Raw genomic sequence first — 95,894 nt, 5'->3', positions numbered from 1 at the left:
GTGGCTGGCGTTGTCCGGGTACGACACGGAAACATTCGCAAGTGCCGAAGAGGCGCTCAAGGTGCTGGGGCCGGATTATCCGGGGATCGTGATTTCCGATATCAAGATGCCGGGGATGGACGGCATTCAGTTTCTCAAGAAACTGATGGGATCGGACAGCACCCTGCCGGTCATCATGATCACCGGTCATGGCGACGTGCCGATGGCGGTCGAAGCCATGCGTGTCGGCGCCTTCGATTTTCTGGAAAAGCCGTTCAACCCCGACCGCATGTCGGAACTGGCCAAACGTGCCAGCAATGCCCGCCGCCTGACACTCGACAACCGGGCACTGCGCCGCGAATTGTCGGGGGGCACCCAGATCATGAAAAAGCTGATCGGCGCCAGCCCGGTCATGGAACGCCTGCGCGAGGATATACTGGATCTGGGGCAGGCCGATGGTCATGTGCTGATCGACGGTGAAACCGGAACCGGCAAGACGCTCTGCGCTCATGCGCTGCACGCCGTTGGCAGCCGCGCGGGCAAGAAGTTCGTGCTGGTATCCTGCGCCGCCTTGGGAGAGGAGGCCTTGTCCAAACGCCTCTTCGGCCCGATGCAGCCCGAAGACAGCCAGTTGCCCGCCATCGAAGAAGCGCGCGGTGGTACGCTGGTGCTGGAAGGTATCGAGGCCCTGAGCGACACGTTGCAAGCCCGACTTCTGAGCGTAGTGAACGAACAGGGGACACCTGCGGAAACCCGCATCGTGGCCATCTCGAACCTGCAGGAGGCCGGTAAGACAAGCGAGGACGTGCTGCGCCCCGACCTGTTCTATCGTCTCGCAGCCCTGCGGATCACGATGCCGCCGCTGCGCCAGCGCGGCGAAGACATCCTGACGCTGTTCACCCGTCTGAGCGAACAGTTCGCCGAAGAATACGGGTGCGACGCACCACAAGTGAGCGCGCAGGAAGCCGCGCAACTGCTGCAGGCGCCGTGGCCCGGAAACGTGCGACAGCTGATCAACATCGCCGAACGTGCCGTTCTGCAATCGCGTCGCGGCTCGGGTACTATTGCCTCGCTTCTGATGTCCGATCACGAAGAGATGCAGCCGGTGATGACGACCGAGGGCAAGCCGCTCAAGGAATATGTCGAAGCGTTCGAAAGGATGCTGATCGACAACACCATGCGCCGCCACAAGGGCTCGATCGCCTCGGTGATGGATGAACTGTGCCTGCCGCGCCGGACTTTGAACGAGAAGATGGCCAAGTATGGCCTGCAGCGTTCGGATTACCTCTGACGCATCCTCACTTCGGCAGTGACGCCGCAATATCCAGAAGCGCCGTGGCAATCGCTGCGGCGTTTTGCGTTATGTCGTGAGTTCCGGACAGTTCGACGTGCTGCCAGCCGCTTGCCGTTCGGGCGTCACGGGCCAGAGAGCGCAATGGGCTGTCGGTCATGGTGATTGCCACACGGGGAATATCCCTTGGCAGCGGCCCATGGATCAGCTCGACCGCTCCGGTCAGCGACGCGAGGCTGACAGGGCGGGTCTGATCGCCATATCTTTCGAGCAACACCGGTGGCGGGGGCCACATTCCCAGATCGACGATATCCGGTGCGTTGATGACCAGCCATTGCAGGGTGCGGGTGTCGGCGGGGATGACTTCGGGTTCTGAATGTGTCGGCAGCGCGCCTTCGATGAACACCACGGCTGCAATTTTGTCTCGACTGATATCCCAGGCAACGGTGGCCGGTCGCGTTCCGGCACTGTGCGCCACAAGGATCACGGGGCCGGACAAGGCATCGATAACTTCAGAAGTGTATGTGCCCTGATCGCCGACAGTGGTGGTGGCGCCGGTCATCGGAAGGTTCACTGCGGTCACATCCGCGCCGCCATCCTTCAGTACATCTGCGATGGGCTTCCAGTACATTTCGCTCACCCACGCCCCGTGGACCAGTACAAAATGAACACTTTCCCGGGCAACGGCCAAGGATGCGATGCCAAGGTGCAGCGTGAAGAACCCGAGGAAAAACCAGCTTTTCATCGTTTGATGGTTGGTCGAAGCCACAGAACCGTCAAGCCATTCCGGTCAGACGCATTCACTTTGCCCATTGTGTTTTCCGCAGGACTGCTTTTATTGTGACGGGACGGGCAGGGTGCATTCAGCGTCTATAAGCCCCGAATCATTGAGTTTCGCTGCTTTGCCGCAACTTTCGGACCACTTCCGGATGGCAACGCAGGCCGATTGTGCCTCTGATCAGAGGCAATGGAGTGCCTTCGCCCGGGACAATCGGGTGAAAGGAATAATGGGCAGGCGCAGGCTGGACCGCGTCTGTCGGAGAAGAACCGCGATGACGCGCGCGCGACCATTGAGTGAACGGGCAGGGGGCGATAGCGCCGGACCCTGCCTTGCGCCGTCTCACATCGCCCAGACAAGACACCACCCCAAAAGCGCCCATCCGCCCGGACAGGGTAGGACAACGCATTTGGCGCGGTGCACCAAGGAAACATGGCTAAGAAAATGCTTATCGATGCCACCCACGCGGAGGAAACCCGCGTCGTGGTGGTGGACGGCAACAAGGTCGAGGAGTTCGACTTTGAATCCGAAAACAAACGCCAGCTAGCTGGCAACATCTATCTTGCAAAAGTAACGCGAGTGGAGCCGTCGCTTCAGGCGGCCTTTGTCGATTACGGCGGGAACCGTCATGGTTTTCTGGCGTTTTCCGAGATCCATCCCGACTACTACCAGATCCCCGTCGCCGACCGCGAGGCGCTGATGGAGGAAGAGCGCGCCTATGCCGAAGCGATGAAGGATCGCGACGAAACTGACGAGGGAAAACCGAAAAAACGCCGCTCACGCTCGCGCGCCAAAGCCGAAGACTTCAAGTCGAACGACCCGGTAGAGACCAAGGATGTGGCCTCGGAACCCACGGGCATGGAAACGATCGACTTGGATGACGATGACGAACCCGGTGATTCAGAGGTGCCCGAAGGGACCTCGCCGATGGAGCGTGTGGCGGAAACCCCGGTGGAGGAACCTTCGGACGGGGAAGATGCTGACGACTCTGATACCGGTTCTGATGGCGCATCCGAAGAAACGCCTCGGGACACAGCTGTTGAAGAGGCGGAAAAACAAGCCGATGACGATGGCGACAATGGCGATGATGACGAAATCGGCGGTGTGGACGCAAGCGACAAGGATGACAGCATCGAATCCGTGGCCGAAGAGGATGACAGCGAGGATATTCGCCCACATCGCAAGCCGCGCCCACGCCGATACAAGATTCAGGAAGTCATAAAGGTTCGCCAGGTTCTGCTGGTTCAAGTCGTCAAAGAAGAACGCGGCAACAAAGGTGCTGCGCTGACCACCTATCTGTCTCTGGCCGGTCGTTATTGCGTATTGATGCCGAATACCGCCCGTGGCGGCGGCATCAGCCGCAAGATCACCAATGCGGCCGACCGCAAAAAGCTGAAAGAAATCGCGTCGGAAATCGATGTCCCGACCGGTGCGGGCCTGATCATCCGGACTGCCGGCGCCAGGCGCACCAAATCTGAGATAAAACGCGACTATGAATACCTGCAGCGCCTTTGGGAACAGATCCGCGAACTGACCCTGAAATCGATTGCGCCGGCGAAGATTTATGAAGAAGGTGACCTGATCAAGCGGTCGATCCGCGATCTGTACAACCGCGATATCGACGAGGTGTTGGTCGAGGGCGAGGGCGGATATCGCATCGCCAAGGACTTCATGAAAATGATAATGCCGTCTCACGCCAAGAACGTGAAACGGTACGAAGATACGCTGCCATTGTTCGCGCGCTATCAGGTGGAAAGCTACCTGAGCTCGATGTTCAACCCGGCGGTGCAGTTGAAGTCGGGTGGCTATATCGTGATCGGCGTGACAGAGGCGCTGGTTGCCATCGATGTCAATTCGGGCCGTGCGACCAAAGAAGGTTCGATCGAGGAAACCGCGCTCAAGACCAACCTGGAAGCGGCCGAGGAAGTGGCGCGGCAGCTGCGTTTGCGCGACCTGGCCGGGTTGATCGTTATCGATTTCATCGACATGGACGAGCGCAAGAACAATGCAGCCGTCGAAAAGCGCTTGAAAGACAAGCTTAAGACCGACCGCGCCCGCATTCAGGTTGGGCGTATTTCGGGGTTTGGTTTGCTGGAGATGAGCCGTCAGCGGCTGCGCCCCGGTATGCTTGAAGCAACAACGCAGCCTTGCCCGTCGTGCCATGGCACTGGTTTGATCCGGTCGGATGACAATATGGCTTTGTCGATTCTGCGTCAGATCGAAGAGGAGGGCACCCGCCGCCGCTCACGCGAGGTTCTGGTGCGCTGCCCGGTGGGGATCGCGAACTTCCTGATGAACCAGAAGCGCGAACATATCGCTCAGATCGAGGCACGATATGGATTGTCGGTCCGGATAGAAGGCGACGTTCATCTGGTCAGTCCGGATTTCTCGATGGAGAAGTTCAAGACCGCAAGCCGCATTGTGCCTGAACCTTTGGCCCCTGTTGTCTCGGTAAACGCATCCCTGATGGATCAGGTAGATGCGGATGAAAGCGACGACGAAGAAGAAGAAGATACTGTTCAGGTCGAGGAAGAGCAAAAACCCAAGCGTAAGCGCCGCCGCCGCCGCCGCAAAAAGAGCGGTGGAAATGGTGATGCTGCCGATTCTGGTGAAACTCAGCCATCAGAGTTTACCCCGGAAGAGGGAAGCGTCGAGGCAAAAGAAAATCCAAGTCAACCTTCGTCTGATGAAGCGACGGAAGAGGCCCAGCAGGACGACGCACCCAAGCCGAAGAAACGCCGCGCACCTCGTCGGAAGAAAAAGGAAGAGGCTACCGTAGTTGAAGAAGCTGCTCCGAACTCGGAAGCCGTGAACGAACCAGTAGCTTTGGAAAATGACGCAGGCGACGCCTCCGAAACCAACGAGACAGAGAACTCTTCGGCGGACCAGCCGACGGAGCCTGGCGTAGAGGAAAGTCAGCTCGAAGTGGTGGAAAGCGCTGCGTCGGAGCCGGAAGCAGAGGCACAAGTGGAATCTGAGGCCGTTCTGGAGACTACGTCGGTCGCAGAAGAGAGCGCTTCAGCTGTCGAGGAAACTCAACAGTCTGATGCTGAACCTGAGAATCCCGACGAGTCGGACGAACAAACCGACACAGAGCCAACGTTGGAAACCGTGTCGGAAGAGCCACCACAGCCAGCTGAGCCCCCCAAGCCAAAGCGGCGTGGATGGTGGTCTGCGGGAAATTGATGTTTCAAAAAGGCGGGTCCGATTGACCCGCCTTTTTTCTATCCGCCCTTTCGGATCAGATAGAACTGGTGATCACCGTCTTCGCCAGTTGAAAGCAACGCATGTCCTGATTCTGCGCAGAAGTGAGGAACGTCGACTATAGCTGCAGGATCATCTGCCAGAATGCGCAGAGTTGCACCGTCTGGCATGGACTTCAGCCGTTTCCTGGCCTTTAGGACGGGCAGGGGGCACAGCAAGCCCAAAGCGTCCAGAGTTTCGGTTATCTCGGTCATATATGCCAGATATTGCCCAACGCCGATCCTGTCCAGCGGTCAGACCACGGGGATGTGACCGCATGGCCTCGTGACGTCCGCGCATTCATGACATATGTGCAGTTACATGTTCGGAATCGATATCATCGACGCGGGCCTGCTGCCTGCCATGTTCATCGCCATGCTTGGCGGCGTCATCAGCTTTCTGTCGCCTTGTGTCCTGCCCATCGTGCCGCCGTACCTGGCGTATATGAGCGGCGTGACAATCAACGAAATGCAGGATCAGGCGCGGGCACGGCGAAAGGCAACTCTGGCGGCGCTGTTTTTCGTTTTGGGCCTGTCCACGGTCTTTCTGTTGCTTGGGTTCACTGCTTCGGCTTTCGGAGCCTTTGTTCTGTCGAACCAGGAGCTTTTTGCCAAGCTCTCCGGGGCTGTCGTCATTGTTTTCGGGCTTCATTTTTTGAACGTGTTTCGTATTCCACTACTTGACCGCGAAGCACGTATGGAAACTGGTGACTCCGGAGGATCGGTATTCGGTGCCTATATCCTCGGTCTGGCGTTCGCTTTTGGCTGGACGCCCTGCATCGGTCCGCAACTCGGTGCAATTCTCTCGCTGGCGGCGTCCGAGGCTTCGGTGGCGCGAGGAACGTTGTTGCTGGGGGTCTATGCGGCGGGTTTAGGTATACCATTCTTGCTGGCGGCGATGTTCCTGAACCGGTCCATGTCGGTAATGAACCGGATCAAGCCCTATATGGGAACGATCGAGAAGGTTATGGGCGGACTGCTGTTGTTCGTGGGTATCATGCTGGTCACCGGGCTTTTTACGGCTTTCAGTTGGTGGTTGCTGGAAACATTTCCGGGGCTCGCGACGCTGGGTTGACGTGTTAAAACTTGCCTGAAATCGAAGGTGGCGGGTCTTACGCTTGCCGAAATTCCGCTATAGGTTTCGGCCATGAGGTCGAGATCGTGAGCAGTCAATCGTTGCACAGACAGGTGCGCAAGCGCCGGGTGTTTTACCTGCCCGGCTACGATCCCGTGCACGCACGCAGATACAGAGAGTTGTATCGCAAGGAGGGGGCGGAACAGGCGCGGATTTCAGGGTACGACATCGCACTTCGTCCGAAAACCGGCGTCGAACGCTATGGCTGGCATGTGACATCCCTGCAGGATGGAAGGCAAGTAGAGGCCGAGTTTGATGTTTTGGTCTGGTCTGATCTTGTGCGGGACAGCATGGCTGGCTCGATCGCCAAAACCTATATGCAAACGGTTCGTATGGCCTGGATCTATGTCGCGACCGGCACCCTGCGCCGCGTGATGAGGTTGCGCAAAGGGCCGGTGATCGCCGCACTCTACCCGGTCGGCATGCTGGCCTTGCAGTTGATACTTGCAGCGTTTCTGGGCGTGGCGGTCACTCAGGTATCAAAACCGCTTCTGGGTTTGTTAGGTTATGCTTTGGCGATTGCCACCAGCGCCGGTGCTTTGCAGTGGTTTCGAAAACTGGATAACAAGCTCCTCGTTTACTACCTGCTGCACAACTACATCTATTCCTCCAGATTTCACGGCAGAACACCTCAGGAATTGGAAGTGCGGCTAGCCGAATTCACGGCGCTGATCAGCGACGCAATGCGTGGCGATGTCGATGAAGTTCTGCTCGTGGGTCATAGTTCCGGCGCCCACTTGGGGGTTTCGGTTCTGGCAGACCTGATCCGGTCCGGTGGTGTCCGTGATGACGGTCCAGCTTTGGGGTTTCTGACATTGGGTCAGGTGACGCCGATGGTTTCGTTCCTGCCCGAAGCTCACAGATTGCGTGCCGATCTGCGTTTTCTTGGAACAAGCGACAGGATCACCTGGATTGACGTGTCGGCCCCCGGCGACGGTTGCGCCTTTGCCCTATGCGATGCGGTTGCTGTAAGTGGGGTTGCGACTGAGAACAAGCGTTGGCCGCTTGTCGTTTCTGCGGCCTTTACGCAAACCCTTTCTCCGGCACGATGGAAGGCGCTGCGCTGGCGTTTCTTTCGATTGCATTTTCAGTATCTTTGCGCATTTGACCGACCGCGCGACTACGATTACTTTCGCATCACTGCTGGGCCACTGACCTTGGCTGAACGTTTCAGTGGGCGAAAGTCTTCGAAATCCAGGATCGATAAGTCGGTGTCGAAATACACGTCGGTGGCCGCATGATCCCCCCCAAACCCGCGTCGCGGACAGACAAAGTTTCGCTTTGGCATTATGTCAAAATGTTCCGTCAGGACCTGCTTTCGGCCCAGCCGCACCGTTTGTATCGTGCGTGGATGGCAGAATTTCGCACGCCTTTTTTTCGATCCTTTCTGGTCAATCAGCCGGACCTGGTTGACGTTGTCTTGAAACGGCGCCCGGATGATTTTCCGAAATCTGACCGAATACGCGAGGGTCTCAAGCCGCTTTTGGGGAACTCGGTGTTTCTGACCAATGGTGAGACCTGGAAACGGCAGCGGCGGATTATTGATCCGGCATTTGAAGGGGGCAGGCTGCGCGACACGTTTCCGGCCATGCTTTCAGCATCTCAAGCGAGTGTTGACCGCTTGAGATCGCATGTGGGGCAAAATGTCGAGTTTGAGGAGATTACCAGCCATGCGGCGGCAGACGTGATTTTTCGAACACTTTTTTCAATTCCCATAGATCACGACATAGCTTCGCAAGTATTTGAAAGGTTTCGCGCCTACCAGCGGGCGCAGCCCTTGTTGAACCTGGCGGCTTTCCTGCCGATGCCACGGTGGATTCCGCGGTTTCATTCGCGTCAGACACGGGAGAACGCGGCTGCAGTGCGTCGGTTGATCAAAGAACTGACGGTTCAGCGAATGGCCGAGATTGAGGCGGGCACCGCGCCCGACGATCTGGCAACCAAGATCATGACAACCGTCGACCCGGTAACAGGTGAGCGGTTCAGTACCGAAGAGATGGTGGATCAGGTGGCCATCTTTTTTCTTGCCGGACACGAGACCAGTGCATCCGCCCTGGCTTGGACGCTATATCTGATGGCGCTGTTTCCGGACTGGCAGGAAAAGGTTGCTGCCGAGGCTGCGGCTTTGGAGGATCACAGCTTTGCGGTCATGTCCCGTCTCAAGTTAAGTCGTGATGTGTTTCGCGAGGCGTTGCGCTTGTACCCTCCGGTGCCGATGATGGTGCGGGAAACTATCTGTCCAAACCGGTTTCGGAACAGGCCAGTTCCGAAAGGCGCGCAGATAGTTCTGAGCCCCTGGCACCTGCACCGGCATGAACGCTTGTGGCACAGGCCGGATGAATTCGATCCGGCGCGATGGGGGACTGAGAATGGTCGACAATGCCAGCGCGAGGCATATATGCCATTTTCGGCTGGTCCGCGCGTGTGTACGGGCGCAGGATTTGCCATGGTCGAAGGTCCGCTGATCTTGTCCCTGTTTCTGCGCCATTTCCGATTCGAACGGGTTGAGGGGCGCGATCCGGTTCCAGTCGCTCATCTGACGGTCAGGGCAAAGGACGGCATTTGGCTGCGCGTCCTTGAGCGCTAACAAACTACCATCCGTCAAAACCTTGCTGTATGCGGAAGGCAAAGTGGAATCAGATTGAACGGGAAAGTGTTATGTCCAAGGCAGATCAGCGCGAACAAATGACCAACGGGGCGGGGTTTATCGCAGCTCTGGATCAAAGTGGCGGCTCTACCCCCAAGGCGCTGGCGCTTTATGGCGTGGATGCCTCGCAGTACGGCTCGGAAGAAGAGATGTTCGACGAGATCCAGAAGATGCGGGCGCGGATCATCCTTGCGGATGGCTTTACCAGCGACAAGGTGATCGGTGCGATCTTGTTTGAACGTACCCTGGGCGAGGAAATCGACGGCAAGCCTGTTGCCGACTACCTCTGGCAAAAAAAGGGCATCGTACCGTTCCTCAAGATCGATAAAGGCCTGGCTGAGCAGGAAAACGGCGTTCAGATGATGAAGCCGATTCCGGGCCTTGCCGAATCTCTGGCCAAATATCCCAATGTTTTTGGGACCAAGGAACGTTCGGTAATCCACGAGGCCAATGCCCAAGGCATTGCGGCGGTCGTTACCCAGCAATTCGAAGTTGCTCGTGACGTGATCGCTGCAGGAATGGTCCCGATCGTGGAGCCAGAGGTGAACATCCATTCCGAAACCAAGGCCGAGGCTGAGGATATTCTGAAAGCAGAAATCCTCAAAAACCTGGACAAGCTGAGCGATGGGCAGGAAGTGATGCTCAAACTCACCATTCCGAGCAAGGCCAACCTTTACGACGCGTTAGCGGATCATCCGCGTGTCCTGCGTGTTGTTGCGTTGTCGGGTGGATACTCTACCGAAGAGGCGTGCGACCTGTTGGCCAAGAACGGCAAGATGATCGCTTCATTCTCGCGTGCTTTGACCGAAGGCCTGTCCAAGCAGCAGTCGGATGAAGAGTTCAATGCTGCAGTTGGTAGCAATATCGACAAGATATATCGCGCGTCGGTGTGATGCCTAAAGCGCCCTTCGGGGCGCTTTTTAGTTGGGCTTGTCGAATTCTTTTCTGAGCTGTGCAGCCTTATCGCGCATCACGCAGCCCTCGGCATGGTCATTGACCAGCCCCATGGCCTGCATGAACGCAAACACTGTCGTGGGGCCAACAAACTTCCAGCCCCGTTTCTTGAGGTCCTTCGACATTGCCACCGACTCGGGCGATGTGGATGCTGATTGCGGGGGCGGCGGGGTTTCCGCCTCATACCGCCAGACATAAGCTGCCAGCGATCCTTCCGACGCCACCAGTTCCTGCGCGCGGCGGGCGTTGTTGATCACCGCCTCGATCTTGCCCCGGTGGCGAATGATCCCATCATTTTGCAGCAGACGTTCAACATCAACTTCAGAGAAACCGGCCATCTTGTGGAAATCAAATCCAAAAAACGCGTTTCGAAAGTTCTCACGCTTGTTCAGGATCGTGCGCCAGCTAAGACCTGACTGAAAGCTTTCCAGGCACAGTTTCTCGAACAATCGCTGATCATCCGAGACCGGAAAGCCCCATTCGGTGTCATGATAGTCAAAGAATTCCGGCGCGGCCTGGCACCAGGAACACCGAGGTTGACCGTCAGGTCCCAATACCGTGCTGCCCATAAATGTACCCCTTTTGTTCCAGGAAAACGTTACACCCAACGACCAAGATCCGACAAGCGTTAAAACTTGTCTCGGTACCAGTTCAGAATAAACACGCGAATAGCCGAGGCCAATCCGGTTTCCGGGTCGCGGTCAACATCAATTTGCGCGGCCAGTGCGTTGATTGGCTCATCTTTTTCTTTCGCAATATCACGAAATGCCCGCCAGAATTCATCTTCAAGCGAGACTGATGTCCGGTGTCCCTTGAGGGTCAATGAACGTTTTATCGGCCGACCGCTCATTCATCCAGCTCGTGATTGTCAAGGTCACGCTTCTGCTTGTCCTGCTGAAGCCTGACGATTTTTTTTTCGGACTTGGTGCGCCCAAAGGCGACGGCATTCTGATCTGCGCGGGCCTTCTTTTTGGCCCGCGCCTTTTCTTTTCGATACCGGTTCAGGTTGACCGGTTTACCCATCAGTCTTTCGGGCCGATCATCTGTTCGGGGCGTACTACGGCATCAAAGGTTGCCTCGTCCACAAACCCCAACGCAATGGCTTCTTCCTTGAGGGTTGTGCCGTTCTTATGCGCGGTCTTGGCGACCGTGGTAGCGTTGTCATAGCCGATGGTCGGGGCCAGCGCCGTCACCAGCATCAGCGATTCCTTCATCAGCTTGTCGATGCGCGGCTCATTGGCCTTGATGCCCAGCAACATCCTCTCGGTAAAGCTGTCGGCGGCGTCGCCCAGCAGCTGGATCGATTGCAACAGGTTGTAGGACATCATCGGGTTATAAACGTTCAGCTCGAAATGGCCCTGACTGCCGGCAAAATTCATCGCGGCGTTGTTGCCCATTACATGCGCAGCAACCTGTGTCAGCGCCTCGGCCTGGGTCGGGTTCACCTTGCCGGGCATGATGGAGGAACCGGGCTCGTTCTCGGGCAGGATCAGTTCGCCAAGCCCCGAACGCGGGCCAGAGCCCAGGAAACGGATGTCGTTGGCAATCTTGTAACAGCTGCCCGCGATGGTCGCCAAAGCCCCGGACATAAAGACCATGGCGTCATGGGCAGCCAGCGCTTCGAACTTGTTCGGCGCGGTCACGAAGGGCAGGCCGGTGATCTGCGCCATATGGCTCGCAACCGCTTCGCCCCAACCGTTTTGGGTGTTCAGGCCTGTGCCAACGGCGGTGCCGCCCTGCGCCAGTTCGTAGATGCCGGGCAGCGCCGCGTGAACGCGTGCAATCCCCTGACGGATCTGGTGGGCATAACCGCTGAATTCCTGCCCCAGGGTCAGAGGTGTCGCATCCTGCGTATGGGTCCGGCCGATTTTGATGATGTCCTTGAACTCATCAGCCTTCTGCTCAAGACCAGAGGCCAGCTTTTCAAGCCCCGGCAGAAGGACGTCACGAACACTCATCGCCGTGGCGATGTGCATCGCGGTGGGAAAGGTATCATTCGACGACTGACCCATGTTGCAATGATCGTTTGGATGCACGGGGTCTTTTGAACCAATGATACCGCCCAGAATTTCGATGGCTCGGTTCGCGATGACCTCGTTCGAATTCATGTTCGACTGGGTGCCAGAACCCGTCTGCCAGACGACCAGCGGAAAGTTGTCGTCAAACTTGCCTTCGATCACCTCAGCCGCGGCCTGAATGATGGCATCGGCAATCCTGGCATCCAGTTTGCCAGTCGCTTTGTTTTCCATCGCGCAGGCTTGCTTGATCACGCCCAGCGCACGCACAATGGCGATGGGTTGTTTTTCCCAACCGATCGGGAAGTTCATGATCGAACGCTGCGTTTGCGCGCCCCAATACTTGTCGGCAGGAACCTCGAGCGGGCCAAAGCTGTCGGATTCGGTGCGGGTCTGAGACATCTGTCACTCCGTCTGGTATGCTGTTGTATGCCGTTTAGCCGCAGCCAAGCCGTGACGCAATCGGCCAGTTGGGCGCACCTTATGCGCAAGGCTTTTGCAGGTACAGACTTTCTGGCGCGTCAATTTTTCGTGCCCGTGCGGAACTGTATCGTTGTTTGCCTTGGGCTCGGCTGTAAGATGGTTTTCATTACCAGAGTGGAGAATCCGGATGCTTGAACTGTTCCGAGAGCGTTTGTTCCGTGTGATGCGGTATGGGTTAACGGGTTTTTTGATCTTCTTGTCGGTATCCGGTTCCGGTTACGCGGCGGAAGTCTCGTCATACGTGGGAGTCTATCACGGCTCGGCCAACTTGGTGGATACAGAAGGAACAGAAACACCTCGGGATATGAGCGTCGCAATCGCCGAAACCAAGGACGGGTTTAACGTGAGTTGGAGCACGACGACTTATAGACAAGACGGGCGTGTGAAGGAACAGGAATACTCGGTCGATTTCTTGCCGACAGACAGGCCGGATGTCTATTCAGCTGCCATGCGCCGGAACGTATTCGGACACGAGGTTCAGTTGGACCCAATGAAGGGTGAACCATTTGTTTGGGGTCGAATTACCGGCGATACGATGACGATCTATTCCCTGTTCATTGACGATGCCGGAGGGTACGAATTGCAGCAATTCGACAGGACACTGGCCAAAGGTGGTCTTCATCTATCGTTCACACGGTTTCGAAACGGAACGAAATCCAGATCCGTTGAAACATTTCTGACCAAGGAATAAGGCCCGCGAATTGCGGGTCCGGGCGGCTTTTTGATTTCGAATGGATTATTTGCGGAAGCTATCCAGTGACACCACATCGGCATCGTGCCGTGGCTGTTCGGGTGCGTCTTCGAAGACCTCTGGCGTAGCATCCAGGGGCTCTTCTTCGTCTTCTCCATCGGCAGTTTCGAACCGAAGGCCGAATTCAACCGAAGGATCAACGAAAGTCTTTATGGCTGAGTACGGGATATAAAGCGGTTCCGGCGAGTCGCCGAAATTCAATGTAATCGAAAAACCATCATTGGTTACAATGAGGTTTTCGAACCAATGCTGCATGACAATGGTCATTTCTTCGGGGTACCGGTCACGCAACCAATCGGCGAGTTCGACCCCGGCATGGCGGGTGTCGAAAGTGATGAAAAAGTGGTGCGCCCCCGGAAGACCGCTCGCGGCGACGTCTGCCAGAACTGTCCTGATCAGCCCCCGCATCGCAGAGTGCATGAGGTTTCCGTAGTCAATGTCGCGCGACATGGTATTTCCTCGATAAATATTGGTTTCAGCATACGGGATTCGCTTGGAAACAAAAGTGCTTCTATCGGATTCTTGGTCAGATGAAATGCCCGATTGTTCCAGTGACCGCCAAAATCACCAAGGTCGTCTCAATGCGAAATTTGACCCCGAACACCAGGACCCCTGCAAATGTGGTCAACAATAGGGCTTCGACATTCAGTTGACTGGGATCTGGCAAAGAAAAAGACATTGGTCCAAATGATACCGACGATAGTGCTCCAAACAGCACGTTGAGCGCAAACCAGACCGATAGATTCAGGATAACACCGACCACTGCCGCAGAAATCGCAGCCAGTGCAGCAGCCAGTCGGGGGCGCGTAGAGATCTGCTCCAAATACGGTGCGGCAAGAAATATCCATAAAAAGCAAGGAACGAATGTAGCCCACAAAGCGACGAGGCCGGCGGCGATAGAGAAGGCGAAACCGCCCTGGATATGACCGCTGAGCATCGCCACGAACTGGGTGACGAGTATCAGCGGGCCAGGCGTCGTTTCTGCAAGGCCCAGGGCGTCAATCATCTGGTCTGTCGAAATCCAGTGATATTGGTCCACCACAGTCTGTGTCATGTAGGCGAGAACCGCATATGCACCGCCAAATGTCACAACCGCCATTCGGGCGAAAAACCAGCCCAGATCGCTAAGTAACTGGTGACCTGAGGCGGTCACAACGAAGAGGGGAAGCAGCCAAAGCGTCATCCATATCGCAGCCGTTTTGACTGGATTATCACTAGGCCGTTTGATGGACGAAGGGACAGTCGTGGGCGTAGATGAGGTCATCAGCCCCCAGGTGGCAGCGAGTGCAATAATGAGTGGAAAAGGTAAGTTGAATACGAAGATGGCTATGAATGCCAGAACCGAGATTGACCTTGCCACGCCCGATACAAGCGCCCTGCGCGATAAACTCAGAAGCGCTTGGAGAACAATGATGATTACTGCCGCCTTGATGCCCAAAAAAGCGGATTGCACCAAGGGCAGCGCGCCGTATGCGGCATAGAGTGTAGTCAGGACGGCGATAACAATTGCGCCCGGGATAACGAACAACCCGCCCGCCAGCAATCCGCCAGAAACGCCCTTGAGCCGCCAGCCGGAATAGGTTGCCAACTGCATCGCCTCAGGGCCGGGCAAAAGCATGCATAGGGACAAGGCGCGCAGAAACGTCTGATCGTCGAGCCAGGGTCTTTTTTCAACAAGCTCCTGATGCATCAACGAGATTTGCGCCGCCGGACCTCCAAACGACATGACTCCGATCCGTCCAAAAACGCGCGCCAGATCGCCAAGTGTCGGGGTCATTTCTTGCGATCCGCCGGCCAGTCGTGTCCTTCTTCATACCCGTCACGCGCCCAACGGTATAACGCGTCATACAATTGAACCCCGGCCGTAAGCTGCTCGTGATCGTCCCGGTATTGGCGTGACAGACCGACGGAAATAGCAAGCAGGCCTGCCGCCTCAGGCGCCAGATCGTGCCGGTTGGTATCCGCCCCTCTTACAACTTTCGAAAGGTGGTCAAGAGCAGTGGATCTAAGCTGGAATTCGTCAAGCATTGTGTCAAAGGTGCATTTTTCGCCCCGGTGACTCCAGAACGTGTCTTCGACATCAAATGGGGTTGCTGCATATCGTTCGGCGACCCCCGATACTTCTGCCGGTGCAACGAAGAGAAATCGTGCTTTGGGATCGACAAATCGCCGGATGAGCCAGGGACAGGCGATCCGGTCTATTTTGGGGCGATGACGCGTGACCCAAAGTGTACTACCGCCGACCGCCGCAGGAATATTGGCAGATGGAATCCGCATGGCTTCGGGATGCTCTCGCCAAGCGTACATTCCACCTTCCAGGAACTCGGCGCGAAAGCCATCATTTTGCAGCCAGGCCACCAAGCCCTGACTGAGCTTTTGGCCTTTTTGGCAGGCGATGACACAGGGCCTGTCACCAATTCGCTGGCAAAGCCCTTCGACGTCGGTGTGGGGGTGCCGGAACGACCCCGGAATCATAAAAGGATCGACCTGAAAATCTTCGTCAGTTGATACGTCGACGATGGTGGGGCTTGACGGAGTGCCGATCAGACGGATGAGTTGAGGGACTGTTATTGCGTTCGGAGCTACCATGGCATGTGTCCTTTTCCATTGGAAACATGCGAACCTTGGGCTGGCGCCTCACGGGGCGTTCGCAATCCAGCCCCATGCAACATTGCTAGCGCTTGATCGCGGTTGCCGTCAATACTCGGGATTGAACACTAGGCGAAATCCAAGCGCTGACCGGTCATGCAGACCGGCAGTGTATCTTGTGGAAACTGACCAAGTTGTTCAAAAAACGAGATGAAATCGAACTGATTGTAAGTTTCCACCATGACGCCATCGCGAAACCGCGCCATGACCTGACCGGAAACTTCGATGGGTGCGCCATTGTCCGCGCGTGAGGTGCGGACATGCAATATGGCCGACAGCCAATCATCGTCCTCGATAATCTTTGGTATATCGACCCGGATTTCACCAAGAATGTGCCTAAAAGCTGTTACCAGATCTCGAAAATCGTCCGGGCCGACCTGCATTTCCGGAATCAAGCCGTCGGCCAATGTATCCGGAGCAAAGAAGCGGGGAATGGCATCAACATTGCCTTGCTCCCAGACTTCCTTGTACCAAGCTTTCAAGGCGTCGGATTTCGTCATCTCGCATCTCCGTCGTTGTCTGGTCACGATGGGAGAAAAAGGTGTACAATACCTGAATCCGACCCAGCAATTTCGATAAAGTCTGATCTTTTTCAGGAAAATGCAGGTTTCTGTTGCCAGGTACCTGCGGACCCCGCCTTACGCGGCTAGGCGCAAGGGCTTAAGTTTCGGTCTTGTTACTGCTTACGCAGCAACTGCAACCGGAGCACGATTGTCGTTTGCAATTGTACTGTTCGGACCGGTAACGGTGGTACCTCACCGAGACAAAGCCAACCCCTTTAGACGTCCGTCGATCCTATTTCGGCCCCATGATCCCCAAACGAAGGATTTTGGTGGAGCCGCCGGGTACCGCCCCCGGGTCCGATCCGCTTATTACGAGCGCGTTTATGTCCATAGTCCCCAAAGGGACACTACAGATATAAGTGGGAAGTTGACCGATGCAAAGAGGCGAAACGCGATCCAGTATGCATTTAACAAAAAAGAATATCCGAGGAAGCGCCCCTCAAATCGCCGCCCAGAGACTGAGGCCACCGACAGCAACAAGACTCATTGCCCACACCAATTCCAGATCGAACCAGCTGCGTGACAGGAACCGAAGGCCTAGCCATCGATAGACCGCGACCGAAAGAACCGCGCCGACCGCAATCATCGCAACCGTGTGAAGTGTTGCTACCAGCAAAGTCAATCCTACATTCGCACCCATCAATTCACCGGCCGCCTGATGGCCGGTGCTTTCTTCATCCAGCTTACAAAGCCCCAAATAGATTGGAACGAGCATCAATGCTGCTCCATGCGCCAGAGCGACAAGGAATGACCAAAGCACAAGGCGGGCAGGCGGAACGCGGGACAAGAAGCGTGGATGCCTTCGGGTTGCCAGAAGATAGAGACCCATTGCTGTCACCAGAACCGATGCACCAATACGAATCTCGAGCTGCCACTCCACGAGCGTGGTCAGCATCGCGAAAGGCAGCAGGATGGCGAGCATGGCCAGAAAATGCCCCGCCGCCAATGCGCCCAGCGCGCGCAACAGAGCAGAATGTTTCTGCTCCATAAGCGCTGCGGAAACAGCCAGAGGCCACCCCATTCCCGGGTTAATCCCGTGATAAAGGCCGCTCAGAAAAACGGCCAGCCAAAGGCCGGCCGTTGTTGTCATCAGAGTGTCCAAGTCAGACCGAAGGATAGCAGAAACTGTCGGTTGAGCAGTCTCCGCCCTCAAGACGTATCTGGTGTGTGCGGTATCCGTCAGGGAATTCGACCCAGAACTCAGGATCCAAGGTTAACCCACCATTCTCGCCTACATCCGCTTTCACCATGGCCGCGCCCCGATCACCTGGGTAAAACTGGTCATCCCAGGTAGAATACAGCGAATTGGTCCAATAGACACGTTTGCCGTCGCGGCTGATCTCGACCATCTGCGGGCCATAGCCGAATTCCTTGCCATTGGGATGCTTGGTTTTCTTGACGATCCCGCCGATGTCGACCTTTCCGGCCAGAACGGGGTTCATCGGGTCGGATACGTCGTATTGATGCATCTCTCCAATACCCCAGCACGAGACATAGAGGTATTTGTCATCAAGACTGAGATCAATGTCGGTGACGAGCGGTGGTACGGCGGCAAAGCCTTTTAGAAGCTCTGGCAGGTCGTCGGGGTCCGCTGGTTGTGGGTCTATCGTGATGGTTTTTTTGGCCTCAAATGTGCCATCTGGCTTACGCCACCAAGTAAAGATACAGCCTTGCAGATTGGTTGTATCCACCACCACACCGCAGAATCCATGCTGTTTGACCGGATCATGCGCCGGGCGGATTTCCAAGGCCATCTGATGGTTCTCGCCCAGATCGATGGTTTGAACGTTTGTGCGGCTTCTCAAATTCCAAAAGTGAATCCGGTGCCCGTATTTGTTGGACAGCAAATCTTCGGGAACAAGGCCATTTTCGAACTGAGGCGGCAGGCCCCATTCCGAACTGACCATATAGTCGCGAGGCAGGTTCCACCAGAAATCATACTGCTTGTCCTGCACTCCGCGTTCGATTTCGTATCGGCCGATGATGTCGAATGTCTGACAGTCAAGAATGAAGATACCCGGAGGCCCATCAGTGCCGTCGGGCCCACCGCCGCCCAGCGTGCTGACATAGATGCCTTCGGGTCCGCAGTGGATCGTATGCGGGCGTGAATAGCCAGTCTTTGCAAAGACCTCCTCGGGTTCGATGATCTTGTGGATCTTGGCAGCCAAGGGATCTTTGACATCGATGACATAAATCCTGCTGGACCGAATACCCGGAATGATGAGGTAGCGCCGTTCAAGAAAGGCATGGCCCGTGAGTGGTGAAAGTGAAGAGGAGCAGGCATTCCATCCAAAGTGATGAAACTCATCGCCTTTTTCCGGCATGATCACAGAATGAACGATCTTGCCATAATCCTTCGACTTCGGATCGACATTGACCACTGCCAAACCGTCGGGTTGAGAGAAATCCGGGCTTAGCATAAGGGTAAAGGCCAAGGTTTCAGCCGGTGCTTCCATCGCTATCTTGGGGGATGGATAAAAGGTTGGGTCCGGTCTAAGATTCATAACTTCCTCCCGTAAATCGTTGATATATATTATTTATAGGGAAAACCGGTCTTGATGCCGGGCGCCACGCTGCCTGCCCGAGTGTCATGTTGCGACACACCGCGCGTCAAGCCCAGAGTTAAGGAATTGGATTATTCCGGCCGTTTCCGGCGTCGTTCGACGACGTCTTGCGCCAATTGCCGTGTGTAGGATTCCAGTTCTGCCAACGCCTTATCCGCGGCCGGAGCGTCGCATGCATCAAGTGCATCCGCGATACGGGTGTGCAGAGCAATGATTGCTTCGCGCGATCGGGCCGTGAAGGTGATCATGTTCATCAGAGGCTGCATCGCCTCGACGGCTCCGGCGAGCTGATAGGACAGAACCGGATTTCCGGCGCCATCAACCAGCGCCCGATGAAACGCCACGTCCGAGGCGCAAAACGCCTCGTCGGTCAAACCGGGCTGTGATTGGCGAAAAATCTCGGCCCGCATTGTCGCCAGTTGGTCAGCCGTCCGACGCGTCGCCGACAACGGCGCACAAGCACGCTCCAGCGCATAACGGGCTTCGCAGGCAGTATCGAAGCTGACGGCGTTCATCGACAGCAACAGCGTAGAAGTGGTAATCTGTTGGGAATAGGCGTCTTCAAAACTCAGACGGTTTACGAAAGCCCCCCCGGTTGCCCCACGTTGAGTTCGGATCAGGGATTGTGCCGCGAGCCGTTTTAGTGCCTCTCGTACGGTCGGTCGCGACACCTGAAATTGATCCGCCAGTTCCGCTTCGGACGGCAACCGCGCGTCGACAATCAATGCACCGGAGACGATGGCGTCTTTGATGGCCTGGGCGATCTGGGCTGACAGATCGGCGGGGTTTTGCGGATCAATTTTCATGTGCACGTCATTTTTTATTTGTCTGACATTTAAAAGTCTGACATTTGAATTGCAAGAACTGAGTCGGGAGTGAGGAGGGGATAGCCGTGCTGTCGAGTCGCATTCGCGCCATGTCCGCGCCTCACTGGTTGGGGTTGTTTGCGGTGATCGTAACCGCCTGGACGTTGCTGTATCTTATGGCCGTTCCGTCCGAAATACGCCAGTTTGCATCTGTCTATGGCGGCGAATTCTGGGCCAGCTTGTGCATCGTAACACCGGATACAGCCGGATTTGCGCGTTTGATCGCCATGTGGGTCTTGATGTCTGCGGCGATGATGGCACCTACCGTTTTGCCCGCCTTGGCAACTTACGAAGAACTCGGTCAGACCGGTGCTCCGGTGCGGATGCCGCGGTTGCTGGGCGGATATCTGTCGGTCTGGATTGGGTTCTCCGTTGCTGCTGCGTTGCTGCAGTTTGGTCTCTATCAAGTCGGATTGCTTGATCCGTTGGGACAAAGCGGCAGTGTCTGGTTGTCCGCCAGTCTGCTGGCCATCGCGGGCCTTTATCAGTTTTCTCCGATCAAGGATGCCTGCCTGGAAAAATGTCGCTCGCCCATGATGTTCTTTTTGGCGCATTGGGATGAAGGGCCGTGGCGCAACGGGATCAGGTTGGGGTTGGTCTGTCTGGGTTGCTGCTGGGCGCTCATGCTGTTGGCGTTTGTCGGAGGTGTCATGAACCTGGCGTTCATGGGGTTGGCGACCGCGATAATGATTATCGAGAAAATGCCCGATCTCGGGCGCTGGATTACCCGACCGTTGGGCGCGCTGCTTCTTGCGACCGCCGCGGCGATCGGTTTCGGATTGATCTAAGGAGGAATACTCATGGCAAACGACCGTTTGGAAGTGGTTGAAAAAATCGACAGCCGTCATCCTGCCGCGGAACGCAAGGATCCCGGCCTGACGCCTTGGACGATCAAGGGTGAACTGGTGTTGAACTGCAATTGCACTGTGTTTTGCCCCTGCGTGGTATCGTTGGGCAAGCATCCACCGACCGAAGGACATTGCCAGACCTGGGGCGGTGTTCGGATCGACAGCGGTCACTATGGGGACGAGGATTTGTCCGGTCTAAACATCGGGTTGCTCATCGAAATACCGGGCATGATGTCGCGCGGCAACTGGAAGGCCGCCGTGTTCATCGATGATCGCGCAAGCCACGCTGCGTTCGAGGGTCTGGTCAAAATCTTTTCTGGGCAGGCGAAGGGAACGACCGGCCTGTTCTCGGTTTTGGTGGGTGAGTTTCTTGGGGCCGAACGGCAGCCGGTTACGTATGTCAACGAAGGCAAGAACCGCCACATCACGGTGGGCCGAAAAATCCAGGGCACTGTCTTCCCGGTCCAGGGCAAGGACAAGGATACGGATATCGTGATCTCGAACACGGAATACTGGATGGGGCCGGACATCACAGTCGCCACGGCCTCGAAGGGCAAGGTGCGGGCCTTTGGCCGGGTCTGGGATTTTGACGGGCGTTCCGCTGAAATCTGCCAGATCGACTGGCACGGACCAAAGTGATGATCTCGGCAGCGTATGCGCGCGAATTGGCCCGCTATAATTGCTGGCAAAACAGCCAGTTGGTGAGCTTTTTTGATGCGTTGAGCGCCGATGAACTGACCCGAGATCGGGGAGCGTTCTTCAGCTCGATCCTTGGAACGGCGAACCACCTGCTCTGGGGGGATACAATTTGGATGTCGCGCTTTGATGGCGGTCCGGGACCCGAAGGTGGTATTCCTCACAGTGCTGCGCTGCATAGCGAATTGGCCACATGGTTGCCCGCGCGGCGTGAGATGGATGATCGGATCGTCAAATGGGCGGACAGATTGAACGATCAAGCTCTGGCAGGGAAAATCACGTGGTACTCGGGAGTCGCGAAGCGCGAGATCAGCAAGCCCGTGGCGATGGTGATCATCCATTTTTTCAACCATCAGACCCATCATAGGGGGCAAATTCACAAAATGCTGACAGAGACCGGTTCCAAGGCACCGGTCAGCGATCTGATCTTCATGCCGACGGAGTTCTGATATGGCCGTTATTTTTCCTAACCGTCGTGTCCGAAAGACGCCGTTCACACCTGGGGTCGAAGCCCAAGGTGTCGGCGGCTACACGGTCTACAACCACATGTTGCTGCCGACTTTCTTTGAAAGCGTCGAGGCGGACTGCGCACATCTCAAGCAACATGTACAGGTTTGGGATGTCGCCTGTGAGAGGCAGGTCGAGATAAAAGGGCCGGATGCTCTGCGGCTGATGAAGATGCTCAGCCCGCGCGACATGGGCAGTATGGCGGCGGATCAATGCTATTACGTTCCGACGGTTGATCACAACGGTGGCATGTTGAACGATCCTGTGGCCGTGAAACTGGCAGAAGATCACTATTGGCTGTCGGTCGCTGACGGTGATCTGTGGCAATTTGCTTTGGGCATCGCCGTTGCACTGGGTTTGGACGTGGAGGTTGACGAACCGGATGTGTCTCCTCTGGCGGTTCAAGGCCCCAAGGCCGATGAGTTGATGGCGCGTGTCTTTGGCGACGCCGTGCGGGATATCCGTTTCTTCCGCTACAAAAAGCTCCGGTTCGAGGATCGTGAGTTCGTGGTCGCACGGTCAGGTTGGTCCAAACAAGGCGGATTCGAGGTTTATGTCGAAGGCGAAGAATACGGCATGCCGTTGTGGAACGCCCTGTTTGCGGCCGGACGTGACTTGCAGGTGCGTGCCGGATGTCCCAACGGAATAGAAAGGGTCGAAAGCGGGCTATTGAGCTTTGGCTCGGACATGCGGCGCGAGAATACACCGTATGAATGTGGGTTGGGACGATTCTGCAACTCTCCCGAGGACTACATCGGCAAGGCCGCTTTGGCCGAGCAGGCGCGTAACGGACCGCCGCGACAGATCCGGCCCCTGGTGATCGAGGGCGAGATTGGACCCTGCACAGGGTCCTGGCCGTTGGTGGCCAACGGTGGCAGTGTGGGACAGGTCGCGTCGGCTGTGTTCTCGCCTGAATTTCAGGTGAATGTGGCAATAGGCATGGTTGATCGCGCCTGTTGGGAACCGGGAACTCGTATCGAGGTTTTAACGGAACACGGTATGCGATGGGCTGTCGTGCAGGACCGGTTTTGGCGTTAAAATAGGGTACGTCAATTTCTTGGAGAGAAAGAAGAGCGGACTGTAACCCGGAAATGAAAAGGGAAGATTGAGATGTTCAATGCGTTGGTTGTGGAAAAAGACGAGCAAAGCGGAAAGACCAGTGCGTCCGTAAAGCAGATCGCTGTGGATGATCTGCCGAATGGCGAGGTTCTGGTAGCTGTCGATTTCTCTACTGTGAACTACAAGGACGGGTTGTGCATCGGACCGGGCGGGGGGCTTGTTCGCAAGTACCCGCATGTTCCGGGAATCGATTTTGCGGGGACGGTCGAGCAAAGTTCCGATGATCGTTACAAACCCGGTGACAAAGTGGTTCTGACCGGTTGGCGCGTGGGTGAGGCGCATTGGGGCGGGTACGGGCAAAAAGCTCGGGTGTTGGCTGATTGGTTGGTTCCATTGCCTGCGGGGTTGGATACGCGCCAGGCGATGGCGGTCGGAACCGCAGGACTTACGTCGATGCTTGCTGTCATGGCGTTGGAGGATCACGGTCTGCAAAAGGATCACGGGCCGGTTCTGGTTACCGGGGCGGCAGGAGGCGTCGGCAGTGTGGCAACCGCCATTCTGGCCAATCTCGGCTATGAAGTCGCGGCTGTGACTGGTCGTCCGGAGCAAGAAGCGTATCTCAGGGGGTTGGGTGCGACCCAGGTTGTCGGACGGGATGAATTCAGTGAAACCACGCGCAAGCCATTGGAAAGCGAAACCTGGGCCGGCTGCGTCGATGCCGTTGCCGGTGTGATGCTGGGGCGGGTCTTAAAGCAGATGAAATATGGCGCATCCGTTGCCGCCATTGGTCTGGCTGGAGGAGCGGTAATCGAGGGCGCGTTAATCACGCCATTCATACTGCGCGGCGTGAACCTGCTCGGTATCGACAGTGTGATGCAACCTTATGCCAACCGCGTACGAGCATGGAATCGCATCGCCTCTGACCTGCCCTTGGATAAGCTTGAGGAAATGATCCAGCCTGCGACACTCGGAGATCTGCCAAAACTGGGCGGAGATATCCTGAAAGGTCAGGTCAAAGGTCGCGTCGTAGTGGATGTGAACGCTTAGGTTCGTCCTAATTTGGTGACCCGTCGACCAAAAAGGGTCGGGCGGGTCACGTCCCTTGTTATTGTGAAATTCGGCGAGTCCTCTCGCAATTGCGAGAATTCCCGGCCATGATTGCTATACATCCCATTTGTGATGGCTTATCACCCATCCCAACAGCACCTGAATTCGGGGAGTGAGCAGCATGTCTGATGATTTTGAACTGGATACCAAAGATCTGCAGCGCCGCATGGACGGCGCGATGGCCAACCTGCGTACAGAATTCGCCTCGCTGCGAACGGGGCGTGCGTCCGCCTCGATGTTGGAGCCGATCATGGTCGATGCCTATGGCGCGTTGACCCCGATCAACCAGGTTGGCACCGTGAATGTCCCTGAGCCGCGAATGGTTACCGTAAATGTCTGGGACAAATCGTTGGTTGGAAAAGTGGAAAAAGCCATTCGTGAAAGTGGATTGGGAATCAATCCGCAACTCAATGGCACCATCATAATGTTGCCGATCCCCGAGCTGAACGAAGAGCGTCGTCGTGAGTTGGGCAAGGTTGCGGGGCAATATGCGGAACATGCCCGCGTTGCCATTCGAAACGTGCGCCGAGACGGGATGGACCAGATCAAGAAAGCTAAGAACGACAATGCGGTCTCGGAAGATGACCAGAAGTTCTGGGAAGCCGAAGTGCAGGAACTGACCGACAAGATGATCAAGACCGTGGACGACGCGTTGGAGCATAAACAAGCGGAAATCATGCAGGTCTGAGCGGCACCATGCCAAAAGATCCCATAAGCGAACCGGCCGTGGGGCCACGTCATGTCGCCATCATAATGGATGGCAATGGGCGTTGGGCGCAGGCCAGGGGGCGACCAAGGCTGTTTGGTCACCATGCGGGTGCAAAACGTGTCCGTGAAGTGGTTGAGGCGTGCCCTGATCTTGGCATCAAGTATTTGACGATTTTTGCTTTCTCAACCGAAAACTGGAAGCGTACGCAGGCGGAAGTCGCCGGGTTGATGAGTCTTTTCCGTCGTTATATTGCCAAGGAAACAATGGCGCTGGATGCGAAAGGCGTTCGGGTTCGTTTTATTGGCGATCGGGTTCGATTGGATGAAAAGCTGATTTTGCTAATGGACACGCTGGAGGAAAGAACCAGGGAAAACAAAGGCGTGAACCTTACAATTGCGCTCAACTATGGTGGCCGGGATGAGGTGTCGCGGGCTACGAAGCGTCTGGCACAAGACGTCGCCGATGGTCGGTTGAAACCCGATGACGTCGACGAAGAGACGCTGCCCAAATACCTGGATACACATGTTTTACCGGACCCGGATCTGGTGATCCGAACCAGCGGCGAGGCGCGAATCTCCAACTTCCTTCTCTGGCAGTCCGCCTATGCCGAGTATGAGTTTATCGATACATTGTGGCCGGATTTTACGGCCAGCGAACTTGAGCGCCTGTGCCGGAGTTATGGTGCACGCGACCGCCGTTTTGGGGCCGTTAAGGTATGAATGATGGGCGTTGGTCGGATCTGACGGCTCGCGTTATTTCGGCCATGGTTCTGGTTACTGTCGGGGCGGTCGAAGTGTGGCTTGGTGGGCTATGGTTCGAGTCCTTTATCGCGGCGGCGTCGGCACTTATGATTTGGGAGCTTGCTCGGATGATCTCTCCCGATCATCGTGGGGTTGCGCTTCAACTCGCGCTTGTGACTGGCTTAGCGGTTTTCATAAGCTACCACCTTCCGCCCGTTTTCCGTCTGCCGGTTCTGTTGGCCCCTGCTCTGGTCGGAGCAGGACAGGTCGGTCGAGAGAAGGGCATTTATTTAGTATTCGCGTTCTGGATCGCCGCGTCGGGATTGGGCTTCATCCTCATCCGCGAAGGCTTGGGGTTCGGCTGGATTCTTTGGTTGATCGCCGTTGTAGTGGCTACCGATGTGGCCGGGTATTTTGCTGGGAAGGCTATTGGAGGCCCCAAGTTCTGGCCTCGTGTCAGTCCCAAAAAAACCTGGTCCGGAACCGCCGGCGGATGGATCGCAGCTGGGCTTGTTGGCGCAGTATTCTCTGTTTATGCGGGGATTGGTCCTGGTTTGATTGTCATGTCTGTCATGACGTCCATGGCCAGCCAGTTCGGGGATATTGCCGAAAGCGCTTTGAAGCGCAGGCTGGGTGTCAAGGACAGCTCCAATCTAATTCCGGGGCATGGCGGTTTTCTGGATCGCTTTGATGGTATGATGGGTGCGGCCGTATTTGTCTTGTTGGCAGGGCTCATTTATGAGCCCGGGGTGATGTAATGCGAAAGGTCACGATTTTCGGCGCCACCGGGTCGATTGGTCAAAGCACCATCGATTTGATTGATCGTGATGTGGACGCTTATGACATCGTCGCTCTGACCGGCGGTGCGAATGTTAAGCGTTTGGCTGAAGACGCCCAGCGTTTGCGCGCGGACGTCGCGATTACTGCCTACGAAGAATGCCTGCCGGAACTGCGCCACGCTTTGGCCGGCACCGGTGTCGAAGCGGCGGCGGGGCAGGCAGCGTTGGACGAGGCCGCGTCCAGGCCGGCTGACTGGGTCATGTCAGCGATCGTCGGTGCCGCGGGGCTGGCACCGGGGCTCGAGGCGCTGAAACAAGGTGCTACGCTGGCACTCGCCAACAAGGAAACGCTGGTTTGTGCCGGTAAATTGGTGTTGGAAACTGCCAAAGCTCACAATGCAAGTCTGCTGCCGGTCGACAGCGAACACTCGGCGGTGTTTCAGGCGTTGGTTGGCGAGGATATTGAAGCGGTCGAACGAGTCATTATTACGGCAAGTGGTGGAGCGTTTCGAGACTGGTCGATGGAAGACCTGAAGCAGGCGACAGTGGAACAGGCTTCACGGCATCCGAACTGGAATATGGGTCAGCGGATTACCATTGATAGCGCCTCCATGTTCAACAAGGCGCTTGAACTTATCGAAACAAGAGAGTTTTTCGGTGTTGACCCATCGCAGATCGAAGTCGTCGTCCATCCAGAATCCATGGTGCACGCTTTGGTTGGGTTTCGTGACGGCGCATTGATGGCGCACTTGGGAGCGCCTGACATGCGCCACGCCATCGGTTATGCATTGCATTGGCCGGAACGACGCGAATTGCCAGTTGATCGTCTGGATCTGACAAAACTTGAGCGGTTGCATTTTCGTCAACCGGACGAAACGCGGTATCCCGCACTTCGACTGGCGCGCGAAGTGATGGAACGAGGGGGCTTGGCAGGCGCTGTTTTCAATGCGGCTAAAGAGCGAGCCTTGGATCTCTTCATAGCGCGCAAAGTCGGGTTTCTGGAGATGGCTGCCATCGTTGAAAGCGTTCTTGACAGATTTGAGGGCGCTTCAGGTCTTATTGACGCCCCAATGACCCTTGATAACGTTAAGCAAACAGACCATCTGGCACGTAGGTGGACAGATGACGCGATGCTGAAACGAGCAGGATAAAAACTTGGATATCATCACTCTGATCCCGCAATTTGGCGGATTTATGTATACGATTCTGGCCTTTGTCGTGGCGCTGTCTGTTATTGTGGCCGTGCACGAATATGGCCACTATATCGTTGGCCGTTGGACCGGCATACACGCCGAAGTGTTTTCCCTGGGTTTCGGACCGGTCTTGTGGAGTCGGATGGACAAGCATGGCACGCGTTGGCAGATCGCGGCCCTGCCATTTGGTGGCTACGTCAAATTCCTGGGGGATGCCAACGCGGCATCGGGCAAGGATGGCGAGTCAATGGCCGAGATCTATCGCAACAATCCGGATGATATCCGCCACACCATGCACGGCGCACCGCTTTGGGCGCGTACAGCAACTGTTGCCGCTGGGCCGGTCTTCAATTTTATTATGTCGATAATCGTATTCGGTTTGATATTCATGTTTCAGGGGCAGGCCAAAAGCCCCCTGACTGTGGGAGAATTGTTCCCGTTGCCGAACACGGTTCAAGAGTTGCGGATCGGCGACGAAATCAGAGCAATCAATGGAGTAGATACACCGGATTTCGACCAAAGCGCCCAATGGTCCGGATTTGTCGACAGCCTGCCTGAGTCCGCGTCTTTGGACTACACGGTTCTACGGGATGGACAAGAACTGGTTGTCAAAGGTCCTTGGCTGTTTCCACCTTTGATTCAACAAGTTGCCCCGCGCAGCGCGGCGATGGACATTGAGTTGGAACCGGGGGACGTTATTCTGTCCGTTGATGGCGATCCGATCTTTGCCTTTTCTCAGTTGAAAGAGCGCGTCGAAACGTCCGATGGACGCGTATTGCTGTTGGATGTCTGGCGGGACGGGCAAACGCACGAATTCGCGTTGGCACCCAGACGTACGGATGAGCCGCAACCCGAAGGCGGGTTTGTCACGCACTGGCGGATTGGGATTGTTGGCGGGATGATGCTGGAGCCTGCCACCGAACCAACCGGTTTTCTGACAGCACTCGGCAACGGCGCTGCACAGACGATGAGAATTGTCGAAGGGTCATTGTCTGGCATATGGCACATGATCACTGGTGCGATCAGCACCTGCAATATTTCCGGACCGATCGGTATTGCGGAAACATCCGGCGCCATGGCCAGCCAGGGGGCGCAAAGTTTCATTTGGTTCATCGCTGTTTTGTCGACCGCAGTTGGAATGCTGAATCTGTTCCCGATCCCGGCGTTGGATGGGGGGCATCTGGTGTTTTATGCCTACGAAGCCATTGCCGGACGTCCACCCAGTGATGCGGCGTTGAAGGTGTTGATGGGGGTCGGGATCACGTTGATCCTGTCATTGATGGTGTTTTCCCTTAGCAATGACTTGTTCTGCTGAGTAAATGGAACAGTGGCGATACGCCTCAATTCCGCCTCAGTAATGCCTCATTCCAAAGCTAGGCTGGCTCAACTGAACCACATCATTCTGTCGATCAAACCATGATTCATTCTCTGCAAACTTCGTATCGCGGCATCAGCCTCATCATGTCTTTGAACTGGGATAGGTTTCTCAGTTTTGGAGCGATTGCGCTGGCACTAGCGGCAGGAGCGTATGTGCTGAGCCTCTGATTCTTTGTTATGAGCAATCCCGAACCGCGCGACCTTTTGGTCGCGCTTTGCTTTTGTGGTTTTGACAACATGCAGATATCCCGGTAGTGACCATTCTAGGGCCACAAAAACTTGGATTGATAACATGAGTGACGGCAGAGGCGCGCGCACATCCTGCGATCGAAACACGGTGCATAGCTATATCTTGTTGCGCGCTGTACTTTCTATTTTTCTGGTCTTTGCTGCGGCCAGCTTCTCTACAACCGGGGCCGCACTGGCGCAAACATACACTTTCAACTCGATCCAGGTCGAAGGCAATCAGCGTATTGATGACACAACCGTTGTTTCGCGTGCCGGCATAGAACGGGGGCAGGAAGTGACCGCTGGACAGTTGAATGACGCCTTTCAGCGTCTGCTTGACAGTGGTGTTTTTGAGACAGTCGAACTCACGCCTCGTGGCAATACCTTGGTTATTTCGGTCAAAGAAAACCCGACGATCAACAAGATCAGTTTCGAAGGCAATCGACGCATCAACGACGACCGTTTGCAGGAAGTGATCCAGTCCGAGTCGCGCAGGGTGTTCACACCCGAACAGGCTGAAAAAGACGCAAATTTGATTGCCGAGATTTACTCGGCACAGGGGCGGGTCGCGGCAACTGTCGTTCCAAGGATCATCAGGCGCAGCGATAACCGCGTCGATCTGGTTTTCGAAATCGCCGAGGGCGATACGATCGAGATCGAAAGAGTTAGCTTTGTTGGCAACCGCGTTTATTCCGACCGCCGCTTGCGCAGGGTCTTGGAAACCAAGCAGGCCGGTCTTTTACGGGCCTTTTTCCGCTCGGATACCTTCATTGCGGATCGCATTGAGTTCGACAAACAAGTGCTTCGCGATTTCTACCTGTCGCGCGGATATGTTGATTTCCGCGTCAACAGCGCCAACGTGGAATTCACCCGTGAACGCGATGCGTTCTTTCTGGTCATGAACGTGACAGAGGGCCAGCAGTTCAAGTTCGGCAATGTTTCGGTGGTTAGCGAAATCCCTGGTGTTGATGCGGCACCATATCAGGCTGCGCTGAAGATCAAGCCGGGTGTGATTTATTCACCATCGCATGTTGAGAACTCGTTAGTTCGGTTGGAGAGGCTTGGTCTGAAGCAGGGAGTGGACTTTCTGCGTGTCGAGCCTCGCGTGACTCGGAACGATAGAAATTTGACGCTGGATGTCACCTTCGCACTGGTCAAAGGACCGCGCATCTTTGTCGAGCGGATCGACATTGAGGGGAATACCACAACACTTGATCGCGTGATCCGCCGGCAGTTCGACACCGTGGAAGGTGATCCATTCAACCCGCGTGAAATCCGTCAAAGCGCAGAACGAATTCGCGCTTTGGGTTTCTTTTCGACCGCTGACGTTGAGACCCGCGAAGGAACGTCACCAAGTCAGGTAATTGTTGACGTGGACGTTGAAGAACAGCCAACTGGTTCGCTCAACCTTGGTGGCAGCTACTCGATTTCGGATGGTTTTGGTGTTGCGGTCGGCCTTCAGGAAACCAACTTCCTTGGGCGCGGTCAAACACTTGGCCTGACCTTGTCGACCGCACAGGACTCTGAGCAATATGCAATCAATTTCTCGGAACCATATCTGTTGGGCCGTCGTTTGCGGTTCGACCTGGGTTTGGGTTTGGCCAGGCAAAACTCGAGCTTTGCGAACTATGACACCAAGCGTGTTTTCTTCAATCCGTCCCTGAGTTATGCGATCGGCGAGCTTTCTACGCTTACCCTGCGCTACAGTTGGGATGATAGCGAAATGATCTCGCGGGAAGATCAGGCTGTCGGTAGTGTTATTCAGTCGGAAATCAATCAGGGTGAATTGACTTCGAGCTCATTGGGCCTGTCATACACCTATGACAGCCGTATTGGCGGTTTGAACCCGAATGCCGGTGTGCTGTTCCAGGTTGGTGTAGATGCAGCCGGTTTGGGTGGTGACAATGAATACATCAAAACCACTGCCAGGGCTGTTGCTCAGCAAAGGGTTCTGAATGAAGAAGTGACGCTGCGCGCCGACTTGGAAGTAGGGGCTCTTTCCTGGAGTGGGGACAACTTTAGCCGTACTATCGACCGCTTCATCCTGGGGCCCAACACGTTCCGTGGTTTTGAACCAGCCGGGATCGGGCCGCGCGATCTGTCCAACGGCCAGGATGACGCCATTGGAGGCAACTATTACTGGGTCGCGCGTTTCGAGGCGGATTTCCCGTTGGGATTGCCGGAGGAGCTTGGGCTGCGTGGCGGTGTGTTTTATGACGTGGGGAACCTCTACAATCTGGACAACGTGAATACCGCTGGCGGCAATATCGTTGGGGCGGATGGCTCGGTTCGCCATGTGATCGGGTTGTCATTCCTTTGGACTACAGGTTTCGGGCCGCTACGCTTCAACTTCTCAAAGGCACTCAAAAAGGAAGACTTCGACAAGGAGCAGAGCTTTGACCTGACAATTCAGGCACGGTTCTGAGGCCGAATGAACACCTATGTTCGCCAGTTTCTGACACAAGGCCCGATTTGGGCCTTGTGTTTGTTTCTGGTTCACTACTCTCCCTTTCCAGTCAATGCGCAACAGCTCGGTTTGCCCGAGAAAGACATCCTTACGATATCCAGTGAAAAACTCTTTTCTGAATCGGCTTTCGGGCGGCGGGTTATCGAGGAGATTGAGGCAGAAGGAGCGATGCTCGCCGCCGAGAACGAACGGATCATCGCCGACCTGAGCCGCGAAGAAAAAGAACTGACCGAACTGCGTCGTGACATGGAACCCGATGCGTTTCGCGAACTGGCGGATGCATTTGACAATAAGGTCCAATCACACCGGGATGGGCAAAAGGCGAAACTGGATGCGCTTACAGCGAGAACGGATCGAGCGCGGGCCATGTTTCGAGAGTTGGTAAGACCTGTTCTTGCCCGCCTCATGCAGGATACCGGGGCAGGAGTGATCCTGGAACGCTCGAATGTGTTTTTAAGCTCGGACGCAACGGATATCACCGATTTGGCAATCGCCCGTATCAATGCCGCGATTGGTGACGGGCGAGAGTTGGAAAACCGCGATACGGAGTAGGTACGCTTGCCCTAACCGAACTGTATTGCTAACCACGCATGAAAGACATCCAGAACAGGAAAATCGCGCCATGACCACGGAAACCAAGAGTGCAGACATCCAGCTGATTCAGCGTATTCTGCCGCATCGCTATCCGTTTCTGCTGGTCGACAAGGTTGTCGGTATCAAGGGCTACCACTCAGCAGTGGGCATCAAGAACGTCACAATGAACGAGCCGCATTTTCAGGGACATTTCCCCGGAACCCCGATTATGCCCGGCGTGACGATTGTCGAGGCGATGGCACAGACGGCAGGGGTAATGCTGGGGGTCGGCATGAACGTCATCGACAGCGAACTGCTGATTTATTTCATGAATATCGACAAGTGCAAATTCCGGCGCAAGGTTGTGCCAGGCGACGTATTGGAAATGCATGTCGAAACCGTGCGCGGCAAGGTTGGTGGCAAGATTTTCAAATTCAGCGGACGCGCAACCGTGGATGGAGAAGTGGCTGCCGAAGCCGAGTTTTCGGCTTATGTCGATTGGGATATGGAAAAAACGACATGAGCCGTGTTCACCCCAGCGCTATTGTTGAAGACGGCGCAGCCATCGGTCGGGACTGTGTGATTGGTCCTTTTTGCTATGTTGGGCCGCAGGTCAACTTGGCTGATCGGGTAGAGTTAAAATCCCATGTCGTTGTCACCGGTGAAACCTCGGTCGGAGAAGATACAGTCATCTTCAATTTCGCGGTGATTGGTGAAATCCCACAGGATTTGAAGTTCCAGGGCGAAAATACGCGGCTGGAAATCGGCAAACGAAACCGCATCCGCGAGCATGTCACTGTCAATTCCGGTACCGTGGGTGGCGGCGGTGTTACCAGGATCGGCGATGATTGTTTGTTGATGGCGGGTGTCCACGTGGCTCACGACGTGCAGATCGGCAACCGTGTCATCATGGTCAATCACGCAGGTGCGGCTGGTCACTGTATCATCGAAGATGACGTGATCGTGGGCGGTATCTCGGGATTGCATCAATGGGTGCGCGTCGGTCGGGGCGCGATTATCGGAGCGCTTACAATGGTTCCCAATGACGTGATCCCTTACGGATTGGTTCAGGGGCCACGTGGGGTACTTGATGGTCTCAATCTGGTTGGGCTCAAGCGACGTGGCGTTCCACGCGAGGATATTTCCGCGCTGCGTGCAGCGTTTCGTGAGCTTTCCGAAGGTGGAGGGACGTTCATGGAGCGCGCCAAACGCGTTGGAGAGACGAGTCACAGCGAATACGTGCAAAGGATCGTTGATTTCGTGACCGGCGATACCGACCGCTCCTTCCTGACGCCGGGAAAATGACCTCATGTTGGCACTGATCGCAGGAACTGGTGCCTTGCCGGACGAGTTGGTGGCCAGATTGCCCGAGCGCCCTCTGATATGCGCGTTGGAGGGGTTCGAACCTGACCAAATGCCGGTCGACAAGTTGTTCCCTCTAGAGCAGTTGGGAAGTTTTATTGCCGATCTCTTGGCCCAGGGCGTGACCGAGGTTTGTATGGCGGGTACAGTACGCCGACCGGTAATCGATCCCAAGCGGATCGATGCGCAAACTCTTCCGCTTGTGCCGGTTCTTCAGCGAGCGATCATGTCCGGCGATGACGGTGCATTGCGGGCAGTTATCGGTATCTTCGAGGATTCAGGGTTGCAGGTGCGGGCCGCGCACGAGCTTGCCCCGGATATTCTGCCGCCTTTGGGGTGTTTGACGGATGCGTTACCATCCGATGAAGATTTGGCGGATGCCGATCGGGGTGCGGGCATTCTGAGGGCAATGAGTGCAGCGGATATCGGCCAGGCCTGCGTCGTTCTGCATGGGCAAGCATTGGCAATAGAAGGCGTGTTTGGCACAAACTGGATGCTGGAGTCGTTGACGCAACGTCCTGATGCGGGTGGTGGTGTCCTGTTCAAGGCACCGAAACCGGATCAGGACCGGCGGGTCGATTTGCCTGTCATTGGCCCTGACACTGTAACCGCTGCTGTTGTGGCTGGACTGTCTGGTATCGTGATTGAAAAAGGCGGGGTTATGGTTCTGGATCGTAAAACCGTGGTCGAAGAATGCAACCGCCTTGGCCTGTTCCTGCTGGTGCGGGAGCGTGCGGTCTGATGCGGGTCTTCCTGCTGGCTGGTGAACCATCCGGTGACCGGTTGGGCGGGGCCCTGATGGAGGGCCTGAAAACTCTCGACCCTGGGATGGCGTTCGATGGGATTGGCGGCCCCCTGATGGAGGCGAATGGCCTGGTCAGTCGGTTTCCCATGGCGGAACTCAGTGTCATGGGCTTGGTAGAGGTTCTTCCGAAGTTCTTTCATCTCAAACGTCGTATCGCCGAGACTGCACAGGCGGTATTGGACACCAAGCCGGACGTCATGATCACCATCGACAGCCCGGATTTTTCGCTGCGTGTGGCAAAACGGGTCAAAGCAGAAAGCGACATTCGCACAGTTCACTATGTGGCCCCCAGCGTCTGGGCCTGGCGGCCTGGACGGGCAGGCAAGATGGCAAAGGTCATTGATCACGTTCTGGCTTTGTTACCGTTCGAGCCGCCCTTCATGGAGCGTGCAGGGATGGAGTGCGATTTCGTCGGGCATCCGGTCGTCAGCGAACCTGTCGCCACTGCTGAAGACGTTGCCGAATTTCGAGCCGCCTATGATCTGGGCGAAGCTCCGCTTCTGCTGGTGCTGCCTGGTTCACGTCGCGGCGAAATAGACAGGCTGGCTCCCATATTCGGCGAAGCGCAACGGTTGTTTCTGAAAGATAAGCCGGAAATGCGTGTAGTGGTCCCGGTGGTGGCCCACATGGCCGAGCACGTAGCAACCCAAATAACGGACTGGCCAGGAAAGCCGGTCATTTTGGATCCACGTAAAACCGACGCGGTTCAGGCCGGGGCCTATAAACGCGCGAGTTTTGCTGCCGCCGAACTGGCGCTGGCCGCATCTGGGACTGTTTCGTTAGAGTTGGCCGCTCAGGCCACACCGATGGTAATTGCATATAAACTCAGTTGGCTGACACAGAAATTGGCCGAAAGAATGGTCAATCTTGATACTGTTACGTTGGTCAATCTGGTGAGTGAAAGTCGCACGGTTCCGGAATGTCTGGGACCGGCCTGCCAGCCGTCGGAAATCGCCGACCAATTGCGACAGGTGCATTCCAATCCGCGATCTCAGGCCGACGCGATGAGAGTCACGATGGAACGTCTGGGACGAGGTGGCGAAGCGCCGGGTCTCCGGGCGGCACGGGCCGTTCTGGAGCGAATGAAGAGGTAAGGGTTCGGTTTGCCTTTTGAATCAGCCTCTGTAGTCTTCAACCAGATTCTAGCCACGTTGGAGGACTTCGCCGCGGATCTGTTGCAAACTTTTCGGTGGTTCAAAGCCAACGCTCAAGTTGGGTTTATTCATCCTGTGAGCTCCGCAAATTGACGGAATCCGTTTGTCGAAGGTCCGAGTTGACCGTTTCGGATCATGTTGGCCACCTCGATGCCCGCGCGTGTTGCTGATGCTGAGATGAAGCATTTGAACCCGAGCACAGGTCTCGTGAGCCGCTTGATGAAACGATGATCCCGCTCGACGATGGTGTTGAGGTATTTCGATCTAACGGTGTCGATCTTAACAGGTATCTGCAACCGCCTGAAAATCTTGTTCACTCCCTTGAACCCGGCGGTGTTACTACGACTTTCGTCAATTCTGGTCCGTTTTTGGACGCCATTATGAAACAGCGCGTAGGCGAAGAATTTCATTGCAGTTTTCGTGTCGCGCTTCGTTGACAACAATTAATCAAGGGTTTGACCGTCACCGTCACCGTCGACGGCCCGGCACAAATAAACCCATTCACCACGAACTTACACGTAGACCTCATCCATGCGCCACGTTTCCGCTGTCCTGATCTTCCTTTTCGGCGCTATCTGATCGACCTGAGGGGAGAGCTTCACGACCCAGCGGTTCAGCGTCGCATGATCAACCGACACGCCACGTTCCGCCAAAATCTCTTCCAAGTCACGGTGCAGGACGCCGCCCCGGACATGGAAATAGACCGCGAACAAGATGACCAATTGCGGATAGTGTGCACCTTTTACGTTGATCATTGGCATGCCTGAACAGTGCCGCAGTCAAATCAACTGTCGGATCAAACCGCGCGAAGGTGCAATACGCCGGCCAGAGTATGCGACAGATCCGGAAAAGCTGAAAAGGACCACACCGGGTCAGTCCTCAGCGGGAACTTACGCAATTCAATAACCGCGCCAGATCCAACCGCCGCCAAAGATGCGGCTGCCGCCCGTTTCATAAAATACACAGGCTTGTCCGGGTGAAATTCCTTCCTCGGGCGTCAATAGCTCGACTTCGGCGGTCGTGCCCGAAAGCGGGCGCAGGATGGCTTCTCGTGGTGGGCGGGTCGACCGGACCTTGACGGACATATGCCATTCAGAGCGCGAAGTGAAAGGGTCATCGCCAAGCCAGTTGATTTCCCGCACGGGTACAGTGCGGGTTGCAAGCAGGTCTTTCGGGCCAACCACCACGTGTTTTTTGTCCACGTCAAGTCGGACCACATAAAGTGGCTCTTCAAGTCCGCCAATTCCCAAGCCTCTGCGCTGGCCGATCGTATAGTGGATAACACCGTTGTGCTGGCCCAGCGCTCGCCCGTCGGCATGGACAATCTCGCCCGGTTCTGCTGCTCCGGGGCGGAGTTTCTCGATCACACTTGCATAATTTCCATTTGGAACGAAACAGATGTCCTGACTGTCCGGTTTATCCGCAACCGCCAGACCATATTGCGCCGCCATTTCCCGTGTCGCGTTCTTTGATGGCAGATGCCCCAGCGGAAATCGCAGAAAGTCCAACTGTTCCGGCGTGGTGGAAAAAAGGAAATAGGATTGGTCCCTGTTTGCGTCTTCGGCGCAATGAAGCTCTGCACCTCCAGGTCCCATCTTGCGTTGAATATAGTGGCCGGTTGCCATGCAATCGGCTTCAAGATCTTTTGCCGTCTCCAGCAAATCCTTGAACTTTACCCGTTCGTTGCAACGAATGCAGGGCACCGGCGTAGCCCCAGCCAGGTAACTGTCGGCGAATTCGTCGATGACGGCGTCTTTGAAAATGTTCTCATAGTCGAGAACATAGTGAGGAAATCCACGTTCCTCGGCCACACGGCGGGCGTCATGGATATCGATCCCGGCGCAGCACGCGCCCTTTTTGGCCAATGCTGCACCGTGGTCATATAGCTGGAGTGTCACGCCGACGACGTCATAGCCCTGATCTGCCAGATAGGCCGCAACTACGGAGCTGTCCACGCCGCCGGACATCGCGACCACAACACGAGTCTCCGAAGGCGGTTTGGCAAAGCCAAGAGAGTTGAGTGGGGTCTCGTGATCCAGAGCCATCAGAGCAATTCCAGTCCGGGTTTAGAAAGACCGGCAGAATATAGGAAAATCCTAGATACTCTCAAGAGGCGGTTTCACCTGAAGTTAAGTAGGCTGGGAAAAACTGGTGTATGACCAGATTGAGGAGCAGGCGATGTATTTGCATAAAGTCCAAGGTCCGCGTTCCGTTACCTTGCCGGATGGATCGATTCTGTCACGCGCTGACTTGCCGCCCGACGATACAACGCGCTGGGTCGCGTCCAGGAAAGCTATGGTCGTGCGTGCTGTCTTATATGGCCTCGTTACCATGTCCGAAGCGCAAAAGAAATACGGCCTGAGTGATGAGGAAATGAAAGGCTGGATTGCCGCAATTGCCGATCACGGAATCGACGCGTTGAAAGTGACAGCAATCAAAAAATATAGACAACCTAAAGGAGAAAGATAATATTTAAATCATCAGTAACGAGAGATTAACCATTCTTGATCAGGTTCGGTTTGAAGTTGGAGCAAGATTGAAGCGGAGAGATAGTAATGCGCATACTACTTGTTGAGGATGATCCTACGACCTCTAAAAGTATCGAGCTGATGCTGACGCATGCGAATCTGAATGTCTATGCCACCGATCTCGGGGAAGAGGGGATCGATCTGGCCAAGCTTTATGATTACGATCTTATTCTTTTGGATTTGAACTTGCCGGATATGACCGGGCACGAAGTTCTTCGTCAGTTGCGTATAGCTCGGGTGGAGACGCCAATTCTGATCTTGTCAGGAGCGGATGACACGGAAAGCAAAATCAAAGGCTTCGGGTTTGGCGCTGACGACTATCTGACCAAACCGTTTCATCGGGAAGAATTGGTGGCGCGTATCCACGCCATTATTCGCCGCTCCAAGGGGCATTCCCAATCGATTATCCGAACGGGGCGGGTTTCAGTCAACTTGGACGCAAAGACTGTCGAGGTAGATGAAAAGTCGGTTCATCTGACTGGCAAGGAATATCAAATGTTGGAATTGCTGAGTTTGCGAAAAGGAACCACCCTGACCAAGGAGATGTTTCTTAACCATCTTTATGGTGGGATGGACGAGCCGGAGTTGAAAATCATCGATGTATTCATTTGCAAGCTGCGCAAGAAGCTGAGCAATGCGACCGGCGGAGAAAACTATATCGAAACGGTTTGGGGGCGTGGTTACGTCCTTCGCGATCCGCAAACCAGACCGCTCGACAATGTCAGATTGGCTGTCAACGCCTGAACGTTTGAAAATACCGTCCCTGAGGTCCCGGACGGAAACGCCACTCACGACACGGCACATCTGGACCTGAACATGGCCTCGCCCTATCACTGGTGATCAAGATCGAGCAACAGGGCGGGGCCATGAACGACACTCTACCGGTGGAAAAATTGACCCGGGCTCAGGCCCAGGAAGAACTGGCGCGTCTTTCGGCCCTGTTACACCGGGCGAACGAACTCTATCATGTTCTCGACGCACCAGAGATTTCCGATGCGGAATACGATGCTCTAAAGCGCCGCAATTCGGAAATCGAAGCCCGGTTCCCGGGGCTCAAGCGTATGGACAGCCCGACTGAGTTGATCGGCGCGAGGGCAAGCGACGGGTTTGCCAAGGTTACCCACGCGGTTCGGATGCTGTCGCTGGGAAATGCATTCGACGACGACGATGTGACAGATTTCGACCGTTCAATCCGAAAATACCTCGGAGTAGGTGACGAGACGTCACTCAGCTATACTGCGGAACCAAAGATAGACGGGCTGTCCTTGTCCTTGCGCTATGAGAACGGAGACCTGGTTCAGGCTGCAACGCGGGGTGATGGAGAGATCGGTGAAAATGTCACTGCGAATGCCCGGACGGTCCCGGACATCCCGCACCGACTGAACGGTGCTCCCGCCGTTCTTGAAGTGCGAGGTGAAGTCTACATGTCGCATGCCGATTTCGAGGCGCTCAATGCGCGTCAGGCGGAAGTCGGGGGCAAGCTTTTTGCCAACCCACGCAACGCAGCCGCCGGGTCGCTGCGGCAACTGGATGCCGAGATCACGCGCGCACGCCCCTTGCAGTTCTTTGCCTATTCCTGGGGTGAGGTGTCTGAACCACTGGGCGATACTCAGATGCGCGCAATTGGACGGTTGGATCAGTTGGGGTTTCAGACCAACCCGTTGACCCGACTTTGTGAAACGACCAGGGACATGATTGCGCACTACCGCGAGATCGAGGCGCAGCGGGCGACCTTGGGTTACGATATCGACGGTGTGGTCTATAAGATTAATGATCTTTCCCTGCAGGCGCGATTGGGATTCCGTTCGACAACACCCCGTTGGGCGATTGCGCATAAATTCCCTGCCGAACTCGCTTGGACCCGATTGGAATCAATCGACATTCAGGTAGGCCGGACCGGCGCGCTCAGCCCAGTGGCGCGCCTGTCACCGGTGACGGTTGGCGGTGTAGTCGTCTCGAACGCAACATTGCACAACGAAGACTACATTGCCGGTCGGGATGCCAAGGGAGGATCCATTCGCGGTGGCAAGGACATTCGCGTGGGCGACTGGGTGCAGGTCTACCGCGCGGGAGACGTGATTCCCAAAGTGGCAGATGTCGATCTTGCCAAACGTCCGGCCGGGGCCGAGCCTTTTGTTTTTCCGCTCAGGTGTCCGGAATGTGGCAGCGACGCAATCCGCGAGGACGGGGATGCAGTCCGCCGCTGTGTGGGGGGTATAATTTGCCCTGCACAAGCCGTCGAAAAGCTGAAGCATTTTGTTTCGCGCAAGGCGTTTGACATCGAGGGGCTAGGGGCCAAGCAGATTGAAATGTTTTACGACGATCCCGATTTGCCGGTGAAAACTCCGGTCGACATCTTCACGCTGCACGATCGGGATGCGGCCAACCTGACCAAACTCGCCAAGCGAAAAGGTTGGGGTGCACAGAGTGCCGCAAACCTCTGGGCGGCGATTGATGAAAAACGTACCATACCCTTCGGACGCCTACTGTTTGCCCTGGGTATCCGGCATGTCGGCGAGGCAGCGTCGAACTTGATTGCCAACCACTACAGCACCTGGCCGGAGTTCGAGCGTTCGATTACTGCGGCCGCTGGTTTCGAGGGACCGGATTGGGAAAACCTGTTGAGCATTGACGGTGTCGGAGAGGTCATGGCGCGGGCGCTGGTCTCGGCCTTTGCACAACCGGCAGAGCGTGAAACCATCGATGCTCTGGTGGCCCAGCTTACGGTGTTGGATGCGAAACGCCCCGATACATCCGGCAGCCCCGTAGCCGGGAAAACTGTGGTGTTTACCGGCACTTTGGAAAAGATGACACGTGCCGAAGCCAAAGCGCGGGCCGAAGCGCTGGGGGCTAAGGTTGCCGGATCGGTCAGCAAGAAAACGGATCTGCTTGTCGCCGGGCCCGGTGCCGGATCAAAGGCAAAAAAAGCCGCCGAACTCGGTATCGAGACGCTGGACGAAGACGGTTGGCTGCAGCTGATCGAAAGCGCATGAAGGGGCGACCAGAACAGCTTTTCCCGCTTTTTGCCGGGGTGGAGACGCTGGAAGGAGTGGGGCCGAAAACAGCGCAGCTTTTCGGCCATCTCGACATCGAGACGCCGAGGGATCTGTTGTTTTCCTTGCCTTATGCCGTAGTTGACCGTCGGCGCCGGGATACGATCAAAGGGGCAGAGTTCCCGTCTACGCTGACTGTTGAAATCACAGTGGGCGCGCATCGGCCTCCACGAACCAAGGGAGGAGCCTACCGAATCCATGTCGAGGATTCACAAACAGATTTTCAACTGGTCTTCTTTCATGCCCGCGGTGACTATCTGAAAAAGATCCTTCCCCAAGGTGCGCGCCGCGTCGTGTCAGGCAAGCTGGAACTGTTCGACGGCATGGCGCAAATGGTGCACCCGGATCATATGTTGCCGGTAGAAGAGGCAGACGATATTCCGGATTTCGAACCGGTTTATCACCTTACGCAGGGTGTGACGCAAAAGACGGCCTTCAAGGCCGCGCAAAGCGCTTTGGCGCGGACACCGGACCTGTCGGAATGGATTGATCCGGCTCAGTTGGCCAAGGAGGGCTGGCCCAACTGGCAGGCGGCAATAAGGGCAGCACATGAACCCAGCGGGCTGGATGACGTGGTTCCCACCGCTCCGGCCCGCGCACGGCTGGCCTATGACGAATTGCTTGCTCATCAGTTGACTTTGGCGCTTGCCCGTCAGCGCGAGCGAAAGTCGCGCGGATTGATCAGTGTCGGAACAGGCATTCTGCAATCCAAGGTTTTGGGCAGTCTCCCGTACCGGCCTACAGGCGCGCAAGTGCGAGCCATGGAAGAAATCGCCGCAGACATGGCTGCACCAACTCGCATGAACCGTCTGTTGCAGGGGGACGTCGGGGCAGGCAAGACCCTGGTGGCGTTCATGGCGTTGTTGCTCGCGGTCGAGGCGGGCGGGCAAGGCGCAATGATGGCTCCGACCGAGATTCTTGCCCGGCAACATCTCGAAGGGTTGCGCCCATTGGCAGAAGACGCCGGCGTGGTGCTGGAGATCCTGACCGGTCGTGACAAAGGGGCAGAGCGCAAGGCCAAACTGGAGGCGCTCAAACGAGGTGACATTCACATTCTCGTCGGTACACACGCCGTGTTCCAAAGCGACGTGACGTTTCATGATCTTCGCCTCGCCATCGTCGACGAGCAGCATCGATTTGGTGTACGACAACGGATGGAACTGGCAGAAAAGGGTATCGCGGCAGATGTTCTGGTGATGACCGCAACGCCCATTCCGCGCAGCCTTGCACTCGCGCAGTACGGCGACATGGATGTTTCGGTTCTGGACGAAAAGCCACCGGGACGGAAGCCGATCAAAACGGCCATCATCAGTACCCAACGGCTGGACGATGTGGTGGACCACTTGCGCCGAGCCATTGCCGAAGGCCGCCAATGCTACTGGGTGTGTCCACTTGTTGACGAATCCGAAGTATCGGACCTGACCGCGGCCGAAGACCGCTTCAAACGTCTGCGTGCGGTGTTGGGCGATGGCGTGGTCGGGTTGGTGCATGGTCAAATGCCGCCAGCCGAAAAGGACGAGGCGATGGCCGCGTTTCAGGGGGGTGACACCAAGGTACTGGTGGCAACCACGGTGATCGAAGTTGGGGTGAACGTCCCGAATGCGTCGATCATGGTAATAGAGCGGGCCGAGATATTCGGCCTCGCACAATTGCATCAACTTCGCGGCCGTGTTGGACGTGGCGAGGCCGACTCGACCTGTTTGCTCATGTATCAGTCACCGCTGAGCGAAGGGGGCCGCAGACGTCTGGAGGTTCTGCGCGAGACTGAAGATGGGTTCAGGATTGCCGAAACGGACCTGCAAATGCGCGGCGCCGGAGATCTGATCGGAACCGCACAATCGGGGCTTCCCAAGTTCCGGATCGCGGACCTTGAGCGTCAAGCCGGCTTGATGGCGGTTGCGCAATCTGACGCTCGTTCGCTCCTGTTTTCAGACCCAGACTTGACGTCGGAACGGGGCAGGGCAGCTCGTGTTCTTTTGTGGCTGATGAAACAGGATCAGGCGATCCGTTTGATTTCAGTGGGTTAGGCAAAGAATCCCTTAAAGTTCACAAATGTTCTCAAAAAGTTCTTTACAGACCCGATGAAAAATGAGAACAAAAGGTCAACAAAGGATTAAACCTGACCGGAGGTGAGAGCATGCTGAAGCAGATCAAGACCGCATTGAACCGTTCGCAGGAAACGCTGCTGCAAGACGCTGTTGGCGCCGCTTCCCTGGTTGTGATGCTGATGGTTGCGCTCCACCTGCCCGGAGGTTTCTGACCCTTTCTGCCTGCGATCTCGTGCCGGCCGCCTGCATCTTTATCCCCATTTGGATGCCTGGGTAACGACCTGTCCCAAGACCCTTGAGAGGCCATGCCTCGGCCTCGAACTGGCTATCCGGATCCCTCGCGAGACACGCACAACCTGCCGCCGCCCTCTCCGCCCGGGAGGAGCGGCGGTTTTTTTCAAAGCTGGCCGGTCTCGAAGATATCAAGAAGAGCTGACAAAACGGAATGAGCGGCGACCGACGCCAGGATCATCCCCATCACGCGACTGACAATGGCCGATCCTGCGTGGCCGATCAGGCGAATGATCGGATCGGCCAAGAGCATCATGACGAACGCAATGGCGATCACCGTCAGCATGACCGCCGCCGTGATGGTTTGGTCGGCAACGCCGAACCTTGTGTTGTCGGTGAGGATGACAATCGCGAGCATTGCACCGGGAGAGGCAAGGGAAGGCACGGCAAGTGGGAATATGGCGGGATTTGGTTTCTGGATTTCCTCGGCGGTCTCTTCCTCTATCTGGCGCCGATCCGAGTTTGCCTTGCTCTCTCCAAAGATCATGGTGAGAGCGAACAGGAAAAGAATGATTCCACCTGCGACCTGGAACGAATTCAACCCTATATCCAGAGCTTCGATCAGCAATTGACCGAAGATCAGAAAAAACAAAAGGACCCCTGCACTCACAAGGGCGGCTTGAAATGCGGCCCATCGGCGCGCTCTGGCATCCAGCATTGCGGTCACGGCCACAAAAACAGGGATCGTACCAATGGGGTCGATAACCACCCAAAGGGTGACAAACGTCTCGAGAAGATCAGACATGAACTCCACCAACAAACTGGCCGCAGACTAGGCCGGTTTGTTCGCAAAATCCATGTTCATGCGCAATTGGCTTGCTCTGCCTTTGCCATTGCTTCTGCCGTGGCATCCAAAACCAAAAGGATTGAAGCGTGGCGATTTTTATAGTCGCGAGCTGGCATCAACACCTCCAGCCCATCAAAAGGGGCATCTGGTGCAGGTCCGTCGTTCTTGAGCATCGCCTTGAGTTGATCTCGGGCAGCTTCAACTTGTTGTCGCGTCGCGCCTATGATGGCGCCCCCTACGACCGATGCCGATGCCTGTCCCAATGCGCACGCTTTTACGTCCTGCCCAAAGTTGATGATTTTGCCGTCTTCGACCTTGATGTCGACTGTCACGGTTGATCCACAAAGGGGCGAACGCTTCTTGACTGTTGCGTCCGGGTGTTCCAGCCGTTCGAGATGCGGAATATCCGCCGCGAGCGCCAGTATGCGGCCGGAATAAAGCTTGATCAGATCGGTCTCGCCGGACATGGGTTTCCCTCGTGGTCTGTTCCCCATACATAGTGGCCGTGCTCCGGGATGCAAAAGGTTTTTGTCCATGATGTTCGATCCTTCTTCGCTGAAATACAACGATGCCGGCCTTGTTCCTGCAATAGCCCAGGATGAGGCATCAGGCGAAGTTCTGATGATGGCCTGGATGAATGCTGAGGCAGTTGCGAAGACGCTGGAAACAGGTCGCGTGACCTATTGGTCCCGATCGCGTCAGGCCTTCTGGGTCAAGGGTGAAAGTTCCGGCCACGTGCAGGAATTGGTGGATTTTCAGGTCGATTGCGATCGAGATTGCTTATTGGTGAAGGTCCGACAGACCGGCCCAGCCTGCCACACCAACCGGCGGAGCTGTTTCTATGTCGCAGTTCGGAACGGTGAAGAAGTGGAGTTGATGGCACCCGAGGCCTGACCTCAAAACCCGACCAAGGCCCGGATATCTTCCGGAGTCGCGCCGTCGTCGCGAAATTTTCCTATTGCTCGGGCATCATCACGCTTGGCCAGACGTTTGCCGAACTCATCACGGATCAGGCGGTGATGGTGATAGATCGGTGTTGGAACGCCCAAAAGTGTTTGCAAAAGAACGTGAATCCGGGTGGCTTCGAACAGATCCTCGCCCCTTGTGACATGAGTGATCTGTTGATCTGCATCGTCGACAACGACCGACAGGTGATAGGAGCTTCCCATGTTGCGCCTAACAAGGATGATGTCGCCAACACCAGCCAACAGGATGTCCGGTTCAAGTCGATGCAAACCGGTATGTTGCGGGCCGGTTTCCTGAAATGAACGACGATCAGTGCACGCCAGCGCCTTTGAGATATCAAGACGCAGAACATCATCGGGCCCGGTCTCCGAAATGGGTCGCGCGCGGCAAGTCCCCGGATAGATCCGCCCGTCAGGTCCGAATTGCGGTACGCCTTCTTGTGGCGCGCCCGCTGCGGCCTCGATGTCCGTGCGATTGCAGCGGCAGGGATAGACCACACCCTTGGAAATCAGGTGTTCCAGAGCTTGCCTGTAACGGGGCAGTCTGCTGCTCTGGCGCATGACGGGTTCTGGCCATGACAAGCCTAGCCAAAGCAGGTCGTCATAGATTTGGGTTTCCCAGTGCAGCCGGGATCGCGAGGTATCGATATCCTCGATCCTCAACAGGAATGTACCACCATTGTCGTGGGCCATGTCTCGGGCGATCAGCGCAGAAAAGGCGTGTCCCAAATGCAGAGGTCCGGTAGGTGAAGGGGCAAAGCGGGTCGTTATTGTCACGCTTTTTCAACAACGTATACTTCGGACTTCAGGTTCAATCCCGGAAGGTGCGTTCCATGTTCGCGGAACAATAGTCGTGCAGCACCCATATCAAGCCATTCGCTTAGGCGACCCGTATACGCACGATCCGCCAAAGCATGATCATTGAGCGAAAATGCGAGCAGACCACCCTTTGGCAACGCCTTCATGAGCAGGTCGAAAGTTGCAGGCGGAGCGGCGCCCACGCCCAGAACCCCGGCGGCGGTAATGGCCTTGTAAGATCCTTGAACGAGCGGGTTCGGATTGGTGATGTCGAAAGTTTTCAAATCGCGATAAACATTCTTGGCAGCTGCTCCCTCAAGCATCTTGGGGGTAGGATCCATGCCGTCGATGGTCTTGAATCCGACCCGTGACAAGGCAACGCCTGACAAACCTGTTCCGCATCCATAATCCAGAATCGGCGTGTCGGGTTCCGGGAGCTTCGACCAAAGCGCTTCAGCTATGCGGCCCGGTGTGACATAGCCGTTCTCCCCGATCTCCTCGTCATAGGTCGCGGCCCATTTCTGATAGTGCTCGCGCGTGGCTTCGGGCGACTGCAGATCGTAAGTGTTCTTCAGAAATTTCTCACTCATACCTGAACATTAGGCATGAGATTTCGCGTACGTCCAGTCAGGATTGCGCCAACCAATCCAGCCAGGCCGCTTTGGCCCGGTCAGTATAGGCCTTGTAACGATCCTTGCGGCCGCGGCGACCGCCTTTCAGACCGTCGACAAGGCGGAACAGGCCAAAATTCACGTTCATTGGCTGAAAGGTCTTGGCCTCGGCCCCGCCTGTAATGTGATGGATCAAGGCCCCCATCGCACTGTCCTGCGGAACTTGTGGAAGGTGATCGCCTAGGATTTCAGCTGCGGCGAAACGGCCAGCCAAAAGACCCATGGCGGCGCTCTCGACATAGCCTTCGACGCCCGTGATTTGCCCGGCAAAGCGGATGTTTGGCTGCGATTTCAACCGCATCTCGGAGTCTAGCAACGTGGGTGAATTGATGAACGTGTTGCGGTGAATTCCACCTAGCCGCGCAAAGCTGGCGTTTTCCAAACCCGGGATCAAGCGGAACACGTCAGTCTGGGCGCCGTATTTCATCTTGGTTTGAAAGCCAACGATATTGAATAAAGTTCCCAGCGCATTGTCGCGACGCAGTTGAACAACCGCATAGGGCTTTACATCCGGGTGGTGCGGGTTTGTCAGGCCAACCGGCTTCATTGGCCCGTGGCGCAAAGTCTCGCGCCCGCGTTCCGCCATGACTTCGATTGGCAGGCAGCCATCAAAGTATCCTGCCGTTTCACCTTCATGAAACTCGGTTTTGTCTGCGTCCAGCAGCGCATCGATGAACGCTTCGTATTGATCGCGATCCATCGGACAGTTCAGGTACGCAGTGCGCTCCTCTTCGGTATCGCCCTTGTCATAGCGCGACTGCATCCATGCCTGCGACATGTCTATGCTGTCGGCATAGACAATGGGGGCAATGGCGTCAAAAAAGGCCAGCGACTCGGCACCGGTTTTCTCCCTGATCGACGCTCCAAGTGTGGGCGAGGTCAGGGGGCCGGTCGCAAATATCCATGTGCCGCTGCCGGGCAGCGTTGTCACTTCCTCCTCAGAGATCGAGACGCGAGGATGCGCACGCAGCTTCGCCGTCACGGCCTCCGCAAACGGATCACGATCAACGGCCAGGGCCCCGCCGGCCGGCAGGCGATGCGCGTCTGCCGTAGTCATTATCAGGCCGTTCGCCGCGCGCATTTCCCAATGCAAAAGGCCAACCGCGTTCTGTTCGTCGTCATCCGAGCGAAACGAGTTGGAACAAACCATCTCGGCCAGATTGCCGGTGTGATGCGCAAAAGTACCGACTTTGGGGCGCATTTCGTGGATGACCACATCAACGCCCATTTCCGCCGCCTGCCAGGCGGCCTCGGACCCGGCCATGCCGCCGCCAACGATATGCAATGCCTCTGTCATGCTGAGCCACATAGGGCAGGGCACCACTTAGTGCAACGCCAGAAAGCTTGTCGCGATTTTGGGGGGATTTGGGGTCGCCGGTACGGGAATGTCAACGCCGGTGAGAGAATCCGGCCTGGAGGGACCTTCCGCCTGCGGCGACCCAAAAGTGTCGGTCAGGTCTTTGCCTTACTTAATCCTTGCCACAATAAGACCGAACTTGAAAGCAAAATGAAGGGAAGGATCAGAAAGATATCAACAAGTTGAATCAATAAGGCCACCAGCGACCTATTGTGTCCAACTTGGGTCTCTTTTTTCGATAAATGCGGCAATTCCCTCTTCGGTGTCACGGTTGAGCATGTTTTCGACCATCACCTCGCCGGTATAGGCATAGGCTTGGTCGACAGGCATCGGGATTTGATGGTAAAACGCCTGCTTGCCGATCTTGACGGCACTCCCAAGTTTCGAAGCGACGAGTTCTGCGAGGTCCTGTGCCTGCTCTGCCAGCTCCTGTGCGGGAACAGCGCGGTTGATCAGGCCGAGTTCAGTCGCGCGTGCCGCATCGATAAACTGTCCAGTGGTCAGCATCTCAAATGCCTGCTTGCGGGGAATGTTCCGGCTGAGCGCCACCATGGGGGTAGAGCAGAACAGGCCGATATTTACACCATTCACACCAAAGCGGGTACCGTCGGCCGCAATTGCCAGATCGCAGGTGGCCACAAGCTGACACCCTGCGGCTGTTGCGATCCCGTGTACCTGAGCGATCACGGGTTGCGGTACTTGCTGGATCGTCATCATTACGCGGGCGCACCGGTCGAAAAGATCCTTGAAGTACGCGCGCCCCTTGTCCTCGTTTTGGCGTCCTGCGGTCATCTGTTTCAGGTCGTGACCCGCGCAAAATGCCTTGCCCGCCCCCGACAGGATCACCGCGCGGATTTCCCTGGCCTGGTGCAACGCATCCAGTTCCATCTGTAGTGCCGCGAGCATTTCGTCACTCAGGGCGTTCAGCCGATCCGGCGCGTTAAGGCGTAAGTGCCGAACGGCGTCCGTGTCGTGACGTTCCAGAATTGCCATCTTGCTCTCCCCTCGTAAGTCGGGGCAACTCTAAGCACAGAAACGGAGGAGGGGAAGAATGTCGTTGGCAATGAACAAGGAAGAACTGGCGGATTACTTGGCCGAGGTGTTTCCGCAGGTCAAAGAGGATTTTGCCATCGACAATCTAACCGAGGAATCAGTGACTATGCGTCTTCTGACTGCCGAGCGGCATTTGCGCCCGGGCGGGACAGTGTCTGGGCCGTCAATGTTCGCTTTGGCGGATGTCAGTGTCTACGCGATAGTGCTTGCGCGCTTGGGGCGCATGGCGCTGGCTGTTACCACAAATTGCTCGATGGACTTCATGCGCAAACCGGACGGCGCCGCGCAAATGAGAGCCGAATGCCGGTTGCTCAAGCTTGGGCGCACCCTGGCCGTCGGGGATGTTCTCATGTTTTCGGAAGGCTCCGACAAGCCTGTTGCGCGCGCAACGATGACCTATTCGATACCGCCCGCGGGGTCAGTTGCAGCCTCGGCGGGTTAAAAAAGGCCGGGGAACGTCCCCGGCCCAGGAAGAGGTCCCGAAATAACCGGGACTGGGGATAGTTTACAGCTGCCAGAATCGCAGGCTCGCCTCGCGACGGGACTGCATTCGCGTCAGCCCAACATCCTTGAGCAGCCTGTCGTCCAGCCGGCTCAAGTTGATCCGGCTGCGGCGGCGTTGCTCCCAACGTGTCACGGTCGCGGCAAAACGCACGGCCAGAGCAGCGATCAGCGGCAGCCGGGGGCTGGCGTTCAGCAGCGACAGGGCGGGGTTGTGCATTGCGCGTGTCATGACGGATGTCCTTTCCAAATTGTATTGACACAATATTAAGCTGATTGATACAAGTTCTTGATACATTCCGGAATCACCTAAAGGCAAAGGAAAGATTGTAATGAGTACAATTTGGACCGATGCGCTGCCTCAAACCCAAGGGCCCAAGTATACACTGGTGGCCGACACCATCAGAAAAGCGATAGATTCAAAAGCTTTGGATGTAGGCGCCAAGTTGCCACCAGTCCGCGAACTGGCATTCAAGCTGGGTATTACACCCGGAACTGTGGCGCGGGCCTATACGGTTCTAACGGATGAAGGTTTGCTTCAGGCCGAGGTGGGGCGCGGTACATTTGTCGCCCCTCCGAAATCTCCGATCATGGATGACGTTTGGTCCAGGCAACTGCATTTGCAAGAGGCCGAAAATGCAAGGCATGTCAGCCTGTTCAGTCCCCGGTTGGCGGACGTGGGGCAGGTGGCGCTTATACGAGAGTGCTTGAACAAGGTGGCGCGGGCCGATCCGGCGATGTTCCTGAACTATCCAACGCGCGACGCATACCAACCCGCTCGTCAGGCGGTTGTGGATTGGCTGTCCGAACTGCCGCTCGGGCCTGTGACGTCCGACGATATCGTTTTGACGCATGGCGGTCAGAACGGTTTGTGCGTCGTGTTCCAGACGATTCTGAGTGGCCCGAAACCTGTTCTTCTGGTCGAAGACCTGTCTTATGCCGGGTTCCGGCGCGCCGGAGAGTTGATGCGTGCGGAAGTGATCGGGATCAGGATGGACAAATGGGGCATCAGCCCCGAAGCGATGGATCATGTCCTGCGTCAAACTTCGGCGCAGGCGGTTTGTGTATCTCCCGAAGTGCAGAACCCGACGGGCAGCCACTCTCCCCTGGAGCGGCGCAAGGAAATCGTCGCGGTTGCGCGCAAGTATGATCTGCAGATCATCGAGGATGACTGCTATCGGATGGGCGATGCGCGCGCGCCAAGCTATCGCGCTTTGTCCCCGGAACGAGGGTGGCATGTTTCGTCGATCTCGAAAACTTTGACACCCGCTTTGCGAGTCGGATTTGCAATCGCCCCAGAAGGGCGAAGTGGGGATTTGAGGCGGTCTGCCGAGTATGGTTACTTCGGGCTGGCCCAGCCACTGGTTGAATTGACAAGGCTGCTTCTCAGCGATCCTCGGACGCGTGATCTGGCCAACGAAATCAGGGCGCGTATGTCTGAATACGTCCGTGTTGCTGTGAATTCGCTCGGAGGGTTCGATCTAGTGTGGGATCCGCAAGTGCCGTTTGTTTGGCTGAGGTTGCCCTCGGGGTGGCGGTCAGCGGCGTTTACGCGAGCTGCCGAGCGGGAAGGAATACAGTTGCGCTCGGCAGACGAATTCGCTTTGCGGGATGGCCGTGCGCCGAACGCGGTGCGCATCGCCATGAACGCGCATGTTTCGCTGACACGGTTCGAAGAGGCAATGCTTCGGTTGCGCAAACTTCTGGACAACCCGCCAGAGCAAATTAGTGTTTGATCGGGCGGGTGTCTCGGGCGCAATTACTATTTTTCGGTAAGAGGTATCCAAGCCGAAATATCGTTTGCGCCATAGCTCCAGCTATTCTGGCTGGCCGCAACACCCGCAGAGACTGCTGCTGCAATCAATCCTGCAACGGACGGGCCCGCGACTATCACGCCGTCAAGGGTAGGCTCAAACTTATAAGTAGCTTCGAGTGTTTCCGTGGCACATTTCATGCGAATTGTCGTCGGTCTACCTTTGAACTTGGGGACACGCACGATTGCCGGGGTAACAAATTTTGCCGAAATTTCAGCTGAATCTATTTCGCAAGCGACACCGGTTATTTCAGATTCGCTGGGGCTCTTTTGTTTTTGATTGTGGGAGACTTCCTGAATGACTTCTGTACCATCGCCCTGAGAAAGGAATGTGCGTACAACTGGTTCGGTGTAGCCAAGGATCCTGCTATTGTTGATGCTGCTGTTTTTTACAGTCACTTGCACAGGTGGAGAAGTAATCGGAGCCCCGTTGGTGCACGCGGCTAAAAGCGCAGATCCTGCCAGAATTGCAAACACTCGGTATTTCATTGTTTTTCCTAGTAGTTATGTAGTTATTCTAAGTCTCCCCATGTCGAGACTTGGGGACATACGGTCAAGCGAGTAATGGGATTTTTTTCTCCATTGGCGGGTGCTGTTGCGAAACTGCTACTGAACTGCCCGGTCTCTAGCTTGCTAGATATGGGGTAAAATAATACCTATTTTTTAAGACATTAAAAACAAACAATTAAATGGATGTTGGCGCACTTGACGTGCAATCAATCCGCAAATAAAACCCGAGCATCGAATTCGGGCCGGCCCATTGGGTCGGTCTTTCACATCAAACAGGACTATCCTGCCATGAAAACCTTTTCTGCAACACCTGCAGACATCGACAAGAAGTGGATCCTGATCGACGCCGAGGGTGTTGTTCTGGGCCGTCTTGCCTCGATCGTCGCCATGCGCCTGCGTGGCAAGCACAAAGCGTCGTTCACCCCGAACATGGACATGGGCGACAATGTCATCGTGATAAACGCTGACAAAATCCAGATGACCGGCAAGAAGCGCGAAGAGCACTTCTATTGGCACACTGGCCACCCGGGTGGCATCAAGTCGCGCACCAAGCAGCAGATCCTTGAAGGCGCACACCCCGAGCGCGTCGTGACCCAGGCGGTCAAGCGCATGCTGCCGGGCAACCGTCTGGCGCGTCAGCAGATGACCAACCTGCGCGTTTACGCCGGTGCCGAGCATCCTCATGAGGCGCAAGCGCCCGAAGTTCTGGACGTGAAGTCCATGAACAAGAAAAACACCCGGAGCTAATGACCGATGGCTGATCAGATCAATACTCTCGAAGAGCTGAGCGCCGTCGCAGGCGTTGAAACCCTGGTTGCAGACGAACCGCGCGAACCCGTTCGCGACGAGCTGGGCCGTTCATATGCTACTGGCAAGCGTAAAGACGCCGTTGCCCGCGTTTGGATCAAGCCGGGTTCCGGAAAGGTCACCGTGAATGGCAAAGATCAGGACGTCTATTTTGCTCGTCCCGTTCTGCAGCTGATCCTGCGCCAGCCGTTCCAGGTTGCCGGTGTCGAAGGTGAATTCGACGTTGTCGCAACCGTCAAGGGCGGTGGCCTGACCGGTCAGGCCGGCGCGGTCAAGCACGGCATCTCGAAAGCCCTGCAGCTGTACGATCCGAACCTGCGTGGCGCACTGAAAGCCGCTGGCTTCCTGACCCGCGACAGCCGCGTTGTGGAACGTAAGAAATTCGGTAAGCGCAAGGCCCGCCGTTCGTTCCAATTCTCGAAGCGTTAATCTTCGGGCTCCAAGCTTCGAAAGGGCCGCGCCGGGTGCGCGGCCTTTTTTGTGCGATTTTTCCATTTTCTGCCGTAGCGCGATACTAATGCGCATGCGCGAAGCGGTTGGATAGGTTGGCGGGCGATCAGCGATATGCAAACCGGAATATACTACATCAATCTGGACCGTGTTCCCCAGCGCCGGGAATTCATGGAGCAGCAGTTCAACTCTTTGGAACTGGCGGCGACGCGTTTCAGCGCTGTCGATGCCAGCAAGCCTCCAGGTGCGTTCGGAAACGGGTATCGTCCCGGCAGCGGCCTGCGATGGGGGTTGAAGCTTAGCGAAATCGCCTGTTTCGAAAGTCACAGGGCAATATGGCAGCGGGCGGTCGCTGATGATCTCGCTGCCGTAGCGATTTTCGAGGATGACGTGCAAATGTCCTGCAGTGCGGGTCGTGTCATCAGGGCTGTTCTCGAAGCGTCTGAAGAGTTCGACATGGTCAAGCTCGACTATTCGCCACGCGCGCTTCGATTTGGGCCGAAGCAGGTTCTTAACGGCATGTGCGTAAGGCCAATGCTGGAGATGGCACCCAGTGCAGCAGCCTATGTCTTGTCCCAAAGCGGGTGCCGCAAACTACTGAACTGGTCTCGATGCTACTCCGATCATCTGGACGATTTCATCTCCATCCCCCGCCCAGACTGGAAGATGTTTCAGGCGTTTCCAGCCGTTGGAGTTCAGCTTGTCTGGTCGAAGTCTCCTTCGAATTTGGATGCGGTGGTAAAATCCAGCGAACGGGAATCCGATCCGACCATAAACAGCAATCTTGACAAGGGACCGCCATGGTTTCGCCTGCGCAGGGAGCTCTATGGTGCGGGTGAAAAATTGCGGCGCAAAGTCGGCGGTGATGCCCGCCTCAAAAAGGGTGGGGGCTTTATCGGCTTCATTCCAGGGGCTGACGATCTGAGCGTCTGATTTCGCAAGTATGTGCCGCGACCGGGCAAGTTCGGACGAACCTCGGAAGGGCGTTAATGCCCAGCGATTAGATCGAGTAATGGTCGTATATTCAAAAAGTTTAACAAAAGCCGCCTTATGTACTATCCTAACCATGTTAGATGCGCAGTGGTTTTCCGGTGAGGGTGCATGAGCCAAACAATTTACGAGAAATACGGCGGGTTCAAAACCATCAGCCGGATCGTAATGACATTCTATGAGATGGCCTTGGATTCCGACCAGATCGGGGACTATTTCGCGGATATCGACATGCCGCGGCTAATGGATCATCAGACGAAATTCATCTCTTCTCTTATTGGCGGGCCAGCCTCGTTCAGCGATGAGAGGATCGAGGCGGTTCATCGAAATCTCAACATCAGCCATACTGATTTCGACGAGATGACCAACCTGTTTGCCAACGCTCTGGCGGCGCATGGCTTGACGGAAGAGGATATAAGGACGGCATTGACGGCCATCGAAGGTAAACGTTCCATAATCGTTGTCCGGGACGCGGCATGAGTATTGCCGCCATCAACGAGCATCTTTTGCGTGCAATTGGTGTCGGAATTGCCGTGGTCCGTGCCTCGGATCTAACGTTTGTATTTCAAAACGAACCCTTTGCCGAGTGGTTCGGAAAACCGGAGGCAGAGGCCACTCTGACCGACGTCCTGCAGGGGTTGGACACTGCGGAACTGGATAATGTCCGCACCAATGGTCTGCGATATACGATCGAATTACAGATCAAGCCCAAGCGGCGGACGCTGATATTTGCGATTGCGATTTCACTGGCCAACTCGTTGGATGAAAAAATACTTGTCGTCGAATGCCAGAACATCACCCGAATCCGCGAGCTGGAAAGCATGATCGACAGCTATTCGACAATGGTCGAGCGGAACACGCGGGAACTGGAACGCGAGAAGGAAAGGGTAGAGCGGCTGCTTTTGAACCTCATGCCAAGATCGGTATATGAAGAGTTCAAGACCTTTGGCGTCGTTACCCCGCAGCTTTACGAGAGTGTCTCGGTCGTGATGCTGGACTTTGTCGATTTCACGGATTTTGCCGCGAAAACCGATCCCACGATAACGCTGGGAGAGTTGAACGATATCTTCACCGCTTTCGATCGGATCGTCGAACAATACGGGTGCGAACGGATCAAAACCATTGGGGATGCCTATCTTGCGGTATCCGGCATGCCCGATCCGACTCCGGATCATGCAACCGCGGTCGCGCATTGCGCCACCCGTTTCTTGAGGTATCTGGAACGACGTAACGAAAGCCATCCGCACAAATGGCGGGCGCGGATCGGGTTGGGAACAGGTGCTGCCGTCGGTTCGGTCGTGGGCATCCAGAAATATGTCTATGACGTTTTCGGCCCGGCCGTGAACATGGCTTCTCGTCTTCAGGTCTTTGCCAATCCGATGAAGATCGTGGCACCGGAAGAGATGAAATTTGCCTTGATTGACGAGTTCCAGGTGTCTGATTTGGGGCCGGTGGATATCAAGGGAATGGGAACCGTTGACTTGATCAACGTCACGTCCCAGCTTCGCAAGCCGCACCCCAGCCCACGGTTTTGACTTTCCCTGTGATCATTCACTCATCTGGCGCGATCAGGCCCAATCCACGCAGATAGATACCGATTCCGGTTTCCAGAAGGTCTTCAGGAGGAAAGGGCGATGCTGTTCCCGTATTTCGGGCATAGAGTTCGACCACGCCGTGGCTCATCGCCCAGATATGTGCACTGAACATCGAGGCGGGGGGGCGTTTTTCGGGTGGGATGTGCTGCGACAGATCGGCCGCCGCCTTTTCCAGAACGGCCTTGGCGCGGTTGGCTGCCGCAGCGAGTTCGGGGGTTCGGTTCAACGATACTCCGCTTTCGAACATCGATATGTAGTGACCCGGATGTTTTCGGGCAAAGGCCAGATAGGCGCGTCCCGTTGCTTCGAACGCGGCCAAAGCAGATGGTTGCCCTTTGTCATAGGCGTATTGCATCAGGTCGGCGAACATTTCGAAACCCTGGCGCGCCGCCTCGGCAATCAGATCTTCGCGCCCTTCGAAGTGGCGATAGACTGCTGCCGGGGTGACACCCGCAGTCTTGGCCGCTTCGGACAAAGTGAAACCGGTCGGCCCCTTTTCCTCGATCAGCTTGAGGGCTGCATCGATCAAAGCCTGTTTGAGATTTCCGTGGTGATAGCCGCGTTTAGACATCCCAGATTTCCGGGCCTCCACAGATTTTCCGATCGACCGGACCAATGGCGTCATCGTCCTTTTCGTCATAGTCGATTGCAGTCAAGATGGTTCGGATTGCGGCCAGCCGCGCACGTTTCTTGTCGTCTGAACGCACCACAATCCATGGGCTGACCTCCGTATGGCTGAGGGTCAGGGTTTCGGATATTGCATTGGAATAGGCATCCCATCTTTCCAGCCCCTTGATGTCGATGGGGCTCAGCTTCCAGTGCTTCAGCGGGTCGGTTTCCCGGGCGAGAAACCGGCGCAATTGTTCGGCGCGGCCAACGTTGAGCCAGAATTTGAACAGCTGAATCCCATCGTTGATCAGGCCCTGCTCTAGCGGCACGACCTGACGGAAAAAACGTTCCCGCTCGGCTTCCTCGCAAAACCCGAATACATGCTCGACAACCCCGCGATTGTACCAGCTGCGGTCGAAGAACACGATCTCGCCTGCAGACGGAAGATGTTGAATGTAGCGCTGAAAATACCATTGGGTGCGTTCGGCGTCAGAAGGCTTCGACAACGCGACAACGCGCGCACCGCGCGGGTTAAGGTTCTCGCGAAAGCGTTTGATGGTTCCGCCCTTACCGGCGGCATCGCGCCCTTCAAAGATGATGGCGATCCGTTTTCCGGTTTCCTTGACCCAGGCCTGCAGCTTAACCAGCTCGATCTGCAGCAGTTCCATTTCGCGGTCGTAATGCTTGCCCTTCATTTTCTCCTTGTGCGGATAGGACGGGGAAAGAATGTCGTCCTTTCCGGCCTTGTCGATGGCTTTCCGGATTTCATCGGGTGCATCGTTCTGAAAAAACGCGGTGATCGCGCCAGTTTTCGGTTTGGCCATTCGGCGTCTCCCAATGTTTTCCGGAATTTACTATGGGATGTGAATCCGATTAACGCAAACCCGCACGTTCCGCGGCGCGGTTGATTGCGGCGACAACGTCGGGAACCGAAACCACCTGAGGCATATGTCCCATGTCTTCGACCACAGCCAGGTTGGCATCCGGTATCTGACGGGACAGCGAGTTGGAGTGAAGGTCAAGGTCGACGGTGTCGTCGGCGGTTCCATGGATGATTTCGGTGGGAACAGCTATTTCACCATAAAGCGGATAGAGCGCGTGTATCTCTTCCAATAGATTGGCCCGCTGTCTCGCATTTGCCCGCATGGAGTCTCTGCGCAAAGTAAGCCCGGAACCAAAATGGCTCAAATAGCCATCGGGTACCGCTTGCGGTGAAAAAACCGCGTCAAACACACTGTTGATGTAAGTTTCCGGAACGAAGGCTGTAATCAACGGGGAAAGAAGTTTACCCCCGACAGGATGAGACGTGACACGGTGATAAAGATCTAGGGGCGTTGACCAGGGGTTCGATGCGGCTGCCACGGGGACCAGCGCCGCAATGTTGTCAGGGTGCCTGACGGCCCAAGCCAGGGCCACAGCCCCGCCATAGCTTTGGCCTACGACAATCGGTTTTTCTGCCCCCAACTGCGCCGCCGCCTTCTGCAGGATGTCTGCCTGTTCGAAAATGCTTTCGCCATTGGGGTTGAAGCTTTCCGAATAGCCAAGCCCCGGGCGGTCGAAAACGATTACGCGATAGTTTTGTGCCAAAGCCGGAGCCAGCGCAAACGTCATATCGCGCGTGTTGCCGGACGAGCCGTGGATCAGCACCACATCCGGACCTTGGCCCATGACCACCGCATGAACCCGCACACCATCCACGGTCACAAATTCGCCTTCGGGGGGGAACTCGACCTCGGCGCGCGCCTCCAGGTGGCCTGCACGCCATGTTGCCAGCGCTGTCAGGCCTGCGGTTGCAAGCCCTATGGATATCAAGAGTTTAACGGCCAATTTCATCCAGATCGAAGGGAGTTGTCTGATATATTTCGTTGATCCAGTTACCATATAGGAGATGCGCGTGACTTCTCCAGCGGTTCTGCGGAATTCGGGACGGATCGTCGTCCGGATAATAGTTGATCGGTACGTTGATCGGTGTTCCGTTCGACACGTCACGATCGTATTCCTGTTTCAACGTATCGCTGTCATATTCGAAATGATTGAAAATATAGATCGCGCGATGATCGGGGTCTTCGACCAGACACGGGCCAACCTCGTCACTGCCAAGCAAGGTGCGCAGGGCGGGAACCAGGTCGATCTCGTCTTGTTTCATTTCGGTCCAGCGGCTGACGGGAATGACGCAATCGTCCGAGAAACCGCGCAGAAAGGGAGAGGCCGGGGCAAGGTTCCGGTGGCGAAAGCACCCGAACGCCTTGGCGTCCAGCATGTGTTTCTTGACGCCGTGAAAGTGATTGATCATCGCCATACCGCCCCAGCACACGCCAAAAGTGGAATGTACGCTGGTTTGCGTCCATTCAAAGACTTCCCGCAATTCTTCCCAATAGGTGACGTCATCAAACTCCAGATGCTCGATCGGAGCGCCGGTAATAATCAACCCGTCGAACTTTTCGTCCCGGACCTCCTGAAAAGGGCGATAGAACTCCTCCATATGTTCAGCGGCGGTATTCCTGGTCTGATGCTCGGTCATGCGGATCAGGCTCAGCTCGATCTGGAGCGGGGTGGCCCCGATCAATCGCGCGAACTGGTTTTCGGTCTGGATTTTTTTGGGCATCAGATTCAGCAGACCGATATGAAGCGGGCGGATGTCCTGCCGCATTGCCTGATCTTCGGACATGACCATGACGCCCTCCTTGGTCAGGACGTCATAAGCGGGCAGGTCGGACGGGATCTTGATGGGCATCAGTGCGGACTTTTTCGTTTAGAATGAAATCAGTTAATTAGGTGCCTTGGACACGGCTCTCAAGGGTGCGCTCGATCAACTCATCGAAATCAGACGCATCGCGGATCGCGGCGATCTCGTTGGCGCTGACCGCAATACCCCAGTTTCTGGCCATGGCGTCGTATCTGGGCTGACGATGTGCCAGGGCCTGGGCATAGGTCCAACGGATGAACGCATCGGGATCAACATCACCGGCGGCACAGTCATTGGCCGCCAGGTATTCATCCCAGACCCTGCTGAGAAATTCGGGCTGATAGGACATCGGCTTTGGCGCCTTGTCAAAGCGGCGGATCAGGCTTTCGGTGTGGGCGTCATCTCCCTTGATCCAGATCATCAGCGTATGGCGTGACAGTTCGGAAAGAACCTGATCTCTGGGATCATCGGGATTGACCCATTCACAAATCGATCCGCCGGTATCGCAGATGAAATGCGGGTAGCCATAAAGACGCTGCGCCCGGTCAATGAAATACTCGGTATCCAACAGGGCGTGTATCTCGGCCAGACGGAACTGTTCCTGACGGCGGCGATATTCGGAAATCTCCAGCCCGCCAAGCGCAGGATTGCCCGGCTTGCCAAGGTAGGTCGCAACAGGCGTCAGGTTTTCGAAGGAAATGTTCGACCCGATATAGATCGAATCCGACAGCAGCAGATCGCGCAGAAACGGGATTTTCATCGCTTCGGCTTTGGCATTGTCGGTAATGTACTCGCCCATGTACCGGGTGCCGATGCGATAATCGATGGAGTAATGAAACCATTGCCCCTGATCACGCAGAATGTTCGAGACATAGGTTTTCCCCAGTCCCGACATTCCGAAAAACAATATCTTCTTGCGCGGCGCCTGACGCCAATCCTGTGCCGAGCCGTAAATCATGCCCCACCTTCCTTTTGGCCCTTGCTAAATCGGGGGGCAGGCGGCGTCAATTGCGGTTACGTCCGGATTTTTTGAGGATGATCAAGCCTGCGGCCAGCAACGCAAAGCCGCCAAATGCCTGCGGGGAAAGAGATTCATTGCGCAGAAACAGTCCCAACACAATTGCAACCGGCGGGATAATGAGGGTCACCAACATCAGGTTGCCACTGCCAGCAGTCGACAAAACCCGATAATAGAGCAGGTAAGCCCCGGCTGTGGCGACCAGTGAATAGTATCCGATCGCGATCCAGGTAACCGGTTGCAGATCGAAAGCCGGAACACCCTCAAACATCAATGTCGCAGGAAGAAGAACTGCGGTTGAGCCGCTCAGCATACCTGCGGCGGCTATTTGGGGTGGAAGGTGTGAAAGCCTCACACGCGCCCATGCACCGGCACAGGCATAGGAAAACGCGCCCGCAAGTACAGCGATCTGCGCCGAGTTCTTCAGGTTGAGATTTGTAAGATTGTGCAATCCGATAGCGGTGGCAACGCCCAGAAATCCCAAAACCACACCGATCACCCGTCTCGGCGTCAGACGTTCGTCACGAAATAGCGCGGCGGCCACAATGACGCCGAAAATGGCGGTAGTGGCATTCAGTATCGAGGTAAGTCCGCTTTCGATATGAAGTTGCCCCCACGCCATCAGCCCAAAAGGCAAGACGTTGTTCAAGAGACCCATCACCAGAAAGGCCAACCAAACCTCCGGCGTGCGTGGTAACGGAAGACGTTGAAGAAAAACAACCATCCACAGCACGCACATGGTCCAGAATGTGCGATGAAGCACGGTTGTCAGAACCGGCACCTCATCCAGTGCAATGCGGATCGAGACGAACGAAGCGCCCCAGATTACCCCCAAGAGGATCAGTTCGGCCCAGGCCTGTGGAGAAAGATGTTTCTGCTGCATGGTTTCCAGGTATTGCCACGCGCCCAAATCAGGTGCGACCCGAAACATGCGAAATAAAAAACGCCCCGCTGTTCAGACGGGGCGTCGATTTTTTGGGCTGATAGGGCGTCAGTCCAGAGCGTAGGTGATCTGGAAGCCAACGCTCCAGGCGCTGTTGCCCGTGAACGTGGCCCTGGCATTTGGGCCCGCGCCATTTGCAGTCGCGTCCCCGATATCCGTATAGCGGACACCGCCAGAAATCTTTGCTTTTTCCATTGTATAGGTGCCACCGACACCGACACTCCAGAAACCATCTGTCGGGCCAAGGTTCGACACGCTGCCTCCTGTTGAGGTCTCATAGCCAAGTGTGATTGCCCCGGAAAACTGCTCGGTAAAGCTCCTGCCGATACCCAGGGTATAGGTAAAGGTCGGGTCGTCGTAGTCGACGAGATTGGTGGTCGGGGGATAGTTTGGCGGGTTATAGACCAACTGCGGCCAGTCCACCCAACGGATGCTGCCGAACAAAAGGGTGTTTGCGGCAATGCCGGTCTGGAAATCGAGGTTCACGGATTGGGGGGGTTCGATTTCGCTGTTGGTATCGAACGAGGCGACAAACCCGGGCGGGATGGGCGGAACCGGTGGCGGGTTCAGGGATTCCGTCTGCGACAGGTCGTGAGTGATCGCCGAGTTGTAGGTCAACGCGATGCGCGCCGCGATGTCGGGGCGTTCCCAGGCAAACCCAACCACATAGCCGAAATCGGTCGATGCGCTGGTATTCACCTCGTAGCCGGCGGCGATCGGAACCGCGACATTCGCTTTGACGCGCTGCGCGCGAACGCCACCGATTGCGCTGAACCCGTTGTCAAACTTGTAGCGCAGCAAAGCGGTGATTGCGTCCGTGTCCGCCGTCGCGCGAAGAACATCCGAACGACCGCCGGGAATGGGGTTGATCGAAAGGGGGTAATTGGCGGCATAGGCAATATCGGCGCCAAATGGCTGGTCATAAATCAGCGCGAAATCCAATCGTTCGTTCAATTCGCGCTTGTAGGCCAGATGCGGCGTGAAAAAATCGTTGGCAACATTACCGGAATCGACCGGCTGGCCAAAGGTTGGCCCCGGCGTAAGGTTGGGCATCGTGCCGCTCACGTCCGGATTTGTATAGCCGAGACGGAATTGCACGACATTGCCTTCTTCAAAAAGGATGTTCACGCCCTGACCAGATCGGTCGATACCGCCTGCATATGCTGCCGTTGCTCCCAAACTCAACGCCAGCGCACTTGAAAGTGCGATTTTCATTCTTGTCTCCCTCTTGCTCCGAATTTGCGACCTGAACTCGCTTAACGGCAATCCTCCGAACGCCAGGTTAATCTGACTGGGTTCGGTAACTATTCGTCTTGAAGATGAACCGTCAATCACTGACGGTGCGTTAAGATTTTCTCACCTTTTGGCGACTGTTGCCTTGCTGCCACTCTTCTCCAGCCAGATGTTCATATAATTCGCGCCAAAAATCAAAAGCGATCCCACAAGAACCCAGATATCAAGCTGCTCTCCATAAAGTAGCATGCCGATAACAGCGATCGTCGGCAGGCGCACGAAGTCTATGGGAACAACAACCGTCGCCGGGGCGATTGCCAGAGCATTTGTGATGCAGAAATGCGCAAGCAGGCCTGCCAGCCCGACGAGGATGAGATACGGGGCGGATTGCAAGCTAGGCAAAGCGATTGCACCGTCATATCCGGAGGCCGCCAGACCGAGGATAAGTTGCATCAATGTCAGCCAGAACATGATGCAACCGATGCTGGCGATACCGGTCAGCTTTTTTGTACTGATCGTTGTCAGCGCAAAGAACACCGCCGACAACCCGGCAGCCATGACGCCGATGCTCAGCGGTGTTGCACCCGGGCGTGCAACGACAAGAATACCAACAAAGCCGATGATCGCAGCAGCGGCGCGACCTCGCGTCAGCCGCTCACCCAACAGGAAGGGCGACAGAACGATCACCCATAATGGCTGCGTAAACTCCAAGGCAAAAACCTGCGCCAGCGGAATTGCTGTTACGGCAAAAAACCACAGGTTCTGTCCTGTGAAATGAACGGTGTTGCGAACGGCATGCAACCCCAGCCTCCGGGCTGACACCTGCGACCAGTTTCGGGTCACTGTGAGAACAATCGAGACGATGAGAACACCCACCAGGCTTCGATACATCATGATTTCGAAAGTATCGTGAGCAAGACTCAATTCTCGACCGGCAACCGCCATCGATGAAAACGAGGCAATTGCCCCTGTCATCCAAAGGGCTGCCTTGCCAACCTGAATGCCGTCCTGTTGCATATCCCTCTCCCGGAACTCACGAGGGACCGGAACTGGTATCAGGTCAAGGCAAAATCTGATCGGGCGCCGTGACAACGCCGTAAACAAAAATGCCGGGCAAATTGCCCGGCATTCAAGGTCACTCCCACTCGATTGTCCCCGGAGGTTTCGAGGTGATGTCATAGGTGCAGCGATTGATGCCCTTGACCTCGTTTATGATCCGCGTGGCGGTCTCGCTCAGGAACTCGTGACTGAAGGGATAATAATCAGCCGTCATGCCGTCGACCGAGGTCACCGCCCGCAGCGCACAGGCATAGTCATAAGTACGCCCATCACCCATCACGCCAACGGTCCGAACCGGAAGGATCGCCACGAACGCCTGCCAGATTTCATCATACAGACCGTGCTTGCGGATCTGATCGATATAGACCGCGTCAGCCTCACGCAGAATATCCAGCTTTTCGCGGGTGATCTCCCCGGGACAGCGAATGGCCAGGCCGGGGCCAGGGAAGGGGTGACGACCGATGAAGCTTTGCGGCAAGCCCAGTTCACGCCCCAATGCGCGCACCTCGTCCTTGAACAGCTCGCGCAGGGGCTCGACCAGTTTCAAGCCCATCTTTTCGGGCAGGCCGCCCACGTTGTGGTGGCTCTTGATGGTGACCGAGGGGCCACCGCTGAACGAAACCGACTCGATCACGTCGGGATACAGCGTGCCTTGGGCAAGGAATTCCGCGCCTTCAATTGTGTCGGCATGTTTCTGGAACACATCGATGAACAGCCTGCCAATGATCTTGCGCTTGGTTTCCGGGTCGGACTGGCCTTCCAGTTCCCCAAGGAACAACTCTGTTTCATCTGCATGGATCAGCTGGATGTTGTAATTGTCGCGGAACATCGAAACGACTTCCTGCGCCTCGTTCTTGCGCAAAAGACCGTGATCGACAAATACACACGTCAACTGGTCTCCGATCGCCTCGTGTATCAGGATCGCCGCGACCGAGGAATCGACACCGCCCGACAGACCGCAGATTACCTTCTTGTCGCCCACTTGCCTGCGGATATCCTCGATGGCTTGCTCGCGATATGCACCCATCGTCCAGTCGCCTGTGAAACCTGCCAGTTTCACGAAGTTCTCGTACAGTTTTGCGCCCTTGGGAGTGTGGTGAACCTCGGGGTGAAACTGAACCGCATAGAAATGGCGGCTGACGTCTGCGGTTATGGCGAATGGCGCATTCGGGGATGTGCCATAGACCTCGAAACCGGGGGCGATCTTGCTGACGTGGTCGCCGTGGCTCATCCAGACCTGTTCCCTGCCATCGGCGAACCAGCCATCAAGAATGTCCAGACTGTTTTCGGGCGTAACATACGCACGTCCAAACTCGGCAGTGCCGTGACCGCTTTCGACTTTGCCGCCAAGCTGGTGCATCATCACCTGCTGGCCATAGCAGATACCGAGGATCGGCACGCCATAGTCAAAGATATCCTGCGGAGCGCGCGGGGACCCCTCGCGCGTCACGCTGTCCGGCCCACCCGAGAATATCACGGCCTTTGGCGCCATTTCGCGCACAAAGTCCATCGTGACGGTCTGATAGGGGTGGATTTCGCAATAGACGTTCAACTCGCGCAGGCGGCGCGCGATCAGCTGCGTCACCTGGCTGCCGAAATCGATGATGAGAAGGCGGTCATGGGATGTCTGGGTCATAGCCAGCGCTTTAGGAAATGTGGCTGGTGTTGACAACAATCTTCTGTCTGCCGAGAGGTCGCATCCTTCCTTTTTCGGTCTCCGGCGATGCGCTGAGGCCATGTCGAGTGCTTCTTGCCCCGTTCTGGCGTCCATACGCACACGATGTCGCTTTTTCCCCGATAGCGCCGTTATCCACATTCGGGCCGTTCAAGTGTTCCTGTAAATATTCATGAAAGCCAACCTAACCAAAAACGGGAACTTCTCATGTCCGAGGCAAACACCCGGCGCAGAGCACGTGGAGGCGGCGGTGCCGCGCGCCGTGCCGAGCGCACCGCAGTCCGAATCGAGACCGCGAAATACATTCAGCGCAACATTCCGAACTTCGAGATCCTGAACGAGGAAGCGCTGGAAATCATCGAGTACAACGCGGAAACGATTCTCGAAGAAGTTGGCGTCAATTTCCTCGACAATCCGGAAGCGCTTGAGCTTTGGCGTAAGGCAGGCGCCGATGTGGATGGTGAGCGCGTACGTATTCCTCGCGGCCTGGCCCGCAAGCTCTGCTCCACCGCCCCGTCGGAATTTACGCAACATGCCCGCAACACCGAGAAATCGGTTGTCATCGGGGGCCGCAACATGGTTCTGGCCCCGGTTTACGGCCCGCCATTCGTGCGCGACACGCAAGGTGGGCGCCGGTACGCCACCATGGACGATTTCAACAAGTTCGTGAAACTCGCCTACATGTCCAAGTGGTTGCACCATTCGGGCGGAACCGTGTGCGAGCCGACGGACATTCCGGTGAACAAACGCCATCTGGATATGCTGATGGCCCACATGACGCTCAGTGACAAACCCTTCATGGGTTCGGTCACAGATCCAAGCCGCGCGCAGGATTCGGTTGAAATGTGCGAGATCCTGTTCGGTAAGGAATTCGTGCAGAACAACACGGTGATGACCTCGCTCACCAACATCAACTCGCCGATGACATTCGATGACGTGATGATGGGATCGCTCGAGGTCTATGCCAGAAACAACCAGGCCTGCATCGTGTCGCCCTTTATCGTCGGCGGCGCCATGGCGCCCGTTTCCGTCGCCGGTACACTGACTCAGGTTCTGGCCGAGGTTCTGACCGGTATTGCATATTCGCAGCTGGTTCGTGCGGGCGCTCCGGTGATCTTTGGTGCGTTCGTGACATCGATCGACATGAATTCCGGCGCTCCGACATTCGGCACGCCCGAAGCCGCGCACATCACCTATGGTGCCGGTCAGCTCGCGCGTCGCCTTGGCGTCCCTTATCGTTCGGCCGGGTCGTTCTGCGGGTCGAAACTGCCGGATGCACAGGCGGCATATGAGACGGCGAATTCGCTGAACATGGGGCTTCTCTCGGGTGTGAACTTCATGCTGCATGCCTGTGGCTGGCTCGAAGGTGGCCTGGTCGCCGATTTCGAAAAGTTCGTCATGGATGCGGACCAGCTGGGCGTTCTGCACGGTCTGGCCAAAGGTGTCGCATATGACGAGAACGCTCAGGCCATGGACGCTATTCGCGAGGTTGGTCCGGGCGGGCACTATCTGGGTTGCGCGCACACGCAGGCGAACTTCAAGGATTCCTTCTGGAAAACCGAGCTGTTGGACTACAAGCCCTATGAAACCTGGGAAGACGAGGGCGCCCGCGACACGCGCGCCCTGGCATCGCAGAGGGTAGAGAACCTGTTGGCCAACTACCAACAGCCCCAGATGGACCCAGCGGTTCACGAGGCGCTTTCCGCCTATGTCGCGGAAAAGAAAGCGTCGATGCCGGATGCCTTTATGTAATTAAAACAATTGAGGGGCGCGGCTGGCTTGGTACAGCTGCGCCTCGCCCATGAGCGCAATCAACAGGTCCAGATGGTGGACCAGTGAATAACCCGTGTCCCGTGACCGGCGCTGCTCATCCACTTCCCGCTCCATATCCATCAGACGCATAAGCGCAGCCCCCGAGCCGGGAATTGTCCCATATCCCAAAATCCTTTGCAGGTGCCGGTTTCGATTGTACTCCTGCGCACCGTGCCTTGCTGCTCTGATCAATACACGAGGGCGGCGAAGGGTCGACAAAATCGTGGTGATGTCCTGCATGGTGCCTCCATGAATGCGTTTGGAATGACGTCGTTCATGGCACAACTAAAACGGGTGTTGCGCCGTGATGAATACAAGCGCTCGTTGGTTTCACCAGTGTTTATCATTTTAAACGAATTCTACCTGACGCCGCGTGGTTTTAACGAACGAGTAACGAAGTCAACTCTAGGTAGATTTTGTTAACCTTAAATCCGCGGGCAAATTCGAAATTTGAGTCAACGTAGATGAGGGCGCAAAATCATGGAAAATAGCACTGCAATGTCCGTTCCGGCTTGGGTTCCAGAAGGTGCGCAACGATACCTTGCCCATACCGAAGCCGGACGGTCGATCAGGGATTTGGCTCGTTCCGCAGGGTGTCATGCCTCGACGATACTGCGTCAAATCCGAAAGATCGAAATGCGGCGCGACGATCCCCTGGTCGATGCTGCCCTTCAATCCCTGGCCGAAAAGCACTTTCCCCCTCTCACAACGCTCGGCCAAAGAAAAGGAGCCGAACCGACCGCTCGAACCTTGGGGACTCCCGAGCAACGCGAAATGACGTCAAGTGCCGACCTGTTCAATCAGGAAGCGGTTCGGATCCTGCGGCGTCTCTGCGAATCCGGGGCGGTCCTGGCAGTTGCCGAGGACATGGACAAGGCCGTCGTGGTTCGGGATGGCGGAGCGGGCGATGCAACGAGAACGGCTGTGGTCGACTGCAGAATCGCCCAGGGTCTGGCGTTGAAAGATTGGATATCTTGCGACAAGCCCGGACGTATCAGCCGGTATCATATCACTGCAACCGGTCGAAATGCACTGGGGAGCCTTTTGGCCGAGAATGAAAATCAGGCACGTGCGCGCAAGGACCGTGGTTTTGCCGAGATGCCGGCCCGTTTCATTGGACAGCGGAAGGCGGTTGTTGAGGCGCGTGATACTTGCTTGAACGAAGAAGGACCCCGTCGGGTTCGGTACTCGGCTGTCGAAAGCCCATTGGCCGCGCTTGCAAGACGTCGTGACCGGGAAGGAAAGCCCTTTCTCAACGATGCTCTTGTACGCGCGGGCGAGCGTTTGCGCGAAGACTTCGAACTGGCGCAAATGGGTCCCAATGTCACTCAGAACTGGGACAGGTTTCTGACAGCGGGATGCGGCAGAGAAATCGTGAACGGCGAAGCAGGGTCCGGTGCCGCTTCCCGCGCACGCGACAGGGTGGCGCGCGCGCTGACGGATCTGGGGCCGGGGTTGAGCGATGTCGCATTGCGGTGCTGCTGCTATCTTGAGGGGCTGGAGCTAGCAGAAAAACGCATGGGGTGGTCGGCGCGTTCGGGGAAAGTCGTTCTGCGTATCGCGCTGCAACGATTGAAACGGCACTATGACGGGCAGGCGGAAAGCGACCAGTTGATCGGTTGACCGGCCTTCGTCCAAACCGGTGCTGGGCAAAGGAATAATTTTGCCTTGTGGACATGGTGGGGTTTGATAATCATCCCTTATGTCATTCACGCTCAGACAGCTCAGGTATTTCAAGGCGTTGGCCGAACAACGAAACTTCGGCCGCGCCGCGTCGGTTTGCCATGTCTCGCAACCCGCTTTGTCTGTTCAGATCAAGGCCCTTGAAGATCTGATGGGCGGCGCGCTGGTCGAACGGCAAGCGCGTGACGTTGTCCTGACGCCCTTGGGGCGCGATGTTCTGGCTCATGCAAATGATGTGTTGGTCACCGCCGACAGGCTTGACCGGCTGGCGCGGGATCAGACCCGGGGCTACAGATCGTTGTCTCTGGGTCTGATACCCACCATGGCCCCATATCTGCTGCCGGGTGTTCTGGCGTCCCTGCGGGCACGGGATTTGTCTTTGCGTGTGAAGATCCGCGAGGCGCGAACCGAACAACTTTTGTCCGCTTTGCGGTCGGGTGAAATCGACGCTGCGGTTCTCGCGCTGCCAACCGGTGACAACGGCTTTGTCGAAACGGCCCTGTTCGAGGACCGGTTTCTTTTGGCGGGTTCCGCCTCGCGGCTTGTTTCCCTGACCTCAGGCCCAGACACGCTGCGTCCGATCGACCTGCAAAAGGCGCATCTGATGCTGTTGGAGGATGGCCATTGCCTGACCGATCAGGCGCTGGAGGTTTGCGGGCAGAACCGGCAAAGCAGCGGCATCAACATGGGGGCCTCGTCGCTTGGAACCTTGACGCGGCTGGTTGCCGAAGGGTTCGGTCTGACCTTGATGCCGGAACTGTCGTTGCGATCCGAATGCTCGGCGGTTCCCGAACTGAAACTGTTACGGTTCAACCAGCCCGAACCGTTCCGGACCGTCGGCCTGATCCGAAGGGAAGCGACCCGGGATACCGAATGGTTTGAGGATCTGGCACAGGTGATCCGCGACGTTGGGCGACAGATCGTTCAGGCAACCCGTACCGTCTAACAGGAAAACCCGCGGGTATCCGCGGGTTTTCGGTTCATGGTCCAGAACTCAGGCCATGACCTCGGCCTTGGCTTCCGTCAGATGCTTGAGAACCGTTTCCGGCGACGAAACGCCATAAGGATCGTCGGGGCAGTTATCCATCAGGCCCGGTTCTTCGAACCACGCTTCGACGACACCGTCCTTGACGATGGCTGCATACCGCCAGGAGCGCATGCCAAAACCCAGATTGTCCTTGTCGACCAGCATGCCCATTTTGCGGGTGAACTCGCCCGAACCGTCCGGGATCACCTTGACGTTTTCCAGCTTCTGGTCCAGCGCCCACTTGTTCATGACAAAGCTGTCGTTGACGGACATGCAATAGATCTCGTCGATGCCGTTGGCCTTGAACTCGTCAAAACCCTTTTCGAATCCCGGCAGCTGATAGGTCGAGCAGGTTGGGGTGAACGCGCCCGGCAGCGAGAACAGGACGACCCGCTTTCCCGCGAAATAATCTGCGGTGGTCTTGTCTTCCCAACGATACGGGTTCGGGCCGCCTGCGGCTTCATCCCGTACGCGGGTGTGGAAAGTCACGTCGGGCAGTTTTGCGCCTGCTTTCATGGTCTTGCTCCTTGCGGGTTCACGATTTCGGAGCGGACCTATGTCGATTCTTAAGCCGCTTCAACGGCTAAAACCGCGTCAAATTGCGTCGATACAAAGACGAGCAGGAAACGGTGCGCATGAGGCGAATTTTGCGGCGTCGAACTCAGGGCAGGCGGGCTCAAACCTGTTGCGCTTGCGCCTCTTCGACCTGTTCATCGACATCGTCAAAGGTTTTCTCGCACTTCTTGTAGATGTCCGAAACGACCTTGATGAGGTTGTTCAATGCCTGCTTTTCCTTTGGATCCTTGATGTCCTTGATTTCCTTGCGCATCTTCTTCGCTGCGGCGGCAATTTCATCGTTCAGCTTTTCCAGCGAGGCAAGCTCGGACTTGGCCATGGACAGCGACTTTTCCGCTTTCTTGAGGTCCTTGTCGAGGTTCGCCTTGGTCGTCTTGCAATAATGCGTAATCTTCCGTTCCGCCGCCGATATCTTGCGTTCCGTCTTTTTACGCTGGTCCGCCTGCATCGACTTGGGAAACTCGGGCGGCGAAGTCTTCTTGACCGCGTCCGCAACGATTTTTTCGGCGGAAGCTTTGATCTTGCGCGCATAAAAGATCACGTGAACAGGCAGACCGCTGGCCTGCTTGCCGGCTTTTTGCAGTTCGGGAAGGGCGGCTTTGACGTCCTTGATGGTGGCTTCGATCTTGGCGGCATCGCCCCCGGCCTTGCCGTTCTTGACTTCCTTTTCGACTTTGTCGCACTGCTTTTTCAGCTTGGAATGCAGCGTATCCGCACGTTTGGAGAAATCGGTCAATTCGTCAATGTTTTCATGATGTTTCTTGACGGCCTTGGTCCAATCCTCCAGAGCCTTCTTGTAGGTATTGTCATCCTTGAAATCGTCCGCTTTCTTTCCGTCGTGCCCGCCCTTGCGGGCCTCTTCGATGGCTTCGGAAACCAGATCTTCCTTTTTCCAGACCTGGTTCAACCAGTCAGTGACGTCTTTTTTCAGCTTTTTTCCATGGGCGGCGGAAATCCCTTTGAGTTCCTTTTCCAAGCCTTTGAATTCTTTAACCAACTTCTCCGCTTCGCTTGGCATTGCCGACCTCCGCTAAAAAAACAACATTGCCACCCAGTATCAGACCGGGCCCGCAACTTGGCAAGCGTGCTGATCAATACACCAGACGCGCGAAACGGTGTCGCGCATAGCGGCCATGCGTCGCTGGCGTTACACTGGGCGAACAAATATGATAGGGGGCGAACAACTGGTCTCAATCATTAGGTAACCGCCCGTGCGCGATCTGAAAATTCCCGAGCAACGCCACCCCGAAAAAGCGCATCGCAAGGACAATGCGCAACCCAAGAAACCCAGCTGGATTCGCGTCAAGGCGCCGGGCGGAAAGGGATATGCCGATACGCACAGAATCATGCGCGACAACAATCTCGTGACCGTGTGCGAAGAGGCCGGTTGCCCCAATGTCGGGGAATGCTGGTCTCAGGGGCACGCAACCATGATGATCATGGGCGAAATCTGTACGCGGGGGTGCACGTTCTGCAACATCGCCACGGGTCGTCCTGACGAACTGGATGCGTTTGAGCCGGGCCGCGTCGCACATGCCGTCGAAAAGCTGGGCCTGAACCACGTGGTCATCACCTCGGTGGATCGTGACGATCTGGTGGATGGCGGGGCCGAACATTTTGCTCAGACGATCCGCGCCGTCCGTCATCGTTCGCCCAGCACTACGATTGAAATCCTGACACCGGACTTCCTGAAATGCGACCCTTCCGTGCTCGAAGTCGTGGTCGAGGCGAAACCGGATGTTTTCAACCACAATCTCGAAACCGTCCCCGGCCTGTACCCCGAGGTTCGCCCCGGCGCGCGGTATTTCCATTCGCTGCGCCTGTTGCAGAAGGTCAAGGAACTGGACCCGGCAATGTTCACCAAATCCGGCATCATGGTCGGGTTGGGCGAGACCGAACAACAGGTGCGTCAGGTCATGGACGACATGCGCGCGGCCGACATCGATTTCCTGACCATCGGGCAATATCTGCAACCCACGCCAAAGCATCATGGCGTTGACCGTTTCGTCACGCCCGAGGAATTCGCCGCCTACGAGAAAGCGGCCTATGGCAAGGGGTTCCTGATGGTGTCCGCGACACCGCTTACCCGGTCTTCGTACCACGCCGGCAATGATTTCGCCCGCCTGCGCGAGGCCCGGATGAAGAAGCTCGGTCAGGCATGACGCCCGAAACGCTGGAACGGCTGACAGCTATCCGGCATGAACTGCACCAGCACCCCGAGGTATCGGGCGCTGAGGTGCAAACGGCTGTGCGCATTGCCGAGCTGCTGCAGCGCCATGCCCCGGATCAGATCGTCACCGGAATCGGGGGGCACGGTATTGCCGCGCTGTTCGACAGCGGCACGGCGGGGCCAACCGTTGGGATACGCTGCGAGTTGGACGCGCTCCCGATCGAGGAACTTACCGGCGCGGCCTACTCGTCCAGGTACCCCGGCAAAGGACACTTGTGCGGCCATGACGGCCACATGACCATGGTACTGGGCGTGGCCGAATCTCTCGCCGCAGAACGCCCTAAACGCGGTCGCGTAGTGCTGATTTTTCAGCCGGCCGAGGAAACCGGGAAGGGCGCAATTGCGTTTCGCGGTGATCCCAGGTTTGTACAATTTGAACCAGACTATGTTTTTTCCCTGCACAATTTGCCCAGTTTGGAGCTTGGGGCCGTCGAACTTTGTACAAGAGCAACGAACTGTGCCTCGCGTGGAATGCGCGTCGTTCTGACCGGAAAGACCTCTCACGCGGCCGCGCCGCAGGATGGAATATCTCCCGCTGACGCAATGGTACAACTGATGCCTGCGCTTTCCGGCCTGGGACAGGGTGGCGAACTGAACGATGACTACGCCCTGACGACACTGACGCATGCGGAACTCGGGCAACCGACATTTGGTGTTGCACCCGGACGGGGAGAGGTCTGGGTCACGCTCCGCACCGTATCCGACGCCCGTATGGAACGCTTGGTTGCCGACGCAGAGGCCCTTGTTTACAGCGAGGCAAAGGCGGCGGGACTGGGCGTGGAAATCACCTATGACGATGTGTTCGACGCTTGTGTAAACCATTGGGAAGCCGTGAAAATTCTGGAAAAAGCATGCCGTTCGAAAAAGGTTTCTTTGAACCTGACAAGCGTGCCGCAGCGGTTCTCCGAAGATTTCGGCCAGTTCGGCAAGGGCGCGCGGTCGGCAATGTTCTGGTTGGGGGCCGGGCGGGATCACCCGCAGTTGCACAATCCCGACTATGATTTTCCCGACCAACTCATTCCGGTGGGAACCGGTATTTTCCTCGCCGCAACACGTGAATTGCTGGGGTAAAACCCGTCAAGGCCGCAGTTTGAGCGGTTTGGTCTGGGCCCAGTCGGGCCACCAGCCAAGGTATTCGATACCCACGACGACAAGACACAACAGGATCACGCCAAAAACCAGCTTCACCCGCTTCTCCGATGGCGGGCGCCGAGCCCATTTCGCCATGCGCAATAAATGAAGAATTTTCATTGACTTATCGAAATTTGAAACGTGGTTCAGACGGCTTCCTGAATGAAACGGACCTTGCCGATATAAGGAAGGTTTCGATTGCGTTGCGCATAGTCGATGCCATAACCCACGACGAATTCATCAGGGATTTCGAACCCGACCCAATCGGATCGGAAATCCACCTCGCGGCGGCTCGGTTTATCGAGCAGCGCGATGGATTTCAGACGTTTTGGATTGCGGCTGATCAGCAGGTTCGTGACATGGTTCAAGGTATGGCCGGTGTCGACAATATCTTCGACCACCAGCACATCACGTCCTTCAATTGCGGCGCGTAAGTCTTTGAGAATTCGAACTTCTCTACTGCTTTCCATTGAATCGCCATATGAGGACGCTTCAAGGAAATCCACTTCGATCGGAAGCTCCAGTTCCCGAACCAGATCAGCGATGAATACAAAGCTGCCGCGCAACAAACCGACAACGACCAGCTTGTCGGTGTCGTTGAATTCGGTGGAAATTTCCCGGCACAACTCTTCGATTCTTGCGGCAATGGCCTTGGCCGAGATCATCTCATCTATCACATAGGCGCGCTGGCTCATGTCACCCCCCTTGATCTTTCGGCCGCAACATACGACATGACGCGCCATTGTCACCAAGTAAAACCGGAACTGATGCCTGTACACTCGGAAACCCGTCACCTGCCTTACACCGCCCAGCAGATGTACGATCTGGTCGCCGACGTGGCCAAGTACCCCCAATTCCTGCCCTGGTGCGCAGCCGCCCGGATAAGGCGAACCTATTCGCTTGGAGAGGCTCAGGTGATGGAAGCGGATCTGGTCATTTCGTTCAAAGTGTTTCGCGAACGCTTCGGCAGCCGGGTGACCCTGTTTCCCGACCAAAAGAAAATCGACACCGAATACCTCGACGGTCCGTTTCGGTATCTGAAATCCGACTGGGCATTCGAGGACGCGCCAGATGGTGGGTGCAACGTGTCGTTCCACGTTGACTTCGAGTTCAGGAATACAGTCCTTCAAGGCATAATCGGTGTTGTGTTCAACGAGGCAATGCACCGGATCGTCAGGGCATTTGAAAAACGCGCGGTCGACTTGTACGGCTGAGGCTTTACCCGCGCTGAACCAGCGCTAGACTGCGCCTCATGACGGATTTCACATCTCAGTTGGCCGCTTTTGTCGCGGGGCCTGTCTCGACGAGCGCACAGGCCCGCATCGTAGCTTCGCTTTCGGCGCTGGATTGGTTGGCGGTCGGACGGGCGGGGGCGAACGAACCTGTTGCCCGGATCGTTCGGGATATGGTTCTGGAGGAGAGTGGCGCATCGCAAGCCCGATTGTTCGGGCAAGGAACCGCCCCGATGCGCGGAGCCGCCTTGGTCAATGGCACCATTTCCCACGCGCTTGACTATGACGACACGCATTTTGCCCATATCGGTCATCCGTCTGTCGCCGTTTTTCCTGCCGCGCTGGCAATGGCGGAATGGAGCGACCGCATGCTCGTGGAGATGCTTGAAGCCGCTCTTGTCGGGATGGAGCTTTCAATTCGCGTAGGGCTTTGGCTGGGGCGTGGGCATTATCAGGCCGGGTTTCACCAAACTGCCACAGCCGGTGCCTTTGGCGCAGCGGCGGCGGCCAGCCGTATGGCGGGATTGAACGAGCAACAAATCGAGCGAGTTCTGGGTCTCACCGCGACTCGTGCGGCGGGGCTTAAGGCGCAATTCGGAACCATGGGCAAACCCTATAACGCGGGAATTGCTGCATCGAATGGTATTGAGGCGGTTCTGTTGGTGCAGCGTGGATTTGAACCCAGCGAAATGGCACTGGAAGGCCCGTTCGGTTTTGGTGCAACCCATCATGGGGCCGGAAATACCAACGCAGCGCTGGACGGCCTGGGGGAGAACTGGCTGTTCGAAAACGTCAGTCACAAGTTCCATGCCTGCTGTCACGGTCTGCATGCTGCTTTGGAAGCCGGGCTGAAGCTGGATATCGCCGAACCCGAAGTGGCGGAGATCACCATTAAAACCCACCCCAGATGGATGAGCGTTTGCAATCAGTCGGCTCCGACAGGGGGGCTTGGGGCGAAGTTTTCTTACCGCACGGTGATGGCAATGCAGGCACTGGGTTATGACACCGCAAGACTTGACAGCTATTCCGACAAGGTCTGTTCCGATCCACGCCTGATTTCGCTGCGCGAAAGTATAACGGTCGAGCAGGATGAAACCTTGTCCGAGACCCAATCGCGCTTAACTCTTCTGCGCCGGGATGGCGTCAAGCGGGAGGCCGAACATGACTTGGCGGCTCCTATCTCGTTGTCAGATCGGGAATCCCGTGTAAGGGAGAAGGCCGCGAAACTGATTGGACAACAACAGGCGGACGAGGTCTGGTCTCTGCTCCGAACGGGTGGGCGGGCGTCGGACCTTGCTGACCGGTTGGGCGGCGCATGACCAAGTTAAAGAAAAAGCGGACCCCCAAGAGGCCCGCTTTTGCCCTTGCGGGCGGCAGAGCATGCCAAGGTGGGCTTAGCTACTCATGTCATAGGCCCGCTCGCCGTGGACAGAGAGGTCGAGCCCGTTTGTTTCGGTCTCGGCATCTACGCGAAGCGGCGTGACGAGTGCAACCACCTTGACCAACACAATTGTGAAAACTGCCGTAAAGGCACCAACGATCACCAGCCCGCCCAGTTGGGCTGTCCAGCTTCCCAGCCCATAAGCGGCAATCATGATGGTGCCGAAAATGCCACCGACTCCGTGCACGGCGAACACGTCAAGCGTGTCATCGATCTTGAGCAGGTTGCGGACGACGTTGACCGCTTCCTGGCACAGAATCCCGGCAATGGCGCCGATAATCAGGGCCTGGACCGGATCGACGTAACCCGACGCGGGCGTTATCGACGCGAGGCCCGCGATGGTACCTGTAACAAGGCCGACCAGGGACGCCTTGCCGTATTTGATCCGCTCCCAAAGCGCCCATGTCAGCGAAGCGGTCGCAGCAGAGATATGTGTGACAGTCAATGCCATCGCCGCGCCACCATCCGCAGCCAGCTGCGAGCCGCCGTTGAAGCCGAACCAGCCAACCCAGAGCATCGCTGCGCCGATCATGACAAAACCCGGATTGTGCGGTGGAACCGTGCGGTTGCGACGTGGCCCAAGGAAAACTGCAATGATCAGGGCTGCAAGGCCGGCTGTTTCATGCACGACTATGCCGCCCGCAAAATCGCGTACACCGATTTCGCCTAAGATCCCTCCATCGGTCAGGATACCACCGCCCCAGATCCAATGAACCACCGGTGCGTAACAAAGCAGCATCCAGAGGCCCGAAAAGGTCAGGACAAAGCAAAATCCCACGCGTTCCACATATGCACCGATGATCAACGCCGGGGTGATGATGGCAAAGGTCATCTGGAAGGCGAAGAACAGGATCTCGGGCAATGTGCCCGACAGATTGTCTGGAGTAATGCCGACGAGAAATGCCTTGTCGAGCCCTCCCCAGATTCCTGATGTACCGTTGCCGAAGGCGATGGAATATCCAGCTATCATCCAAAGAACGCTCATGAGGCAAGCGATTGCGAAACAGTGCATGAACACGCTCAGCACGTTGCGTGCCCGAACGAGACCGCCATAGAACAGGGCAAGACCTGGCAGGGTCATGAAAAGGACCAGCGCAGTTGCGACGATGATCCAGGCTGTATCGGCTCCATTCATGGGCCGTTCTCCTTTCGACAAACGGGGCAACGCCTCGTTGAATGAGTGTGGAGAGCCTTGAACCCAAATGGCCGAGAGGAAAAAAGAGGCAGCCTGCAAAACGCCCGCCTCTTTATGCGTCTTTTGGTCAACTGTTGTCGTTTTATGCGCGTTTTGGCGCAATGTGCCTTATTTTTGAGCGATCCGAAGAAGCCCTTGTGCCAACAGGCTCAGCGCGTGCTCCTGGGCGGCAGTACGTACATTCTCCCGACCAAGCGCTCCGAACTCCACAGTTTCCGAGGTGGTCTCTATCCCATTCCCAGACAAACCAAAGCAGACTCGGCCTTCGGGTTTGAACTCTGATCCGCCCGGCCCTGCAATTCCGGTAACTGATACGGCAAGCTGCGCCCGTGAGTTCCGTAAGGCGCCTTCGGCCATTTGCTGCGCCACCTCTTCCGAAACGGCCCCCACTGTTTCCAGCGTGGCGGCAGAGACGCCCAGCATCTCCCGTTTGGCCTCGTTCGTGTACGTCACAAACCCGCGTTCAACCACGGCTGAACTGCCCGGAATTTCTGTCAATGCGGCTATGACCAGACCTCCGGTGCAGCTTTCTGCGGTGGCGATCATCACGTTCAATGCCTTGGCGCGATCAAGAAGGTCAGAGACGTTCACAACCCCAAAACCCCATGTGAGATAACCGCAAGTATGGCAACACCGACCGCCGCAAACGCTCCAGCGATGATATCATCCAGCATAACACCCATAGCATCGCCGCGCCGGTCGGCCCAGCCGACAGGACCCGGCTTGGTGATGTCAAACAGTCGAAACAGCAGGAAACCGGAAATCCAGCCTGGCCAAAGCGCGGTAATCTCGAATCCATGCGCCCAGGCCGGATAGGAAATGGCCCAAAGGGCGATGAACTGTCCGGCAACCTCATCAATGACAATCTCGGACGGGTCATGATCGTCTTGGCCCGCCGTCATTTTCCGGGTGGCCCAAAGACCGCCTAAGAAAACGGATACCGTCGCCAACGCCAGCAGAGGGAAGCCGCCGACCGTGTGCAGGCCCAAGGCCAGAGGTAAGGCCGCCAAAGATCCCCAGGTGCCGGGGGCAGGGCGCAAATAACCGACGCCGCAGACTGTTCCTATCAGTTGTGCCAGTGTCATGCGCGCACCAGGCAAGCCGTTGCGATCGAAGCGATTCCTTCACCGCGCCCGGTGAACCCCAACCGTTCTGAGGTTGTCGCCTTGACCGACACCTGATCTGGTCTGAGATCCATGATCTGCGCCATCTGTTCGCGCATACCTGCAGAATGCGGCCCGATCTTGGGGTATTCGCAAACCAAGGTGCAATCGATGTTCGACACCTTGAAGCCCATACTCGCCGCAAGTTGGATAGCGTGGCGCAGAAATATCTCGCTAGACGCTCCCTTCCATTGCGGATCCGATGGGGGGAAGTGTTGCCCGATATCGCCTTGCGCCAACGCACCGTAAATGGCGTCGGTCACGGCGTGCATCCCGACGTCGGCATCCGAATGGCCTTGCAGTCCACGGTCGTGTGGAACTTTGACACCACATAAGACTACATGATCTCCGTCGCCGAAGCGGTGCACGTCATAACCATTGCCAAGTCTGATATCCATGGCTGCTCCCAAAATTCGTTCTGCCCGCGCAAAGTCTTCGGGGCGGGTAATTTTCAGATTGTCCGGGTCACCCGGCACGATTGACACGTTGATTCCAGCCGCGCGCGCCACCTCAACATCATCTGCGGCACCACCCGGATGCGCGTCATGGGCCGCCCGGATAGTGGCATAGTGAAATCCTTGCGGTGTCTGGGCCGCAAAAAGCCCTGACCGGTCTTGTGTACCGGTGACGTGGTTCCCGTCACCGGTCCAAAGTGCGTCGGTTACTGGAATCCCGGGCGCTGCGGCGCAACTGCTGTTCAAAGCGTCAAGAACATCCTGAATGATCCTTTGTGATACGCACGGGCGCGCGACATCATGGATGAGGACGTGAGTGATGCCCAATCCCTCCAATTCACGAAGTCCGCTTTGAACCGAGCCAGCCCGATCCGTACCGCCCTTTGCCAGCAAGAGGCCGGATACCGAAAACTCTTGCCAAGCGGTGCTGTCTTCTTCTGACAGGACCAGTACGATTTGGTCCAACCCTGCTGCGTGAAATGCATCAAGGGTCCAGTCGATAACCCGACGTCCCGCCAATTGGCGCCACTGCTTGGGAGTTCCGCTACCTGCCCGTTGACCACGCCCGGCGGCGACGATGATGGCGGCGGTTTTCATTCAGGGAAGTTCTCCGTCGATACAGCCTCTGTTTAGGATGAGGTGAAAGCAGAGGCAATCACCGGACTCCAGGTGGTGAAAAATTATGCAAACTTCGAATTATTAACCTTGTGCCGTGGCGTTTCGTTGTTCAAATGCTGAAATTTCGGTATTCAAAACTCAACTGCACAAGGATTAAGCGTTTTGGACCTGCGTCTGGGTGAAAAAAAACTGAATCCGCCGGTTGTACTGGCACCCATGGCCGGAATCACAGACCGGCCCTTTCGTGACCTTGTGATGAATTTCGGTGCTGGCATGGTAGTCAGCGAAATGGTCGCCAGCCAGGAAATGGTGCAAGCCAAACCAGGTGTGCGAGAGCGGGCGGAACTATCGGCGGATGTCGAAAACACGGCGGTTCAACTGGCCGGGCGAGAGGCGCACTGGATGGCCGAGGCCGCAAAGCAGGTCGCGGATCGGGGCGCGCGGGTCATTGACATCAATATGGGATGCCCGGCCAAGAAGGTGACCAACGGATATTCCGGCTCTGCGCTTCTGAAAACTCCGGATCATGCGTTGAAGCTAATCGAGGCGGTGGTCGAGGCAGTCGACATTCCGGTGACACTGAAAACCCGGCTTGGTTGGGACGACAAATTGCTCAATGCCCCTGACGTGGCCAAGCGGGCAGCCGACGCCGGAGTATCAATGGTAACGATACACGGACGCACCCGGTGCCAGTTCTACAAGGGGCGTGCAAACTGGGTTGCAATCCGCGAGGTCAAAGAGGCCGTTTCAGTGCCGGTGATCGCCAACGGTGATATTACTGATCCCACCTCGGCGCGCCATGCTTTGGCCCGATCCGGTGCGGATGGCGTGATGGTTGGGCGCGGTGCGCAGGGTAAGCCGTGGATTCTCGCTCAGATTTGTCATGAACTTTATGGGGCGGAAGCGCCGGAAATTCCGATGGGCAACGATCTGATTGATGTGATCTCTGCTCACTATGAAGCAATGTTGGCGTTTTATGGGACCGATCTTGGCTTGCGCGTCGCGCGCAAGCACCTGGGGTGGTACATGGACGAGGCGGGAACAGGTGCGACGCTGCGCCGTGCGGTACTGACTTGTCGCGACCCACAAGAGGTTAAGCGAATTCTTCCGGATGCGTTGTTGGCAAGAAAGGAGGCGGCCGCATGACATTAGATCAGGATATCTGGACGTCACTTCCAGTACCCGCTTTCATCATCGACCCGGCGGATCGGATCGCTGACATCAACTCTGCCGGTGAAGGTTTTCTTAACGCCTCACGAAAATCTGTCATCGGTGAACCCGTCTGGGATCAGATCGCGGTGAATGCTCCGTTGGAGCCCGCGTTTGTGAAAGCGCGCAAAAACGGCACCCCTCTTTTTGTCAATGATGTCGATGTAGGTTCCGGCAACCGTAGCCCGCTGCAATGTGCTCTTCAGATTGCTCCGCTTGTTGGCCAACCGGGGTCGATGATCATGACCATCTCGCCGCGAGAGCTTTCGGGGCGGATGACTCTGAATCACTCGGTCAAGTCCGCCGCGCAGTCTGCAATCGGAATGGCCGAAATGTTGGCTCATGAAATCAAAAACCCCCTGGCGGGTATTACCGGTGCCGCTCAACTGCTTGGGATGAATGTGGACCCTCAGGACCTTGAATTGACGGATCTGATCGTCGCGGAAAGTCGGCGGATCGTGAAACTGCTGGAGCAGGTTGAGCAGTTCGGCAACCTCTCGCCCCCGGGTCTCAAACCCGTCAATATTCACGATGTATTGGATCGGGCACGCCGGTCGGCATTGCTGGGTTTCGGGGCGAACATGGCGATTGTCGAGAACTACGACCCGTCTTTGCCAATGGCTTATGGCGATCCGGACCAGTTGCTGCAGGTCGTTTTGAACCTGCTGAAAAACGCCGCCGAAGCGGCGGGAAGCGAAGGCGGCACAATACGACTGCGTACCTATTTTGAACATTCCTTCCGCTTGCGACGAAGCGACGGGTCCGGGCATTCACTTCCATTGCAGATCGAGATAGTCGATGATGGGCCGGGGTTGCCGGAAGACATCAAGGCCGACATCTTTGATCCGTTCGTGTCCGGGCGCGAGAATGGAACGGGCCTTGGGCTGGCTTTGGTCAGCAAAATTATTTCCGACCATGATGGATGGATATCGGTGGATTCGGTTCCAGGGCGAACCGTATTCCGCTTGTCACTTCGCCGCGCTCCGCGCGATGCGAACCCAGAGGAGAACATTTGATGGATGGCACAGTTCTGGTCGCCGACGACGACCGTACGATCCGAACGGTTCTTACGCAGGCCCTGACGCGGGCGGGGTGCAAAGTTCACGCAACCAGTTCGCTGACCACGTTGATGCGATGGGTCGGCGAGGGCAAGGGAGATGTCATCATTTCCGACGTGGTCATGCCGGACGGCAACGGGTTGGAGATGCTGCCGAAGATCGCCCAGGACCGGCCTGGCCTGCCGGTAATCGTGATTTCCGCGCAAAACACGATCATGACGGCCATTCAGGCGGCCGAGGCAGAAGCCTATGACTATTTGCCGAAACCGTTCGATTTGCCAGATCTGATGAAGCGGACGGCTCGCGCCTTGGAGCAAAAGCGACGTTCGCCTCCAGAACTGCGAGATGCTCGCAGTGAACGCCCCGAAGAACTGCCCTTGGTGGGACGTACACCGGTCATGCAAGCCTTGTACCGGTTGGTGGCGCGGGTAATGAACACGGATTTGCCGGTGATGATTTCGGGCGAAAGCGGCACCGGTAAATCGCTAATCGCCAGGGCCCTTCATGACTTTTCGGACCGTCGAACCTTGCCGTTTATCACTGTTACCGGCGCAGATCTGCGGGAACTGGACGGCCCGGCGCGTGTTCTGGCCCGGGTTCGCGGCGGTACATTGTTGATCGATGAGGTGGCGGATATCGAGGAAGATATTCAGGCGCGGATAGTTCGGATGATCGATTCTCCAGGCGATCACATTCCTAGGTTCATTGCCACCAGCCAAAGCGATCTGGCGGAAGCGATGGAAGGTGGACGCATGCGCCAGGATCTTTATTACCGCTTATGCGGGGCGACACTCCATGTGCCGGCTTTGCGCGAAAGGGTTGACGACATTCCCCTATTGGTTGAACATTTTTTGGCTCGCGAGGCAAATGACACCTCTTCGAAACGGTGGCTTGGAAAAGAGGCACTCGATCTCGTGCGACGGTATTCGTGGCCCGGAAATGTGAGGCAACTGGAAAACGCGGTTCGGAGGCTGGGCCTGACAAGCCGAGGGAACGAGATCGCTCGTTCGGAAGTCGAAGCGGTACTGGGCAGTCAGCCAGAGATTGAGCCAGTACTGGGTGGCGGCGATAAGGAGAAATTGTCAGCTTCGGTAGCACGCCACCTGCGCCGATATTTCGATCTGCATGGAAATATGCTGCCTGCGCCTGGGTTGTACCAAAGGATTCTGCGAGAGATCGAGGCGCCGTTGATTGAAATTGCGTTGGATGCGACTGGAGGCAATCAAGCAAAATGTGCAGACCTTCTGGGGATTAACCGGAATACACTTCGAAAAAAGATTACAGAACTCGATATAGAGGTGACACGACGCCGCAAACTGATGTAATATCGCCACACAAACCGTGGCAGCTGGGTGTCCACCCGGCAAAGACCACGAAATATTGCGGTAAGCCGCTTTTGCGGCACATCAGAATGAGGGCAGCAGGTGGTATCCCGGTCACAGTACGGGTCAATCCCATCGATCAATCGGTGGCGCAAGTCCAGAAGATTGCGCAATTTCGGGACGTTGGGGCTTGTTCTTTTAGGGCCTGTTCTGGCCTTTGCAACGTATCTTGTCATCGGTCCATTTGATCTTGGCGCTTCCGCATCGGCCTTGCGGCTCGTTTTGCTGGCAGATTTGGTCTACGTCCTGTTCCTTGCCGCATTGGTGCTGGGGCAGCTGGGGCGTTTGGTTGTGGCACGCCGCGCCAAGTCGGCCGGGTCGCGCCTGCATTTGCGCTTGATTGGCGCATTCACGTTGTTGGCGTTGGTCCCGACGGTTACAGTTGCGATCTTTGCGGGGCTGACCATCAATATTGGTTTGGAAGGCTGGTTTTCGGATCGAGTGCGCCAGGTGGTTGGGTCATCTCTGTCCGCTGCCGAAGCCTATGAACTGGAGCACCGCGAAGGCTTGCGCCAAGACGCGATTGTTCTTGCACGTTTTCTCGATCGGGCGCGTCAATTGAACTATTTTGTTACTGACGCCGAGCTGCGCGAAGTGCTGGCGCAGGGCCAAAGCCAGATACAACGCGGATTACGCGAAGCCTATATCATCGACGGAACAGGTGAAATCCGAGCACGGGGAGATCGTTCTTACCTATTCAATTTTGAAAAACCAACAAACAATGAGATTGTACAATCGGACGATGAAGGCTTTCTGATCATCCAAGACTGGGGCAACAACGAATTCCGTGCGCTTGTTCCCCTGGAAGTGTATCTGGATCGCTATCTGTATGTGAGCCGGGAAGTCGACGGCGAAATACTGAATCTTCTGGATGATACAAAGGAAACAGTGCGGTTTTACCAGCAACTGGAAAGTGAGCGCGGCAAGGTTCTTTTTGAATTCGGGCTTTTGTATCTGGGATTTGCGGTCATCCTTATTCTGGCTGCGGTGTCCTTAGGCATGTGGTTCGCTGAACGATTGTCGCGCCCGGTCGGCTGGCTGACAACGGCGGCACAGCGTGTTGGGGCAGGGGATTTGAGCGTGCAAGTGGCCGAAGGTGATGGAGATGATGAAATATCGATGTTGGGTCGCTACTTCAATCAGATGACGCGACAACTTAAAGGCCAACGCGACGCCTTGCTTGAGAACACGCAACAAATCGAACGCCGGCGTAGGCTCTTCGATTCGGTTTTGAGCTCGGTTACTTCTGGCGTTGTAGGGCTGGATTCGGGCGGAAAGATCACCTTTGTGAACCGATCGGCAGAACGCTTGCTCGATTGGACGGGTGATGAACAGAGTCTGGCTTTGGGGGTTGCGGTACCAGAGTTCCTGCCACTTTTCGAAACACTGGAAATCGGGACGCAGGAGACTGTTCAGGGAGAAGTCAAAGTGACCCGGAAGGGTCGGCTGGAAAATCTGTTAGTTCGAATGTCGACTCGGCGTAACGAGGATGGCAGACTTGAGGGCTATGTGGTCGCCTTTGACGATGTCACTGATCTGGTCAGTGCACAACGTATGGCTGCTTGGGGCGATGTGGCCCGACGGATTGCACACGAAATCAAGAATCCGCTGACGCCAATTCAGTTAAGTGCTGAAAGAATAAAACGAAAATTCTCGCATAAGCTTGATGGGGAAGACTGTGATGTTCTCACGGCGATGACGGATGTAATCGTGCGTCAGACCAATGATCTACGGCGTATTGTCGATGAGTTCTCCAAATTTGCGCGAATGCCAGATCCGGACCGGCACGAAGAAGATTTGGTCGAGTTGGTTCGGGAAGCCGTGCTGTTACAGCAGGCAGGGCAACCGGATGTCAGAATCGAGGCGGATCTTCCTGAAGAACCCATCATTGTGGATGTGGATGCGACGATGATCAATCAAGCACTGACAAACCTTATCAAAAACGCCGGAGAAGCGATTGAAACTTTTAAGAAAAATGGCGTCCTTGAACATCATGCTCCGGAAATCCGCGTGGCGATGAGGGAGCTTACCGATGGTGTCCAAATCACGATAGCCGATAACGGCATTGGGTTACCTGAGGATCGGGCGAGACTGTTTGAGCCTTATGTGACTACGCGAGACGAAGGTACCGGGCTCGGTTTGCCCATCGTCAAGAAGATCATTGAAGAACACGGCGGCAATCTCACCCTGGAGGATGCGCCGGTTTTCGACGGACAGGACCATTTCGGTGCAATGGCCGTGATCCGCTTACCAAGGGTCCGGAGCGACCCGAGATCCGAACCACAAAAGCAGGCAATTAAACCCAATTTGAAAGCAGGCCAATCATGAGTGATATTCTGATCGTAGATGACGAGCGCGATATTCGCGAACTGGTGTCCGATATCCTGGAGGACGAAGGGTATTCCACCCGCCTGGCTGGCAATTCGGATGAATGTATGACGGCAATCAATTCCGAGCCGCCGGGGCTGCTGATCCTGGATATCTGGCTCAAGGACAGCCGGATGGACGGGATTGATATCCTCAAAGCGGTGAAGCGCGACAATCCCGATGTACCGGTTGTGATCATATCCGGGCACGGCAATATAGAAATTGCGGTGGCTGCAATCAAACAAGGTGCCTATGATTTCATAGAAAAACCCTTCAACATTGATCAGTTGATGGTTGTCATCCGGCGCGCGATGGAGACATCGCGTCTGCGGCGCGAGAATGCCGCGCTGAAACGGCGCGAAGTCAGTTGTTCCGAAATGATCGGTAAGTCCGCTGCCTTCCGTACGATGCAGAACCAGTTGGACAAGGTCACGAAATCCAATGGGCGAGTAATGTTGCGAGGACCGGCGGGTTCAGGCAAGGAAATCGCCGCACGCTATATCCACGCCCATTCAAATCGCGCAAACGCTCCATTCGTGACCGTTAATTGTGCGGGGATGGAGCCCGAGCGCATGGAAGAAGTGCTGTTTGGGCGTGAATCTTCTGAACGCGGCATAGAATCCGGGTTACTGGAGGAAGCGCATGGAGGTGTGATTTATTTCGACGAAGTGGCCGACATGCCGCTTGGTACGCAGTCAAAGATCCTGCGCGTTCTGGTCGATCAGCAATTTCAAAGAGTGGGCGGAACAGACAAGGTTCGCGTTGATCTTCGCGTGATCTCTTCGACAACCCGGGACCTTGAAAACGAAATTCGCGAGGAGCGCTTCCGTGAGGAACTGTATCACCGGCTGAACGTGGTTCCGGTGGCCGTGCCTTCATTGGAAGAGCGGCGAGAAGACATTCCGATGCTGGCGCAGCATTTCATCGACATGTGTCACGAGACACAGGGATTGCCACTACGTGAGCTTAGCGACGAGGCCGTTGCCCTGATGCAAACGATGATCTGGCCGGGTAATGTGCGGCAACTCAAGAACCTGGTGGAGCGAGTTTTGATCTTAGGGGAGAGCGCCGGCGTGATCGAAGCGCGGGAACTTCCTAACGAGGATCAAAGTGCCGAAGACGAAGGGCGTGTCGTTTTGTCCGGGGCGTTGGCGACACTGCCTTTGCGTGAAGCACGCGAGGCGTTCGAGCGGGAATATCTTTTGACGCAGATCAACCGCTTTGGTGGAAACATCAGTCGGACCGCAAGCTTTGTCGGGATGGAGCGTAGCGCGTTGCATCGTAAGTTGAAGTCGCTTGGAGTTGTCACATCCAACAAATCCGGTGCCCGGGTTGCGCATGTGGACGAAACGGAACCGGCAGAATAGGAGACATGAAAGAGTCACCCCGCTTGTTGCGGGGTGATGATCTGAAATGTGCCATCGTCGAATCTGACAAAACACGCCCCTTTGCCCAGCGGCGGCAAGGTCGTTGTCCGAGACGCCGGAACAAGAGATTTCACGTTTGGCCTGCAAGGCGGAAGGCTGACCGGCCGGTAGCCCTTTTGCGCCATGCACTGTGCCTCGACGCGATTGCGAAGGCCCTTATTGACGTCGACGGTATAGAGGTGCCCCGGCTGCCACCAACCGCCGGTTGTGTAGCATTGGCCAGAGCTGTTGCAGACGGTTCGGCCAGGGTAATAGATTGGTGGGCTTTGGCGAACCTGGTTTGCGACCGGAGCGTCTCGGAGCGCCTTGATCTGACAATCAGTGGTCTCGGTCTGCATCTTCGAAACTGATGCGCCTTCGCGATAGTACAGAGACAGCGGACCGCAGGCCGTAAGAGCGAGGATGAGCAAGCTGGTGGGGATCACTGTTTTCATTAGCTTACATTGCCTCAACCATGGGTTTAAGACAATTGAATTGACCGCCAGAATTGCATCTGTCATTCAAAACGCTCAGGCAGAAGGGCCAGAGAAATGAAGGTCATTATTTGCGGCGCAGGTCAGGTCGGATGGCAGATCGCGCGTCACCTTTCCGGAGAGTTGAACGATGTCACGGTCGTTGACAACAATCCCGACCTTGTGCGCCGGGCCACGGAAACGCTGGATGTACAGGGAATCGCGGGCTTTGCCAGCTATCCGGATGTGTTAGAGCGAGCAGGTGCGCGAGACGCAGATATGATCATTGCGGCAACTCATTCAGATGAGGTGAACATGGTCACCTGTCAGATGGCCCATTCGGTTTTTTCAATCCAACGAAAGATAGCGCGTTTACGGGCGAAGTCCTATCTCGAGGCAATCCACTCGGATTTGTACCGGCGCGACCACCTGCCTATCGATGTGGTTATCAGCCCCGAGCGCGAAGTGGCCGCCGCTGCCATGCGCCGTTTATCTGCACCTGCAGCGTTTGACACCGAGATTTTCATGGGCGGTCGGGCGCAGCTTTTGGGCATCCGAGTTGAAGAGGCTTGCCCGATCATCAACACGCCATTGCGGCAGCTGACAGACCTGTTTTCAACCCTCAAGTCTATTGTTGTCGGCGTCCGACGAGCCGGTTCGCTGTTCGCACCCGAACCTGATGATCAACTTTTCGTCGGCGATGAATGCTACGTTTTTACCGCAGTGGAAGACGTGGATCGAACCATGGAAGTTTTTGGCAAGACCCAGAAACGTCAGGATCGGATTGTGATTGTCGGCGGCGGAAATGTCGGTCTGGAAGTGGCCAAGACACTGGAGGAGCGTGAGGGAAGGGTACGGGTCAAGATCATTGAGCGCGACCGACGTTGTGCGGAAAGGGCAGCCGAAGCGCTGGAACGTACCATTGTTCTGAATGGAGACGGCCTTGATTCCGCGCTTCTCAAAGAAGCGGGAATCGAACGCGCTGATGCAATGTTGGCGGTGACCGATGATGACCGGACCAACATGCTCGCGGCCGTTAGGGCAAAGGCTGACGGATGTCCGCTGGCCATCGCGCTGGTCAACGACCCGAGTATGGTGGCGCTGATGGGCCCCTTGGGTGTTGATGCGTATATCAACCCGCGCGCGACCACAGTCAGTTCCATCCTGCGCCACATTCGCCATGGCCGTGTACGCCAGGTTTATTCGATCGGCGATGCCGAGGCTGAAGTGATCGAGGCAGAGGTTTTGTCGACCTCTCCCATGGCAGGTCAAAAATTGCGCGATATCGACTTTCCCGAAGGCGTACTTGTCGGAGCTGTGCGCAAGGGTGACGAGGTTCTTCGACCAACCGGAAGCCTTCGGATCGAAGAAAAAGACGTTTTGGCGATTTTCGCCATGGCCGACGATGTCGCCGAGGTCGAACGGCTCATGCAGGTTTCAATCGATTTTTTCTGATGGCGGTCCGGGCAAAGCAAAAAATCGGGTACTTGCGGCGCATGCCGCTGTTCCTGGTTATTTGGGGAATTGCATCGATTTCCATGTGGATTCCGGCCAGCTATTCGCTGGCGCTAAATGATCATCCAACATCTCGGTCTTTTTTTTATTCGGGTCTGGTTGGACTGGTGATTGTGGCGATGGTTGCGCTGGCAATGCTCAACCGGTTTCCGAAACGGGGTACTTTGGGCCAACTGGCCGCGCTGCTTGCGACGTTTGCGTTCATGCCGATTTTTTTGGCAATTCCCCTCCACGACGCATTGGGCACAACGACTTTTCTCAATGCCTATCTGGACATGGTCAGCGCGTTGACGACGACCGGTGCAAATGTTTTTCCTGATCCTCAACGGCTGTCTGCGCCGTTGCATCTGTGGCGCGCTCAGGTGGGCTGGATGGGGGGGCTGCTAATGTGGATTGCCGCCTCTGCTATCTTGGCGCCTTTGTCCTTGGGCGGATTTGAAGTAACGGCCAAGGGGGAGCCAGGGCGTGCTGTTTTCGGCGTGGTGCAAAGTGAAAGAGCCGATCCTCGCGGGCGGTTGTTTAAGATTTCAAGAACGCTCGTTCCAGTTTATACCGGTCTTACTGGTGTCATATGGGTTCTGCTTCTGATTGCAGGCGAAAAAGGCTTGACTGCAATCTGCCATGCGATGTCAATCATGGCCACTTCCGGGATATCACCAGTTGGCGGTCTCGAAGGGTCGACGTCGGGATTGACCGGCGAAGCGATCCTGTTTCTGTTTTTGTTCTTTGCCCTGTCACGTCTGACTTTTTCGTCTGATACTGCGGCTTCGGGTTACTCGCGTCTGGACAAAGACCCCGAATTTCGCGTGGGTCTGCTTTTTGTGGTATCCGTTCCACTCATCTTGTTTTTCAGGCACTGGCTGGGTGCTTATGACGTCAACGCTGAGATGAATGCGGAGTTAGGATTACGGTCTTTGTGGGGCAGTATGTTCACTGTGCTCTCTTTTCTGACGACGACAGGGTTTGTCAGTTCCGATTGGGCTGAGGCACAGCAATGGTCAGGGCTGGGAACGCCGGGAATGATTCTGATGGGGCTCGCCATGGTCGGTGGTGGTGTGGCCACTACTGCTGGGGGCGTGAAGCTTTTGCGTGTTTTTGCACTTTACCTTAACGGGCTGCGTGAGATGGAGCGGTTGATCTACCCATCCTCGATCAGCGGAACGGCAGGTGGACATCGGCGAATTCAACGCGATGGGGCCTTCATTGCTTGGATCTTTTTCATGTTGTTTGCGATTTCGTTGACCGTTTTCACCATTGTGTTCTCTGTTTTGGGGTCGAGTTTCGAGCAATCTATGGTGCTAACGATCGCTTCACTGACGACGGCCGGACCGCTGATTGAAACCGCCACCGAAATACCGATCCGGCTCGTCGAGCTCGGTGTGGGAGCAAAATTCACGCTTTGTGCCGCAATGATAATCGGTCGTCTTGAAACACTGGCAATAATTGCACTTTTGACCCCATCCCTGTGGCGCGCCTAAAGAAATTGCTTGACGTCACGTCATGCTTTTCCTTTTTTCGTCTGGAATATCCTGTCGCGGCACTTCATACTGCGCCAGAGGGAGCGCGTTGGTCCGCAGCGCGTAGCAAGAACAATGGCGAGATTATAAAAATATGGCTTCGGACAGACAGAATCTTCAGGATGCGTTCCTGAATAACGTACGGAAAGCTAAAGTTCCGGTTACGATTTTCCTGATCAACGGTGTTAAATTGCAGGGTGTGATTACCTGGTTCGATAATTTTTGCGTATTGTTGCGCCGCGACGGACAGTCGCAGTTGGTCTACAAGCACGCGATATCGACCATCATGCCGTCGCAGCCAATTAACCTTTATGAGGGCGAAGACGCCTCTTGATGGAACATGACAGGACGCTCACCCGGGCGTGGGTGCTGCATCCGGATATCAAGTCAGATGATGAACGTCGTCTTCCGGGACCGGCGCTGCAAGAAGCTGTAGCACTTGCTGCAGCTTTGCCTGATCTGGACGTAATCGGGTACGATATTGTGCGCTTGCAGCGAGCGCAGCCCGGTTATCTGTTTGGCAGTGGCAAGATCGAAGAGCTGGGTGACCGGTTTCACGAAAACAAGATCGAGCTTGTCCTGATTGATGGCCCGGTGACACCGGTACAGCAGCGCAATCTCGAGAATGCTTGGAAGGTCAAGATCCTGGACCGAACGGGCTTGATCCTTGAAATATTCAGTGCCCGCGCCCGCACCCGAGAAGGTGTGCTGCAGGTCGAAATGGCCGCGCTTAGCTATCAACGCACAAGACTAGTCCGGGCCTGGACCCACCTTGAACGGCAGCGTGGGGGGCTTGGGTTTGTCGGCGGTCCTGGTGAAACTCAGATCGAGGCCGACCGACGCGCCATTGACGAACAACTGGTTCGCCTGCGCCGGCAATTGGAGAAGGTGGTGAAAACCCGCACTCTGCACCGCGCAGCGCGAGCCAAGGTTCCATATCCAATTGTCGCGCTGGTGGGCTATACCAACGCAGGAAAGTCGACCCTCTTCAATCGTTTGACCGGCGCGGAAGTAATGGCCAAGGACATGCTGTTCGCCACGCTGGATCCAACGATGCGCCGCGTGCAGCTGCCTGACGGTCCCGAAGTAATTTTATCGGACACGGTCGGGTTCATTTCATATTTGCCGACTGAACTGGTCGCGGCATTTCGTGCCACCTTGGAAGAAGTTCTGGGCGCGGACCTGATCATTCATGTGCGCGACATCAGCCACAGCGAAACTGAAACGCAGGCACAGGATGTCGAGGCGATTCTGGCATCATTGGGCGTGACCGAGGATCGACTACGGTTGGAGGTCTGGAACAAGGTCGACTTGCTTGAAGACGAAGCACGAACCTCCGTTTTGGCACGAGCTGCGCGAGACAAGAAAATCTTTGCGATCTCCGCAGTTAGCGGCGAGGGGGTGGAACCACTTCTGGCAGCAATAGCGCAAGAACTTCAAGTGGTGCGCAACGAGGCTGTGTTACATCTTGGTTTTTCCGAAGGCCGCAAGCGGGCATGGTTGTTCGCACAAGACGTTGTGCAGTCCGAAACTCAATCGGACAAGGGTTTCGAGCTCTCTGTTTTGTGGACACCTATTCAAGAAGCCAGATTTGATGCGTTATGAAGTTCAGCCGCCAACGATCTGTTTTTGATAGTCTTCAGCGTTGAACCAGCCTTTGGCGTTTAGGATTTTCAGGTCAGAATCGAAATCCCACTCTTCCCATCCACGGCAAATGACAAGATTTCCGGTCTCGGCATGGTGACCTTCCATCGTCCAGACAAACAGTGCGTGATTGCCCGCTTTGCGCATCATATCGCATCGGATCTCCAGGTCCGGAAAGGCAGCAAAAATGCTGTGCGCGAGTTCTTTTATCGCTGAATGGCCCTGAATGACGTCACCGCCATTCACGCAGGTTTTTCCATCCGGAGCAAAAAATGAGACCACGGTATCGGCATCCGCTGAACTCCAGGCGATTGCATAGTCGCGTGCAAGGTTTTGAAGAACGTCTTGAACACTGGCCATTGCCCCCTCCGAGTGGCGCGTCGGTTTGCCAAGAGTATGCCAACGAGGGTAGCTTCGTAAATGTCCTCCCGAGAATCGCGCGATTGATTGCCAAGGCCTCGTCTTTTGAACTCAGCGGGGGATCAGATTTGTTGTGCCGACCGCCGCAGCCCTGGCGAGATCGGCATCCAGAGACATTGGCACGTATTCGCCACGCCGCCAAAGCTGTGCGAGGTCGTCATAGTGGCGCGACAGGAAATGTCCCGACTGACCGGTGGAGGTAATAAAAACAGAACTATCCGGATCGGCGAAGTCATAAACGCCCCGATACCCTGCGCCGTGAACGTTGAGGAACGGATTGGGCCCTTCACCCGATGTGCGGCCGCGCTGGAGGGTGTTGTCCCCGCCGCTGGTGGACTGGCGGATATTGACGAAATAGCGAAGGACCGGAACCGATCCCAAAACCTGATGATCGTGAGTCGCCTGATGTGCATCCCCCCAACGCAGCGCCTCTAGTGATCCGCCATACTTTTCGGCTACCCAGATCAGCGCGTCGTCAAGGGCAAGGCGGGCCATATCCGTGCAAATTTCCAAGGGAGCACTTTGGCGCACGTCACACCAGACTGATGCTCCGTCGATGTCGCGAAAGACCCGTTCGATGAAAAGTGGCTCCACATGTTTGAATTCGCTGACCAGTGGCCCAAGTTCGTCAGCTATCAGCCGCTTTTGCAACGCCCGAACCCATGCCGCATAGATGAGCGGTTCGGGAAGGTGCTCGTTCATCTCGCCATTCCATTCGGCCAGCAAGGCAAGGGCAATCTGTCGTCGCCGCTCGGGTGTGCCCTCGGGTGCGGATTCGCCTGTAAACCAAAGATCTGCACCGATGAGCGGCAATAACGTTCGTGCTGTGATACTGACAGGATCCAACTGCGCTTCTATGAAACTGTCGCGGGTGTGCACCTCGCGGTTCTGCATTAGTTTTTCCCATCGCTGCACGCGTTGGGTGTCGCCCCAGACAAAAGAAACGTGATTTGGAAATGGTCTGTCGATGATCTTGTTGTTGGTATTGCCCATTAAGCCACCGGAAGGTGAGACGAATTCGGGGTTTTCGGAATAGGGCGCGCGCCCCTGCCAGCGATTTTCTGTGCGCCATCCCTGACTGGGCAATCGGCCCTGACTTTGGTGCGCCGGGTCGCGATCGGGTATCGCGCCGACCAGCTTCATGGCTATGGTGTTCTTGTCTGCAAGGGACAAGTTCTGTGCCGGGGCAATGAACGCTTCGGTGGACCGTATTGCTTCGCGCACGTTGTTCGAGTTCATCAAGGCCAATGAGGCGCTCATCGATGTGTCACTTGGGCTCAACACAGTCCAGGCAAGTGACACAACGTGGCCAGGTGGGGTTATGGTTTCGAGGCTATAGTGACTTCCAGGCAGGACAGGTCCGTTTTCGGTCCAGCGCAGGGTCAGAGTGATCGGTGGGGCGTCCTTGATCTCGATAATGGAAGGGCGCGATTCGAATGACCTATAGCCATCCGGCGTCAGGTACTCTTCGGGATTGTCTGGATTGAGTTTTTCGACATAGAGATCCTGATCATCCATATAGGCTGATGTCAGCCCCCAGCCCAAACGATCGCTCCGGCCAACCATGATGGCCGGAACTCCGGGAATCGAGGCCCCTATAATTCCACCATTCTCCAATTCGAGCCGGGTAAGGTACCAGATTGTAGGCGCCGAAAACCCAAGATGCGGATCGTTGGCCAACAGAGTTCCTCCACTGGCGGATCGGTTCGGTGCTGCCGACCATGCATTCGACGCGCCAGCCAGACCCCGTTTCGGAAATGGTGACAAGGGGTCGGCGAGCATTGCCGTGCCTTTGGCGTAACGCGGGACATCCGGAAAGAGGGCGGCGTATTCTGGCAATGCGGCTGTGCCCGGCCCAGGGACATCCGGCAAGATATCAGCCAGTCGTGCCGGGTCGTCCAGCATCAGAGAGACGCGGGCGCGCAAAACCTCCTCTTCCAAATGGCCGGACAGTTGCAGACCCATCAGTTTGATGATTGCAAGGCTATCGCCGGGGCGCCACGGAGCGACAGGAGCGTTGAACAGAAACATTTCGGGTGCGCCGCGCCCCAGGGCATCCTCGTTGATCTCGGTGAGTCGCGCATTGACGCCAGCAGCATAGGCTTGAAGGGCTTTTTTGGTGTAGTCGTCTTGAACATCGACGGATTTCTGGGCAAGCCGATAAAGATCAAACCGCCTGAGCAATTTATCGATCGGAACGGTCCTTTGACCGAATATCTCTGACAGGCGCCCTTGGGCAGTTCGCCGCATCACCGTCATTTGCCACAGTCGGTCCTGTGCGTGCGCATATCCCAAACCAAAGAAAACATCGGGATCGCTCTCGCCAAAGATGTGCGGAACGTTCGAATGATCGCGTACAATTTCGACCGGAGCGGTCAGGCCTTCGACTTTGACCGACTTATTGTACTCCGGCAGCGACTGGCTGGCGAGGAAATAGACCAATACCACACCGGCGACGACCAGAGCGACGAGGCCAGCCGCGATCCGCATCAACCAGCGAAAAAGAAGACCCATGAACTCCCCGTGAGGTTTGAGTTTCGCATTCGCGCGGAGATTAGTGGAAGCTTGCCGGAACCGGAAGGGGAGTTGGCGACAAGTTCCGCAATGTCTGCGCGCGCCGAAGAATCATCACGTTCGGCACGCATTTAATTCGGGCAGAAATCAGGGAATGATCCGCGTATATTTGGCACCTTCCAAAGACGCACCGATCTGAAGGCCTGCCTGGCCGAAAATGGCAGCCAGAACAGGCGTGCGCAGGGTCGTGGTGTCAGCAGTCAAAGTTTGCCCCTGGTCGCTGACCACGTAGCCGATATCCGCACCGGCAGTCCATCCGCTTGAGCGGCGGAAATCGTTCAGTGCGTCCTGTGTCATGAAGAACAGGACATGCGCATATTGTTGCGCGCCGATCTGGAAACCGGCCGTTCCCTTGACCGCTGAATAGTAGTCGACAGTTGCCCCGTTGATGCGCAACGCTCCGCGCCCATAACCACCGCCAAAGATGAAGCCAGCTTCGGTAATAAGTGGCATTACCAGCATCCCATTGGCTTTTTGCGCAATTTCGACAGTGTTGGGATAGCGCGAATACATTTCGTTTAGCGTCGCGTCGACCCGAGCATCGATCGTCGCCGCGTTGGAGTTGCCGACGCCATTCCCGCAAGCTGCGGTAAGGGTCAGCCCGGCCATGCCAAAGGCAAAGCCGCGACGGGTCAGTCGGAAGGTGTTGGAACTGCTCATATCTCGTTTCTCTGTATTGGTGCCTGATCAAGCCGAGTTTTCCCGGTCTTGCGGGCGAGGATACGCCGATTGCTCGGGTCTGTCACGGGAAAGCTGCCCACCGGATCCGCACAATAGGCGAAAAATCGCGGGAAATTGAGCTGTT

At 56.1% G+C, this 95,894-nt stretch carries 97 protein-coding genes, 1 other RNA gene and 1 pseudogene (1 of these 99 running past the window's edge); 52 read left to right on the top strand and 47 right to left on the bottom strand.

The genetic code is table 11. From position 1 onward, the window contains the following. A partial coding sequence (locus AC2FMY_RS06870; protein WP_496807164.1) for a sigma-54-dependent transcriptional regulator occupies positions 1–1,270 on the top strand: 1,270 nt, incomplete at its 5' end. Positions 1,271–1,277: 7 nt separating this feature from the next. On the opposite strand, the gene AC2FMY_RS06865 is transcribed toward AC2FMY_RS06870, so the two are convergent. Beyond that, on the bottom strand, positions 1,278–2,015 hold the full coding sequence (locus AC2FMY_RS06865) for an alpha/beta hydrolase (protein ID WP_496807163.1): 738 nt from the start codon (positions 2,013–2,015) through the stop codon (positions 1,278–1,280). Positions 2,016–2,480: 465 nt separating this feature from the next. Between AC2FMY_RS06865 and AC2FMY_RS06860 the strand changes: the two genes are divergently transcribed. Continuing rightward, positions 2,481–5,234 carry an Rne/Rng family ribonuclease gene (locus tag AC2FMY_RS06860; RefSeq protein WP_496743823.1) on the top strand — a complete coding sequence of 918 codons (2,754 nt, stop codon included), beginning with the start codon at positions 2,481–2,483 and terminating at the stop codon, positions 5,232–5,234. Positions 5,235–5,272: 38 nt separating this feature from the next. Here AC2FMY_RS06860 and AC2FMY_RS06855 read toward each other — a convergent pair whose 3' ends face one another. Further along, positions 5,273–5,506, bottom strand: coding sequence for a sulfurtransferase TusA family protein (locus AC2FMY_RS06855; protein ID WP_480748398.1), 234 nt, complete (start codon positions 5,504–5,506; stop codon positions 5,273–5,275). A 106-nt stretch (positions 5,507–5,612) separates the two neighbouring features. Here AC2FMY_RS06855 and AC2FMY_RS06850 point away from each other — a divergent pair, with 106 nt between their 5' ends. From AC2FMY_RS06850 to AC2FMY_RS06835, 4 genes are all read left to right on the top strand, one after another. Beyond that, positions 5,613–6,365 (top strand): cytochrome c biogenesis CcdA family protein, encoded by a 753-nt coding sequence (locus AC2FMY_RS06850; protein WP_480748399.1) that lies wholly within the window; start codon positions 5,613–5,615, stop codon positions 6,363–6,365. A gap of 86 nt (positions 6,366–6,451) precedes the next feature. Then, complete coding sequence (locus AC2FMY_RS06845) at positions 6,452–7,666, top strand: hypothetical protein (RefSeq protein WP_496807162.1); 1,215 nt, start codon at positions 6,452–6,454, stop codon at positions 7,664–7,666. After that, positions 7,663–9,012, top strand: a complete 1,350-nt coding sequence (locus AC2FMY_RS06840) for a cytochrome P450 (RefSeq protein WP_496743828.1) — start codon at positions 7,663–7,665, stop codon at positions 9,010–9,012. The genes AC2FMY_RS06845 and AC2FMY_RS06840 overlap by 4 nt, the downstream gene beginning before the upstream one ends. A gap of 71 nt (positions 9,013–9,083) precedes the next feature. Then, positions 9,084–9,965, top strand: a complete 882-nt coding sequence (locus AC2FMY_RS06835) for a fructose bisphosphate aldolase (protein ID WP_496807161.1) — start codon at positions 9,084–9,086, stop codon at positions 9,963–9,965. A 27-nt stretch (positions 9,966–9,992) separates the two neighbouring features. On the opposite strand, the gene AC2FMY_RS06830 is transcribed toward AC2FMY_RS06835, so the two are convergent. The 4 genes from AC2FMY_RS06830 to fumC are packed head-to-tail and all read right to left on the bottom strand — an operon-like array spanning position 9,993 to position 12,443. Continuing rightward, entirely contained in the window at positions 9,993–10,595 is a 603-nt protein-coding gene (locus AC2FMY_RS06830) for a DNA-3-methyladenine glycosylase I (protein ID WP_496807160.1), read from the bottom strand. Positions 10,596–10,654: 59 nt separating this feature from the next. Beyond that, positions 10,655–10,876 (bottom strand): ribbon-helix-helix domain-containing protein, encoded by a 222-nt coding sequence (locus tag AC2FMY_RS06825; protein WP_496807159.1) that lies wholly within the window; start codon positions 10,874–10,876, stop codon positions 10,655–10,657. Continuing rightward, positions 10,873–11,049 (bottom strand): DUF4169 family protein, encoded by a 177-nt coding sequence (locus tag AC2FMY_RS06820; protein WP_496807158.1) that lies wholly within the window; start codon positions 11,047–11,049, stop codon positions 10,873–10,875. Before AC2FMY_RS06820 ends, AC2FMY_RS06825 begins: the two co-directional genes overlap by 4 nt. Then, the gene (fumC, locus tag AC2FMY_RS06815; RefSeq protein WP_496743837.1) at positions 11,049–12,443 is read right to left on the bottom strand and encodes a class II fumarate hydratase; all 1,395 of its coding nucleotides are present in this window, start codon (positions 12,441–12,443) and stop codon (positions 11,049–11,051) included. Before fumC ends, AC2FMY_RS06820 begins: the two co-directional genes overlap by 1 nt. Before the next feature lie 208 nt (positions 12,444–12,651). Between fumC and AC2FMY_RS06810 the strand changes: the two genes are divergently transcribed. After that, positions 12,652–13,215: a hypothetical protein gene (locus AC2FMY_RS06810; protein WP_496743839.1), complete on the top strand. Its 564-nt coding sequence runs from the start codon at positions 12,652–12,654 to the stop codon at positions 13,213–13,215. A 45-nt stretch (positions 13,216–13,260) separates the two neighbouring features. Here AC2FMY_RS06810 and AC2FMY_RS06805 read toward each other — a convergent pair whose 3' ends face one another. From AC2FMY_RS06805 to AC2FMY_RS06770, 8 genes are all read right to left on the bottom strand, one after another. Beyond that, positions 13,261–13,725 carry an SspB family protein gene (locus tag AC2FMY_RS06805; RefSeq protein WP_496743840.1) on the bottom strand — a complete coding sequence of 155 codons (465 nt, stop codon included), beginning with the start codon at positions 13,723–13,725 and terminating at the stop codon, positions 13,261–13,263. A 76-nt stretch (positions 13,726–13,801) separates the two neighbouring features. Next, complete coding sequence (gene chrA, locus AC2FMY_RS06800; protein ID WP_496743842.1) at positions 13,802–15,052, bottom strand: chromate efflux transporter; 1,251 nt, start codon at positions 15,050–15,052, stop codon at positions 13,802–13,804. Beyond that, positions 15,049–15,864, bottom strand: a complete 816-nt coding sequence (locus tag AC2FMY_RS06795) for a chromate resistance protein ChrB domain-containing protein (protein ID WP_496743844.1) — start codon at positions 15,862–15,864, stop codon at positions 15,049–15,051. The genes chrA and AC2FMY_RS06795 overlap by 4 nt, the downstream gene beginning before the upstream one ends. Positions 15,865–15,992: 128 nt before the next feature. Further along, positions 15,993–16,424, bottom strand: a complete 432-nt coding sequence (locus tag AC2FMY_RS06790) for an ester cyclase (protein ID WP_480748410.1) — start codon at positions 16,422–16,424, stop codon at positions 15,993–15,995. Between the two features lie 99 nt (positions 16,425–16,523). Next, positions 16,524–16,872, bottom strand: a transfer-messenger RNA (tmRNA) gene (gene ssrA / locus AC2FMY_RS06785). A 54-nt stretch (positions 16,873–16,926) separates the two neighbouring features. Beyond that, positions 16,927–17,577: a hypothetical protein gene (locus tag AC2FMY_RS06780; protein ID WP_480748411.1), complete on the bottom strand. Its 651-nt coding sequence runs from the start codon at positions 17,575–17,577 to the stop codon at positions 16,927–16,929. A 13-nt stretch (positions 17,578–17,590) separates the two neighbouring features. After that, positions 17,591–18,991 carry a selenium-binding protein SBP56-related protein gene (locus AC2FMY_RS06775; protein WP_496743846.1) on the bottom strand — a complete coding sequence of 467 codons (1,401 nt, stop codon included), beginning with the start codon at positions 18,989–18,991 and terminating at the stop codon, positions 17,591–17,593. A gap of 131 nt (positions 18,992–19,122) precedes the next feature. Next, positions 19,123–19,857: a FadR/GntR family transcriptional regulator gene (locus AC2FMY_RS06770; protein WP_480748413.1), complete on the bottom strand. Its 735-nt coding sequence runs from the start codon at positions 19,855–19,857 to the stop codon at positions 19,123–19,125. 110 nt (positions 19,858–19,967) lie between these two features. Between AC2FMY_RS06770 and AC2FMY_RS06765 the strand changes: the two genes are divergently transcribed. The 16 genes from AC2FMY_RS06765 (at position 19,968) to lpxB (ending at position 35,461) form a co-directional block, all read left to right on the top strand. Continuing rightward, the gene (locus AC2FMY_RS06765) at positions 19,968–20,705 is read left to right on the top strand and encodes a DUF2182 domain-containing protein (RefSeq protein ID WP_496743920.1); all 738 of its coding nucleotides are present in this window, start codon (positions 19,968–19,970) and stop codon (positions 20,703–20,705) included. Between the two features lie 12 nt (positions 20,706–20,717). Further along, a complete protein-coding gene (locus tag AC2FMY_RS06760; RefSeq protein WP_496743848.1) occupies positions 20,718–21,404 on the top strand; it encodes a DUF1326 domain-containing protein in 687 nt (228 codons plus the stop codon). Beyond that, positions 21,404–21,910: a DinB family protein gene (locus AC2FMY_RS06755; protein WP_496743850.1), complete on the top strand. Its 507-nt coding sequence runs from the start codon at positions 21,404–21,406 to the stop codon at positions 21,908–21,910. Before AC2FMY_RS06760 ends, AC2FMY_RS06755 begins: the two co-directional genes overlap by 1 nt. Before the next feature lies 1 nt (position 21,911). After that, entirely contained in the window at positions 21,912–23,006 is a 1,095-nt protein-coding gene (locus AC2FMY_RS06750; protein WP_496743852.1) for a dimethylsulfoniopropionate demethylase, read from the top strand. Positions 23,007–23,078: 72 nt separating this feature from the next. Next, complete coding sequence (acuI, locus tag AC2FMY_RS06745) at positions 23,079–24,074, top strand: acryloyl-CoA reductase (protein ID WP_496743854.1); 996 nt, start codon at positions 23,079–23,081, stop codon at positions 24,072–24,074. Between the two features lie 181 nt (positions 24,075–24,255). Further along, complete coding sequence (gene frr / locus AC2FMY_RS06740) at positions 24,256–24,822, top strand: ribosome recycling factor (RefSeq protein WP_480748418.1); 567 nt, start codon at positions 24,256–24,258, stop codon at positions 24,820–24,822. 8 nt (positions 24,823–24,830) lie between these two features. Next, positions 24,831–25,562, top strand: a complete 732-nt coding sequence (gene uppS, locus AC2FMY_RS06735; RefSeq protein ID WP_480748419.1) for an undecaprenyl pyrophosphate synthase — start codon at positions 24,831–24,833, stop codon at positions 25,560–25,562. Then, complete coding sequence (locus AC2FMY_RS06730; RefSeq protein ID WP_480748420.1) at positions 25,559–26,341, top strand: phosphatidate cytidylyltransferase; 783 nt, start codon at positions 25,559–25,561, stop codon at positions 26,339–26,341. Before uppS ends, AC2FMY_RS06730 begins: the two co-directional genes overlap by 4 nt. Then, positions 26,341–27,513, top strand: coding sequence for a 1-deoxy-D-xylulose-5-phosphate reductoisomerase (gene dxr / locus AC2FMY_RS06725; protein WP_496743856.1), 1,173 nt, complete (start codon positions 26,341–26,343; stop codon positions 27,511–27,513). The genes AC2FMY_RS06730 and dxr overlap by 1 nt, the downstream gene beginning before the upstream one ends. Before the next feature lie 4 nt (positions 27,514–27,517). Beyond that, on the top strand, positions 27,518–28,870 hold the full coding sequence (gene rseP, locus AC2FMY_RS06720) for an RIP metalloprotease RseP (protein ID WP_496743858.1): 1,353 nt from the start codon (positions 27,518–27,520) through the stop codon (positions 28,868–28,870). Between the two features lie 354 nt (positions 28,871–29,224). Further along, positions 29,225–31,585 (top strand): outer membrane protein assembly factor BamA, encoded by a 2,361-nt coding sequence (gene bamA, locus AC2FMY_RS06715; RefSeq protein WP_496807157.1) that lies wholly within the window; start codon positions 29,225–29,227, stop codon positions 31,583–31,585. Positions 31,586–31,591: 6 nt separating this feature from the next. Beyond that, positions 31,592–32,179, top strand: a complete 588-nt coding sequence (locus tag AC2FMY_RS06710; protein WP_480748424.1) for an OmpH/Skp family outer membrane protein — start codon at positions 31,592–31,594, stop codon at positions 32,177–32,179. Between the two features lie 70 nt (positions 32,180–32,249). Further along, a complete protein-coding gene (gene fabZ / locus AC2FMY_RS06705) occupies positions 32,250–32,723 on the top strand; it encodes a 3-hydroxyacyl-ACP dehydratase FabZ (protein WP_496807156.1) in 474 nt (157 codons plus the stop codon). Further along, the gene (gene lpxA, locus AC2FMY_RS06700) at positions 32,720–33,505 is read left to right on the top strand and encodes an acyl-ACP--UDP-N-acetylglucosamine O-acyltransferase (RefSeq protein WP_480748426.1); all 786 of its coding nucleotides are present in this window, start codon (positions 32,720–32,722) and stop codon (positions 33,503–33,505) included. The genes fabZ and lpxA overlap by 4 nt, the downstream gene beginning before the upstream one ends. Before the next feature lie 4 nt (positions 33,506–33,509). Beyond that, positions 33,510–34,304, top strand: coding sequence for an LpxI family protein (locus AC2FMY_RS06695; RefSeq protein ID WP_480748427.1), 795 nt, complete (start codon positions 33,510–33,512; stop codon positions 34,302–34,304). After that, positions 34,304–35,461: a lipid-A-disaccharide synthase gene (gene lpxB / locus AC2FMY_RS06690; RefSeq protein WP_480748428.1), complete on the top strand. Its 1,158-nt coding sequence runs from the start codon at positions 34,304–34,306 to the stop codon at positions 35,459–35,461. The genes AC2FMY_RS06695 and lpxB overlap by 1 nt, the downstream gene beginning before the upstream one ends. Before the next feature lie 128 nt (positions 35,462–35,589). On the opposite strand, the pseudogene AC2FMY_RS06685 reads toward lpxB, so the two are convergent. After that, a pseudogene (locus AC2FMY_RS06685) lies at positions 35,590–36,276 on the bottom strand (IS6 family transposase). Between the two features lie 144 nt (positions 36,277–36,420). Then, complete coding sequence (gene mnmA / locus AC2FMY_RS06680) at positions 36,421–37,566, bottom strand: tRNA 2-thiouridine(34) synthase MnmA (protein WP_496743864.1); 1,146 nt, start codon at positions 37,564–37,566, stop codon at positions 36,421–36,423. 133 nt (positions 37,567–37,699) lie between these two features. Here mnmA and sciP point away from each other — a divergent pair, with 133 nt between their 5' ends. The 5 genes from sciP to AC2FMY_RS06655 all read left to right on the top strand — a co-directional run bounded on the left by sciP (position 37,700) and on the right by AC2FMY_RS06655 (position 43,362). Further along, entirely contained in the window at positions 37,700–37,990 is a 291-nt protein-coding gene (gene sciP, locus AC2FMY_RS06675; RefSeq protein WP_480750998.1) for a CtrA inhibitor SciP, read from the top strand. Positions 37,991–38,076: 86 nt separating this feature from the next. Further along, on the top strand, positions 38,077–38,793 hold the full coding sequence (gene ctrA / locus AC2FMY_RS06670; protein WP_496743866.1) for a response regulator transcription factor CtrA: 717 nt from the start codon (positions 38,077–38,079) through the stop codon (positions 38,791–38,793). Positions 38,794–38,915: 122 nt separating this feature from the next. After that, a complete protein-coding gene (gene ligA / locus AC2FMY_RS06665) occupies positions 38,916–41,042 on the top strand; it encodes an NAD-dependent DNA ligase LigA (RefSeq protein WP_496743868.1) in 2,127 nt (708 codons plus the stop codon). After that, positions 41,039–43,129 (top strand): ATP-dependent DNA helicase RecG, encoded by a 2,091-nt coding sequence (recG, locus tag AC2FMY_RS06660; RefSeq protein ID WP_496743922.1) that lies wholly within the window; start codon positions 41,039–41,041, stop codon positions 43,127–43,129. The genes ligA and recG overlap by 4 nt, the downstream gene beginning before the upstream one ends. 110 nt (positions 43,130–43,239) lie before the next feature. Next, the gene (locus tag AC2FMY_RS06655; protein WP_480750870.1) at positions 43,240–43,362 is read left to right on the top strand and encodes a hypothetical protein; all 123 of its coding nucleotides are present in this window, start codon (positions 43,240–43,242) and stop codon (positions 43,360–43,362) included. 185 nt (positions 43,363–43,547) lie between these two features. On the opposite strand, the gene AC2FMY_RS06650 is transcribed toward AC2FMY_RS06655, so the two are convergent. Then, positions 43,548–44,186, bottom strand: coding sequence for a MarC family protein (locus tag AC2FMY_RS06650; RefSeq protein ID WP_496743870.1), 639 nt, complete (start codon positions 44,184–44,186; stop codon positions 43,548–43,550). Positions 44,187–44,242: 56 nt separating this feature from the next. Then, positions 44,243–44,695 carry an iron-sulfur cluster assembly scaffold protein gene (locus AC2FMY_RS06645; protein WP_480750872.1) on the bottom strand — a complete coding sequence of 151 codons (453 nt, stop codon included), beginning with the start codon at positions 44,693–44,695 and terminating at the stop codon, positions 44,243–44,245. A 67-nt stretch (positions 44,696–44,762) separates the two neighbouring features. Here AC2FMY_RS06645 and hisI point away from each other — a divergent pair, with 67 nt between their 5' ends. After that, complete coding sequence (gene hisI / locus AC2FMY_RS06640; protein WP_480750873.1) at positions 44,763–45,122, top strand: phosphoribosyl-AMP cyclohydrolase; 360 nt, start codon at positions 44,763–44,765, stop codon at positions 45,120–45,122. A gap of 2 nt (positions 45,123–45,124) precedes the next feature. On the opposite strand, the gene gluQRS is transcribed toward hisI, so the two are convergent. The 4 genes from gluQRS to AC2FMY_RS06620 form a co-directional block, all read right to left on the bottom strand. Continuing rightward, entirely contained in the window at positions 45,125–45,970 is an 846-nt protein-coding gene (gluQRS, locus tag AC2FMY_RS06635; protein ID WP_496743872.1) for a tRNA glutamyl-Q(34) synthetase GluQRS, read from the bottom strand. Next, the gene (locus AC2FMY_RS06630; RefSeq protein WP_496743873.1) at positions 45,967–46,581 is read right to left on the bottom strand and encodes a class I SAM-dependent DNA methyltransferase; all 615 of its coding nucleotides are present in this window, start codon (positions 46,579–46,581) and stop codon (positions 45,967–45,969) included. The genes gluQRS and AC2FMY_RS06630 overlap by 4 nt, the downstream gene beginning before the upstream one ends. 37 nt (positions 46,582–46,618) lie before the next feature. Further along, positions 46,619–47,959: a methylenetetrahydrofolate--tRNA-(uracil(54)-C(5))-methyltransferase (FADH(2)-oxidizing) TrmFO gene (gene trmFO, locus AC2FMY_RS06625; protein WP_496743875.1), complete on the bottom strand. Its 1,341-nt coding sequence runs from the start codon at positions 47,957–47,959 to the stop codon at positions 46,619–46,621. A gap of 267 nt (positions 47,960–48,226) precedes the next feature. Beyond that, positions 48,227–49,012: an enoyl-CoA hydratase gene (locus AC2FMY_RS06620; RefSeq protein WP_480750877.1), complete on the bottom strand. Its 786-nt coding sequence runs from the start codon at positions 49,010–49,012 to the stop codon at positions 48,227–48,229. 58 nt (positions 49,013–49,070) lie between these two features. Between AC2FMY_RS06620 and AC2FMY_RS06615 the strand changes: the two genes are divergently transcribed. Beyond that, positions 49,071–49,514, top strand: a complete 444-nt coding sequence (locus tag AC2FMY_RS06615) for a PaaI family thioesterase (protein WP_480750878.1) — start codon at positions 49,071–49,073, stop codon at positions 49,512–49,514. A 63-nt stretch (positions 49,515–49,577) separates the two neighbouring features. Here AC2FMY_RS06615 and AC2FMY_RS06610 read toward each other — a convergent pair whose 3' ends face one another. Then, positions 49,578–49,805, bottom strand: a complete 228-nt coding sequence (locus AC2FMY_RS06610) for a DUF1127 domain-containing protein (protein WP_496807155.1) — start codon at positions 49,803–49,805, stop codon at positions 49,578–49,580. A gap of 100 nt (positions 49,806–49,905) precedes the next feature. Between AC2FMY_RS06610 and AC2FMY_RS06605 the strand changes: the two genes are divergently transcribed. Further along, positions 49,906–51,309: an aminotransferase-like domain-containing protein gene (locus tag AC2FMY_RS06605; RefSeq protein WP_496807154.1), complete on the top strand. Its 1,404-nt coding sequence runs from the start codon at positions 49,906–49,908 to the stop codon at positions 51,307–51,309. 26 nt (positions 51,310–51,335) lie between these two features. On the opposite strand, the gene AC2FMY_RS06600 is transcribed toward AC2FMY_RS06605, so the two are convergent. Next, a complete protein-coding gene (locus tag AC2FMY_RS06600; RefSeq protein WP_496743881.1) occupies positions 51,336–51,875 on the bottom strand; it encodes a hypothetical protein in 540 nt (179 codons plus the stop codon). Positions 51,876–52,184: 309 nt separating this feature from the next. On the opposite strand from AC2FMY_RS06600, the gene rplM reads away from it, so the two are divergent. From rplM to AC2FMY_RS06575, 5 genes are all read left to right on the top strand, one after another. After that, entirely contained in the window at positions 52,185–52,643 is a 459-nt protein-coding gene (gene rplM, locus AC2FMY_RS06595) for a 50S ribosomal protein L13 (RefSeq protein ID WP_496743883.1), read from the top strand. A 6-nt stretch (positions 52,644–52,649) separates the two neighbouring features. After that, positions 52,650–53,132 (top strand): 30S ribosomal protein S9, encoded by a 483-nt coding sequence (rpsI, locus tag AC2FMY_RS06590; RefSeq protein WP_480750883.1) that lies wholly within the window; start codon positions 52,650–52,652, stop codon positions 53,130–53,132. A 135-nt stretch (positions 53,133–53,267) separates the two neighbouring features. Then, on the top strand, positions 53,268–54,086 hold the full coding sequence (locus AC2FMY_RS06585; RefSeq protein WP_496807153.1) for a glycosyltransferase family 25 protein: 819 nt from the start codon (positions 53,268–53,270) through the stop codon (positions 54,084–54,086). A 168-nt stretch (positions 54,087–54,254) separates the two neighbouring features. Beyond that, positions 54,255–54,623: a group I truncated hemoglobin gene (locus AC2FMY_RS06580; protein ID WP_480750885.1), complete on the top strand. Its 369-nt coding sequence runs from the start codon at positions 54,255–54,257 to the stop codon at positions 54,621–54,623. Next, entirely contained in the window at positions 54,620–55,678 is a 1,059-nt protein-coding gene (locus tag AC2FMY_RS06575) for an adenylate/guanylate cyclase domain-containing protein (RefSeq protein WP_480750886.1), read from the top strand. Before AC2FMY_RS06580 ends, AC2FMY_RS06575 begins: the two co-directional genes overlap by 4 nt. 16 nt (positions 55,679–55,694) lie before the next feature. Here AC2FMY_RS06575 and AC2FMY_RS06570 read toward each other — a convergent pair whose 3' ends face one another. From AC2FMY_RS06570 to guaA, 9 genes are all read right to left on the bottom strand, one after another. After that, on the bottom strand, positions 55,695–56,309 hold the full coding sequence (locus tag AC2FMY_RS06570; protein ID WP_480750887.1) for a TetR/AcrR family transcriptional regulator: 615 nt from the start codon (positions 56,307–56,309) through the stop codon (positions 55,695–55,697). Then, positions 56,302–57,171 (bottom strand): polyphosphate kinase 2, encoded by an 870-nt coding sequence (ppk2, locus tag AC2FMY_RS06565; protein ID WP_496743888.1) that lies wholly within the window; start codon positions 57,169–57,171, stop codon positions 56,302–56,304. The genes AC2FMY_RS06570 and ppk2 overlap by 8 nt, the downstream gene beginning before the upstream one ends. A 49-nt stretch (positions 57,172–57,220) precedes the next feature. After that, positions 57,221–58,180 (bottom strand): alpha/beta fold hydrolase, encoded by a 960-nt coding sequence (locus AC2FMY_RS06560; protein ID WP_496743890.1) that lies wholly within the window; start codon positions 58,178–58,180, stop codon positions 57,221–57,223. Beyond that, positions 58,164–59,081 carry a homoserine O-acetyltransferase MetA gene (gene metA / locus AC2FMY_RS06555; RefSeq protein ID WP_496807152.1) on the bottom strand — a complete coding sequence of 306 codons (918 nt, stop codon included), beginning with the start codon at positions 59,079–59,081 and terminating at the stop codon, positions 58,164–58,166. Before metA ends, AC2FMY_RS06560 begins: the two co-directional genes overlap by 17 nt. Positions 59,082–59,118: 37 nt before the next feature. Next, entirely contained in the window at positions 59,119–59,991 is an 873-nt protein-coding gene (locus AC2FMY_RS06550) for an ATPase (RefSeq protein ID WP_480750891.1), read from the bottom strand. 46 nt (positions 59,992–60,037) lie between these two features. Further along, positions 60,038–60,934, bottom strand: coding sequence for a DMT family transporter (locus AC2FMY_RS06545; RefSeq protein ID WP_496807151.1), 897 nt, complete (start codon positions 60,932–60,934; stop codon positions 60,038–60,040). Between the two features lie 108 nt (positions 60,935–61,042). Beyond that, on the bottom strand, positions 61,043–62,209 hold the full coding sequence (locus AC2FMY_RS06540) for an OmpP1/FadL family transporter (RefSeq protein ID WP_496807150.1): 1,167 nt from the start codon (positions 62,207–62,209) through the stop codon (positions 61,043–61,045). A gap of 141 nt (positions 62,210–62,350) precedes the next feature. Continuing rightward, a complete protein-coding gene (locus AC2FMY_RS06535; RefSeq protein ID WP_480750894.1) occupies positions 62,351–63,244 on the bottom strand; it encodes a DMT family transporter in 894 nt (297 codons plus the stop codon). 118 nt (positions 63,245–63,362) lie between these two features. Next, positions 63,363–64,922: a glutamine-hydrolyzing GMP synthase gene (guaA, locus tag AC2FMY_RS06530; protein ID WP_496743897.1), complete on the bottom strand. Its 1,560-nt coding sequence runs from the start codon at positions 64,920–64,922 to the stop codon at positions 63,363–63,365. A gap of 246 nt (positions 64,923–65,168) precedes the next feature. Between guaA and AC2FMY_RS06525 the strand changes: the two genes are divergently transcribed. Beyond that, entirely contained in the window at positions 65,169–66,713 is a 1,545-nt protein-coding gene (locus AC2FMY_RS06525) for a trimethylamine methyltransferase family protein (RefSeq protein ID WP_480750897.1), read from the top strand. Here AC2FMY_RS06525 and AC2FMY_RS06520 read toward each other — a convergent pair whose 3' ends face one another. After that, complete coding sequence (locus tag AC2FMY_RS06520) at positions 66,714–67,013, bottom strand: DUF6477 family protein (RefSeq protein WP_480750898.1); 300 nt, start codon at positions 67,011–67,013, stop codon at positions 66,714–66,716. It lies immediately after the preceding gene. Between the two features lie 240 nt (positions 67,014–67,253). On the opposite strand from AC2FMY_RS06520, the gene AC2FMY_RS06515 reads away from it, so the two are divergent. Continuing rightward, the gene (locus AC2FMY_RS06515) at positions 67,254–68,396 is read left to right on the top strand and encodes a DUF6456 domain-containing protein (protein WP_496743899.1); all 1,143 of its coding nucleotides are present in this window, start codon (positions 67,254–67,256) and stop codon (positions 68,394–68,396) included. A gap of 79 nt (positions 68,397–68,475) precedes the next feature. After that, a complete protein-coding gene (locus AC2FMY_RS06510) occupies positions 68,476–69,402 on the top strand; it encodes a LysR substrate-binding domain-containing protein (RefSeq protein WP_496743900.1) in 927 nt (308 codons plus the stop codon). A gap of 48 nt (positions 69,403–69,450) precedes the next feature. Here AC2FMY_RS06510 and AC2FMY_RS06505 read toward each other — a convergent pair whose 3' ends face one another. Both AC2FMY_RS06505 and AC2FMY_RS06500 read right to left on the bottom strand, forming a co-directional pair. Next, a complete protein-coding gene (locus AC2FMY_RS06505; RefSeq protein WP_480750901.1) occupies positions 69,451–69,999 on the bottom strand; it encodes a peroxiredoxin in 549 nt (182 codons plus the stop codon). Between the two features lie 160 nt (positions 70,000–70,159). After that, positions 70,160–71,077, bottom strand: coding sequence for a hypothetical protein (locus AC2FMY_RS06500; protein ID WP_496743902.1), 918 nt, complete (start codon positions 71,075–71,077; stop codon positions 70,160–70,162). A gap of 193 nt (positions 71,078–71,270) precedes the next feature. On the opposite strand from AC2FMY_RS06500, the gene lipA reads away from it, so the two are divergent. After that, entirely contained in the window at positions 71,271–72,221 is a 951-nt protein-coding gene (lipA, locus tag AC2FMY_RS06495) for a lipoyl synthase (protein ID WP_496743904.1), read from the top strand. After that, positions 72,218–73,360: an amidohydrolase gene (locus AC2FMY_RS06490; protein WP_496743906.1), complete on the top strand. Its 1,143-nt coding sequence runs from the start codon at positions 72,218–72,220 to the stop codon at positions 73,358–73,360. The genes lipA and AC2FMY_RS06490 overlap by 4 nt, the downstream gene beginning before the upstream one ends. 6 nt (positions 73,361–73,366) lie before the next feature. Here the strand turns inward: AC2FMY_RS06490 and AC2FMY_RS06485 are convergent, their stop codons facing one another. Together AC2FMY_RS06485 and hpt are read right to left on the bottom strand one after the other, a co-directional pair. Beyond that, positions 73,367–73,540: a hypothetical protein gene (locus tag AC2FMY_RS06485; protein WP_496807149.1), complete on the bottom strand. Its 174-nt coding sequence runs from the start codon at positions 73,538–73,540 to the stop codon at positions 73,367–73,369. Between the two features lie 26 nt (positions 73,541–73,566). Then, on the bottom strand, positions 73,567–74,115 hold the full coding sequence (gene hpt, locus AC2FMY_RS06480; protein WP_496743907.1) for a hypoxanthine phosphoribosyltransferase: 549 nt from the start codon (positions 74,113–74,115) through the stop codon (positions 73,567–73,569). 72 nt (positions 74,116–74,187) lie between these two features. Between hpt and AC2FMY_RS06475 the strand changes: the two genes are divergently transcribed. Beyond that, positions 74,188–74,634 (top strand): type II toxin-antitoxin system RatA family toxin, encoded by a 447-nt coding sequence (locus AC2FMY_RS06475; RefSeq protein WP_480750906.1) that lies wholly within the window; start codon positions 74,188–74,190, stop codon positions 74,632–74,634. Positions 74,635–74,672: 38 nt separating this feature from the next. Further along, on the top strand, positions 74,673–75,971 hold the full coding sequence (locus AC2FMY_RS06470; RefSeq protein ID WP_496743909.1) for an MmgE/PrpD family protein: 1,299 nt from the start codon (positions 74,673–74,675) through the stop codon (positions 75,969–75,971). 75 nt (positions 75,972–76,046) lie between these two features. Here the strand turns inward: AC2FMY_RS06470 and AC2FMY_RS06465 are convergent, their stop codons facing one another. The 4 genes from AC2FMY_RS06465 to AC2FMY_RS06450 all read right to left on the bottom strand — a co-directional run bounded on the left by AC2FMY_RS06465 (position 76,047) and on the right by AC2FMY_RS06450 (position 79,503). Further along, complete coding sequence (locus tag AC2FMY_RS06465) at positions 76,047–77,228, bottom strand: ammonium transporter (protein WP_496743911.1); 1,182 nt, start codon at positions 77,226–77,228, stop codon at positions 76,047–76,049. Between the two features lie 168 nt (positions 77,229–77,396). Then, positions 77,397–77,879: a CinA family protein gene (locus tag AC2FMY_RS06460; protein WP_496743913.1), complete on the bottom strand. Its 483-nt coding sequence runs from the start codon at positions 77,877–77,879 to the stop codon at positions 77,397–77,399. Then, positions 77,876–78,373: a phosphatidylglycerophosphatase A family protein gene (locus AC2FMY_RS06455; RefSeq protein ID WP_496743915.1), complete on the bottom strand. Its 498-nt coding sequence runs from the start codon at positions 78,371–78,373 to the stop codon at positions 77,876–77,878. The genes AC2FMY_RS06460 and AC2FMY_RS06455 overlap by 4 nt, the downstream gene beginning before the upstream one ends. Further along, a complete protein-coding gene (locus AC2FMY_RS06450; protein WP_496743916.1) occupies positions 78,370–79,503 on the bottom strand; it encodes a bifunctional 2-C-methyl-D-erythritol 4-phosphate cytidylyltransferase/2-C-methyl-D-erythritol 2,4-cyclodiphosphate synthase in 1,134 nt (377 codons plus the stop codon). The genes AC2FMY_RS06455 and AC2FMY_RS06450 overlap by 4 nt, the downstream gene beginning before the upstream one ends. A 183-nt stretch (positions 79,504–79,686) precedes the next feature. Here AC2FMY_RS06450 and dusB point away from each other — a divergent pair, with 183 nt between their 5' ends. From dusB to ntrX, 5 genes are all read left to right on the top strand, one after another. Then, on the top strand, positions 79,687–80,670 hold the full coding sequence (gene dusB, locus AC2FMY_RS06445) for a tRNA dihydrouridine synthase DusB (RefSeq protein WP_480750912.1): 984 nt from the start codon (positions 79,687–79,689) through the stop codon (positions 80,668–80,670). Next, positions 80,667–81,749: a two-component system sensor histidine kinase NtrB gene (locus AC2FMY_RS06440; RefSeq protein WP_480750913.1), complete on the top strand. Its 1,083-nt coding sequence runs from the start codon at positions 80,667–80,669 to the stop codon at positions 81,747–81,749. Before dusB ends, AC2FMY_RS06440 begins: the two co-directional genes overlap by 4 nt. Beyond that, positions 81,749–83,116, top strand: coding sequence for a response regulator (locus AC2FMY_RS06435; RefSeq protein ID WP_496746430.1), 1,368 nt, complete (start codon positions 81,749–81,751; stop codon positions 83,114–83,116). The genes AC2FMY_RS06440 and AC2FMY_RS06435 overlap by 1 nt, the downstream gene beginning before the upstream one ends. Before the next feature lie 99 nt (positions 83,117–83,215). After that, the gene (locus AC2FMY_RS06430) at positions 83,216–85,501 is read left to right on the top strand and encodes a sensor histidine kinase NtrY-like (RefSeq protein ID WP_496807148.1); all 2,286 of its coding nucleotides are present in this window, start codon (positions 83,216–83,218) and stop codon (positions 85,499–85,501) included. After that, positions 85,498–86,907: a nitrogen assimilation response regulator NtrX gene (gene ntrX / locus AC2FMY_RS06425; protein ID WP_496807147.1), complete on the top strand. Its 1,410-nt coding sequence runs from the start codon at positions 85,498–85,500 to the stop codon at positions 86,905–86,907. The genes AC2FMY_RS06430 and ntrX overlap by 4 nt, the downstream gene beginning before the upstream one ends. Positions 86,908–86,921: 14 nt before the next feature. Here the strand turns inward: ntrX and AC2FMY_RS06420 are convergent, their stop codons facing one another. Next, positions 86,922–87,401 (bottom strand): hypothetical protein, encoded by a 480-nt coding sequence (locus AC2FMY_RS06420; protein ID WP_496807146.1) that lies wholly within the window; start codon positions 87,399–87,401, stop codon positions 86,922–86,924. A gap of 96 nt (positions 87,402–87,497) precedes the next feature. Here AC2FMY_RS06420 and trkA point away from each other — a divergent pair, with 96 nt between their 5' ends. The 4 genes from trkA (at position 87,498) to hflX (ending at position 92,056) form a co-directional block, all read left to right on the top strand. Then, on the top strand, positions 87,498–88,874 hold the full coding sequence (gene trkA / locus AC2FMY_RS06415; RefSeq protein ID WP_480750918.1) for a Trk system potassium transporter TrkA: 1,377 nt from the start codon (positions 87,498–87,500) through the stop codon (positions 88,872–88,874). Between the two features lie 41 nt (positions 88,875–88,915). Further along, complete coding sequence (locus tag AC2FMY_RS06410; RefSeq protein WP_496746438.1) at positions 88,916–90,412, top strand: TrkH family potassium uptake protein; 1,497 nt, start codon at positions 88,916–88,918, stop codon at positions 90,410–90,412. Between the two features lie 133 nt (positions 90,413–90,545). Next, on the top strand, positions 90,546–90,785 hold the full coding sequence (gene hfq, locus AC2FMY_RS06405; protein ID WP_005982826.1) for an RNA chaperone Hfq: 240 nt from the start codon (positions 90,546–90,548) through the stop codon (positions 90,783–90,785). Then, the gene (gene hflX, locus AC2FMY_RS06400; protein WP_496746440.1) at positions 90,785–92,056 is read left to right on the top strand and encodes a GTPase HflX; all 1,272 of its coding nucleotides are present in this window, start codon (positions 90,785–90,787) and stop codon (positions 92,054–92,056) included. Before hfq ends, hflX begins: the two co-directional genes overlap by 1 nt. Positions 92,057–92,059: 3 nt before the next feature. On the opposite strand, the gene AC2FMY_RS06395 is transcribed toward hflX, so the two are convergent. From AC2FMY_RS06395 to hemB, 4 genes are all read right to left on the bottom strand, one after another. Further along, positions 92,060–92,455, bottom strand: coding sequence for an SgcJ/EcaC family oxidoreductase (locus AC2FMY_RS06395; RefSeq protein WP_496746441.1), 396 nt, complete (start codon positions 92,453–92,455; stop codon positions 92,060–92,062). Between the two features lie 111 nt (positions 92,456–92,566). Next, positions 92,567–95,029, bottom strand: a complete 2,463-nt coding sequence (locus tag AC2FMY_RS06390) for a penicillin acylase family protein (protein WP_496746443.1) — start codon at positions 95,027–95,029, stop codon at positions 92,567–92,569. A gap of 147 nt (positions 95,030–95,176) precedes the next feature. Further along, positions 95,177–95,749 carry a lipid-binding SYLF domain-containing protein gene (locus AC2FMY_RS06385; RefSeq protein WP_480750923.1) on the bottom strand — a complete coding sequence of 191 codons (573 nt, stop codon included), beginning with the start codon at positions 95,747–95,749 and terminating at the stop codon, positions 95,177–95,179. A 143-nt stretch (positions 95,750–95,892) separates the two neighbouring features. Then, a protein-coding gene (hemB, locus tag AC2FMY_RS06380; protein ID WP_496746445.1) for a porphobilinogen synthase crosses the window boundary here: on the bottom strand, positions 95,893–95,894 show a 2-nt sliver of it. It continues 997 nt past the right edge of the window; only 2 of the gene's 999 nt are visible here; the start codon falls outside the window, past its right edge — the gene reads right to left on this strand; the stop codon is cut by the window's right edge — 2 of its three bases fall inside, at positions 95,893–95,894.

It is taken from the genome of Ruegeria sp. YKSE079, from assembly GCF_059612845.1.
The sequence above is the reverse complement of the archived record's forward strand: the minus strand, read 5'-3'. Positions and strand labels throughout refer to the sequence as shown.

What these genes read in the sequence shown, in the direction of transcription:
- AC2FMY_RS06620 (WP_480750877.1), bottom strand. Translation starts at nt 49,012, where the DNA reads ATGGCAATTCTGGAACGTCACGACACGGACGCCGTTCGGCACTTACGC.
- AC2FMY_RS06600 (WP_496743881.1), bottom strand. Translation starts at nt 51,875, where the DNA reads ATGAAATACCGAGTGTTTGCAATTCTGGCAGGATCTGCGCTTTTAGCC.
- AC2FMY_RS06765 (WP_496743920.1), top strand. Translation starts at nt 19,968, where the DNA reads ATGTCCGCGCCTCACTGGTTGGGGTTGTTTGCGGTGATCGTAACCGCC.
- AC2FMY_RS06780 (WP_480748411.1), bottom strand. Translation starts at nt 17,577, where the DNA reads ATGACAACAACGGCCGGCCTTTGGCTGGCCGTTTTTCTGAGCGGCCTT.
- AC2FMY_RS06410 (WP_496746438.1), top strand. Translation starts at nt 88,916, where the DNA reads ATGCCGCTGTTCCTGGTTATTTGGGGAATTGCATCGATTTCCATGTGG.
- sciP (WP_480750998.1), top strand. Translation starts at nt 37,700, where the DNA reads ATGTATTTGCATAAAGTCCAAGGTCCGCGTTCCGTTACCTTGCCGGAT.
- AC2FMY_RS06580 (WP_480750885.1), top strand. Translation starts at nt 54,255, where the DNA reads ATGAGCCAAACAATTTACGAGAAATACGGCGGGTTCAAAACCATCAGC.
- acuI (WP_496743854.1), top strand. Translation starts at nt 23,079, where the DNA reads ATGTTCAATGCGTTGGTTGTGGAAAAAGACGAGCAAAGCGGAAAGACC.
- AC2FMY_RS06615 (WP_480750878.1), top strand. Translation starts at nt 49,071, where the DNA reads ATGTCGTTGGCAATGAACAAGGAAGAACTGGCGGATTACTTGGCCGAG.
- AC2FMY_RS06540 (WP_496807150.1), bottom strand. Translation starts at nt 62,209, where the DNA reads ATGAAAATCGCACTTTCAAGTGCGCTGGCGTTGAGTTTGGGAGCAACG.
- AC2FMY_RS06790 (WP_480748410.1), bottom strand. Translation starts at nt 16,424, where the DNA reads ATGACGAAATCCGACGCCTTGAAAGCTTGGTACAAGGAAGTCTGGGAG.
- AC2FMY_RS06395 (WP_496746441.1), bottom strand. Translation starts at nt 92,455, where the DNA reads ATGGCCAGTGTTCAAGACGTTCTTCAAAACCTTGCACGCGACTATGCA.
- AC2FMY_RS06550 (WP_480750891.1), bottom strand. Translation starts at nt 59,991, where the DNA reads ATGATTTACGGCTCGGCACAGGATTGGCGTCAGGCGCCGCGCAAGAAG.
- AC2FMY_RS06840 (WP_496743828.1), top strand. Translation starts at nt 7,663, where the DNA reads ATGATCCCCCCCAAACCCGCGTCGCGGACAGACAAAGTTTCGCTTTGG.
- AC2FMY_RS06570 (WP_480750887.1), bottom strand. Translation starts at nt 56,309, where the DNA reads ATGTCTAAACGCGGCTATCACCACGGAAATCTCAAACAGGCTTTGATC.
- chrA (WP_496743842.1), bottom strand. Translation starts at nt 15,052, where the DNA reads ATGACCCCGACACTTGGCGATCTGGCGCGCGTTTTTGGACGGATCGGA.
- bamA (WP_496807157.1), top strand. Translation starts at nt 29,225, where the DNA reads ATGAGTGACGGCAGAGGCGCGCGCACATCCTGCGATCGAAACACGGTG.
- AC2FMY_RS06750 (WP_496743852.1), top strand. Translation starts at nt 21,912, where the DNA reads ATGGCCGTTATTTTTCCTAACCGTCGTGTCCGAAAGACGCCGTTCACA.
- AC2FMY_RS06450 (WP_496743916.1), bottom strand. Translation starts at nt 79,503, where the DNA reads ATGAAAACCGCCGCCATCATCGTCGCCGCCGGGCGTGGTCAACGGGCA.
- AC2FMY_RS06455 (WP_496743915.1), bottom strand. Translation starts at nt 78,373, where the DNA reads ATGACACTGGCACAACTGATAGGAACAGTCTGCGGCGTCGGTTATTTG.
- AC2FMY_RS06560 (WP_496743890.1), bottom strand. Translation starts at nt 58,180, where the DNA reads ATGAAATTGGCCGTTAAACTCTTGATATCCATAGGGCTTGCAACCGCA.
- AC2FMY_RS06850 (WP_480748399.1), top strand. Translation starts at nt 5,613, where the DNA reads ATGTTCGGAATCGATATCATCGACGCGGGCCTGCTGCCTGCCATGTTC.
- AC2FMY_RS06645 (WP_480750872.1), bottom strand. Translation starts at nt 44,695, where the DNA reads ATGTCCGGCGAGACCGATCTGATCAAGCTTTATTCCGGCCGCATACTG.
- metA (WP_496807152.1), bottom strand. Translation starts at nt 59,081, where the DNA reads ATGCCCATCAAGATCCCGTCCGACCTGCCCGCTTATGACGTCCTGACC.
- AC2FMY_RS06775 (WP_496743846.1), bottom strand. Translation starts at nt 18,991, where the DNA reads ATGAATCTTAGACCGGACCCAACCTTTTATCCATCCCCCAAGATAGCG.
- ppk2 (WP_496743888.1), bottom strand. Translation starts at nt 57,171, where the DNA reads ATGGCCAAACCGAAAACTGGCGCGATCACCGCGTTTTTTCAGAACGAT.
- AC2FMY_RS06770 (WP_480748413.1), bottom strand. Translation starts at nt 19,857, where the DNA reads ATGAAAATTGATCCGCAAAACCCCGCCGATCTGTCAGCCCAGATCGCC.
- AC2FMY_RS06605 (WP_496807154.1), top strand. Translation starts at nt 49,906, where the DNA reads ATGAGTACAATTTGGACCGATGCGCTGCCTCAAACCCAAGGGCCCAAG.
- AC2FMY_RS06485 (WP_496807149.1), bottom strand. Translation starts at nt 73,540, where the DNA reads ATGAAAATTCTTCATTTATTGCGCATGGCGAAATGGGCTCGGCGCCCG.
- hfq (WP_005982826.1), top strand. Translation starts at nt 90,546, where the DNA reads ATGGCTTCGGACAGACAGAATCTTCAGGATGCGTTCCTGAATAACGTA.
- AC2FMY_RS06585 (WP_496807153.1), top strand. Translation starts at nt 53,268, where the DNA reads ATGCAAACCGGAATATACTACATCAATCTGGACCGTGTTCCCCAGCGC.
- AC2FMY_RS06515 (WP_496743899.1), top strand. Translation starts at nt 67,254, where the DNA reads ATGGAAAATAGCACTGCAATGTCCGTTCCGGCTTGGGTTCCAGAAGGT.
- AC2FMY_RS06695 (WP_480748427.1), top strand. Translation starts at nt 33,510, where the DNA reads ATGTTGGCACTGATCGCAGGAACTGGTGCCTTGCCGGACGAGTTGGTG.
- AC2FMY_RS06610 (WP_496807155.1), bottom strand. Translation starts at nt 49,805, where the DNA reads ATGACACGCGCAATGCACAACCCCGCCCTGTCGCTGCTGAACGCCAGC.
- AC2FMY_RS06575 (WP_480750886.1), top strand. Translation starts at nt 54,620, where the DNA reads ATGAGTATTGCCGCCATCAACGAGCATCTTTTGCGTGCAATTGGTGTC.
- AC2FMY_RS06525 (WP_480750897.1), top strand. Translation starts at nt 65,169, where the DNA reads ATGTCCGAGGCAAACACCCGGCGCAGAGCACGTGGAGGCGGCGGTGCC.
- AC2FMY_RS06520 (WP_480750898.1), bottom strand. Translation starts at nt 67,013, where the DNA reads ATGCAGGACATCACCACGATTTTGTCGACCCTTCGCCGCCCTCGTGTA.
- fabZ (WP_496807156.1), top strand. Translation starts at nt 32,250, where the DNA reads ATGACCACGGAAACCAAGAGTGCAGACATCCAGCTGATTCAGCGTATT.
- AC2FMY_RS06390 (WP_496746443.1), bottom strand. Translation starts at nt 95,029, where the DNA reads ATGGGTCTTCTTTTTCGCTGGTTGATGCGGATCGCGGCTGGCCTCGTC.
- AC2FMY_RS06475 (WP_480750906.1), top strand. Translation starts at nt 74,188, where the DNA reads ATGCCTGTACACTCGGAAACCCGTCACCTGCCTTACACCGCCCAGCAG.
- mnmA (WP_496743864.1), bottom strand. Translation starts at nt 37,566, where the DNA reads ATGGCTCTGGATCACGAGACCCCACTCAACTCTCTTGGCTTTGCCAAA.
- lpxB (WP_480748428.1), top strand. Translation starts at nt 34,304, where the DNA reads ATGCGGGTCTTCCTGCTGGCTGGTGAACCATCCGGTGACCGGTTGGGC.
- AC2FMY_RS06435 (WP_496746430.1), top strand. Translation starts at nt 81,749, where the DNA reads ATGGATGGCACAGTTCTGGTCGCCGACGACGACCGTACGATCCGAACG.
- AC2FMY_RS06465 (WP_496743911.1), bottom strand. Translation starts at nt 77,228, where the DNA reads ATGAATGGAGCCGATACAGCCTGGATCATCGTCGCAACTGCGCTGGTC.
- AC2FMY_RS06835 (WP_496807161.1), top strand. Translation starts at nt 9,084, where the DNA reads ATGTCCAAGGCAGATCAGCGCGAACAAATGACCAACGGGGCGGGGTTT.
- AC2FMY_RS06830 (WP_496807160.1), bottom strand. Translation starts at nt 10,595, where the DNA reads ATGGGCAGCACGGTATTGGGACCTGACGGTCAACCTCGGTGTTCCTGG.
- AC2FMY_RS06420 (WP_496807146.1), bottom strand. Translation starts at nt 87,401, where the DNA reads ATGAAAACAGTGATCCCCACCAGCTTGCTCATCCTCGCTCTTACGGCC.
- trmFO (WP_496743875.1), bottom strand. Translation starts at nt 47,959, where the DNA reads ATGACAGAGGCATTGCATATCGTTGGCGGCGGCATGGCCGGGTCCGAG.
- hisI (WP_480750873.1), top strand. Translation starts at nt 44,763, where the DNA reads ATGATGTTCGATCCTTCTTCGCTGAAATACAACGATGCCGGCCTTGTT.
- AC2FMY_RS06810 (WP_496743839.1), top strand. Translation starts at nt 12,652, where the DNA reads ATGCTTGAACTGTTCCGAGAGCGTTTGTTCCGTGTGATGCGGTATGGG.
- ligA (WP_496743868.1), top strand. Translation starts at nt 38,916, where the DNA reads ATGAACGACACTCTACCGGTGGAAAAATTGACCCGGGCTCAGGCCCAG.
- AC2FMY_RS06510 (WP_496743900.1), top strand. Translation starts at nt 68,476, where the DNA reads ATGTCATTCACGCTCAGACAGCTCAGGTATTTCAAGGCGTTGGCCGAA.
- AC2FMY_RS06730 (WP_480748420.1), top strand. Translation starts at nt 25,559, where the DNA reads ATGAATGATGGGCGTTGGTCGGATCTGACGGCTCGCGTTATTTCGGCC.
- AC2FMY_RS06855 (WP_480748398.1), bottom strand. Translation starts at nt 5,506, where the DNA reads ATGACCGAGATAACCGAAACTCTGGACGCTTTGGGCTTGCTGTGCCCC.
- hflX (WP_496746440.1), top strand. Translation starts at nt 90,785, where the DNA reads ATGGAACATGACAGGACGCTCACCCGGGCGTGGGTGCTGCATCCGGAT.
- AC2FMY_RS06860 (WP_496743823.1), top strand. Translation starts at nt 2,481, where the DNA reads ATGGCTAAGAAAATGCTTATCGATGCCACCCACGCGGAGGAAACCCGC.
- hpt (WP_496743907.1), bottom strand. Translation starts at nt 74,115, where the DNA reads ATGAGCCAGCGCGCCTATGTGATAGATGAGATGATCTCGGCCAAGGCC.
- AC2FMY_RS06655 (WP_480750870.1), top strand. Translation starts at nt 43,240, where the DNA reads ATGCTGAAGCAGATCAAGACCGCATTGAACCGTTCGCAGGAAACGCTG.
- AC2FMY_RS06710 (WP_480748424.1), top strand. Translation starts at nt 31,592, where the DNA reads ATGAACACCTATGTTCGCCAGTTTCTGACACAAGGCCCGATTTGGGCC.
- AC2FMY_RS06440 (WP_480750913.1), top strand. Translation starts at nt 80,667, where the DNA reads ATGACATTAGATCAGGATATCTGGACGTCACTTCCAGTACCCGCTTTC.
- ctrA (WP_496743866.1), top strand. Translation starts at nt 38,077, where the DNA reads ATGCGCATACTACTTGTTGAGGATGATCCTACGACCTCTAAAAGTATC.
- AC2FMY_RS06825 (WP_496807159.1), bottom strand. Translation starts at nt 10,876, where the DNA reads ATGAGCGGTCGGCCGATAAAACGTTCATTGACCCTCAAGGGACACCGG.
- trkA (WP_480750918.1), top strand. Translation starts at nt 87,498, where the DNA reads ATGAAGGTCATTATTTGCGGCGCAGGTCAGGTCGGATGGCAGATCGCG.
- ntrX (WP_496807147.1), top strand. Translation starts at nt 85,498, where the DNA reads ATGAGTGATATTCTGATCGTAGATGACGAGCGCGATATTCGCGAACTG.
- AC2FMY_RS06490 (WP_496743906.1), top strand. Translation starts at nt 72,218, where the DNA reads ATGACGCCCGAAACGCTGGAACGGCTGACAGCTATCCGGCATGAACTG.
- AC2FMY_RS06385 (WP_480750923.1), bottom strand. Translation starts at nt 95,749, where the DNA reads ATGAGCAGTTCCAACACCTTCCGACTGACCCGTCGCGGCTTTGCCTTT.
- rplM (WP_496743883.1), top strand. Translation starts at nt 52,185, where the DNA reads ATGAAAACCTTTTCTGCAACACCTGCAGACATCGACAAGAAGTGGATC.
- guaA (WP_496743897.1), bottom strand. Translation starts at nt 64,922, where the DNA reads ATGACCCAGACATCCCATGACCGCCTTCTCATCATCGATTTCGGCAGC.
- frr (WP_480748418.1), top strand. Translation starts at nt 24,256, where the DNA reads ATGTCTGATGATTTTGAACTGGATACCAAAGATCTGCAGCGCCGCATG.
- AC2FMY_RS06805 (WP_496743840.1), bottom strand. Translation starts at nt 13,725, where the DNA reads ATGTCGCGCGACATTGACTACGGAAACCTCATGCACTCTGCGATGCGG.
- AC2FMY_RS06545 (WP_496807151.1), bottom strand. Translation starts at nt 60,934, where the DNA reads ATGCAGCAGAAACATCTTTCTCCACAGGCCTGGGCCGAACTGATCCTC.
- uppS (WP_480748419.1), top strand. Translation starts at nt 24,831, where the DNA reads ATGCCAAAAGATCCCATAAGCGAACCGGCCGTGGGGCCACGTCATGTC.
- AC2FMY_RS06500 (WP_496743902.1), bottom strand. Translation starts at nt 71,077, where the DNA reads ATGCCAAGCGAAGCGGAGAAGTTGGTTAAAGAATTCAAAGGCTTGGAA.
- AC2FMY_RS06820 (WP_496807158.1), bottom strand. Translation starts at nt 11,049, where the DNA reads ATGGGTAAACCGGTCAACCTGAACCGGTATCGAAAAGAAAAGGCGCGG.
- AC2FMY_RS06535 (WP_480750894.1), bottom strand. Translation starts at nt 63,244, where the DNA reads ATGCAACAGGACGGCATTCAGGTTGGCAAGGCAGCCCTTTGGATGACA.
- lpxA (WP_480748426.1), top strand. Translation starts at nt 32,720, where the DNA reads ATGAGCCGTGTTCACCCCAGCGCTATTGTTGAAGACGGCGCAGCCATC.
- AC2FMY_RS06470 (WP_496743909.1), top strand. Translation starts at nt 74,673, where the DNA reads ATGACGGATTTCACATCTCAGTTGGCCGCTTTTGTCGCGGGGCCTGTC.
- AC2FMY_RS06760 (WP_496743848.1), top strand. Translation starts at nt 20,718, where the DNA reads ATGGCAAACGACCGTTTGGAAGTGGTTGAAAAAATCGACAGCCGTCAT.
- AC2FMY_RS06755 (WP_496743850.1), top strand. Translation starts at nt 21,404, where the DNA reads ATGATCTCGGCAGCGTATGCGCGCGAATTGGCCCGCTATAATTGCTGG.
- rpsI (WP_480750883.1), top strand. Translation starts at nt 52,650, where the DNA reads ATGGCTGATCAGATCAATACTCTCGAAGAGCTGAGCGCCGTCGCAGGC.
- AC2FMY_RS06795 (WP_496743844.1), bottom strand. Translation starts at nt 15,864, where the DNA reads ATGGTAGCTCCGAACGCAATAACAGTCCCTCAACTCATCCGTCTGATC.
- fumC (WP_496743837.1), bottom strand. Translation starts at nt 12,443, where the DNA reads ATGTCTCAGACCCGCACCGAATCCGACAGCTTTGGCCCGCTCGAGGTT.
- AC2FMY_RS06650 (WP_496743870.1), bottom strand. Translation starts at nt 44,186, where the DNA reads ATGTCTGATCTTCTCGAGACGTTTGTCACCCTTTGGGTGGTTATCGAC.
- AC2FMY_RS06505 (WP_480750901.1), bottom strand. Translation starts at nt 69,999, where the DNA reads ATGAAAGCAGGCGCAAAACTGCCCGACGTGACTTTCCACACCCGCGTA.
- AC2FMY_RS06865 (WP_496807163.1), bottom strand. Translation starts at nt 2,015, where the DNA reads ATGAAAAGCTGGTTTTTCCTCGGGTTCTTCACGCTGCACCTTGGCATC.
- dxr (WP_496743856.1), top strand. Translation starts at nt 26,341, where the DNA reads ATGCGAAAGGTCACGATTTTCGGCGCCACCGGGTCGATTGGTCAAAGC.
- AC2FMY_RS06630 (WP_496743873.1), bottom strand. Translation starts at nt 46,581, where the DNA reads ATGAGTGAGAAATTTCTGAAGAACACTTACGATCTGCAGTCGCCCGAA.
- recG (WP_496743922.1), top strand. Translation starts at nt 41,039, where the DNA reads ATGAAGGGGCGACCAGAACAGCTTTTCCCGCTTTTTGCCGGGGTGGAG.